Consider the following 115,343-nt stretch of genomic DNA (forward strand, 5'->3'; position numbering starts at 1 on the left):
TGAGAAGCGAACAGGTTTTGAATGTTATCAAGCGAGTTGAGATTGACCGTTGTAGACTCCACCAAAGAGCTAAAATCGGTTAAAATGATATTTAAATTATTTTTAGTATCGCTATCCACTTTATTGCTCCTTAATAAAGCGGTAATAATGCGCCGTTTGTCAAAAAAAGAATCCCTTAAAGCCACATTAAATTCTTGCAAATTGGACAAGCGCACTAAAATATCATCATGCGTAGAAGTTTCTTTGAAAATGATGTTTTTGCGCAACAGGCTCGTTTGTTTGTTGATCCACTCTAGGCATTCCACGCCTTTTTCAAAATACACTTCAAAGATTTTGGTCAGAATATCAAACCCGTCTTCAAATTTTTTAGGGCTAGCCAAAACCTTTTTTTGGATAGAATCAAAGATTTCTAAAGTCCCATAATAGATCGTGAAAAGAATGTTATTAGACAAAATAAAGGTCGCCATTTCCGTGTGGAAAGTCTCATTTTCATCCTGATTAGTGAAAAAAGCGTTGATCGTAACGCTGGAGCTGTCTTCCCAATATTTGGTAACTGATGAGACTCGTTGGGAATGATCCGTGTTGTAGTGGATGGCGTATTCTTGGCTTAGAGTGGCCAATTCATTGGGCGTAGGGTTGATTAATTCAAACCATAAAACTTCATTTTCCTCTATATCAAAACCATTAAAATCATTAAAGCGTTTTTTAATGACAAATTTTTGCTGTTTGAAAAACACGTTCACCATAAGCGATCCTTAGAGTTAATGGCGTTTATCCAAAACCTCAAAACAAGGTAAAATTTTGCCCTCTAATAATTCCAAACTCGCTCCCCCACCGGTAGAAATGAAACTCATGTTATCCTTTTCGCCCGCACGGTTGATCGCATCAATGGTATCGCCCCCACCAATGAGCGAGAAAGCGTAAGTGTCAGCGATCTTATGGGCTAAAAAGGTTGTGCCTCTGGCAAATTCTTGCTTTTCATGCACGCCTAAGGGACCATTCCATAGGATCGTGGGTGCACTCTCTATGACTTCAGAAAATAATTTCACGCTCGCAGGCCCTATATCAGCGATCTTGTGTTTAGGCTCAATGTCTTGGACGGGTGAAATTTTGATGTGTTTGGGGTTAAGAATGTCATCAGTGGTTACAGCGTCTATAGGTAAATAGACTTTGACTTTTTTTTCTTTCGCGCTTTTTAATAATTCTAGGGCGTCTATTATCAAAGCGTCTTCTACAGAAGAATCTTGCACATCATAGCCTAAGGCTTTTAAGAAAGTGTTGCTCATCGCCCCGGCAATGATGAGCTTGTCAATGAGATCTAAAATGTTTTTTAATAAGGTGAGTTTGGAGCTGACCTTAGCCCCCCCCACAATCAACAATAAAGGGCGTAAAGGGTGGTTAAACGCCTGATAAAACGAATCAATTTCTTTTTTGAGTAAAAACCCGCTCACTTTAACAGGGGCGAATCGCGCCGTGCCATAAGTGCTGGCATGCTTTCTGTGGCTCGTGCCAAAAGCGTCATTCACAAACACATCGCACAAGCTCGCTAAATCTTTAGCCAGATTTTCATCATTTTCTTCTTCGCCTTTTAAAAAGCGGATGTTTTCTAAAAGAAAAATCCTTGTGGGCGCGTTTTCGTTTAGGGCTTGCTTGAGTTGCGCGATATTTTGAGAAAAAACCACTTCATGATTTAAGAGTCTTTCAAGGCGTTTTAAAAAGGGTTTCAAGCTCAATTTTTCTTCAACCCCTTTAGGGCGGCCCAAGTGGCTCACTAAAATAATATCTTTAGCCTTATTGTCAATACAATATTGGATGGTGGGCAAGCTCTCTCTAATGCGCGTGTCATCGGTAATATTCAAATTTTCATCTAAAGGCACGTTAAAATCCACTCTAATAAGCACCCTTTTATGGCTCACTTCCACTTCTTGAATGTTTTTAACGTTTTGCATAAACGACATTTTAGCTAACATGAAAAATCCTTTCTTTTAATTTTGTGCTATATATTGTGCCATGTCTATCAAGCGCTCGCTATAACCCATCTCATTATCATACCATGCCAATACTTTAGCATTTTTTTCGCCTATTGTCATGATTTGATCATCAATCACGATCGCGCTAAAAGGCGAAGAAATAAAATCGCTTGAAACAAGCCTTTCTTCATCAATGCTCACAATCCCTTTAAAGGCATGCTTACAAGCGTCTTTAAGCGCATGCCGAACGCTCGCTTTACTCACAACTTTTTTAAAGCTTAAGGACAAATCCACCAAGCTCACATTAGGGGTAGGCACTCTAATCGCAAGGCCTGTAACTTTAGGACCTAAATGCGGTAAGACTAGCGAAATGGCTTTGCTCACGCCGGTGCTTGTGGGGATAAGGTTTAAACCAGCCGCTCTAGCGCGGCGGATGTCTTTGTGCTTGGTGTCTAAAAGGTTTTGATCGTTAGTGTAGCTGTGAATGGTGGTTAAAAGCGCGTTTTCTACTTTAAAGGCTTCATCTAAGATTTTTAATAAAGGAGCGGTAGCGTTAGTCGTGCAAGAGGCGTTAGAAATCACGCTTTCGTTATGGTAATGGGTGTGATTCACCCCATAGACAAAGGTGGGTGTATTTTGCGCGGGAGCGGAAATGATGACTTTTTTCACGCTGTTTTTAAGATGAGCACTTGAAGCTTCTAGGGAATTGAATTTCCCGGTGCATTCTATGATGATTTCTGCGTTAGTGACAGAAAAATCAAGCTTGTTAATGTCTCGCTCGCTCAACACTAAAATATTTTTACTATGCCCGATATTTAGGGTTCTATTGGCGTTTAATTTGGCTTCAAAATGCCCATGCACGCTGTCATGACGGATCAAATGCAAAAGAGTTTCTAATTCAGCGGTGGAATTGATGGCTACGATTTCTACATCTTTTCTTTGACTAGCGACTCTTATAGCGCACAAACCGATGCGCCCGGTCCCATTGATAGCGATTTTAATTGGCATGTTTTCCCTTTATTTAAAAATCACCATTCTATCACAAATGCTCTTAAATAAAGGCATTCTTAAGGGGTTCTGCCTCATTAAGCATCAATCACAAACTGAAATCAAAATCCTTATGATAAACCTCTCGGTAAGCTTTTTGAACGCTTGTAAAAACCCCACTCCCTAAAAACCCCCTAGATAGTGGGCTAGGGTGAGGGGCTGTGATGATGATATGCTTATTAGGGGGAATTAGTGCGATCTTTTTTTGGGCGACTTTCCCTAGTAACACCACGATTAAAGGGGCGTTCGTTTCAAAAAGGCGCATCAATATTTGATCGCTAAAAGCTTCCCAGCCAATATATTTGTGCGAAGCGGCCTTATTTTTTTCCACGCTTAAAATGGCGTTCAATAACAGCATACCCCTTTTAGCCCACGCGCTCAAATCCCCACAACAAGGCACAGGCACGCCTAAATTCGCATGCAATTCTTTAAAAATATTTTTTAAGCTTGGGGGGATGGGGGCGTTTTTTTCCACGCTAAAGCTTAAGCCCATCGCCACCGGCAATTCTCGCTCATTTTCTAGGTAGGTGGAATGGTAGGGGTCTTGCCCTAAAAGGATGATTTTAACCGCACAAGGGGGCGTTAGATTGAGTGCATAAAACAGATTAGAGCTTTTAGGGAAAATGGTTTTAGGGCTTTTTAGGGCTTCTAGGTAGCGTTTTTCTATTTCTAAAAAATAAGGCTTTTTAAATTCGCTTTGCAAAAACTCCCGCCAAGCCAAACTCAAAGGAGCGTAGTCAAAAAGCTTCATGCGTTTAATTCATGGTAGTGTTTTAAATACTCTTTTTGCATGCGTTCTTGTAATTCTTCATACCAGGTGGGCGAGTTAAAATCAGGCGTATAGCTTTCTAGCATGACTAAACGGGTGCACGCTTTATAGGCTTCTAGAGGCTTGGAATTAAAGATTTTAATGGAATTGATTAACACCATGGGTTGGATTTTGAGCTGGAATTTTTCGGCGATGATTTTAGCCCCTTGCTTGAAAGGGAGGAATTTTTCTCCTCCTTTGCCTCTAGTGCCTTCAGGGAAAATCACTAAAGGGCGGTTTTGGTCTAACTTTTCTTTACACGCTTTCAAAAGGCTCACAATCCCCTTTTTATCCTCTCTGTCAATTAAAATCATTCCGGTATCCGTTAAGGCATGCCCATAAAAGGGGATTTCACCCAGCTCTTTTTTAGCGATCCAGCAAATATTACTAGGGTGGTAGGCTTCTAAATAAATAATGTCTAGTAAGCTTTGGTGGTTTAAGACAATGAGTTTAGCGTCCGTATCAAAAGCGCCTATTTTTTCTAAATTAACCCCAGTAAGGGAAAAAAAGCACGAACAAGCCCTACGGCTGGAGCGGGCGTTATTGTTTTTGCGGTTAAAGTAATTGAAAACAATGATAACGGCTAAGCCTATAGCGATCACTAAAGCTCTATAAATCGCTCTTAAACGATTGGACTTTTTATTTGACTTCATCTTTTTTGACCCATCCTATTTGTTCATGCGGCGTTAGGATTTTATAATAATCATCATGCGAACCTAAGATTTTAATCGGCATTTCATCTTTAGAAAGCCCTAAAATGGTGGAATTTTGCGTGGGCAGAATGCGGATTTTTTTATGAGCGAGCAATAGGGCTGATTTTTGCGTGAATAAAAGGTGATACAAAACAAACCCTAAGCACAAAATCCCAAGCCCTAAAAAAATGAGTTTGCGCCCAAAAATGAAGAACAACACCAAGAAAAACACGCACAGAGCGAGCAGCGCCACGTTAGAAAAGACTAAAAAATTGTTTTTAGGAATAAGATCGCTTTGAATACCGGTAGTGTCTTGAGTGGGAATGGTTGAAAAAGATAAGGTCTTAAATTGCCTATTAGAAAGCGAAAAATAATCAAAAGAAAGGTTTTGAAGGGTTTTAGGCAACACGCAATAATAAAAAACGCTCCCTTCTTTAGCCTTGATCTGGTTTAAAGAAGCGTTATCAAACCCTTGCTTGATCGCTTCTTTGATGTGAAAATCTTCCCAAGTGGCTTCTTTGAACGCTAATTCCATCACCAAAATATTGTTTTTATCGTCATAATCTTTGGTTTTGTATTGCACAACTTGTAAATCTTTAGCCATGACATTCGCATAACGAGGGTTTTTGGACAAATCCGTTACCTGCAAGGCAACTTTTGGGGCTATGGAATGATCGATGTATTTGTCTTTATTGGAAAACGCGCTCACTTCTAAAGGCGGGATACTCGCTCTTATGCCCTTAATCTTGTAATAATAAGTCGCTCTGAAAAGCTCTTTTTCCACCTTTTTCCATTTAGGCATTTTGTTTAAAAGCTCAATTTGGGTTTTATCCAACCCGTCTTTGATTTTGGCTTCCAAAAACTCAGCGTCAAACAGCAATAAATCATAAGTTACGCCTATAATTTGACCGATATAAACCGGGGTGTTTTCTAAATCTTCTAATTGGGGGATTTTCACATAAACCACTTTAGCCTTGATTTCTTCTGGATCAGAAGTGTTCTCGGCAACCAAAAAGCTTACCAAAAGGCTTAAAATCAAGCTAACGATTGTGATGGTTTTCATTGAAAACGCATGAAAATTAAAACATGGTTTTATCATTCTTCAAATAAAAACCCCATGAGTTTTTATTTCTTCTTAGGCGCTTTTTCATCCATTTTCTCATCCACGATAGACCAGGTTTTCAAGCTGTCAATAGCGGTTTTTAGCTGAATATCATCATTGATCATTTTAGGAGTAACCTCTTTTTCCTCTTCATTTTTCTTGTCTTTATCAGCTTCTTTGGAATTAGGGGTTTTGTCATCAAGTTTTTTAAGCTCTTGCTCTAAATGGTGTTTTAGATCCGCTTCTTTCAAGCTAAATTTATTTTCATTTTCTGGCGCTTTACCCGGATAAATCACAATATCAGGCGTGATCCCCTTAGCTTGAATGGTGCGCCCGCTCGGCAAATAATAGCGTGCGGTTGTGATTTTAATGGCTTCGTCTTTATTGACAGGGAGCAGCACTTGCACGCTTCCCTTACCAAAGGTTTTTTCACCGATAATGATGGCTCGTTTGTGATCTTGCAGTGCTCCTGCTACGATCTCGCTCGCGCTCGCTGAACCGCCATTGACTAACACCGCGATAGGCAAATTGGTATAAGGGGCTCTGCCGTTAGCCTTGTATTCTAAATTTTCTTCTTTGTTTTTGCCTTTTTGAGAGACTAAAACCCCCTCTTTAATGAAGAGGTTAGACAAGCCTACCGCCTGGTTTAATAGCCCTCCAGGATTGCCTCTTAAATCCAACACGATCCCTTTAGCCTTAGGGTTAGCTTTTAAGCCTTCTAAAACCGATTTGGTAACATTCTTGTCAAAACCACTCACTCTCACATACAGATAAGGGGTTTTTTCAATCTTTTTCACATAGACAGAGGGGAGCTTAATGATGTCTCTAACAATGTTAAACACCAAGGGTTTTGGCTCGTTTTTTCTCACAATGGTGATCTGAATAGGGGTCTTTGGCTTGCCACGCATGAGGTTGATCGCATCATCAATGCTCATGCTCAGCGTGCTTTCGTTATTGATTTTTAAAATGTTATCGCCTGATTTAACCCCAGCCTTGTAAGCTGGAGTGCCTTCTAAAGGCGCAATAACGGTCAAAACGCCATCGCGCATGCCCACCGTGATCCCAAGCCCCCCAAATTCGCCCTCGGTTTGGGCTTGAAATTCCTTAAACTTCTTTTCGTTCAAATACGCTGAATGCGCGTCCAAATTAGAGAGCAAGCCTTCAATCGCTTTAGTCATGATCTCAGAAATGGTGATTTTATCCACATACTTTTTTTCAATTTCTGAAACCACATTAGAGAAACGACTGAACGCTTCCACCCTTTTAGCCGCTAATTCTTGCGGATCTTCTTTAACCGGCTTGACCGGCTTTTTTTCCTTAACTTCACCACCATGCAAACTCACAGCAAGAGAAATCGCTAACAACCCTTTAAAAAGTCGTTTTGTCATTGTTAATAGCACCACCCATTTTTGAGATTAGAAAGAATCACCTTTAAGGTTTTATTCAATTTTTTGCGTTTATTCTATCTAAAATTTAGATAACATGCCCACTCATTCACTCATTTTGAGCCTAAACGATACAACAAAAACGCGTAACTCCCCGATCCATTCACATGCAAATCGCAAAGCATGCTCGTTACAAAAACATTAGAAATGGGGCTTACTTTAGAGTCTCTATCGCAAAGACAATAACTTTTGTGCTAACTTTGACGCTAATTGCTGATAAATCGTTTTATTCTGTTGTCTAAAATGCTCTACTAACATTTTTAAAACTTTTTGTTCTGGGAATAAGATTAACACAAGATTGAAAATTCCATCATTATCCAAAAGCTTTCTATAAACGCTTGGCGCTAGATCTTTGATTTCTTTAAAGCTCTCTAAAGGATTTTCATCAAAGTTCAAACTGGGTAAATCGGGTAAAATTTCACGCCATCGCGCTAAATGGGTTAAAATCTCATCCCAAACTTGCAAGATATTAAGATTTTCAAACAACTCCTTACCATAACACAAACTCAAAGGCACGCCATAATCAGCGGATAATTTTTGCAATTCTTCTTTATAATAATTTTGATTTTTATTCAAACTCTCATCTATAAAATAAAAATAGCCTTGAATGTTTTAAATTTTCAATTAAAAAATGTTTTTACATGTAAAAAATCATCATGCATATGAGCAATAGGGTTATGATAAATATCTAAAATAGCAGTGTAGCTTTTAATCTTATAGCGTTCTTTTATTCTCTTGTATGGTTCTTTTTCTAACTTTTTAAAAGCTTTTTGCAAATCTTTTTCTTTTAGCAAAATATAGAAATCAAGATTAAACTCCAATAATTGTAAGGTGCGTTGCAAAGCTGGTTCTAGTGTGCTTATGCTATCCACAATTTCAATAGCTCTTTTAGGAAAAATAAAACCTTTAGGATTAAACCAAAGCACATCAATTTTTTTACTTGTATCTAAAATTTCTTTATAAGTAAAATTAGGAATAGTGCGTAAGGTTGTCAAATCTGATAAAAGCACATTATTATAACTAGCCTTTGGATCAGCACTATAAGTGTCTAATTTTAAAAAGTTACCCATTTCTACGCAAACACCTTCCATAAAAGAATGCATGCGAATGGGGTTTTCTTGAATTTCTTTTAGCTCTTCTTCTTGATAGTCTAAAAGGGCATACAATGACAACCCTACTTTTTTAAAATTTTTATGATTTCTAATCTCTCTGTATAATACCCCTCTAAGCCCAGCCTCCCATTCTTTAGTGGCTCTAATACTGGGATAGTATTTTTCAATTTGGTTATACAGGATAGTCCAAGAAACAATCCCTTTATTATCCTCCATAACTTTTTTAATTGCATCAACTTTTGTCATTTATCTTTTGCCTTTTTTTGCCTTTGGTTTTTTGTTTTCAATCTCCACAATTTGAGAGCGTCCAATCCCCAAAGCTTCTGCAATGCTTACAAAAAATAACCCTTGCTCTCTTAGTTCTTCTGCTTGTTGATCGGTTTTTTTAATGTTAATTTTTAAAAATATGGTATCCATTTATCTTTTCCTTAATCTTTTTAGCGTACCAAATAAGCGTTTCATGGGCGTTGCATAGTCTCTTGCCAGCAAAATTAGGCACCGGATTGCTCTTATGCCAAATAATATCGTTGAGTATCCAAAACCCTAAATTTTGCAAATGAAAACCAATTCTAAAAATATTTTGAAAACTCCCTATCACACAAATACTGCCATTATCTTTTAAAATCCTTTGGCACTCTTTTAGCCAACCCAAACAAAAGGTATCGTATTCTTCAAAAGAGCCAAATTTATCCCAATGATCCTCAACGCCTTGAAATTTTGTGCCTTCAAAACGCTTCAATTCCCCCTCTGTTTGCATAAAATAAGGGGGGTCAGCAAAGATAAAATCAACGCTTTTATTAGGAAAATCTTTTAATTTTTCTAAGCAATCCCCCTCTATGATAGTGTTTAAGTTTTCTTTTAAAAAATCCATGATTAACTAACCTTTTATATCTGCTACTCTGGCCATTTTAACACAAGCGTTTTAAGGCCATCTTAATGTTTGATCTCTAGCTTTGTTCTCATCAAGCGATAGAAGCTATCTGTCTCCACCTATATTAAACGATACAACAAAAACGCGTAACTCCCCGATCCATTCACATGCAAATCGCAAAGCATGTTCGTTACAAAAACATTAGAAATGGGGCTTACTTTAGAGCCTCTATCGCAAATGAGAGCGAGATTAGGTAATACAGAATAAAGGGAAGGCTGATCCTCCGCCTCTGCGATAGATATTGTTGTCGCTTGCTTCTTTGCTGATGAATGCGGCATCAAAGTCAAAATCTCCGATGGCTTTGGCTTGGCGCGATAAGATAAGGGCGATATTGGTATTAAATGGGGGGGGGGGGTGGATTTTGCAAGATTTCTTGTATTAAGGCTTTGCTGTCATTCCCTTTTAAATGGGGCAAATCGCTCGTCAAAAATCCAAGCGTTTTTTGGATTTCAATCGTGCGCGCGATGACTTTAATGATACAGGTTACATGATCAAAGTCGCAAGGCTCGTTTTTGTGGCTTTTTAAATACTTGTCTAAAACGCCATACCCCCCTATCATGTAATCATGAATTTCTTTACTCACCCCCCTAAAATAAGCGCTATGGTTGATATAAAGCCGTTGTTCTGGCTCGTTATGAGAGGGTTTTTTGATGATGCGATCATGCGCTTCTTTGTAGTAGGATTCGCCTATGGTGGCGTCTTTTAATTTGTTAAAGCTGTGATTCAGGCTTTCTTTATTTAAGACATGCAAGCCGATTAATTCAATCCCTAAAAGGCTTAAAGCCCTAAACAAATCTTTATTGTTTGTGAAAAGGATTTTAGGGTAATCGTTTTTAAGGAAGTCTTCATAACGCTTGCGGTAATTTGGGGAATACAATAACGCATAGATATAGCCTAAAACCTCTAGCGGCTCAAAAGAATGGCTATAATGCTTGTCTATGAAACTTCTAAACTCTGGCGTAAAATTTTCGGTGTAGTTGGGGTTATGGTATAGTGGATTTACATAATCGCCTCCCTCCATTCCTGGACATGTCCAAGTGCGCAAATCTGAAATTTTATTACTAACAAATCCTACGCCGCTTTTTTGTGATTGACAAAATCTGCGAGAAGTAATTAGCGCGACATTTTTGCGCGTTTGATTGGGTGTTTTAGGGTTTGTTGGGGGGGGGGGTAACATGTGCTTGAAAACTTCGCCTCGTGGATAAGCGATAAAAGACTTTGATTTACCGGTATAATAAGTGTAGTAAAAATCAAAAGGGCGGTATTGGCACGAAACAATGTATTCTTCTAAATTGTTAGCGTTTGCCTTAACGTCTTTAATAGCATATTCTAAACGCCAATCTCTGCCATCTTTTTTAATATTATAAACTCTGCGTAACTCGCTAGGTTCTAAGGTTGAAAAATCTTTTAAAAGCTTTAACAAGCTTTCTTTGTCCTTATGGAAAACGACATGGTCTCGTTGCGAACAAATACCGGTGCTTCCAACTTGAAACACCTCCTGAACGCTAAAGCCTTGTTCGTATTCCTCTAACAAGAGGGTTTCTTGAGGTATGAGTGAGTAAAAAGGCTCTCTTGGGGTCAGCTCAAGCCATTCAATCCTATCCAAATCATTTTGGGCTAAAAAGGCGTATTTTTCAGCCCTTTCGCCATAAACATCATAATAGTGGATTTTTTGCTTTACTACTTGCGGGTTTTTGACAAAGAGGTTAATGGACACGCCTTGCATGATATTGAAAACGTTCTCATCTTTTGCGCCTTGTGGGGTTTCCTCCTTTTTCCTAGCGTTTCCATGCAAATTTAAGATATAAAGCTCATCGTAGCATTCTAAAAGAGAGCGCCTTAACCCCCTAAAAGTAGGGTTGTCTAAAAAGGCGTTGTTAGAGATAAAGCCAAAAAGGCCATGCCCTAATAATTCGATCTTGTTTTGAGCGAAACGCATGAATTTCACGTAATCGTCTAAGAGCCATTTAGGGTTTTTCTCCTTTTGTAGTTTGTATTTAGAATGGAGGCTTTTAAGTTTCTTTAGATCGTTTTCACTACCGCTTTCTTTTTGTTTTTGAATGTTCTTTAAAAGCGTTTGGATTTTATCGGTGAGTTTAATGTTTTTTTCAATTTCTATGGTTTGAAATTCAGGCTCTATGCCGTAAGTGGCTTTCACTTCCCATTCAAACAAGCCATCATTACTGCTCGCCCCGCTATAAGGGGGGTTACCGGTGATGATAAGGATGTTTTCATCTTTTTTGATTTTTTGAGCGTTTGAAAGCTCTTTTTCAAAAATCGGGTTTAGCCCACGATAAGCGATGATCTCACTAGGCTGTATGAGGGTGTTGGTTAAAATGATTTTAAGCGCGTCGTTGTCTTTGAGAGGTTTTTTAAATTCCTCCTTAAAGGCTTGGCTGAGGTTCAAATGAGCGATCGCATAAGGAGCGATCAAGTACTCAAACCCATAGAATTGCTTCAAGAGGTTTTGGTATTTGTCCTCTTTAGTGGAGGTGCCTCCATCGCTTGTTTTTCTCGTTTCTAGTGCCTTTCTAAACGCTTCCAATAAAAAAGTGCCGGTGCCGGTAGCAAAATCTAAGAGCTTGATGTTTTCGTTATCTAAAGCGCTTTTTAAGCCTAAGGGAGCGTCTTTGAAATGCGTTTTAAGCAAACTATCCAAAGCGTTAATGATGAATTTCACCACAGAATCTGGGGTGTAATACACGCCCTTACTCTCTCGTAATTTAGGGTCATAAGCGCTTAAAAAGGTTTCATAAAAGTGCAAATAAGGGTCTTTATCGTCATTCAAATCTTTAAGGATAGAATCCATATCAACATGATTGATCAAGCTTAGAATTTCATTTAAAAGCCATTGGATTTCTTTGATTGCATCAAGTTTCTTTAAAAAATCCGCCATTTCTCTGATCACAGCGAAATTTTTAGGGATGGAACTCCTCACATTATCCAAATTGATTTTTTCAAAAGGGTGGTTGAGCTTGGCTAAAAAAAGGCTGTAGGTGAGCGTTTGAGCGAGCGCATCGCTAAAGTCTTCAAAGCTCAATTCTTCATAAAGATATTCTTTAAAATTCTTAAAAATGCTAGAAACATGCGTGTCTTTTTGGTATTGGATTAAAGCGTCTTTTAAATACTTGGTGGGCGCGCTTAAATGCGTTGCGAAATCTTTAGCGTTAGTAATAGGGGCTGCTTCGTAATTGAAAAAGCTTTTGAACAATTCAACTAAATCGCGCTCGGTTTGCGGGTTGGGTTTTAAGGGTTTAGAGAGTTCATCAAGGCTAGCGACAGAAATTTCTCTTTTAATTAAAGACTCATTATTTTCATCTTTCCCTACCCACACGAAATTAAGGTAATCGGTGAGCATGAGGTTAGGATTCAATTCTAAATATTTAAGAACTTGATCGCTTTTTAAGAGCCGGTTAAGATCAGTCCCTACCCTTTTATTTTCTATATAGCCAATGTTTAGCCCTTGAAAAGAAACGCGAAAATCAGGCTGACCCCCTTGTTTGTCTCTGTTAGGCTCATGTTCAATCTTAAATTCTTTATTAAAATTCTCTTTTAAACTTATAAGCAAGTTTTCTAAAGGGCGACGGTGCGTGGGTTCATTACTTTCAGGCGTCAGATCTTTAATGCCTTCTAAATATTCTTTTAGCATGCTAATAACCCCTTTTTAAAGTTTTTAAGCCATTTTCATGTGCATGTCAATAAAAGTGGCTTGATGGATTAAAGCTCCTACGCTAATGGCATCCACGCCGCTTTTTGCGTAAGCGTTAATGCTCTCTAGCGAGATGTTCCCGCTCGCTTCTAGTAAAACAAAGGGATAATGCACCTCTCTATAAGCGGCAATTTCTTTAGTCTCTAAAACGCTCATGTTATCGCACATCACAATATCCGCTCCCGCACTCATGGCGTTTTTGGCCTCTTCAAAGCTCTCGCATTCAATTTCAATTTTAGCCGTGAAAGGCAAGTTTTTTCTGGCATGCGCTAAAAAGCTTTTGAGATCTTTCACATGCTTTAAATGCGTGTCTTTAAGCATTAAAGCGTCATCTAGCCCTAAGCGGTGGTTGCTCGCCCCCCCATTAAGCACGGAATATTTTTCAAAAATCCTTAAAAGGGGTCTGGTTTTTCTCGTATCCAACAAACGCACCTTATGAGAATTTAAAGCTTCTACAAAACGGCTCGTTAAAGTAGCGATCCCGCTGCTGTGTTGCAAAAGGTTTAAAAGGGTGCGCTCAACCTTTAAAAGCATGCTAAAATCCCCCCTAATTTCCATTAAAGTGTCTTTAGGCTTGAAGCGTTCTTTATCCTTAATGGTTTGAACGCATTCAATGCCAGTCATTTGAAGCAACTCTAAAGCGTATTTTTCGCCTGAAAACACGCCCTCTTGTTTAGCCCTAACAAAGGCTGTGGCTTTAAAGTCCTTTTCTAACACCCTTTCAAACAAATCCCCATGCCCTAAATCTTCTTTTAAGGCGCATTCTAAAAAGGTTCTAATCTCCATTAAGATAACTCCATCATTTTGGTTAAAGCGAGTTTGGCCAAACGCGCCACCTCATCTTTTAATTCAATCACATTGTAAGCCCTGTGGTTTTTGTAAGCCTTTAAGACTTCAAACAAATCTTTTAAAGTCGTTTCGTTCATGGTAGGGCAAAGGGCGAGCGTGCTAGAAAGAATGAAAGTGTTTTGATGGTTACGCTTGGCTTTCAAGCGGTTGACTAAATGGCTTTCAGTGCCTATGGCGACTTTTTGATCGGGGCTTAGCTTTTCTACAAATTCTATGATCTGACTCGTTGATCCGCTAAAATCAGCGTTAGAAACTACGCTAGGATCGCACTCTGGATGGACAGCGATTAAAATATCCGGGTATTTTTGGCGGTAAAATTCAATGTCTTCTAATTTGAAAAGCTGATGCACCGAACAAAAGCCGTTGTAACAAATCACATCAGCGTTTTTGATTTCTTCTGGGCTATTTGCACCTAAAATCGCGCTTTTTAAGCCATTTTCTAGAGCTAGATTTTCCCCCAAGCATTTATCCGGTAAAAAAAAGATTTTTTTATTTTGTTTTAAGGCATGATTAAAGATTTTAGAAGCGTTCCTGCTCGTGCAGACCACGCCATTGTCTTTAGCGACTTTGGCTTTCACTTCAGCGTTAGAATTGATATAAGTGATAGGGTAAAATTCTTTAACGCCGTATTCTTTCAATAAATGGACGCTTTTATCGTAGTAATGGCTATCTATCATCCTCGCCATAGAACAGCATGAGAGTTTGGGCATGATCACTTGTTTGTCAAAGGCTAGGGCTTTCACGCTCTCGCCCATAAAATGCACCCCGCAAAACACGATGAGGTTTTTATCGCTTTGGCTTGCGATTTTAGCCAACTCCAGGCTATCGCCTGTATGATGGGCTAACTCTACAATCTCATCTTTTTGATAAAAATGAGCCACTAAAAGCGCGTCTAAATCGTGCAACAATTCCACAATAGAAGTTTTTAAATCGTTATCAGTTGGCATGAAATTCCCCTATACTTTCCCCAAACTTCACGCTTTTTTCTCTCAAATCCTTAAAAGCGGTGTTTTGAATGAATAAAACAATCGTAGAGCCCATTTCAAAATTCCCTAAATTATCCCCCTTTTTCACCTTAATCGGCGGGTTGTAAGAGTAGGTTTGCGTGAAACGGGCTTTAGCGTTAGTTTGGATATTCTTATCAAAATTAAAACGCATTTTACCCACATTTAACGCTCCCACCGCTACAAAATACAATTGATTGCCTTGAATGTCTTTTGCAACAAGCACTACCCTTTCATTGCCCACAAACAGATTGTTGTTTTTGTAAAGCGAGGGCTTATTGACCGGCAATAGTTTCCCCGCAAAATAACGAGCCTCTAAAATTTCTAAATCGCAAGGGGCGTGGTAGTGGTGGTAATCTTTGGGCGAAAGGTAAAAATTCGCATAGAAAAAAGAAGGGCTTAAGGGGTTGATTTCGCCCACTAATTCATGCGCTTTATAAGGCATGCCTTTAATTTGTAAAGCGCTATCGTTGTCTAAAAAAGCGCATTCAGTGATCAAAGCGTCGCAAGGCGCGATGCAAATATTAGGGGCTTTGTCAAAGGGCCGTTCTTTTTTTAAGGAGCGCGTGAAAAGAGCGTTCAAACTCTTATAGTTTTCCAAAGGCTCAAACTCGCTCAAATCAATTTTAAAGATCTTAACATAAAGAGCGTTGATGCCTTTTTGGATAAAAGAAGGGAATTTATAGCCAGCCACAGAGCCAAAAACCCTTGAAAGAGCGTTGCTTAAAGCTACCATTTTAACCCTGCCATGTTCAGTATAAATTCCACCTCGCCCTTACTCACTTTAAATTCTTTAGAAATAGAATCCACGCTATAACCCTCTTGATACATCTTCAAAACCTGTTTTTCATTGATCTCATCGCTAGCGGCATAATGCCCCATGTCTTTGAATTTGTTCTCTAAAGTAATGATTTTTTCTTCTAAATAATCGCGCTCTTTGTCCATGGATTTTTGGATTTCTTGTAGCTGGTTATAAAGGTGCGAAAGGGTCGTTTTTAATGAGCTATCCTCTTTAGCGCTCTTTTCTAAAGAAAGACCTTCCAAACGCCCCTCTAATTCTTTCAAACGCTTAGAATAAATATAATTTTCTTGATAGGATTCATCTAAAGTTTTTTCTAAACGCCTCATTTTATGGTAAAACTCTTTTTCTTTAAGATACAAATACCCCACCAAGCACACCAACACCAATAAAATCGCTCCTAAAACGACCATAAACAAATCATTAGAAGATAACATTACCGCTCCCGTTCATAATTTTAAGCCTTTTCTTTCGCTATCAACAATGAAAGAATCATAACGCTTAATGTCTAGGGCGTGCATGCGAGTGATTTCTAAAAAATCTTTATCCCTTGCCACGCCAAAAAAGGCTAGGATTTTCCCCTCTAACACGCAACGCCCATAGTAAGTTTGAGGCGCTATCAGGCTTGATTTTTTCAGGCAAATTAACCCATGCCCTAAAGCGATGATGCGGTTATTTTGCTCCAATTCAAGCAGGTTTTCTTTTAAAAGCAGGCTTTCTAATTTTTCCAGCTTAAAATACAGCGCTTTGAGCAATTCCAGAGTGTCATTTTCAACATTCAAGCGTGAAAAATCAAAGCCAGAATTTAACCAATCAAATTCTTCTAATACCGCTAAAGAGCGTTTAGTTTTAGAAATAAACCTTTCATAAGAAAACGATAAATCGCATTGGACTAAGCGCGTTTCAAACCCTAAAGCTTGGGATCTTAAAACCAACTCATGCATGCTTAAACCCCACATCAAGGACAATAAAAATAAAAAACACCACCCCCAAATAGCCATTACTCACAAAAAAGGCTTTAGGGATGTTTTTATAATCTCTGGCCACTAAGATCTGCTCATAGAGTAAAATCAAGGCTGAAACCCCTAAGCCTAAATACGCAAAAAGCCCCCCATGATAGCACTTTATAAAAAAAAGCCAGCAGATCAGCGCCACAAGGTGCGAGAGCCTTGAAAGGTTCAAGCACCATTTTTCCCCTAATTGACTAGGAATGGAAAACAAGCCCCTTTCTTTATCAAACTCCATATCCTGTAAAGAATAGAGCAAATCAAACCCAGCCACCCACAGCATCACCCCTAAAGCCAAAAAGACATTCCATAAAGGAATATCCCCTAAAACCGCCACGCTTCCCGCAATGGGGGCTAAACCCAAAGCCAAACCCACAACAAAATGTGCCAAAGAAGAAAAGCGCTTGAAATACGAATATCCCCCTAAGATGATTAAAAAAGGTAACGAAAGCTTGAAAGCTAAAGGGTTAATGAAATAGCTCACTCCCACGAATAAAAGCGCGTTTGAAACGCTAAAAATGACCATGCCTTTAACGCTGATTCTGCCATCCACGCTCGGGCGGTTTTTCGTCCTTGGGTTATCCTTGTCAATATCTCTATCCACCAAGCGGTTAAACCCCATAGCGAAGTTTCTCGCCCCTAATAAGGCTAAAAAACAAAGGATTAGGGTTTCTAACCCAAAAAAGAGCGTTTGATTTTTTTGATAGGAGCTTATGACCATAGCCATGAGTAAAAACATGCTAGAAAATATCGTATGCTCCAAAGCGACCAATTCGCTTAAAGCTTTGATTTGGTGCGTGATTTTTTTAAGCAATTATTTGATCCCTAATAAAATGACTTTTCTAACCTACAATTAAGCTAGGCATTATAATATATTGATAGCAACAATACAAGAAAAAGCCCATGCTTAAAACATTCATGCTTAAATAAACCTTAAAAAAACGCACGCTCACAATCGTTAAAAACAAATGCGCCCCTAAAAGCCATAAAGGCGAAGAGATTGAAATCGTAGGGATGGTTAAAGGCATGCTTAGAATATGATCCAATAAAGACCCCAAACCCACAGCATGCAAGAACAAACTCAAAGGGAAAAACACGATAAAAATCAAGCCTAAAGGAATGCTAAAGAGCTGGTAGGGCGAAAACATAGGGAAAAAGGCATGCGCGACAATGAGCATGTTCAAAAACACCAGCGCGCTTAAGCTTATGACTTGAAACGATCGCATTAAAAAAGAAGAATCTTTAAAAAAAATTTGAGTGTGTTTTAAAAATAAAAAGATATACCACACCCCACAAACAGAAAGCAAAAACCCCACGCTAAAAAGCAATTTAGGGAGTAACGCTATGGCGATACAGCACGCTAAAACCAAAAGTTTAAAACTCAAGATTCTTACCCCAAAAAAGCATGCCAAAAACCCTAATAAGCCCATTAAAAACGCCCTGAAAAAAGAGGGTAAAAAATCTAACAGCAATAAATACCCCAGCAAAAAAACCCACACCAAAACCCCTATATCATAAAAAGCGTTCCTGTAAGGGAAATAGCGTTTTTGTAAGGGGGTATAAAAAAGAGAGAAAAGGAAATACACGCTCATGCTTAAAATCCCTAAATGAAACCCGCTAATGGCTAGTAAGTGGTTGATCCCTAGCGCGTTAGCCCTGTCTCTTAAATCCTTATTCAAGCTATCCCCTATGAATAACGCTCGATACAAATTACCCACCAAAGCGTTGGAATGAGCGCTATCAATGAAATGGCGCAAACGCGATTTGAAATTGTGTTTTCGCATCAAAGAAAAAGAATAGGTTTGAAAAAAGCATGATTTTAGAGACTCTAAGAACGAGCAAGGCTTGATCTTGCCAAAAAATTGCGCATGGCGGTATTGGAGGTTTTTTAAAGGCTCTTTAATGGTGGTGTAAAAGATCATGCCCTTAGATTGGAGTTTTAAGACAAAATAGGTTTTTTGATCTTTCGTTTTAGGGTATTGTAATAAGATTTGAGCGTTCAAGCTTGTAGGTTTTGAAAAATCAAGCTTTTGGTAATTCAAGTATTCTAAATAAAGATTGATTGCCAACAAAAGGCTTAAAAACACCCCACACCATAAGTATTCTTTGGGGGTTGAAAGAAGTTCAAACGCCCCCTGAAAAGTTTTATCTTTCAAGTTGTAACTATATCATAATCCACTTTAGTTTCTTGTCCCTCTTCTAAATGAGAATCTATGGGCATGTCTTCATAGCGTGTGAAAGGAGCGTTAAAGCGCGTATAAACCGTTCCTGTAGCCCCATTCCTGTTTTTAGCCACAATGATTTCAGCCTCTTCAATACTGCCATTTTGCTTGTGGATACGCCTTTCTTCATGAACTTTTAGGTGCAACTCTTGCGCCTCTTCAATTTTGCCTTCTTTTTTGAGTTTGTCTATTTTATTGTCTTCAGCCCTCATTTGATAGATATAGCCTCTATATAAAAATAAAACAATATCAGCGTCTTGTTCAATCCCTCCGCTGTCTTTAATATCCGAAAGAATGGGCCGTTTATCGTCTCGGTTTTCTAGGCTGCGGTTGAGTTGCACTAACGCTATGATAGGGATTTCTAATTCTCTGGCTAAAGTTTTAAGCTCCCTTGAAATTTCAGCGATTTGCTCATGGCGTTCTTTAGTGGCTTTGCTCCCTGACATGAGCTGCAAATAGTCAATAAAAGCGATACCCAATTCCTTGTGTTGGGATTTAAGCTTTCGCAGTTGCAAGCGGATTTGCTCTATTCTCACATAACTTTTATCGTAGAAAAAGAGTTTTTTGCAAGAAAGGTGATCGTAGCATTTGGCTAAATTTTCCCATTGATCATCATCAAGCCTCCCGCTTTCTAAATCATGCATGTTGATAGAAGTGAGATCCGATAACGCCCTTAAAGCGAGTTGCTCTGCGGACATTTCCAAACTAAAAACCGCTACCCCCCTATCGTCATTGAGCGCAGCTAAGACCATGTTCATCATCAAACTGGTTTTACCCATAGACGGCCTTGCCCCTATAATAACCAAACTCCCCTTATTGAAACCACTCGTGTAATTATCCAACTGGACAAAGCCAGTCGGTATGCCAGTAACTTCCAAACTCCCCTTTCTTTGGTTTTCTGTAATAAAATCCATTGCGCTTTCAAGCACTTCTTTAATGCTCCTAAAGCCCTCAATCGTGCTGCCATTCAATAACGCATAGACTTCTCGCTCCACAGCGCCTAAAATATCGCTGGATTTTTGCGCGCTTTCTAGGGCTTGCTCTCTAATGGTGTTAGCCAAGCCAAAAAGTTTTCGTTTAATGGAAGCGTTTTTAATCTCTTCCACATAGGCTTCAATATTATCTATGGGGCTTGCCGCAAAAATAGCGACTAGATCCTCTTCTTTGATCTGCTTGTCTTTAGGCATTTTTTGGCGGATAAAATTCTCATCAATGGGGCAATCTTCTTCATGCAGTTTTAAAGCGATTTCAAAAAACAAGCCGTTAGGCGGGTAGTAAAAATCGCTAGGCTCTAAAACGCTATGGACCTCTTCAATCTTATGATTGGCCAACACAATGCCTGAAAGCACGATCCTTTCAATGTTTTGCAATTGTTGCAAATGCTTTAAATGATCCATTTTTATCCTTTTATAATCGTTTGATCTTTTCTATCAAATCTAGGGGCGTTAAAGCGTAATTATTCTTAAATTCTAAACCCGCTAGGGCGTGCGCTAAACTTGCGTTAATAGCGGCGTCTAAAGGCGTGTAGTTTTGAGAAAGTAGGCTTACAATCAGCCCTGCTAACACATCGCCACTGCCTGCTTTGGCTAAAGCCACGCTCCCTAAATTGTTGATAAAAGTTCGCCCTTGATGAGCGATTAAGGTATTAGCCCCTTTTAAAAGCAAAACCACCTTGGGGTATTTTTGAGAAAAATCCCTTGCGATTTCTAGTTTATTGTCTAACAATTCTAGCATGCTTATATTGATCCCCACTAATTTTAACAACGATAAAAACTCTTTAGGGTGAGGGGTTAAGATCACTTCTTTTTCTAAAGCTTGCAATGCCTCTTTATGGTAAAAAACGCCCGCATCTAAAACGCATGGGGCTAATTCAAGCCACTTCTTAAAATCCTTTGGAATATTTTCTAACCCCATGCCAAGAGCGAACGCGCTGAGTTTTTTAGGGAAATTTTCACAAAAAACCAATTCTAAAGGCTTGTTATTAGAAGTTATCTCGCATTCTAACGCTTGAACGCTCACCATTCCAGATCCAAAACTTAACGCGCTTAAAGCGCTCAATAACCCCGCCCCACTATGCTTGCCTAAAAGAACATGCGCATGCCCATAATCGCCCTTATGAGCGTTTTTTTTATCCCTTAAGGGCAGTTTCAAATCGCTTTTTTCTAGTAAAAAAGTGTCCGTTGGGATTTCATAAACTTGATGAAAAACCCCCAAATGCCCCACTTCCAATTCCCCTACATAGTCTTTAGCCCTATCGCTTAATAAGCATGATTTGATAGCGCCCATGCTAATAGTCAAATCCGCTTTAAACGCCCTCTTATCCACCCTGCCTTTAGAATCTATCCCGCTAGGAATGTCGCAAGCGATTTTAAAGCACGCTTTTTGAGAAAGGCTTTCAAAGTCTAAAAACGGCTCTAATTCGCCCTTAAAAGCGCTCCCTACCACGCAATCTATTAAAACATCGCATTCTAAATCTTCATTCTTTTCTTCCCATGTTTTGATGACTACCCCCACTTTTTTAGCCCTTTCTTTTTGCAATCGGCACATGGGGCTTTTGGCTAGTTTCATTTCAAAGACCAGCGTTTTAAAACGCCCCACTAAACGCCTAGCTAACGCATAGCCATCGCCCCCATTATCCCCACTCCCACAAAGGATAATGACCTTAGTGCCTAAAGAAGCGTTTTGTAAAACCGCCCTTTCTAAAGCCATAGCGGCGTTTTCCATTAAAACGTCTTCGCTTAAAAGCCATTCTTCAATCGCCCTTTTGTCTAGAGCATCCACTTTTTCATACACTGAAAGCATCTTTATCCTTGAAAATGAATACAAAACGAATTTTCATAAAGCGATCCTTTTAAAGAGGGTTCGCTATGAATTTCTAAACGCATTTTATACTTTTCACACACTTTTTTCACTAAATCTAACCCTATACCATAACCCAACACACTAGAATTGAAACGCGCGTAACGAACGCTTAAGTCTTTAATCTTGTCTTTAGGGATTTCATACCCTAAATTTTTCACTTTCAAAAACGCATGCGTTAGCTCTATGTGGATATACCCATGCATGACGCTGTATTTGATCGCGTTCATGAGCAAATTGCTATAAAGCGAAAGGAAATCCTGCTCTTTAGCCTTAAACTCCACTCCCACTAAATCGCTTTTAAATTCCAGCTTGTGGTAGTCTATCATCTCGCTAAAAAGCGTGTTTTCTTTAATAATTAGGGCTTTTAAATCCAAAAGCACAAAAGATTCGCGCTCAATATCTTGCATCACTAAATACGAGAGCGAGCGGTATAAAAAACTCATGCGCTGGATAGCGATTTTAATGCGGCGGTGTTGTTGGTTGTCTTCTAAGGTTTTTAAAGACAAGACTAAAGCGCTCATGGGGGTGTTTAATTCATGCGTAGTGTTTTTTAAAAAATGATCAATACGGGTGATTTCATTCCTAATAGGCTTTAAAAACAAACGCCCCAAAAACACAGAAACCCCTATCACGCATAAAAACGCTATGACAAACACTAAAACAATGTTACGATACAAAGAAGAAAAATGAAGGGGTTTAGAATTTTTAAAAAGCATTTTAGCCACGCCTAAATGAGAGAAAGTTTCGTCAGTGAATAGGTAATATTCCCCCTTAAAACTAAAAAAACCCGCCTCTTTATGGGTTTTAATCAGATCCGCGCTTTCAGGGATATTGGAATATAAAACACGCTTTTTACTATCAAAAAGCGCCATGGAAGCGTCTTTATAGCGTGAAATCAGGGCGTTTAAAGCGTTTTGATAATCTGCATGCGTTTGCATGTGCAAGGCAATCACTTCACTAGCGATCTTAGAAGCCATTTTGTCCATGTCCATGCGTATCATTTTGATTTTTTCGTTTTTTTCATAGTTAAACGCTAAAACGCTAATCACTAGCATTAACACAAACGAAGAGCCTAAATAAGTCCCTAAAAAGAGTTTGAGGGATTTTTTTTCATAGTGGGTTAAAGCGATAGCCCACCCCCTTATGCGTTTCTATGCAATTTTTACCCAAAAGCTTGCGCAACACTTTAATGTAAGTGCGCAAGGTGGAATCATCAATAGCCTGCTCCCATAAATTGTTTTCTAACGCTTGAGAGCTAATGATTTGCCCTTTATGCTCTAAAAAGTATTCTAAAAGTTGGGCGGTTTTGGGTGCTAGGATTTCCTTTTTCCCTTTAACGTTCAAAGCGTGTTGGTGGTAAAAAATGTTAGGCATGATTTCTATGGGATCGTCATTGAAAAACCTTTTAATGCGTGCTTCCAATTCGTCTAAATCAAAAGGCTTTTTCAAATAATCGCTCGCCCCTAAATTAAAGGCGTTTTTTAAGGTAGCGTTATCCTGTAAGGCGGTGATAAAAATCACAGGCGTAGAGATTAAAAAATCGTTTTTAATGCGCCTAAACAATTCCAAGCTATTCATTTCAGGCACTTGCACGTCTAAAAGCAAGAGGTTGAAACGCTCAACAGAGAGCCTTTCATAAGCTTCTTTCCCGTTAAAAGTGCAAAACACTTCATAGCCCAAATGCTCCAAAAACTCCTTGATACTCTCGCTTAAAAGGTAATCGTCTTCTAGTAAAAAAATCTTTTTTTGCATGGGGGTATTGTAGCGCTTAATGGGTGGGCTTTGTTATAATACTTTCCATGTTTTTAAGGAGCGTGATAATGAAAACGAACGAAGCGCAATTTTATGAAGTTTTAGAAAACCTTTTCATAGGCGTTAAGATTGAAGACAAGCAAGAAAACCTTTTAGATTCTAGCCCTAGAGCGGTGAAAAATGGCATGATCAACCTCATGAAGGCTAAAAGCCAGTATTACCACCATAAAAAACAAGAATTAGAAAAACTCATTGATTGTAAATGCCAAAACAACAACGATCTCAAAGAAGAATTGTTTGACAAACTCTATAGCTTTTTCAAGCGTTATTTCAGCGCTAATGGAGGGATTTATTTCAACGACACGCCCCTTTATGACAGCCTTTATACTAAAAGCGATTATGAAAAATGCTCCCTTAAAAAAGACACCGCTTTATTTTATAAAACTAAAGATCTTTATTATGTGAAAAGCGAAACGATTTATAAGGATTTTTGCTTTGAATTAGAAAACATTCTTTTTAATTTTGACACTTCTTCATTAGAAAGCAAAAAGTATAATGAAAAAGTGGATTTAGTCTTTGATTTAAAAAGTATAGTAAAAGATACAGACACAAAAACTAACACCTTAAATTTTAGCGTTACGCTCAGCAGCAAGGGGACTCAAACAAAAACGAATGAAATCCTAAAAAAATGCTCCAATCAAGGCGTCAAACTTGATGAAGAAATTTTAAAAAAAGCGTTTGGAAAATTCAAAAAGCAAGGCAGTATGGATTATTTTATCCATAAAAACGCGCTAGGGTTTTTAAAAGAGCAATTGGATTTGTATTTGTTTGAATACCTTTTTAAAGAAATGACTGCATTTGATGCTAAACGCCTTAATGAGATCAATACTATTAAGGAAGTGGCTTTGGAAGTGATTTTGCTAGTGAGCGAGTTTGAAAACGAACTTTGTAAGATTTGGAACAAACCCCGCTTGGTGTTAAACTCGCATTTCATCGTGAGCTTAGACAAACTCAAAGCCAAAAACTATGATTTGAACAAGATCACAAACCACAAAAACTACCCCAAACAAGTTAAAGAATGGCAAGACTTGAATTTAAAAACCACAGACAATCTTTTAGAAAACGAGTTTTTGCCCCTAGACACTCTCTATTTTAAAGATTTAGAAGAAGAGATTAAAAACTTATTCAATGAAGATGAAATCAACGGCACGCTCATTAAAAGCGAAAACTACCAAGCCCTAAACTCTCTCAAAAACCGCTATAAAGAAGCCATTGATTGCATTTATATTGATCCGCCTTACAACACGCAAAACAATGAATTTATTTATGCGGATAATTTCAAGCGCTCCAGTTGGCTCTCTATGATGGAAAACCGCCTAGAGCTTGCGCATTCCTTATTGAGTGATAAAGGCGTGATGTTTGTGAGCATTGATGATAACGAACAGGCTTATTGCAAAGCGCTCATGGACGAAGTGTTTAATGGGGGGGGGGGGGATAACTTTGTAAATTGCTTGGCGGTAAAAAGAGGGACTAAAAGCTTAAATTCACAATTTGATCAAATCAAATCGCTAAATGTAGCTTTTGAGTATGTTCTAGTTTATAAAAAAAGTGATAATTTTTATTATGTTAATCCATATGTTAAAGATGCTAACGAAAAACAAAAGGAAGGTATTTGGGCAGGTTTATACTCTAATATGGATAAACCTACTATGCGTTATGAAATAGATGGGGTTAATATTGCAAAAGGTCAATGGAAGTGGAGCAAAGAAAAAGGGTTGAAAGCATTGCAAAATTACAAAGACTTTTTAAATTCTAATTTTGATGATTTAAAAAAGTATTATGAGTATCATAAAACGCTTGGCAATGAGCTAGATTTTGTAAGAAAAAATAACCATAACACCATAGAATATTGGGTTAAACCGAGAGAAAAATTAATGGTAGATACCAATTTTATGGACTTACATACAAGCGGAACAAGTGAAATAAAAGCTATTTTTGAAAACGAAGTAATTTTTAATAACCCCAAACCCGAAGCCCTACTCCAACGCATTTTAGAAATTTCCACAAAAGAAAACGACCTCGTGTGCGATTTTTTCGCTGGGAGTGGGACGACTTGCGCGGTGGTGCACAAGTTGAAGAGAAAGTATATCGGTGTTGAAATGGGGGAGCATTTTGAGCGCGTGATTTTGCCTCGCCTTAAAAAGGTTATAGGCGGTTTTAAAAGCGGTGTGCTCAAAGAATTTAGTGGAGGTGGGGTAGTCAAAGTTTATGAATTGGAAAGCTATGAAGAGATTTTAAGAAAAATCAAGTATGAAGACAATGACAAACCCCTAGCTTATGATGAACAATACAGCGATTTAGTGGAGCGTAAAAACGAGTCTTACACGCTCAATATAGAAGCGCTAGAAAACATGGGCGTGGATATTAAAGAGACTTTAGAAAATTTACACGGCGTTGGAGTGGAGTTTTTCAATGAAAAGGTGGTGAAATTTAAAGGGAATGATAAAGAAGTAGGGATTTTAAAAGCCTTAAAAGAAGCGCTCATTTGGTAAGGAGAGGCAAATTTTTACAACACTAAAAGCGATAATTTTCGTGTTATAATCAGTTGGATACATTTGATAACAATTGAGTGTTTGAAAGGTGGTTATGGAGTCAGTGAAACAAAATTTTATTGAAAAACTTAAGATTTTTGCAACAGAATTAACTGACCATGTTACAACTCAATTGGGGGATTGGAAAATTAAAGGATTTATTGATACAGATAAAAATATTTATACAATTTCATCAGATACTAAAATTATTTCAAAAATTCTTGAAATCCAACTTTTTCCTAGATTTAAAACATTTGCTAAGAAAAATGGGTATGAAATCATTATTGCTGAAAAACAAAATTGGTATCCTGATCTATCTTTTGTGTGCGAGGAAAATCCAAGCATGAAGTTTGCTGTAGATATAAAAACAACTTATCGATTAGATGATTGTTTGGGTTTTTGTAATGGTTTTACATTGGGTTCGCATGGTGAATATTTTAGGAATCGCACTAGTGCAAAAAATATCCAATTCCCCTATTCGCATTATTTGGCTCATATTTGTTTGGGTATTTTATACACACGATCTGCCTCTAGCGGTATAGATGAAACAGAAATTTTACAATTAGAAAAGTTGGATAACATTACTTCTGTTATCAAAGATTTTACATTTTTTGCTGAAGAGAAATGGAAAATCGCTAGCGATAAGGGCGGAAGTGGTAATACGGCTAACATTGGCAGTATTCAATATATTGATGATATTTTGCAAGGGAATGGTGTGTTTAAAAATCTTGGCGAACAAATTTTTGATGAATATTGGATCAATCAAGGCGTGTTAATGATACCTGATTTAAAAAATCAAGGTAGTTTTAAAAAACTGACAAAATTAGTTGACTTCCTTGAATTTAAAGGAATTGATATTCAAAAAATCAATCCTGTAAAAAATAGGAGCAAATCTTAATGATGAAAACACTGATCCCACCCATAAAATCCCAAGGCATTAAGACGAAATTAGTAAATTGGATTAAAGGGATTTCAAAAAAGGTTGCATTTGAGCGTTGGGTTGAGCCGTTTATGGGGACAGGCGTTGTGGCTTTTAATATCCAGCCTAAAAGAGCGTTATTATGCGATAGCAACCCGCATTTAATCCGTTTCTATCAAGCCATTCAAGATGAAAAGATCACCCCAAAGATTGTGAAAGAATTTCTCAACGAAGAAGGTTTGAAATTATTGCAAAGCAATGGAGAATATTACTATGAAGTGAGGGAACGATTCAATAAAGATTGTGATCCTCTTGATTTTTTGTTCTTAAATCGCGCATGTTTTAATGGCATGATACGCTTCAATCAAAAAGGGAAATTCAATGTGCCGTTTTGTAAAAAACCGCAGCGTTTCGCCCAAAGCTTGGTTACTAAGATTGTTAATCAAGTAGAAAATACAGCAAAAATGATTAAAAACAATCATTATGAATTTAAGTGTCAAGATTTCCAACAAACCATTTTAGAAACGAACAGAAGCGATTTGATTTATGCCGATCCCCCTTATATTGGAAGAAATGCAGATTATTTTGATTGTTGGAATGAAGAAAATGAAATCATGTTGCAACAAGTGTTGTCAGAATCTGGGTGCAATTTCATTCTTTCTACATGGTTTAGCAATAAATATCGTAAAAATGATTATATTTTTTCTATTTGGAAAAGTTACCCTATCGTAACTAAAGAGCATTTTTATCATGTTGGAGCTAAAGAAAATAATCGCAACATGATTTATGAAGCATTATTATCCAATATACAGATGAGCGATACAGATTTAAATAGGGGCATTAAAAGCGCATTGACGCACAGATTAGAGATTAACGCTCTATAACATGCATGCTAAACTTTTAATAAGGTAATCATCGTTATAATACTTTCCATGTTTTTTAAGGAGCGTGATAATGAAAACGAACGAGGTGCAATTTTATGAAGTTTTAGAAAACCTTTTCATAGGCGTTAAGATTGAAGACCAGCCAGAAAGCCTTTTAAATCCTAACGCTAAAGCGCTAAAAAATGGCATGCTCAATCTATTGAAGGCTAAGAGCCAGTATTATCAAAGCAAAAAACAAGAATTAGAAAAACTCATTGATTGTAAATGCCAAAACAACAACGATCTCAAAGAAGAATTGTTTGACAAACTCTATAGCTTTTTCAAGCGTTATTTCAGCGCTAATGGAGGGATTTATTTCAACGACACGCCCCTTTATGACAGCCTTTATACTAAAAGCGATTATGAAAAATGCTCCCTTAAAAAAGACACCGCTTTATTTTATAAAACTAAAGATCTTTATTATGTGAAAAGCGAAACGATTTATAAGGATTTTTGCTTTGAATTAGAAAACATTCTTTTTAATTTTGACACTTCTTCATTAGAAAGCAAAAAGTATAATGAAAAAGTGGATTTAGTCTTTGATTTAAAAAGTATAGTAAAAGATACAGACACAAAAACTAACACCTTAAATTTTAGCGTTACGCTCAGCAGCAAGGGGACTCAAACAAAAACGAATGAAATCCTAAAAAAATGCTCCAATCAAGGCGTCAAACTTGATGAAGAAATTTTAAAAAAAGCGTTTGGAAAATTCAAAAAGCAAGGCAGTATGGATTATTTTATCCATAAAAACGCGCTAGGGTTTTTAAAAGAGCAATTGGATTTGTATTTGTTTGAATACCTTTTTAAAGAAATGACTGCATTTGATGCTAAACGCCTTAATGAGATCAATACTATTAAGGAAGTGGCTTTGGAAGTGATTTTGCTAGTGAGCGAGTTTGAAAACGAACTTTGTAAGATTTGGAACAAACCCCGCTTGGTGTTAAACTCGCATTTCATCGTGAGCTTAGACAAACTCAAAGCCAAAAACTATGATTTGAACAAGATCACAAACCACAAAAACTACCCCAAACAAGTTAAAGAATGGCAAGACTTGAATTTAAAAACCACAGACAATCTTTTAGAAAACGAGTTTTTGCCCCTAGACACTCTCTATTTTAAAGATTTAGAAGAAGAGATTAAAAACTTATTCAATGAAGATGAAATCAACGGCACGCTCATTAAAAGCGAAAACTACCAAGCCCTAAACTCTCTCAAAAACCGCTATAAAGAAGCCATTGATTGCATTTATATTGATCCGCCTTACAACACGCAAAACAATGAATTTATTTATGCGGATAATTTCAAGCGCTCCAGTTGGCTCTCTATGATGGAAAACCGCCTAGAGCTTGCGCATTCCTTATTGAGTGATAAAGGCGTGATGTTTGTGAGCATTGATGATAACGAACAGGCTTATTGCAAAGCGCTCATGGACGAAGTGTTTAATGGGGGGGGGGGGGGTGATAACTTTGTAGCTGATTTCATTAGAAAAACTAAAAGCACGACTAATGACGCTAAAAACGGGCGTCAATTACCAACATGAATTTTTACTCTGTTATGCGAAAAATAAAGAATTTATCAATCTCTTGGGGGGAGAAAAGAATTTAGAAAATTACAAAAACCCCGATAACGACCCTAATGGAGCATGGATTAATGATAACCCTTTCTATGAGACTTAGAGACAGAAACTAACATTCTAGTAAGAATGTAAGTTTTAAGTGTTCTCTAAGTTTCAATCTAAGTCAATTAAAAATCATTGAAAATGTAGCATAAAGACTTAAAGAGTTTTTTAAAAACACTCTTAGACTATAAGCCAGCTACAAGCTTTGAAAAACGCAATAAGTGTATTCTACTTATTGTAATACTTGGGGGACTTAGAAAATGCGAAGTGTTAAACATAGAATTAAAACACATTCAAGTAGAAGAGCAAAACTACTCTATTTTAATTCAAGGTAAAGGTAGAAAAGAGAGAAAAGCTTATATTAAAAAGAGTTTGTTAGAACCAAGCTTGAATGCTTGGCTTAGTGATGAATATAGACTAAAATATTTTAATGGGGCATATCTTTTTAAAAAAGACAAACAAAAAGCACAAAATTCTTTAACGCTTTATAACTTTATCCCCTTAATCTTTAAACTAGCTCAAATCAAACACTATAAGCAATATGGCACAGGCTTACATCTATTTAGGCATAGTTTTGCAACACTCATTTATCAAGAAACCCAAGACTTAGTTTTAACTTCAAGGGCGTTAGGGCATAGCTCCTTACTCTCTACTAAGATTTATATTCATACCACACAAGAGCATAACAAGAAAGTGGCTCTTGTGTTTGATAGTTTGATAGAGAACAAGAAGTAAGGTGGTTAAAATTGATTAGGTAGTTTAGTGTAATTAGTTTAAATAATCTTATTAAGATAAATAATCTAGCATTAGATAATTTTAATTAACTATTTAATGTTTTTATTGCTAATTAAAAATGATTAGTTTTATAAGGGTTGTTAAAATCATTGAGATTTTATAGAGTTAGCTTAAATTACAAAATATTCTAAAAACAATGTAATTATAGATTATTGTTACTCATTAAGAATATATTTGATTAACAATACAAATAACTAAATTCTATTAAATACTGATAGATTAACTAAAGCTATTAAATACCTACTTAACAAGATTGTTTATCGTCTACGCTTAGGTGTGGGGGTGTATTCATTGGAATTATCTAAATCATCTGCGTTGTCATGGGAATTTGAGTAAGTCGCTGTTTTAATTTGGTCTATTTTGTCTATTAAAAAATCATAAGCACTTAAAGAAAGGTCTTTATAGTGTGAAATGGGTTCTACCATATCTATTTCTATGCTATAACGCTTTTTATCTAACTCTTGCAAAGAATTTTGAAGAGTTAGTAAGTCTTGCTTAGTTATTTTTTGAGAACTTAAAAGCTTGTCAAATAAATTATTGTCATTATGCAAAGCCACTGCTATATCAAAAATATCTCTTGTTTTATTATCAGTTTTTCTAAAAGTAATCTTTTTAGCGATAATATTTTCTAGACTTTCCACATGAATATCAAAAGAGAAAATCTTTTTTGAATCATCAATATACCTCTCACTACTAGCATAATCTAACAGAATGTCTATTTTAATGTTGTACTTATTGGTTACACCTATGTGATTGTGTTGATCTATATATCTAACACTGTCAAAATGACTGCAATCATTTATCCATAACTTAGGGCTAAAAAATCCTAAGTATTGAGCGTCATTAACAAACAAATCAATATCAAAACTTAGTCTATGTTGGAAGTAATACATACTCAAAGCTGTGCCACCGCCAAACTTAATCATGCTAGGCTTAAGCCCTAAATTCAAAGCATTTTTAATGATAGGATAAAATTGTTCTAAGGCTTTTATTTGAGTTTGGAAGTTATTTTTAACAAAATTAACCTCATTGATAAGGATTGATGGATAGAACATACTGAATATTTTCCATAGGGATATGATAATCTTGTGAAAACCACTCTATTTCTTGGTCTAGTGCCTCTGTTTGAATTGTGCCTATAATATACTTGTCAGTATTGCTTAGATTAGTTGTTTTTTTATCCATAAAAAGCCCTATAAGATACTCTAAACTCACATGCTTATCTTTATTGCCAATAGAGTTATTGATTGTAGCTAATAACATAGGGGCAAATGACATTTTTATCCTCCCTAAATTGATTTGATTGTAGTTTAGCAAATTTTGTGTTGGTTTGACTTATAATGATTGTTTAGCTATAATACGCCTACATTACATAGGGCTGACCGAAGCCCACTTTCTTATAGCTTATAGACTACTTAGTTTTTCCAAGTCTTTGTTTCCAATACTTTTGATTAAATCATCTAAAAATGAAACAATTTTGTTAGGCATGATACCAAAGTTAAAACTTTTACTTGTAGGCTTTTCTCATTCTCTGATAAAGCGTGTTGTAATGCGTGGGCGGTTGTTTGCCCTTAGCTTTAGTAAATTTTCCCAATGATACGCACGATTTCTAATTGTCCATAGTAAGTTTAAAGCAATATAGGCTTTAGCATAATTAGAAAGATGTTGTTTTCTACCCTTAATAAGCAAAGTATCCTTATTATCTTTGTAATAAGCCTTAAGACTATAGGCTCTCAAATCTAATGCTACCCCCTCTAATTTGTAAAAAAAGATAAGCTTAATCACCGCTTCTAAAGACATTTTAGACAAGACCAAAGAATACGTGATTTCTTTTTTCTTGTCTTTCAATTCTTCTATTAAGGGGATTAAAGAAACTTCATCAAACACCCACTCATTCCCTTTGATTTGAGTCAAGCAATAGTCTAAAGCGTTGCGTAAGTAAATCTCTAAATTAGAGATTTTAGGTGTGATTAGACTAATGAGCTTTAAATTTTCTTTGTATTGCTCTAGGCTGTTATAAGTATCTAATCTGTCTTTGGATAGAATAAGCGTAATATTATTCTTGAAATATCGTAAATCTTGCATAGTGTCTCTTAAAATAATTGTTAAACCAAATTATAACACAAACAAAATTAGTTATAAAAGATTGTTATTGCTTGTTAAGATAATATATAGTGAGTAATTAAAATAACCAAATTCTACTAAATACATACAAAATAACTTAATATTTAATTATTATTAGTATTTCTTTAAATTTCTATGCTATAATGATTACAATTCAAGTTAAGTTAAAAGGAATAGAAAAATGATTAAATTAAATGGTTTGAATAAAACTTTAAAAACAAGCTTATTAGCTGGGGTTTTACTAGGTGCTACTGCTCCCTTAATGGCAAAGCCTTTATTAAGCGATGAAGACTTATTGAAACGAGTAAAACTATACAATGTCTAAAAAACTCTTTAATCTTATTAAAAGTATTTAAAAAGTTATTTTTTGTAAATTTTCCCATCGTGTTTAAAACGCCAACGAGATTTTTACTGGAGTAAACACTACTCCGCTATCCCTTAGAGTTTTCACTGCATCAGGGAATACTTTTCTTAAAATGCCGATTGCACCGTTAATATTGGCGTTTAGGGATTTGCCTATGCTAGATTTAAATAGCCCTCGTTTAACTCTTTTACCTAAATATTGCTCGTGGTGCTGCATGGGTTCGTTAGCCAAGTGGTCGCACTTGCTCGTAAATCTCTCTTCTGTTGTGTGCAAAGTTATCCCCACTAAAGCACTCTTGTAGGCTAGTTTTTCAATAAAGGATTCATAAGGGATATTAGTAAAGTTCTGATTGGTTCTCTTGCCTAGCTTTAGCTCTTGTTTCCAGCCATCATTTTTACCGATGACAATTGTAGAAATGCCCTTTTTTAAGCAATGCCCCACCACATAGGCGCTCGCCTTGTGCATAAAATCATTGACTTTACACTCCCGCCATAGAGCTAATTTGCCTAAGCGTTTTGTCCAAAAGCGCTTATTTGAAGTCTTGGCTTTGGCTTGATAATGGGCTTTGAGTTTGTTAAACCACTGATTGACAGACTTCACCCCTCCGCCTTTGATAATAAAAGGACTACTTTGATTATCTATTGCAGTTACGAAGTTGTTCAAGCCCAGATCAATACCCATAATGCCAATGCCATGAGTTTGTGGAAGTTTGTGCGTGGTTTGCTCATAGACAACTTCCACGATAAAACAAGTGGTTTTAGGGATTAAGCGTACTTGCTTTAGCCTAGAAGTTTGAGGGTTTATTTTAGTGATAAGTCTTTTTAAATTAGCTTTTTTTGGGAATTTAATTTTTGTCATGCGTCCTTTCGTAAAGCTAGTTTGCTGGTTTGTTAAAACCCCTATAGATACGCCATCTTTTGGTTTGAATTTAGGGATTTTTGGACGCGCTAGAAAGCTAGAAGGCTTGAGTTTGTAAGCTTTAAGGGCTTTTAAATAGCTTTTCCAATTTTGAGATAAAAGCATTAATACCTGTTGTGCGCTTTGGGCAGGCAAAGCTTTGTAATCTCTTTGGCTTTCTTTGACAAAGCGATTGATTAAATCGTAGGCTGTAGGCAACTTAAAACCTGCAAAGTAATGCTCTCTTAAAATAAAATTAGCGTAGTTGTAAAGGTTTTTAGACAGATAACAAAAGTCCTTAATGCGTTTAAAAATGGGGTGCGTGGGTCTAATAATATGGCGTTCAGTCAAGGTCATCTGTTTCCCCATTAAGAGATTTTAGCAAGGCTGGATTAACCTTACTCTCTAAAAGTAACTTTTTAGCAATGCGGTGCTTAGAATACATCTTCATAGAAAAAGAATGGATTGTTTGCATGATGTCCTCAAACAGTTCTTGCTCTAAACTGATTGATTCACACTGATTGATAATAACGATTTTAGTGCCATAATCGCTAAATAGCTTTTCTACTAACTCATAGCTCAATCTAGCTAATCGGTCTTTATAGGAAATATAAACCGCCTTAATTTTAAACGCCATTACCGCATTAAGAAGTTCCATAAAACCCTTTCTGTCCAAAGACATGCCGCTTTTAATATCAGAATAGATACTATCTACAGATATTCCTTTAGCATTTATAAAAGAGATACAGTTTTCTATTTGATTGTGCAAGTCTTGTTTCTGCTTTTGAGTGCTTACCCTAGCATAAACTACATTCAGCCTACCATCTTCAATTCCTGATAAAGAATAGACATCAGAATCGTTGTATATATAGTAACCATTGGGTTCTTGTTTAACTCGTATCTTTCCACTTTTAACATACTTCCAAAGAGTAACACGGGATATTTTTAAGATCTTTAAGACTTCTTTAGATTTCATTTAAGGATATTTTCCATGATTTCTTTCACTATTTTAGGGTGCAAGATTTCGCCAGAATGAAAAGGCAAAACCTACCTGATTTTATCTTTCACATAAATTCTATGGCTGCCTTTTTGCCTAGAGAAAACAAATCCATTCTGCAATAATAGCTTCTCTGCTTCTTTAGCTGTGAGTCGTGGCAATTCAGGCAAAAGCTATCTCAATGGGTGCTATTACAGAATTTTTCTTAGAAAGAAAAGCTAACTCATCGGCTTCTAAATCTCCCAAATAAAGCTCTATGGCTTCTTTAATGTTTCTTAGGGCTTCTTCATAACTTTTCCCTTGTGATACACAGCCTTTTAGAAAGGGGACAAAAGCAAAATACCCATTCTCATCTTTTTCTATGACAGCGTTTATAAGCATGGCACTACCTTTGAGTGAATTTCTTATGATTATACACATAATATATTTTAAACAAAATTAAATTGAAAGTTTAGTAATATGGTTTTCTTCTTTCCCAAAGCCATCATTATTTTGCCTAAAATAATGATCTGCCATAATCTCGCTTTGCATTGCCATTGTTTGATTTAAAAAGAGCATTTGATTGTTGACATACTCCCCATAGCTAAAGCTATGGGATTCTAGCTAAAGCATGAGAAAAATTGGGATCAAGAAAACTCAGCCTACTAGGTAGGTCTTACAAATTCTACCCCAAGAGTTGATGCCCCAACCCTATGAATATTGATAGACGCATTTAAATCTCTGTCTATAACCAATCCGCAATATTTACAGTGGTATTCTCTTTCTTTATCTGTTTTGCCTAATTTTTTTATGTCTTTATTAAAGTTTTCATCAACAGATAAACAATTAGAACAAGTCTTAGAGCTAGGATAAAATCTATCAATCTTAACGACATGAGCCTTTTTTTCAAGGATTTTCACAAACTCGCTAAAAGCTATGTCGCTCACTTTCCTACCCCAAAGTTTTTGCATAGCTTTCATGTTCAAGTCTTCAATGAAAATGCTTTGGTATTTTTTGCTTAACTTCAAAGCCAATTTATAAAAGAAATCGGTTCTTAAGTGTTTGATTTTTTGGTGAAGTCGGGCTAGTTTCTTTTTAGCTTTTTTAAAGTTATTAGAACCATTAACTTTCTTGCTAAGGTTTTTACTAAGTCGTTTAATTAAAGGCAAGTATTTAGAGAAAAATAAAGGCGACTCTATCTTAGTATTGTCAGATCCGGTTAAAAAAGTCCTTAACCCAAAGTCAAAGCCCACGCTTTTATCGCATGCGGTTTGCTTGTTAGGGTTATTTTCCAATTCACAGACCAGACACAAGAAATAATCGCCCATATTATCTCTTTTAATGGTTAAAGTTTTTACTTTCCCTATCAAAGCATAAGTTTTAATGAACTTGTAGCTATAACCATTAAAAGAAACAACGATGTCTTTTATCTCAAACCCCACTCCCTTATTCAATCCTGTCTTTTTATCAACTTGGCTTTTGAAAGTGAAAGATTTGTAGTTGGCTACTTTTTTAAATCGTGGAAATTTAGCTTGTTTATTAAAGAATTTTTTAAACGCATTATCTATCCTTTCAGTTAAGTCTTGCAAGGTTTGTGAGCCTAGTGTTTTTAAAAAGGCATAACGACGAGTCTTTTTCAATTTGGTGGTGTGTTTTTGCAAATCGTTAAGTTTTAAATATTTTTTAAAAAGTCTATAGTAGCGTTTGTGCAAGGCAATGCAATGATTATAAAACACGCCATAACGCCTTAATAGTGTGTCTATACGCCTATTCTTATCGTTCTTATAGAGCTTTTGTTTGTAGGTTATCAACATAACTTTTCCATTTTTCTTTTTGCTTAGGGCGGTTGCTGTTTTGTTGGTTTTCAATGTATTGTTTGACAACATTCAAAGGTGCACCCCCCACTGTTGAAATGAAACAAGAATTGGTCCATAAAGTAGGTAGTTTTGTTTTTAAGTGGTTAAATTCTTGTCTTAATATCCTACTGCTACGACCTTTAGCGGTTTTAATGAACTTCATCACTCCAAAGCTTGGATCAATGTCAGCTAAAATGTGGATATGGTCTTTATCGGTTTGCATCTCTATGATCTCTACTCTTAATTCTTTAGCCACTTCTTGAATGATTTCTTTCAATCTCATTTCTACAGCTCCCACTAAGACCTTACGCCTGTATTTAGGACACCAAACGATATGGTATTTGCAAGAATAGACAACATTATGATTGCTTTTGTATAAAACAGCGTTACTCATATTTGTATTATATATAAAAAAAATAACTAATACAAGATATTCATAGTATTGCTATTATTTTTATATCATATTAACGCTGATACGACTATTTCATATGGCATTTAACGCCTAAAGGCGTTTCGCCTTGTATCCCCATAGCTGAAATCTAGGGGCTTTAAGGCGTTAGTTTTTTTGTAAGAGCATTGACATTAAGCCAAGGGCATTGTTGCGATAAATACTTGTTTCTTAGCAAATCTTGTGTGTTCCAATTTTCTATGCTTTGCTTTAAATTCTCATAGTTGTATCTAATGCTTTGAAGTTGATACTGAGCGTTTTGTAAAACTTGCATAGGATTGGCTAAAGTGATAGCACTACTACTAATCAAAGAATTAGTCGTATTTATCATGTTATTGACTTTTTGTAACTGATTGACTTGAGCTTGAGCCTTAGAAATAATCTCTTCGTATCTTTTGATACTATCTACCATTTTGCCTATGATAGTGGCTTGACTTACATGGGTTTCTGGGTCATTGACAATCAAAGGAGTTCCCCCCTCTGCAAAGACACTTTTGCAACATAAAAGAGCGCTAAAAAGCGCACTAAAAATTGATTTTTTCATTTTTAAACCTTTCATTTGTTATTTTTATCATTATCAAATCCAAAGCCACTTTTAACACTTGCTACAAAGTGTCTCACACCAGCTTTAGCACTTCTTGCATTTACAGCATTTGCCCCTCCACTTAGTCCAGCAAGTCCAAGAGCTTTAGCTCCAGCTTGAAGTCCTGCTAGTCCGCCCCCAGCACTCTGATAGGCTTGCTTAACTTGATTAGCAACCATAACTGCACTACCCCCAAATACAGCTCCGCCTATTGTCATGCCAATTTTTTGCATCATTTCTGTTACTGCCCCAACGCCTCCACTTGTGCCAAAGATATTATTGATAAAATCAGGCACTCGTTTGACTAGAAAGAAACAAATCACAGAACCTAAAACAATAATGGTTAAAAAGCCTACAATAGAACTATGGGCTATATAAGAGTTCCAATCTCCTTTTAAGACATTGCCAAAGGCATCAATAATTTTTCCCTCATTTGCCATTTTATCCGCATTGCCATAAAAGCCTTGTGTGACTTCGTGTTTAGTGGGGATTAAAGCATTGGCTTTATAGATTATTCCATAATTAAAAAAAGCTACTAACATCATACAAGGTTTATAAAGAGTAAGGGAAATGAGCTTTTTAAGATAGCTAAATAACATGCCTTTGGTTTGGGGGATTAAACCTAAAGGCAATACAATTAAACCTAATGCTGACCACATAAAAATTTCTGCTGTAACTAATAACACAATAATAAGCAATAAGCCTAAAAAAAATAATTCCCCTAAAATCACTAAAAAAAACATGATTATTTTAGGCATCATTGTGAGCCAATTAAACATGCTAATACCATCAAAAGCATTATCCCACAGATTAACTATCATTGCATAAGCACTTGAAACTAGATTGCCTATATTAAAGGTTTCACTAGGACTAGCATTAGCATTGTTAGGAATTTCTAAGCCATCATTTAAGCTTTGAGCGATAAGTATAGCAAGCTTTTCAGCTGGATAAAATATCGTGTTAATGAAATAGGTGTTAAAATCATTAGGATTTCTAATCCCCCAATTGATAAACCCCACAAACACGATGAATACAACCACTCCCATAGCGGTTTTAAACTCAAACATATCGCCCTCTTTCACACGCTTATACGCCCATATTATAAATAAAATAGTAATAATGGTGTTTAAAATGAGTTGTGCATGAAAAAAGCTACCCACATGTTCAGCAAGACTTTTGGCTACTTTTTGAGATGGCTCAACAAACATGCCCATAAGGGTGTCAAAAAAATTCATCGCCCCCTCCCTTTAACACAACTTTGTGCTTGTAAATTTTCTTTAGCATTTTCTAAAATGCCCTTAAGCCTTTCATTAAAGGGCTTAATGCTATCAATTTGTTCTAATTTATCCATGATATTTTCCTTTTCTTGTGTTGAAGTGTAGTTGTCTTTTAATTTTTCTAAAGAGCTTTCTAAAAACTCCGCCATAGTGTCAATGTTAATCGCCTTATTTTCTATAATGTGTGCTAATTTCAAATCATCATTACAATCTTTTGAAAAAGGCGTATAGATAGTGGGGAATTGCTGTGTAAGGGCATATAAAATACCCTCGCATCTTTCTTTGTATCCTTTACCCTTAATATCATTATCAAAGGCTAAGATGACATTAAAACTATCTTGTGGCTTATTAACAGGCTTAGGCTTTCTGTATTCTCTAGTTCTTTCAACTTGCTTGTTGTAAATAAGAGCATTTTTTTCTCTTTGATAATTTTTAATAATGTCAGTGTAAGTCTCTACTACCACGCTATTAAAATCATCACTAGCCCTGCCTTGTCTCACTAATTCTTGCCATTGTTCTTCTTGTTTTAGATAATGGTTATACGCTCCTTGTTGTCGCCCTTTTAATTGCTTAAAAAAACTTTTTAAAAAGAGTTCTAATTTTTGTGCATTAAATTGCCCTGCGGTGCTAATTAAAACGCTCTCTTTAGGCTCTAAACTTTGTAACTCTAAATAAGCTAGACTATCAAAGATATTTTCAGTAACAATGACATTTTTAACTAAGCTTAAATTATTAGGGAACAAGAATTCTATGCCTTTAATTCCTTGTGCGATAGATTTTAATGGCTTGTCTCTTATGTTGCCCTCTTTGTCTGTGCTTAAGGGAGTATTTAGGCGTTTGTTAATCCCACACTGATGAATGGGTATGACATTAAGATTTTTATTCTCAAAAGCTAAATAGGTAGCAAGGATAAGATTATTAAAATTGTCCGTTTTTAAATGCTCTTTATAAGGCTCTAATAGCTTTGTATCAATGCCACGCTTTTTAATGAGTGTAGCGTTTTGTAAATCATAGGGTTTAAGGTTTTTAAACTCATTGATGATTTTTTGAATTTCTTTGTTATTTTCGCTAGAGTTATCCCTTGCTTGTAGAGTATCTTTTTTATTGCGATAGCCTTCTAACTTCCCAGCGAGTAAGCCTTCAACGCTGATATTTCTATCCTTACAAAAAGTAATGATATTACCGACCTTATCAGTATGAGTTTCTTTGTAGGTGTAACTAATTGAGCCATCTTTATTTTGATTTTTAAAGATGACTAAACTTCCCTCTTCGTTTTCATGCTTTAAGCAAGGGTTATTCTTGCTATGCTTATTTTTGTTGATAACATAGCCATTATCTAATAAAATCTCATGCAAAGGCAAGGCAGTGAGATTAGGGATATAACTCATAGGATTTTCCTAACGCCTTCTGCTCTTAGAGAGCGTATTTTGTGTGTAGCCATAATCTATAGTTGGCATTTCTTTTTTCACTTCTTTTTGAGCGTTATTTTGCTCTTTAGCTAATTCTTTAGCTTTTTCTCTTTCTAAACAAGCTTGATAATGCGCTTTGGCTTTTTCTTGCATGCGTTTGCCATGCTCTATCCAAGGCTCATCGCTGTTATTACTCTGTGCTTTCTCTTGGATTTCTTCTTTTTGGCGTTCTTGTAAGCATTTGTGAGCTTTAGGGTTTTTAGCTCTAAAGACGATCCCAATTTCAAAATCAAAGTGGTTTTAAAATTTTATGGAAATAAGGATGATGTGGGGGAGCGTTATAGAGATGATTGGATCAAAAAAGGGAAACTAGAAGATTTTTTTCTAACCTTATAGCCTAAATTTATTGAAAGGGGTTAAAAGATCCGCTTATTAGCCTATAAGGCTAGTTTTTCACATCGCTCAAAAACACATGCCTTAAAAGTTTGGCTTCGCTTAAAAAAGCGTTTTTTAATACCGCGCTTTTATAAGTGTAATGATCTTCAACGCTTGAAACTTCGCCCACAAACACCCCCGCTCCAAAAATCCCATCTAGCCCGCTCGTTAGCACTTGATCGCCTATGTTGATTTCAGCGCTTGGGGCAATGAAATCCACGATTAATTCTTGCTTGAAATTAGTCCCTATAAAGCCTAAGACTTGATTTTGGCCTATCATCACGCTATAAGCACACCGCTTGTGAGCGTTCAAAAACCCGTTCAAGCGCCCTTTTTCTAGCACGGCAATGCCTATGGCTTGGTTGTGAGAGACAAGGCCATAAATCTTATTTTCTTCTAAATTTACAATAGGGTTGAGAGAGACGCTGCGCGTGTCTTCTAAACTGATGAATGAAGTCATAAAAGTGGGGGTATAAGTCATTTTTGGATTTTCTAAAGGATAAATACTATTCAAACGCTCTTTCAAATCAGCGTTTTCTAGTTTTAAAGCTTCTAAAATCAAGCGTTCTTTTTGAAATTCCTTAATGTTTTGGGCTTGAAAAAAATACGCTTGAATGTTGTCCAGTAAGCTGTTTTTCGTGCTCATCAAGGCGTTTTTAATCCGGTCGCTGATATAAGAAGAGCTGCCCTTAAAATCTAAAAAATAAAAAATAAGAAAAATCCCTAAAAGCCAAAGGAATTTAAAATAAAAGCGCATGCATTATTCACTAAAACCCACACGGCTGAGTAAATCCAAATCTTGTATGGCTTCCCCTGTGCCTTTGGCTACCGCCAATAAAGGCTCATCGCCCACATACACAGGGAGTTTTACCATATCGCTTAAATACTTGTCTAATCCCTTAATCAAAGCCCCACCGCCGGTAAGCACCACGCCATTTTGCACAATGTCTCTCGCTAAATCCGGTTTCACCTCTTCAAGCACGCTCCTTAAAGCGCTAGAAATCTCCCTCACCTGATCTTTAATGGCTTCAAACACATCATCAGAGCTCAATTCAATCGTGTGCAACAGCCCGCTCACTTGATCCCTCCCTGACACTTCCATCGTTAGGGGCGGATCCAATTTGATCGCGCAACCGATTTCAATCTTAATCTCTTCGCCGGTGCGCTCCCCTATCAATAAGTTGAATTTCTTGCGGATGTATTCCACGATGCTTTGATCCAATTTATCCCCAGCCACTCTAATGCTTTTAGACAGCACTAACCCCCCCAAACTAATCACGCCAATTTCAGTCGTGCCGCCGCCAATATCCACGATCAAACTCCCTTGCGGTTCTTTGACGGGCAAGCCCGACCCAATCGCAGCTGCCATAGGCTCTTCAATCAAAAAAACTTCTCTAGCCCCAGCGCTTAAAGCGCTCTCTTTAACCGCATTCCTTTCCACGCTTGTCAGCCCATAAGGCACGCACACCATGATGCGCGGTCGGATCCATGTCTTTCGTTTGTGCGCTTTTTCAATAAAGTAGCGGATCATTTTAGCGGTAATGTCATAATCGGCGATCACGCCATCTTTCATGGGGCGAATCGCTCTGATGCTGTTAGGGGTTTTGCCTAGCATTTCCTTAGCCTCGCTCCCCACTGCCAAAATGTCATAAGCTTTAGAATCAAACAACCCCATGCGCACCGCCACAATAGAAGGCTCATTGATAATAATGCCCTGCCCTTTGACTAACACGATCGTGTTAGCCGTGCCTAAATCTATGGCAATATCATGCGAAAACAAACCGATTAATTTGCTAAAAATCATGCCCTTTCTAATCCTTTATCGTTAAATTTATAAGCGTGTCCCTTAAGGAAGAATTTTAGAATGCGTTTTAGCAATGATCAAAGGTTCAGCCTGTTTTAAAACACAATCTTTAGTGATACGCACTTCCGATCCCTTAAGCTTGGGTAAATCAAACATAATATCCAAACAAAAATCTTCAATGATCGCCCTTAAGCCCCTAGCTCCTGTTTTTCGCTCTAAAGCGAGTTGAGCGATTTCTTTAATGGCTTCTTCTTCAAAAATCAAATCCACTTCATCCATTTTGAAAAGTTGCTGGTATTGCTTGATGAGGGCGTTTTTAGGTTTTTGTAAAATATCCACCATCGCTTCCAAACTGATGCTATCTAGCGTGCTTAAAACCGGCAAGCGGCCGATAAGCTCAGGGATAAGCCCATAAGTTACCAAGTCATGGGTTTGGACCAAATGCAAGATCGCTTCTTGCTCTTTTTTGCTCATTTTTTCTTGAGTGAAACCCAACACGTTTTGCGTGGTGCGTTTTTTAATGATTTCAGCTAACCCGTCAAACGCTCCAGCACAAATGAATAAAATATCGCTCGTGTCAATTTGAATGAAATTGCCCTCAGGGTGCTTTCTGCCGCCTTTGGGGGGGATATTCACTAAAGAGCCTTCAACGATTTTTAACAACGCTTGCTGAACGCCCTCCCCAGAAACGTCTCTAGTGATGGAGCGGTTTTCTGACAAACGGCTGATTTTATCAATTTCATCAATAAACACAATGCCTTTTTGGGCTTTTTGGACATTCCAATCGCTCGCTTGCAACAATCTTGTAAGGATATTTTCCACATCTTCGCCCACATAACCCGCTTCAGTCAAGCTAGTCGCATCGCTAATGGCGATAGGAATATCCAAATGCTTGGCTAAAGTTTGCGCCATTAAAGTTTTGCCTGAACCTGTAGGGCCGATCAGTAAAATATTAGACTTGCTCAACTCCACTTCTTCTAAATGCTCCAACTCCACATTGCTGTCTTGGTTGTCTTGTTTTTTGAGTTTTTCTTTAAAAGACAAGCGTTTGTAATGGTTATACACGGCTACGGAAAAAACCTTTTTAGCCTGCTCTTGCCCTATCACATAATTGTCTAAAACCGCCTTAAGCTCTTTAGGGGCTGGAATGTGAGAGAGCAAAAACTCTTCTTCATAAGCGCTAGATTCCATTCGCCTCAATCGGTCTCTTTTGAGCGCTAATAAAGAATCCATTCTGTCGTATTTATGCAATTCCCCATGCATCACATCTATACAATATTCGCACACGCACACATCTTTATTCAGGTTGCTCGCAAAAATAATGCGGCGTTTTTTGGGATCTCTGGATTCTGGTTTTTTGCAAAAACTGCAATAAAGCGTTTCGTTCATGTTATTCCTCTTGTTTTTCTTCGCTAGAATATTCGCTTGACTTATACGCCACGCCCCTAGAACTCTCTAAAATAAAAGAGCAAATCTCTTTTACAAAAGGGTTATTGGCATGCTCTTCTAACTCTAATTTAGCGCTCTCTCTTAAGGAGAGGATAGGGCTAAACAACCTTTTATAAAGCGCATGGATGAAGTCAATATCCTTACTCTCTAATAATTGGCGCATCCTGTGGCGGTTTAACCCCCTAATAAAAGCGCGATTGCCCTCTACGGTGCAATAAGGCGGCACGTCTTTGCCTAAAGCGCTCTTACCGGCTATCATGCACCCTTTAGCGATACGCACAAACTGATGGATCGCTGTAAGACCGCCGATATTGACATAATCGCCTATTTCAATATGCCCTGCTAAAGTTACGCCATTAGCCAAAATACAATGGCTGCCAATCACGCAATCATGAGCGACATGCACATAAGCCATGAGCAGGTTTTTATCCCCAATAAGGGTTTTTTTAATCCCCCCTTCAGTGCCGGGATTTATCATGCAAAATTCACGAATAAGGTTGTCTTCTCCAACAATCAGTTCGCTGTATTCACCCTTGTATTTTAAATCTTGAGGCTGTGTGCCTAGCACGGCAAAAGGGAAAATTTCGGTGTTTTTCCCAATGAAAGTATGCCCTTGTAAGGTTACATTGTTGTGGAGTTTCACGCCTTCATCTAGTTTGACGCCATCTCCAATCACACAAAATTCTCCAATCTCTACGCCTTTATTAATCTCTGCTTTAGGAGAGATGATGGCTGTTTTTGCAATCTTACTCATTTTTATTCTCTCTCTGCGATCATGGCTTTTAATTCGGCTTCAGCGACCACTTTGCCATCCACTTGAGCCGTGCCGCCCACTTGCCAGATCATGCCCTTATGCTTTAAGACTTCTAAATGGTATTCTAATCTGTCGCCTGGGGTTACAGGAATACGGAATTTAACCTTATCAATCGTCATGAAATACACGATTTTTGTTTTGGCTATTTCAGGGTCAAACCCCCACAAGCTAGTGAAAGCTAAAAACCCTCCGCTTTGCGCCATGCCCTCTACGATCAAAACGCCCGGGAAAATGGGCTTATTAGGGAAATGCCCATTAAACACGTCTTCATTAAAAGTGATATTCTTATAAGCGACAATTTTTTGATTGGCTTGTAACTCTACAATTCTATCCACTAAGAGCATGGGATAGCGGTGAGGTAGAATTTGTAAGATATGCTCTATAAAAAATTGAGATTGCAAGTTTTGATGGCTTTGTTCCATAAAATAAACTCCTTGTTTTGGTTCAACTAAAGTGCTGTTTTTAGCGTTGGTTATTCTAAAAAATAACCGCTATTATACCATAAGAAAACCGCTCGCTTGTATTTGCAAAAACACCGATGCATTGCACCATAAATTTAAAGAAACGCTTTATTCAAACACCGCTCATGCATTATTCATATATCATTCATGCGTGTGGCTTAGAATATTCTCTCTTAGATGGTAGTGTGGGTATTTGTTAGAATCCAAAACCACTTGCCCCATGAGCTGTTTGTCCAAATTGAAAATTAAAGGGGCTAAATAATTCACGGTGGAAAGCTCAATAGGGGTTTGAACGACCATGATATTAGCGACTAGAACGCTCTTGGCTCCCTCTAATTCTAAAAGGATTTTTAAGGGGGTAGGCACTTCAAATTCGTATTTTCTTAAAGCAAAGGGATTGACCAGCGTGAAAGACACGACAGAATTGTCTTCTGCACTATTCAAACGCAAAAAGATTTCATCAACCTTTTGCAAGTGCATTTTATGAATGGTTTCAAACCCTAATATAGGCGCTTTCACATCAAAAATCATAGGCGATTGCATTCCCTTTAAAAAAGCACAAAATCTTCTCCTTAAAGAATAAAAGACCGCCTTAAAACCAGCGCTCAATGATTTCTAAACTAAAAATCTGTATTATATCAAACAATTTTGGTAAAATCAATTTTTGCTAGTTTTGGGTATAATTCAATGACTGAATAACGATGGAAGTTTAACTGAATAATTATAAAATATAACTAAGGAGTGAGAGATGAGCAAAATAAAACCACAAATCAAGAAAAATAATCCCAGCAAATCTCATTTTAGCGATGGGTGGCATCTTTTTGGTGCGGCTGGGCTTGATTTGGAGAAATGGTGCTGACATTATTCGGTGGGAATAAGAAAGATAAGAAAAAATAACCATGAGTTATTCAAAAATTTAATTTTATAAGATAGGTGGCATGCGTTTAAAACATCTTAAAACTTTCCTTTTTATCGCAATGGCGGTGATTGTGATAGGCACTGGTTGTGCGAATAAAAAGAAAAAAAAAGACGAATACAACAAACCGGCGATCTTTTGGTATCAAGGGATTTTAAGAGAAATCCTTTTTGCTAATTTAGAAACAGCGGACAATTATTACTCTTCTTTACAGAGCGAACACATCAATTCCCCCCTTGTCCCAGAGGCGATGCTAGCCTTAGGGCAAGCGCACATGAAAAAGAAAGAGTATGTTTTAGCGTCTTTTTACTTTGATGAATACATCAAGCGCTTTGGGACTAAGGACAATGTGGATTATTTGACCTTTTTGAAACTGCAATCGCATTATTACGCTTTCAAAAACCATTCTAAAGACCAGGAATTTATCTCTAATTCTATTGTGAGTTTAGGCGAATTTATAGAAAAATACCCTAACAGCCGTTACCGCCCCTATGTAGAATACATGCAAATCAAATTCATTTTAGGGCAAAACGAGCTCAATCGCGCGATCGCGAATGTCTATAAAAAACGCCACAAGCCTGAGGGCGTGAAACGCTATTTAGAAAGGATAGATGAGACTTTAGAAAAAGAGACTAAACCCAAACCATCGCACATGCCTTGGTATGTGTTAATCTTTGATTGGTAGGATATTTCAAAACCATACAAATTTATAACAGAGAGATGAAAAATGACTGAAGATTTTCCTAAAATTCTGCCTTTATTGGTAGAAGAAGACACCTTTTTATACCCCTTTATGATAGCCCCTATTTTCTTACAAAATAACGCGAGCATCAAGGCGGTGGCTTACGCTAAAAACAATAAATCATTAGTCTTTATTGCATGCCAAAAAGACAAATTGAACGATAATGAAGCCCCTTATTATGATGTGGGGGTGATAGGTTCGGTGATGCGTGAAGCCAACATGCCTAATGGGCGCGTGAAATTGCTCTTTAATGGCATCGCTAAGGGGCGTATTTTAGAGCCTGCTAAAGAAAACGAGCAAGGCTTTTTAGAAGCTCAAATAAGCCCTATTGAATATTTAGAATACGACAAAGAAAACATTCAAGCTATTGTGGAAGTCTTAAAAGAAAAAGTGATCACTCTAGCCAATGTCAGCTCACTCTTTCCTCCGGATTTGATCAAGGCTTTAGAAGACAATGACGATCCTAACCGCATCGCTGATTTAATCGCAGCAGCCTTGCATTTAAAAAAAGATCAAGCGTATTCTCTTTTTGCCAACAACAACACCGAACAGCGCTTGTTGGATTTGATTGATATTGTGATAGAAGAGACTAAAACCCAAAAACTCCAAAAAGAAATCAAATCCAAAGTCCATCAAAAAATGGAGCAAACCAATAAGGAATATTTCTTAAAAGAGCAGCTCAAACAAATCCAAAAAGAGCTTGGCACAGACAAACAGCGAGATGAAGATTTAAACCAATACTACCAAAAACTAGAAAACATCAAGCCTTTTTTAAAAGAAGAAGCGTTTAAGGAAATCAAAAAGCAAATTGACCGATTAAGCCGAACCCATGCGGACAGCTCTGATAGCGCGACTTTACAAAATTACATTGAAACCATGTTAGATGTGCCTTTTGGGCAATATGAAAAAAAAGCGCTTGACATTAAGCATGTCAAAGAGCAATTGGATAACGATCATTATTCCTTAAAAAGGCCTAAAGAGCGCATTGTAGAATACTTTGCTACCATGCAGCTTTTAGAAATGCGCCACAAGAAAAAGCAAGAAAAAAAAGACAAAGCTAAAGGCACGATTTTATGCTTTTATGGGCCTCCTGGCGTGGGTAAAACGAGTTTGGCTAATTCCATCGCTAAAGCGATAGAGCGCCCTTTGGTTCGGATCGCTTTAGGGGGATTAGAAGATGTGAATGAATTAAGAGGGCACAGACGCACTTACATAGGCTCCATGCCTGGGCGCATTGTCCAGGGGCTTATTGAAGCTAAAAAGATGAATCCGGTCATGGTTTTAGATGAAATTGATAAGGTGGATAGGAGCGTTAGGGGCGATCCAGCGAGCGCTTTATTAGAGATTTTAGACCCTGAGCAAAATATCGCTTTTAGGGATCATTATGCGAATTTCAGCATTGATTTGTCGCAAGTGATTTTTATCGCTACCGCTAATAATATTGACAGGATCCCAGCTCCTTTAAGAGACAGAATGGAATTTATCAGCGTGTCCAGCTACACGCCTAATGAAAAAGAAGAGATCGCTAAAAATTATCTTATTCCCCAAGAATTAGAAAAGCACGCCTTAAAGCCTAGCGAAGTGGATATTAGCCATGAGTGTTTGAAACTCATTATTGAAAAATACACCAGAGAAGCGGGCGTTAGGGATTTACGAAGACAGATCGCAACGATTATGCGTAAAGCGGCTTTAAAATACCTAGAAGATAACCCGCACAAAAAAGGGCGAACTAAAAAAGGCGAGGATAAAAAAAGCGAAAATCAAAGAGACGAGAACAAAGATTTCTGCGTCTCTATCACGCCTGATAACCTTAAAGAGTATTTAGAACGCATGGTGTTTGAAATTGACCCCATAGATGGAGAAAATAAAATCGGTATCGTCAATGGTTTGGCATGGACTCCAGTGGGCGGTGATGTGCTTAAAATTGAAGCGCTTAAGATCAGGGGTAAGGGGGAATTGAAACTCACTGGGAGTTTAGGCGATGTGATGAAAGAATCCGCCATTATTGCCTTTTCTGTTGTCAAAGCCTTGTTGGATAACGAAACCTTAAAAGCGCCCAAAATCCCTAGCGAGGCCGATACAGAGAATAAGAAAAAGAAAAAAGCGCTGAAAGTTTATAACGCTTATGATTTGCACTTGCATGTCCCTGAGGGGGCTACGCCTAAAGACGGCCCGAGCGCTGGGATCGCTATGGCGAGCGTGATGGCGAGCATTTTGTGCGATAGGGCTACAAGAAGCGAGGTGGCAATGACAGGCGAATTGACTTTGAGCGGGGAAGTTTTACCCATAGGAGGGTTGAAAGAAAAATTGATCGCCGCTTTTAAAGCCGGCATTAAAACCGCTCTCATTCCTGTTAAAAATTACGAAAGGGATTTGGACGAGATCCCTGCTGAAGTGCGAGAGAATTTAAACATCGTTGCGGTGAAAAACATCGCTGAAGTGTTAGAAAAAACCTTACTTTAGAATTTGGCATGAAAGCAGGCATTATTGGTTTAGGGCTTATGGGGGGGAGTTTAGGGCTAGCCTTACAAGAATGGGGGCGTTTTAAAAGCGTTATAGGCTATGATCACAACGCTTTGCATGCTAAATTGGCTTTGACTTTGGGGCTTGTAGATGAGTGCGTGGAATTTGAAAAGATTTTAGAATGCGATGTGATTTTTTTAGCCATTCCAGTTGAGGGCATCATTGAATGTTTGAAAAAAATGACTCCCGTTAAAAAAAGTGCAACGATTATTGATTTAGGGGGGGCAAAAGCGCAAATCATTCGCAATATCCCTAAAAGCATCCGTCAAAATTTCATCGCCGCACACCCCATGTGCGGGACAGAGTTTTATGGCCCTAAAGCGAGCGTTAAGGGTCTGTATGAAAACGCTTTGGTGATATTGTGCGATTTAGAAGATTCAGGGATTGAGCAAGTAGAACTCGCTAAAGAAATCTTTTTAGGCGTTAAAGCGCGCTTGATTAAAATGAAATCTAGAGAGCATGACACCCATGTGGCTTATATCAGCCATTTACCCCATGTTTTGAGCTACGCTCTAGCCAATAGCGTTTTAAAGCAAAACGACCCAGAGATGATTCTATCTTTAGCGGGTGGGGGTTTTAGGGATATGAGCCGTCTGTCTAAAAGCTCGCCTTTAATGTGGAAAGATATTTTCAAACAAAACCGAGACAATGTCTTAGAAGCGATTGAAAAATGCGAAAAAGAAATCGCAAAAGCTAAGGCTTGGATAGAGAATAACGATTATGAAAGCCTCGCAGAATGGATGGCACAAGCGAACAAACTCCAAGAGTTCATGTAAAAATTAAAATTTGCATATCGGCGATTTTATGATAAAACATGAAAAACAAACTCTTATGGTTATTGACCTTAAACGCTGGATTGTTTACTAGCGTTCCTAACCCAGCAAATGTTATAGTGGGGGATTATTTTTATTGATTATAAGCTGTTTCATGGATAGCATGGATTTTAGCTAACAAATCAGCAAACAACTATAAGAGGTTATCTTAAACCCGGATCTATTGTTGTATTTGCCATAATCATTTTTATTTCATTCCTCCAACGCCTATAAAACTTTCATCGCTTCTAATAAAAAACCAGTTTTAAGCCGTTTAGAAATTTGATTTCTCAAACCTTTTTATCCAAAATACCGGTGTTTTCATGGGCATTTTAAGAGCGGTTTTAATACTTCTTAGCGTTGTTAAGATACTTAGGCAATTCATTCAACTCAGTGTTTTTATTGTTCTTAAAAACCACTTGCTTTTCAACCCGCTCATATTCTTTACAATCTTTTCTCATTTCTTGTAAGGGATAGTTTTGGTTGTCATTAGGGATATAAAAGCATTCGCTTTTAGCGTTTTCATAGCTATCCGTTAGGCTTGTATCATAGTGGTACCAAAATCCGCTAGGGATAGCGATATTCTTAGAACTAAAGGTTCTATAACCCTGTTTGATGATGGTGAGTTCTTCTACTAAAACTTGATGGTATTTCCTGGCCAAATTACGGCCCTCTTTTTCCACCAATAAAACAGAATGCCTGTTGGTGTTTTTGGCTTCAGGGGTGATATTAGTCATTCTGTAAGTCTCTCTTAAAGGATTAGAGGCAAAATCAAAAGAAGCGTCATTCGCCACAAAATGCCCCCTATCAAAACCGCTTCTTGTGTAATCTTGTGTAACGGCTTGTTGATACTCCGCTAATCGTGTGTCCGGCTTAAACTCATAGCGTTTTTCAATATTATTTTTATCCACTAAATCCCCAAACAACACGCTCACGCCATAAATAGGGTTTTTTAATTCGCTAGAATAACACACCGAATAGAAGTTATTTTTTAAGACCTTGCAATCAATGTTAGTGAGCATGCCATTAGCGTTATGAGTGGGATTGTGGTTTTTAGTAGGATTAGCGCTATTGACTTGATCCTTGATTTCATTAAGCTTTTTAGCGGTGTAGCTGTTAATAGCCTTAGTGAAATTATCCAACATGTCCGCTTGGAGCCAACTCATAGCGATCAGGCTAAAACAGAGCCAATTTTTAAAAATTTTCATGTTTCACTCCCTTTTTTAATTGGCTTGAATACTACAACAATATTTTTAATCGTTTATTTTTAATGATCTTTTTTATTTTATAGCGAGTTTATAGCGAGCGGATGCTTACTGCTAGCGGATTAGTTATCCTTATATCAAGCAAAGCTAAAAATTTTTTTTAGCCCAAGCGTTTTAAATTCCTCTAGCTTTTAAACTATATTGTTTATTCTATATTGTTTATTATTTTTGCCCACTAAATAGGCATAGCGTTTTGATGCGTTAAGTGGCGTGCGTTGAATTCAAACTTAAGAATAAAAAATTTCATTGTATTTTTTAGTGCTTTCATCTATCCCCCATGCGTCTTCGTCAATATCGCCCAAGTTTAAATAGTCTTCGTTAGAGTCTAAAAGATCACAACAAATCCTTTTTTGCTCGTTTAAATCTAAATTGTGGAACTCTTCGCTATGGATTTCATCCATCTTATTATTGGTGCGTTTTAAAATGCGCTCATTAAGATCATTAAAGATTTTTAGGCATTCGCTCTTACTTTTAGCGTTAAGGATTTGTTTTTTAATTTCTAAATTCACTTCTTTCAATTCAGCATAGACAAAACTCCCGCCCCCTTTAAAACCGCATTTTTTAGAAATGCCCCCTTGCTCGCCCTCTATGACTTTTTTTAACCTTTCTTTAGTGATAGTTTCTATATAGTCCATTTGCTCGATGCCAATGTAGCGGCGTTTCATTTTGTGCGCCACCGCGCAAGTCGTCCCGCTCCCAGCAAAAAAGTCTAACACGAGATCGTTTTCTTGGGTTACCATGTCTAAAACTCTATATATTAATTGTTCGGGTTTTTTACCGGAAGGGAATGAAATTAAACCCTCATTTTGTGTATTATTAAAATCAATATCATTCCAAAAATCACATAGTAAAATTGCTATTTTTTGCTCTATCCCTTGCGACGATAAAACAGAATGAATTGAGCGTGATAAAAAAGACATTCTTCTACCGTTATAAGCATATTGTACTCCTGTATCACTTTCGTATTTTATAGGAATATCTTTATTTTCAGTTCTTAAACTAATAGTTCTAATATGCTCTGGCAAACTTTTTCCAGTTTGAAAAATTTTATCAGCATTAGAATATATAAAATTACAAAAATCCTTATTGTTTAGATAATTTTGTGTAGCTTTTAACTTTTCATATAATCCATTTTGCCTTAAAATATGGTTTAATGGGAAAACTCTGTTATTCTCTTTGTCAAAATATAAATTAAAATGGGTATCCCATGTAGTTGCTTCCTTATATTGTGGTTTAAGTTGGATTAGTAGAGAATTTTTAGCATATACTAATAAATAATCTTTTGTTTTAATGATTGTTTTATTCCTATGTGCCGTTTTTACTCCGCTTGGGGTTGATGATAGCATAGTTATACAATTCACAAAATTCTCTCTCCCAAAAATTTCATCCATTAAAACTTTCAAGTAAGCCTGTTCGTTGTCGTCGCATTGCACAAAAATCACGCCATCATCGCTTAAAAATTCCCTAGCCGCTTCAAGCCTGTTTTTCATAAACACTAGCCATGAGCTGTGGTTAAAATTATCGTTGTAATTAAAGCTGTCATTACCCGTATTATAAGGGGGGTCAATGTAGATGCATTTCACTTTTTTAACGAATTTCTTTTTTAAAGAATGAAGAGCGATCAGGTTATTGCCTTTGATAAGGTAGTTTGTGTTTTTATCTTTTAAGGCGTTTTCTAAATCGCCTTCTCCATGCATTTCAAAATGACACAACGCTTTTTTGCATAGAAGCGTGTCAATTTCTTTTTTATGCAATATTTCATGGTAAAAAAGCTCGTCAGATTTGGTGTTGTTATCTTTAGCGTTACCGAGTAAAACATTGTCTTTAAAAGGGAAATGCAAAACGACGGATCCGCTAGACTTTAAAAATAAGCCTATTTTATTTTTAAATCGTGTGAAAGATTTTTCTAATTCTTTTATTTCTAAACATTCTAATAACGCCTTTTCATTGAATACGAGCGAATTAGCGATCATTTTAAAAAAGTGTTTTTTATAGTCGTTAGCGTTTTCATGCTCAAGCATGAAAGTTAAAAGCTTTTCATCATGCTCTATAATTAAAGTTTCTAAGCGCTCTTTTGTGAAATGATTAATTAAGGCATCTAGTAGGGTTTTGAGTGGGGTTTTTAACATTCTTAATCCTTAAAAGTTTGATGGAAAGCTTCAACAAATTCTGCGTTTAGCGTTCTGTTGTTATTTGTGAAAGTGAAAAAAGGCAAGCCTTTTAAATGGAGTTTTTTGTTATGGCTTTTAAGCGTGGCGTTTTCTAGCATTTCTAAAAATTCTTTTTTCCAAGCGTTAGAAGGTTCTAAATGCTCGCCTTTAGCTTCCATGTAACAAGTGAAGCCTAAAAATCCATCTTCATGCGTTTGGGCAAAAAGGATAAAATCCGGCTCAAAACCTTGCGCGTAAAAGGGGCTATTTTCTATATTGCAAAAAACTTTTAATTCAGCGAAATGATCGTTCCTCAAAACGCACCATTCTTTGAATTTCTTGTTTAAAAGCTCTTTATTTTTATTGATAAAATCTAAAAAATCCCTTTCTAAATCGCTGTCCAGTTTCCGCATGTCTTTAAAAAGCAGCCATTCATAAAAGGGAATGTCTTTTTCCAACTCGCTAGCGCTAAGGCTTTTATTATGCGTTTCAAATTCTTTCAATTCTAACGCGCTCACGCTAGGTTTATCTTGCTCTTTTAAAAGCGTGTCTTTTAAGTTTTCAATGATATAAACAGCGAGCTTTAAAAGGATTTTGTTGTCGTCAAACTTTTGGCTTTTATGGAAGTTTGTTTTTAATGGAGAAATATATTCCTTTATAAATCCCACTTTATTGTTAAAGGCATGTTTTTTAAAGGCTTTTTTAAGCGTTTTAAAATCCAGGTTTTTTAAATTAAGGGCTTTTAAAAAATAATTTATGGGGATTTTATCTAAGATATAGGGTATATAATAAGTTCTATCGCCTTTATTTTCTTCTTTAAAGTCCACTTTCTTTTCACGCACGCCAAAAGCAAATAAGGGGACATGCAAACTTTTGAGTGTGGCTTCAACAGGGCCTGAATAGTCTTTATTGAAGAGGTTGTTATTTTTTTCTCTTTTATTGCTCGCGTAATAGCATTTGAAACGCTTGGTGGGTGTTAAAGGGATAGTCTGTTTTTCATTTACAAATCCTAATCCTAAATCTTGTAACTCGTTGTTTAATTTAGCGATAAACTCGCTGTCATAAATGGCATGGTAGTCTAACCTTTCTAACGCGCTTAAGGGGTTAAAAAGATCGAATTTGCGTTGGTAAAACTCTATGCGGCTTGGCTTGAAATCGTTATAGCTAAAGGGGTAGTATCTCGCTCCTCGCCCTATGAGCTGGGCGTCTTTAATGGTGTCTTTTTGGCTCGCTTTATTTTTAAGCCTGACAATGTCAAACAAATTCAACACATCCCAGCCTTCATTGAGCTTATCCACGCTAAAAATCACTCTTTTAGGGTTGTCTCTGTCTTCTAGGGAGTTCAATAAAGGCATGCCCTTTTCTAATTCTTTTTCGTTATTGGTGTTAATCTGGGTGCTTTTTTTGAATTTCGTTTGCAATAATGCGGTAAGGTTAGGGGTGTAATTTTGCTTGTCAAAAAAGTTTTTAGCGTCTTTAAAAAAAGCGTTGCGGCTGTAATGGAAAAAATTTTCTAAATCTAAAGGGCTTAAATTTTCTAAAAAGGCGTTGAAGCGCTCTTGATTTTCTTTGCTGTCTTCAATCCTCTCGCTTTTAAACAAAATGCATGGTTTAAAGTTTTCAATATTATGGTGTTGGGCTAGTAATTCTTTATACAAACTGGAAACGCATGCCCCTAAAAAGCGTGTTTCTAATGCTTTATTTTCATAAGAAAGGGAGTAGATGTTTTTGCAAAATTTATCCTCGCTAAATTCTTTTAAGGTGTAAGTTGCCACCTTTAAGTTTTTATATTTTTCTTCAACGCTTTTTTCTTTAGGGATAGTGGCGCTAAATTCCAGCAATAAGTTGTCTTTATTTTGTTCTAGGGCTAATTTCACCACGCTTTCCCAATTGCGTTTTTCACTAGCCTCACTATCATTTAATTTCTTTTTAGTCTCTGTGTTTAAATGGTGCGCTTCATCCGCTAAAAAAACCAATTTCTGATCTTTTAAATCCTCTATGCTGATAGCGTTTTCTTTAGCTTTAGTGAATAATGAAAACAAGCCTTGAATGGTGCTAAAATAAATGTTAATAGCGTTGTTATGGCTCTCGTTTAAATTATTGATGCTTTTAATCTCTATGTTTTCATCATTGATATTGATATTCTCGCTAAAAAGGTATTTTGATGAAACGCTGTCTGTAAAATTCAATTTCGTTTTTTCTAAAATGCTAGTGCTGTTCACAAAAAAGATGAAGTTTTGATAGCCTTGCTTATAGCATTCTAAAATCAAACCCGCCATCACTAAGGTTTTGCCGCTACCGGTGGCCATTTCAAACATGAAATGCTTTTGAGTGGGGTTAGATTGGCGTTTTTCTAAATAATTATGTATCGCTTGTTTTTGATAATCTCTAAGCTCTTTTTTTAAATTACTAGTGATGTGGGTGGGTAGCTCTATTTCTTTATCATTGGGTGCGCTATTTGGCGTGCTATTAGGCGCGTGATCTTTTATCGCTGATTGGGGGGGGGGGGGGTAACAGGTGCGAATGAATCTTGCATGAAATCCCTTAAGTGAAAAGTTAGGGGAATTATAGCGTAAAGTTTTGAGATTGACTTTAGAGGTGCGAGCTTGAATTAAAATCAAATAAAGTTTTAGTTTTAATATTTAATGGAATAAAGCCCTTAAAATCAAAAAGCACTTCTTTTTCTTTGCTATAATCAGTCTAAAAAAACCAACTTTTTTAAAATAAAGGAATGATTATGCAAGAGATTTTTTTATGTTCTATTTCCAATGTGCGCAGTGGGGATTGTAAGGAAGATTGCGCTTATTGCACGCAAAGCTCACACCACCAAGGAGCGATTAAGCGCTATAAATTTAAAGATGAAAAAGTGGTTTTACAAGAGGCTAGAGCGTTAAGGGAATTAGGGGCTTTAGGGTTTTGTTTGGTTACTTCAGGGCGTGAATTAGACGATGAAAAATGCGAATACATCGCCAAATTAGCTAAAGCCATCAACAAAGAAGAATTGGGCTTGCATCTAATCGCATGTTGCGGGCGTGCGGATTTGGAGCAACTGGAGTTTTTAAGAGATGCGGGCATTCATAGTTATAACCACAATTTGGAGACTTCGCAAAATTTCTTCCCTAAGATTTGTTCCACGCACACATGGGAAGAAAGGTTTATCACATGCGAAAACGCTTTAAGGGCGGGGTTAGGCTTGTGCAGTGGAGGGATTTTTGGGCTTAATGAGAGCTGGGAAGACAGGATTGAAATGCTTAGAGCCTTAGCTTCACTCTCCCCGCACACCACGCCCATTAATTTTTTCATTAAAAACCCGGTATTGCCCATTGATGCAGAGACTTTAAGCGCAGATGAAGCCCTAGAATGCGTGCTTTTGGCTAAAGAGTTTTTGCCTAACGCTAGGCTTATGGTGGCTGGAGGGCGTGAAGTGGTGTTTAAAGATAACGATAAAAAGGAAGCCAAGCTTTTTGAATACGGCATCAATGCGGTGGTGTTAGGGGATTATTTAACCACCAAAGGCAAAGCCCCTAAAAAAGATATAGAAAAACTGCTCTCTTACGGCTTGACAATGGCGACAAGCTGTCATTAATGAGAGAACTTTTTAAAAGCGTTAGAGGGTTTTTGCGCCTTCTTAGAATGATTTTCCCCGAGCACTTTCAAAACGCCTTTTTAGGCTTGAGCGAATTGTTTTACTACGCTTCCAGCTTGAGTTTTTATACGATTTTGTCTTTATCGCCTATTTTGTTGTTTGTGTTTAGCCTTTTTGTGTCTCATTATTTGCAAGCGCACAGCGGTGAAATGGAAGCCTTGATTTTCCCTAACGCTCCTAAACTCATTGGCGCGATTAAGGATTTTTTAGAAAATTTTAAAAAAACAGACATGACTTTAGGCACGCTTGAAGAGGTGTCCATTGTGGTGGCGTTGGTGCTTTTTTGTGAAAACTACCGCTCCATCGCATCAAAAATTTTTGATGCAAAGCCCAGAGATTATGCGCATTTTAAGGGTAAAGAAATCTTTTTATTTTGGGGTTTTGGCACGACTTTAGTGTTTTTATTCGCTCTGCCTTTAGTGGTGTTTTTTGATATTAAGATCCAAGTGTTTTTTGAAGATAAAGATTCAAGCCTGTTGCATGTTTTAAGATGGATAGGCACTTACGCGTTTTTTTTGATCCTTTTTACTATTCCCACGAATAAGGTGTTTAAACATTATTTTTGGGTGTTTTTATGGGTGTTTTTTACGAGCGTTTCTTGGCATGTGTTAAAATGGGCCTTCACTTATTATGTGTTGTATAATCGCACTTACCATGAGCTTTATGGGAGCGTTTCTATTTTGTGGTTTTTGATGAGCTGGGTGTATGTGAGCTGGCTTGTGATTTTAATTGGCATGTATGGGTGCAAGGTGTGTGATGCATTCGATCCTAAAGAAGTGTTTAAGAAATTTTTAGGCTTTTTTAAAAAAGAAACTTGATGAAAAAAGTTCTCTTTTAGATCGGTTCTAAAAATCTAAAAACACATAAAACCATTTAAACCCCCAAAACCCCAACTAAAAAAGTTAAAAACAAAAGAAACAAAAAACAACCACCAGCAAAATAAAAGAATAAAAATCTAAAACGCTAGAAGCGTTTTTTACAATCAAACTAAAGAGCTTGATTGTGAAGCGATAACTTTTTAAAGAATAAAACTTTCTAAAAATATTTTCTTATCGCTTTTTAGAATTTAAGTGCAGTTTAGGGATTTTAAAAAACTTCATAAACTTTCTTTTAAAAGAAGCTTAGATAAGAGTTCTATAAATAATTACATTCTCTAAAGATTAAAACTTTTTTCTTAAATCCATGTTTAATTGATGCGGACTCTTTTCTTGCCAAAGATATAAATCTTAAACTTTTTAAAAAATTGGATTTTAGATCTTATGTTATGACTTTAAGTTTTATTTTATCGCTACAGGTTTTATTTTGTTTTCAAACTCGTTTTCTTAACCCTAAAAAACTTTAAATAAAACAATAAAACATTAAACCCCTAAACAAACAAAACAATGAGTCAATAATGAAATAAGATAAAAAGCAAGACTAAAAAACATTTCCCTATCCCTGCACCGACCTACATTCCCACTCTTGAAAAGAGCAGTATTATCAGCGATGAAGAGCTTGACTTCCAGGTTCGGAATGGTTAACTGGGTAGTTCCTCTTCTCTAAAGGCACAAGGAAAAGGGAGCTAAAGATAAATCGCATTTACCCTTAACTCCCCTTTCTCTTTAATAGGGAGCTGTTTTTCAACAAAGAAGATTGTTAATAACCTTTAACTTTAAAAAGAATGGATAGTCTCTCATTCCTCATTAAAGTTTAATCCTATAAAAGTCTTTATAAAACTCCAACTCTCTTACACTCAGTAAGGCAGTGGTAACTTATTCGCACTCTATTGTCGTTATCTTATCAAAAAGCAAAAAACAAGCCAAACGCTCTATTAGTAGTAGTCAGCTAAACGCATTACTGCGCTCACACATCTACCCTATCAAGCACATAGTCTTTGTGCGAGCTTCAGGGAAAGTTCATCTTGGAGTTGGCTTCCTGCTTAGATGCTTTCAGCAGTTATCACATCCGTGTGTAGCTACCCAGCGATGCTCTTGGCAGAACAACTGGTGCACCAGTGACACGTCCATCCCGGTCCTCTCGTACTAGGGACAGCTCTCCTCAACTTTCCTACGCCCACGGCAGATAGGGACCGAACTGTCTCACGACGTTCTGAACCCAGCTCGCGTACCGCTTTAAATGGCGAACAGCCATACCCTTGGGACCTGCTCCAGCCCCAGGATGCGATGAGCCGACATCGAGGTGCCAAACCTCCCCGTCGATGTGAGCTCTTGGGGGAGATCAGCCTGTTATCCCCGGGGTACCTTTTATCCTTTGAGCGATGGCCCTTCCACACAGAACCACCGGATCACTATGACCGACTTTCGTCTCTGCTTGACTTGTATGTCTTACAGTCAGGCTGGCTTGTGCCATTACACTCAACTTGCGATTTCCAACCGCAATGAGCCAACCTTTGCAAGCCTCCGTTACTTTTTAGGAGGCGACCGCCCCAGTCAAACTACCCACCAAGCATTGTCCTGCCTGTGGATAACACAGGCCAGTTAGCTAACAGAAACATCAAGGGTGGTATCTCAAGGATGGCTCCATAAGAGCCAAAGCCCTTACTTCAAAGCCTCCCACCTATCCTGCGCATGATATTCCCATTAGCAGTGCTAAGTTGTAGTAAAGGTCCACGGGGTCTTTCCGTCTTGCCGCGGGTAGGAGGAATTTTCACCTCCACTACAATTTCACTGAATCTCTGGTTGAGACAGCTCCCATCTCGTTACGCCATTCATGCAGGTCGGTATTTAACCGACAAGGAATTTCGCTACCTTAGGACCGTTATAGTTACGGCCGCCGTTTACTCGGGCTTCAATTCAACGCTTCATCTTGCGACTGACGCATCCTCTTAACCTTCGAGCACCGGGCAGGCGTCACACCTTATACTTCCTCTTACGAGTTGGCAAAGTGCTGTGTTTTTGGTAAACAGTCGGGAGGGACTCTTTGCTGAGACCGCATTGCTGCGGCACACCTTATCGCGAACTTACGGTGCTAGTTTGCAGAGTTCCTTAACCAGAGTTCTTTCACGCGCCTTAGAATACTCATCTCATCTACCTGTGTCGGTTTGCGGTACGGACGACTATGGATATGCTTAGAGGCTTTTCTTGGCACGACGGTATCAGCGATTCTCCCTTTGTCCTAAAAGGACTCAAAGAGCCTGTTTGGGTTTCAAATACAGAGGTGGATTTGCCTTCCCTCCAATCTACGCCCTTAGACTAGCGCTTCCATCAGCTAGCTCGCTTAACCCTATGCGTCCCCCCATCACGCTCCATAGTCGGTATTGGAATATTAACCAATTTGCCATCACCTACCCCTTTCGGACTCGGCTTAGGACCCGACTAACCCTACGATGACGACCATCGCGTAGGAAACCTTAGATTTACGGCGGATACAATTCTCATATATCTTATCGTTACTCATTCCTGCATGCTCACTTCATACCGCTCCAGCACTCCTTACCGGTATACCTTCAACGCTGGTATGAACGCTCTTCTACCACTGTGTTTAATACAATCTACAAATTCGGTGTCTATCTTAGCCCCGTTATATTTTCAGCGCATGACCACTAGACCAGTGAGCTGTTACGCTTTCTTTAAAGGATGGCTGCTTCTAAGCCAACCTCCTGGTTGTTTGAGTAGCCACACATCTTTTTCCACTCAGAATAGAACTTAGGGACCTTATTTGGTAGTCTGGGTTGTTCCCCTTTTGACGATTGATTTTATCACCCACCGCCTGACTCCCAAGATACGATAAAAGGTATTCGAAGTTTGATAGGGTTTGGTACCGCGGCGAGCAGCCCTAGCCCAATCAGGGCTCTACCCCCTTTTATTATCACTTGAGGCTATACCTAAATATATTTCGAAGAGAACCAGCTATCACTAAGTTTGTTTGGCCTTTCACCCCTATCCACAGCTCATCCCAACCCGTTTCAATGGGTACGAGTTCAGTCCTCCACGCGCTATTACACGCGTTTCAACTTGGCCATGGATAGATCACTTAGCTTCGGGTCTGCAGCATCTGACTTGTTCGCCCTATTAAGACTCGCTTTCGCTACGGCTTCGCATTCGCTTAACCTTGCCAGATACCACAACTCGCAGGATCATTATGCAAAAGGCAGTCCATCACCCTGATAAATCATAGGGCTCTGAATGATTGTAAGCAGATGGTTTCAGGTTCTATTTCACTCCGCTCACTGCGGTTCTTTTCACCTTTCCCTCACGGTACTTGTTCGCTATCGCTCAAAGAGTAGTATTTAGGGTTGGAGAGTGGTCTCCCCGGCTTCAACCTGGATTCCTCGTGTCCTGGCCTACTCTGGATACTGCTACCTAAGAACGCCTTGTCGCATACAAGGCTATCACTTTCTATGGCTTACCTTTCCAGGTAACTCTGCTAAAGCGTTCTCTTGGACGTTGCAGTCCTCAACCCCGAATGCAAGCACTCGGTTTGCCCTTTTCCCCGTTCGCTCGCCACTACTTAGGGAATCTCGTTGATTTCTTTTCCTCTAGTTACTGAGATGTTTCACTTCACTAGGTTCGCTCTCTAAATTAGAGTAACTAATATCTCTATTAGTTGGGTTACCCCATTCGGACATCTACGCATCAAAGCTCCTTGACAGCTCCGCATAGCTTATCGCAGTCTAGTACGTCCTTCATCGCCTCTCTTTGGCAAGGCATCCGCCATCTGCTCTTAAAAGCTTGTTTTAAATTTTAAAATATCCTTTAAAACCCGCCCTTTTATAATGAATAACGACAATTGCACGAATATTCTTCAGCGCTACCACTGCCTTAATGAATATAAGACAGAGTTATTGTAGTTTTACTTTACTTTTACATAGGCTATTAACAATATTAAATCAAATAACTTCGTTTTTCTTTAAAAACCCGCTATAATCACTCTTAATATTAAACCCTTTAAGAAGACTAAAAATGCTTGATCCCTAATCTTTTTTAATGCTCAAGTTTTACTAGCTGACGGGCTTTATATTTAAAGCTTTTAGCTTTTACAACTTGCTTGAGTGGTTTCAAATTAAAGAACTTTTTAAAGCTTGTCTTTAAAAACGAAATGTAATTATAGACATGCAATGCTTAAAGTTTGCTTAAAGTTTTGAGAGTTTGGAAGAAAATTTAGAGTTTGAAAGGAATTTTAAAGTTTGAAAGAAAATTTAGAGTTTGAAAGAAAATTGAGAGTTGGAAAGGAATTTTAGAGTTTGGAAGGAATGGATAAAAGTTATTGGAAATGATTGGGGAGTGATTGGAATTAGGGGGTAGCAAAATAAAGCTTTAAGATAAAAACACATTATTATAAAATAAGATAAAAACACATCATCATTAAATCAAATCAAACACATCATAAAATTAAATAAAATGCATCATTAAAAAATAAATACGCATCATTAACCATTGATTAAATACCACTAGATACAACACTCCAAGTCATCTTTTTTTCAAAAAAGGGGTAGAAATGGCATTCAATCATTCAATCATTCAATCATTCAATCATTCAATCATTCAATCATTCAATCATTCAATCATTCAATCATTCAATCATTCAATCATTCAATCATTCAATCATTCAATCATTCAATCATTCAATCATTCAAGCAATCAATCAATCATTCTATCAATCAATCATTCTATCATTCTATCATTCTATCATTCTATCATTCTATCATTCTATCATTCTATCATTCTATCATTCTATCATTCTATCATTCTATCAAGCAATCAAGCAATCAAGCAATCAAGCAATCAAGCAATCAAGCAATCAAGCAATCAAGCAATCAAGCAACGCTACCATAACTTTTATCGCTTTTACAAAAACCTATTTAAAAATCCCCTATTTTTTATTATTCCCCCTTTCATTAACCCTTTTATTCCCTCTTTTATTCCCCCTTGCATTAACCCGCACCACATTTTTAAAAAATTTGATTCCATAAGCCCCATTTTTAAACCAGTGGGGCTTACAGAGTTAAATTCAAAGGAGAAATGATGGCTCAGTTAGAAGATTTAAAAGTGCATGAAAAATACAATTTGTTGTTGTGCTTATTCAAAAGCGATTATTACAACGATCCAACAAATACGGATTTAGAAGGCAAGCCTTTCAAACAAGCTTGTGAGGAATGCACTTTGACTTTTTTTCGCCCAAGAAGGGATGAAGTGGCTCAAGAAGAGGATTTTCAAAAGGTGCGTAAAGCGGATTATGCTGTTGCTATTGTGTATGAGAAATCAACTAAAGAAGCTATAGTCCAACGGAGCGTTTTTGCCCTAAAGATTGACCATGACACTATCGGGACTGATGAAGAGGGAGCGTTAAAGGTTGAGGGCGTTTGCGCTCAAAAAGGGAGCCAAGAATACGAAGAATTAGTCAATAAAAACACTTGGCACTTCACGCACAGCACAAGACTTGGACAACCAAAATTGATTGAGCGAAAAAATTAAGGGGTTATGGGTTCTTAACCCATAAACTTATGAAAGGATTTTAATGGAATTGTTAAATTTAGACGGAGTGATTGAAAAAGGCGTGTTTGAAATCCCCAGCTATCAAAGGGGGTATGCATGGCAGGAAAGGCAATTGAAGGATTTTTGGAACGATTTAGAGCATGTCTCTAAGCTGGGAAACAAATTCCATTACATGCACAGCCTAACCTTAAGAGGGCTTGAAAATGAGCTTGAATATAGCGCTTTTGAAATCATAGACGGCCAGCAACGATTGGCTACAAGCCTGATTTTACTGAGCCTTTTAGCCAAAACCACTAAACATAAAGACCCAAAGTATTATTCAATGAATCTCGAACCCGTTCTGTCCTATAAGTATTATGGTTTGAGTGAAGCTTTTGGGGCGATCATGGGAGAAGAAAAAGATTTAGAAAGGTTTCAAACTTCTTTTTACGCTAAAAATTTGATTGACACTTGTGTGGTTTTTAAAGAAAAAATCAGCGATACGCCTATGGAAACGCTTGAAAAAATGTTTGACGCTCTCACTAAAAAAATGCTTTTTAGCGTGGTGGAATTGAACGATAACCGAATCGATCCGTTCAGCTCTTTTGAAACGATCAACAATCGTGGCAAGGATCTATCCACTTTAGAATTGTTAAAAAACCGCTTGCATTTTGTGGTGCACAAGATTTGCGATGAAGAAGATTTAGAAAATCTTCAACAAGAGATCAATGACACCTACACCAGGATTTATCACGATTTGAGATTCTTTAAAGACGATCATTTAGAGAGTTTTTTAAAGCATTTCGTGGAGTATTATTATGGCGAGAAAAGGGATTTTAAAAGGAGGTTATTGGAAATGGAGTTTAACGCTCATAAAAGATATACCCATAACACACCCTTTAGCGATGAATATGACAAAATAGACGAGCTGTTATTTTATCTTTCTTATTCTTCTAAGGTTTGGTATTTCTTGCACACGCTTGATGATGAAGAGCTTAGGATTGAAATCACGCCTAAAACGCTCATCTTGTTAGAAAAAATGCGGCGCTTAAACGCTTTGAGCGATAACGCTTTTCTGCCCTTATTGCTCTCTCTTTTAACCATACAGCTTGTTGGAAGGAGTGGCGATGAACAGCATTACACGACCAAAGAGTTGGAAGACCTATTAGAATATTTAGAGCGTTTTGGGTTTTTAATCTGTGGGGTTACTGGCAAGAATACGGCTAAAAAAGAATGGATTAGATTAGCCTTCAAAGCGATTCAAGCGTGTAGATTTTGGGGAGATAAAATAACCATTGAAGATCTTCCAACGCTAGAAAAAGATTTTTTCAAGGGAGATCATAGTGGCTTAAAACTGCTTGAGAATAATATTAATTTTAATAATGCTAAAAAATGGTATGAGTGGAAAAATGCACTGAATTACTTGCTTTATGAATACGAGCTATACCATAACCCTGAAACGACTCTGAATTTTGATAGCAGTATAGAAAGCATTGAGCATATCTTGCCCCAAAAACCCGATCAAGGCTATAGCACTAAAGAAAAAGATTGGGCTAAAAACCCCCATATCGTGCATGCTTTAGGGAACTTGCTCTTAATTGCTAAAAACGCTAACAGCTCTTTAAGCAACAAGCCTTTTGAGGAAAAAAGAAAGGCATACCTTAAAGGCTCTTATAGTGAAAAAGAAGTGGCTAAAAACGCTTCTTTTGGGGTTGTAGAGATTCAAGAAAGGAGCGAAAAATTATTAGACTTTTTAATCATGCGTTATAACATCGCTGAATTGGTAGGTGAAAGCGCCATTAAAGCTTTTAAAAACGCTCTTTTGAAAGAGATCAAATGAAGCGATCACTCAAAAATAAGGGGGCGTTTGAAAAGTGCTTCACCCCACCACAAGGAGGAACAAGCCATGCCAAAAAGATAAAAAACATTAAAAAACATTGAATGACCGATTATAGCGGAATTTAAAACAAATTTTACCAAGGAGTATTTTATGGGTTTTCAAAATGAAAATCAGTTAAAAGTAGGGGCGTTAGTCAAAGCCACGATCAACGACAAAGTGGTGGAGACTAAAGTCATTAATATTTGGGTTTAATCGTGTAACCTTAAGGAGTCAAAAAGGCAACGAAGCCACTTACGCTTTCAATAGCGATAAGTTCTTAAAATGGTTCAATAAAGTTCCATTGACCGAGCATATGAGACTTCACGCTGAAAACGATAAATCGGATATTTTAGATGGCGTTAAAGTGGTAACTAGCGGACCAAGTGTTAAGGACAGGACTTCTACTCCTAAAGAGCCTAAAGAGGATAAGTATAAACTCTCTTTTGGTTTTGAGGAAAAAAGCGAGTCTAGTTTCTCGGTGGTAGCTAAAGATTATTTCTTTACTGATAGAAAAAGTAGGATTGGTGCGTTATTAACCCCTATGTTTTATCAAGGAAAAGGACATCAAGCGTCTGCTATCATTCTTACCGCTTTATCGTGTGCGGAGGGCTTAAATAAGCATAGCGACCTTGAGTGGGCTAAAATGCTTGAAAATCGTAATTTGGAAAATTGTTATTACGACACTTTTGATAATATGAATTTAGGTAATCTTACCCTTTTCTGTAAGCTTATTAAGTTGTATGCGAGGGGCGAGATGGCGGAGGCACAAGATTTAGGAGGTATTTGGGCTGAAATGTTACCTACTAATAAAGAGGAGGCGTTGTTTATCGCTCAACTCTTATGCGATGGTGGTATCAATAAGTATGATTTAAGTTGTGCGGGCTTAACTGCTAACTTATTAGCCGATAATCTCGGTAACTATGGACTACGAGATGAGAGCGATGAGGAGGAAGCTGAAAACGAGGGCGAGGGTGAAAACTAACCCCCCCCATGTGGGGTCTCCTTTTTTTTAACCTTGTTTATTTTTCTTTTATTCTCACCGCTCATTTTGGCTTCTCAATTAAGTGTTCCATTTTCTGTTATAAGAACCTTGACAATACCATTCAAAACTAGTAATGCTCTCCAAAGCTCTGTCTAATTCCTTTTCTGCTTGCAGATCTAGTAAATTTTGACTTTGCAGCACCTTAAAGGCTTGTTCGTTGAGCATTCTTAAATTGCGATTAATATCAACTAATGGAGATAATTGAGGATTAAACGAACCCTGATCAACCCAATGATCAACACTTTTACTAACATCTGCTATCTCTTTAGCAATTTATTCTTGCTTTTTGACTGAGTCTTGCATGATTTGAACGATTTTTTCTTGTTGCTTGACTGAATCGTACATCGCTTGCCCCATTACCTCTAACGCATCAGCGATTCTTTTTAAAGGTTCTTCTTTTGTAGATCCAGGTATATGTCCAGGATATCCAGACATTTTTGCTCCTTTTTTAACTTTATTAACCCCACATGCAAAAAACGATATGGGGTTGAAAAAATTAAAAACATTAAACAATTGGACATTGAGAATAAAAGATTGGGATCTTGCAAGAGAGAAAAAGCAAATTTTTAAGAGTGCATTTCATTGTTTCACGCTCCTCAAATATTTAACAACCTATTTTAGTCAAAAAAGTTAATATATATTCAATAACGCACTACTTCGCATTCAAAAGGCGTTTTTCTTTAAAATCCTGGTATTCTTTGATCGCATAATTCACAAAGGGTTTGATCGCAATCCCGCCTCTAGAGGCAAAATCCCCATACACTTCCAAGTACTTTGGCTCTAGCAATTGGACTAAATCTAGTAAAATCGTATTGATACAGCTCTCATGGAAACTCCCATGGTTTCTGTAACTGAATAAATAAAGTTTTAGAGACTTGCTTTCTACCATTTTATCTTTAGGGATGTAGCGGATATAAATCACGCCAAAATCCGGCTGGGAAGTGATCGGACAAAGGCTTGTAAATTCCTTGCATTCTAAAGTGATTAGGGGGTCTAAATTGGGGTTTGGGTTAGGGAAAGCTTCTAATAGCTGGCTGTTGTATTCAAAAATATAGGGCGTTTTAGCGCCTAAGGATTTGAGGTTTAGTTCAGGGGTCATTAATCTTTCCTTGATTTAAGTTATAATAAGGCTATTTTAACCCATTTTTTAGGAAACTCATGAACCAACGCATAGAAATGATTACGGCTTTATTAGATGAAAAAAAGGCTTTTGATATTACGCATATTGATTTGTCTAAAACCCCCTATTTAGTAGAAGATGTCATTATCGCTACCACGCTAGCGAATAAGCATGCCCTTTCTTTACTAGACGCGCTTAAAAACACCCTTAAGCCTTTAGGCGAAGTCTTTTACCAGATAGATGAGTCTAATGAAGAGTGGATCATTTTGGATTTGGGGGATTTGATGATCCATCTTTTCACCGAAGAATGCCGTAAAAAATTTGACTTAGAAGGGTTTTTGAACGCTTATAAAAGGGAGATTCCTTATCAAAACGCCTAAGAAACTCATCGCGCTTTTAGGGCCTAGCGGGAGCGGGAAAAGCGCTCTTTCTATTGAATTAGCCCAAGAATTGGACGCTGAAATCTTTTCTTTGGATTCTTTGAGTATTTATAAAGACATCAATATCGCTTCGGCTAAACCCAGCCTGAAAGAACGAAAAAATATCAAGCATTACGCCCTAGACTACCTTAACATTGATGAAAAAAATAACGCCCTCCTTTTTAAAACCCTTTTAGAGGACGCCATGAGGGTATCTTCTAAAGAGATTTTACTCATTGTGGGAGGGAGCAGTTTTTATCTCAAATCCATTTTAGAAGGCTTGAGTAGCATGCCAAAACTGAGCAATGAAGAGATTGTAAAAATAGAGCGAGAAATTGCCACTCTTTCTAACCCTTATGCGTTTTTAAAATCCATTGACCCTACGATCGCTTTTAAAATCCATCCAAACGACACTTACCGCATCCATAAAGCTTTAGAAATCTTTTATGCCACCCACACGCCCCCAAGCGAGTATTTTAAGGCTAACCCTAAAAAACCCTTTGAGCATGCCATCTCATTATTCGCTCTTTCTATTGAAAAAAGCGCGCTTCATAACAACATCAAACAGCGCACCAAAAACATGCTCCATTCAGGGCTTATTGAAGAAATCAAAGCCCTTTATGCCAAATACCCTAAAGACTCGCAGCCTTTTAAAGCCATAGGCGTTAAAGAGAGCGTTCTTTTTTTAGAAAAACAACTCACTTTAAAGGAGCTAGAAGAAGCGATTACCTCTAACACCATCAAATTAGCCAAGCGCCAAAACACTTTCAATAAAACCCAATTCAATAACCTTTATATGGGGAGCGTTGGAGAGATTAGGCATGCGATTTTAAAACACTCAAAAAGTGGCATTAAAGGATAATCTAATGGATACGCAAAACTTACCCGATCAAATTATCCCTATTTTTATGAGTTTTGATAAGAATTACGCGCTAGGGGCAGGAGTTTGTCTTTATTCGTTACTCTCCCATGCGAGCAGGCACACAAGCATGATAGACTTTAGCCCTCTCAATCAGAATAACGAGCTTTTACCCGTTAACATCGTGTATAAAATCCATTGTTTGGTTAAAGAGGTTACTTTAGAGCAGCAAAACAAGCTCTTAAAAACCATCGAGCCTTTTAAAAAATTCGCTTCATTAGAGTTTATCAATATCGATTCGCTCGATCATTCCATAGAAAACTATCTTAATGAATCTTGCTCCAAGCGTTATGGCGGGCTTCTTGTTTTGTGCCGGCTCTTGCTCGCTTCGCTCTTCCCTAATTATTCTAAAATCATTTCCATAGATGTGGATACGGTGTTTTTGGGCGATATTGCAAGCGCTTATTTTGCACTGGATAACGATCCCACTAAGTTGCTTGGCATGGTGAGAGACACTTTTTCCCACCTTTCTTTTGAAGCCTTTTGTGATTTTATTGAGCGCGCTTGTAAGAATTTTAAGATTGATTTTTCACGCTTTAGCCAAAACGAATTACAACGCATCCATCAGGGCTTTAACATGGGCTTTTTGGTAGCGAATTTAGATTTGTGGCGCGAAAATGGGTTTGAAAAGATCGCTTTAGAGTTTTTGAAAACTAGGGGGAAAGATCTTTTCTACCCTGAGCAGTGTTTAATCAATATGGTGTTTTGGAAGCGCGTTTTAGAATTGCCTATTCATTATAATTGCTATTCTGATTCTTTCAAAGAGCACTACCCTAAAAACATCATCATGCTCCATTTCATCCAATACAAGCCCTGGCGTTCTGTGAGTTCTTTGAACGGGCGTTTGATTTGCTATGAAGCTGAAGCGGGTTTTTGGCTCGCCAACCTTTTTTGCACCCCTTTTAAAAACGATTTTTTTAAAGAACGCCTTGAAATGGCTAAAGACCAACAGATGCAATCTTTTAAAACCCACATCAGATCAAAAACGATTAGGGATTATTTTTGTTTTAGGATAAAAAATATTTTGAAAAAAGTTTTCAAACCCTCTTAAAGGACATTCCATGGAAAAACTATTGAAATTTTTAAAATTCTTTGCCAGTAGCGTAACTCTAGATGAAAAATTTTTAATGTTCCTTCTTTGCAACGCCCTTTCTAACGCCTACAAAAATAGCGATCTGTTTTCTTTCTCTAAAGGCTTTTTAGGTGCTTTTTTAATCGGGTTTGTGGTGTATTATAGTTGTGCACTAATCCCTAAAAAACGCTTGCGATATTCATTAGAATGGTTGTTTATAGGAAGCGGTATTATTTTTAGCGTGGCTGAAATTTTTACGCTCTTTATGTTTAAAATGCCTTTTTCCAAAGGCTTGATTGACACACTTTTAGCCACAAACAGCTCTGAAACGATGGCGTTTATAAAAAGCTATAACAATTATTTGTTTTACTACGCTTTTATTTTGATTGCTTTGTTGATTATGATTAAAATCATTCGCTTTAGAGCGCTTGTACCTGGTGTGATAGCGGGTGTTTTAGGGCTTTCTATCCTCACCATAGGAAGCGTTCGCCATGTTAAATACCTCACGAGCAACGATGCCATTTTAAAAAGATCACTCTTTTCTCTTTCCTTAACTAGGGGGTTTTATTCCGCCTATTTGAGCTTGTTTGATCGCCAACAAGCCATAAAATTTTATAGCTTTTTAAATAACCTTTATTTACCAAGCGATTATCTTTCTAGCACGGGCGATGTTAAAAATGTCGTCTTAGTCATCGGCGAAAGCGCGAGCAGAAATTTCATGCAACTCTATGGCTATAGCATTCCTAATAACCCCTTATTGAGCCAACTCGCCAACGAGAGAGAGAGAGAGAGAGAGAGAGTAACAACCTGTTCGTGTTTTCTGACACGATAAGTAAAGAAGCCCACACCTCTGATGTCTTTGAAAGCCTGCTTAATTACAGCAACGCCGAAACGAATAAGCCTTGGTATCATTACCACAACATGATAGATATTTTCAAGCGATCCCATTATGAAACTTTTTGGTTAGAAAAACAAATCGTCGATGAATGGGGGATCACACAAAATCTAGTCTCTAATCGTTCTAAAAACCGCTACTATATTTTGGGAAACTATGGTCAATACGATGAAGAGCTGGTGAAATTTTATTCTAAAAATATCCCATCCCAATTAAAAAGCAAGAATTTTATCGTGTTCCATTTGATTGGCTCTCATTCTTGGTATGCTGATCGTTTCCCTAAAAGCTTCGCCAAATTCAAACCAAGCGATTTGTCTTTTTCTAATTTGCACGCAAGCAACGATAGAGACAAGCAAATCGTCGCTGATTATGTCAATTCGCTTTATTATAACGACTTTGTTTTGAATGGGATTTTTAACCTCTTTAAAGATAAGGACGCTATTGTGTTTTACTTGAGCGACCATGCACAAGATGTTTTTGAAAGCGGCCCCACTTATGGGCATAGCTGCTCTAAAGCGGGATTAGAAATCCCTTTTATGATTTATGTGAGCGATATTTTTAAAGAAAAACACCCCGAGAAAGTCAAATTGATTAAAAACGCTTTAAACAAACCTTTCATGAGCGATGATTTAATCCATTCTCTTTTGCCTTTGGTGGGCATTCACACTAAAGACGAGATAGAGAGTAAAAACCTTTTTAGCCCTAAATTTGACGCCCAAAGAAAAAGGATTACTTGTCGTTGGGGGTTTGGATCATGATAGGACTAAATAATAATAAGGCTCTGTTCTCATCAATAGGGATAAGCTTGATTCCACATAAAGCCTTTCAACCCTACCTTAAAATTTTCACTTCTTCTTCTAAATAAATGCCGTATTCTTGTAACACTCTGGTTTTGGCGAGTTCTATCAAATCCAGCGCTTCTTCAAATTCTGCGCCCCCCAAATTCACCAAAAAATTCGCATGCTCTTTAGCAAAGCCCACTCTTTTTAGACAATAACCCCTTAAACCCGCACCCTCTAAAAGCCTACCCGCATGATCGTTAGGCGGGTTTTTGAAACAGCTCCCAAAATTAGGCAATTTGGGGTGGCTTTTGCGCATGCTTTTACACGCTTTTAAAACCTCTTCTCTAAAGCCATGCGTTTTTTTAAACCTCGCTCTTAAAACAACGCCATTGAATGTGCTGCTGCGATAATCTAAACCTAACGCTCCACGCCCTAGCCATTGATTATTGATATAAGCACTTTCTAAAACATTTTTGATTTCAAATTCTTTCATGCCGGCATTCATTTTAACTAACGCCCCTAAAGTGCCAGGCAATTGCCCTAAAAACTCCAAACCCTCTAAATCATTCGCCCTAAAATAATTAAAAATTTTAGACGAGTTGGCCGCTCCCCCTATTTCAACGCATTCACCCTTATCGCAAATATAATCGTAGTTTGGGCCTAAAAGGGCGAGATTTTTTGCGCTAGGAGCGATTAAAAGGTTGTTCGCTAAACCGATGATCTGGTGTTCTTGAGAGATTTCATCATCGTTTTCTAAAACGCTCACTTTTAAAGGCGTGCCGATTTTCACGCTGCTGTAACGAGAAAAATCAATAATGGTTTCTAGCATTTTCTAGCCTATGATTTTAGGAATGAGTTTGATTAAGGTTTTAGTGTAATCTAAAAGCATGTTAGTCATCCACGGCATGGTTAAAATCAGCACCCCAATCACGGCCAAAATCTTAGGCACAAAAGACAAGGTCATTTCATTGATTTGAGTGGTCGCTTGAAAAATACTGACTAATAGCCCCACCACCAAGCCCGCTAGTAATACCGGTAAAGAAATCATCAAAGTGATTTTATAAGTCTCAATGGCGAGTTTCATGAGTTGTGATTCCATAACATTCCTTTTATCTTAAGATTTCTTCTAATTGCTGAAAGCTTGTTTCAAAAGGCTGCAAAGCGTTCTCATCTTGCGCTAAAAACTGCTCCATTAAAGCCTTTTTCTTAATCGCTTCATCAAGCTCTTTATCGTTCCCCATTTGATAAGAGCCGATGCGAATGAGCATTTCATTTTCTTTCAATAACGCATACAAACGGCGGAATTTTCTCGCATGCAGGTTTTGAGACTCGCTGATGATGTCTTTAGCCACCCTTGATGCGGAGTTTAAAATATTAATAGGCGGGTAGATCCCATAATCGGTCAATTCCCTGCTTAAGACAATATGCCCATCTAAAATACTCCTGGCTTGATCGGCTATGGGATCACTCAAATCATCGCCCTCTACCAGCACGCTAAAAAAAGCCGTAATGCTCCCCTTATTTTCTTCCTTGCCCGCTCTCTCCATTAATTGAGGCAATAAAGAAAGCGCGGATGGGGGGTAGCCTTTGGAAGTGGGCGGTTCGCCTAAGGCTAAACCGATCTCTCTTTGAGCCATAGCGAAACGAGTCACTGAATCCATGATGAACAACACGTCTAGCCCTTGGTTTTTAAAATACTCCGCCACGCTCATCGCGCAAAAAGCCCCGTATTTGCGCATCAAAGGGCTATCATCGCTCGTGGCGACCACCAACACGCAAGAGCTTAAATCCCCTTTTAAGTTTTTCTCTATAAATTCAGGGATTTCTCTGCCCCTTTCCCCAATCAAAGCGATCACTTTAATGGGCGCTAAGCAACCCCTAGTGATCATGCCCATTAGCGTGGATTTGCCCACCCCAGAGCCGGCAAAAATGCCCAGTTTTTGCCCCTTACCGCAAGTCAAAAGCCCATCAATGCTCTTCACCCCCACGCTAAAAACTTCATCAATCAAGCCTCTTTTTAAAGGGGCTATAGGCGTTGTAATGACAGGCGCTAATCGCTCATAATCTAGCGCCCCCTTATTGTCAATGACTTGCCCTAAAGGGTTAAGCACCCTCCCTAAAAGATTACGGCCCACAGGGAAATTCAACCCCTCTTTTAAAAACAGCACCTTATCGCCAGCCCTAGCCCCCTCTATGAAGTTAAAGGGCGTGAAACCAAACTGCTCTTTTTCTGCCACCACCACCATTCCCACGCATTCGCTGCCATCGCTTTTTTCAATCTTCACCACATCGCCCACAGACGGGTTAAAACCATCCGCATAAACGATATTGGGCATGATTTTTTTCACGCTCCCGTAGCGAGGCGATAGATCAAAATGCTGATTCAAGCGGTTTTTTAAGGATTTTAGGGGCATTTAAAGCTCTTTAGTCCATAAGACTTCAGCGATTTGGCGCTCATCATTGATTCTATTCACATGCACGATCACATCAATCGCGCTCTTAAAATACGCTCGCATCAAATCCTTATCTAATGAATGCGTATAACGCATGCTCAAATTCAGCGAAAGGGCTTCTAAAGTGTTTTGAGCGCTATTAGCATGAATGGTTGAGAGCATGCCCTTATGCCCGGTGTTTCCTAAACGCAAAAAGAGCGCTGCATTCCTGGTGTCAATCTCGCCCACAATGAGCCTGTCTGGGTTTAAGCGCATGGCCATATTGAGAGCGTCTTCATAATTAAAGCGCGTGTTCTCTTGCTTGCCCACTAAAAGCCCCACGCAATTACTAAACGCTTTTAAATCCAATTCTTGGCTGTCTTCAACGCTCACCACCCTTTCATCTTTATTAACGCAGTCTAAAAGAGCGTTTAATAAGCTTGTTTTACCGCTTGAAGTCTCCCCGCTAATGAGAATGTTATGCCCTTTTAGGGCTAAATTTTTCAAACTTTCTGGATCGCTTGCTTTAAAAGTGAAATCGTCTAAACTTAAGGGCTTAAGCCTAGGCACACGGATATTGAGCGTGATTTGGTTGTTCGTGGTGATGCTAAAGTGATTCGCGCTCACCCTATAACGCGTGAAAGGGATAGAGCAATTTAAAGTGGGGTGCTCTTCATCAAAAAACAACCCCCTAAAACTAGCCAATTGCTCGCAAAATCTCAGCAAAAACGCCTTATCAAAAAGCGCATGCCCTCTTTTTTCTCGGGTGTTATTGACTTTATAAAGCCAAAGCTCCTGTTCGGTATTGATGATAAGCTCGGTGATCCCGCTTTCTAAGAAAGGGGTAAAATGGCCAATTAGGGCTTGTAAAACTCTATGGGTTTGTAAAGTTTCCAAAAGCCCTATCCTTTTATCATCGCTCTTTTAAAACCTGTTCGCAACGCTTGCAAGGGGTGTTTTCTAGCTCGCTTTTGAAACGCCAACACCTAGGGCATTTATAAAAGGGGGCTTTAAAGAGCGTGAATGCTGGCGTTTCGCTCAATTTTTCTTTTGCAATCCCCACAAAGCTTACCATCAGCAATTCTTCTACTAAATTTTCACGCAACGCTTTTTCTTTTACTTCAATAGCGCACTCCAACGAATTTTTAACCACGCCTTCTTTTTTCAATCGGTCTAACTCTTCATTAAAGGCAGAACGCAAGGCCAAAACGGCTTCAAAATTTTCTGGCTTTTTAAACTCTTTAAGGTGGAGTTTTTCTAAAACGCTAATGCCTTTTAGATCAAACACATCTTTGGCTTGTAAAAACGTGCAAAGCACCTGGCTATGCTCTAAAACTTCTTCAATCGTGTGCGTTAAAATCGGGGCTAAAAAGTAGCACAATTGGCTAGCCACAGCGAGTAAGACCATTTGAATGGCTTGGCGTTTTTCATTATTTTTGCTATCGCAATACAAACTATCCTTGCAAGCGTCTAAATAAATCCCGCTCAATTCATTGGTAACAAACGCCATTAAAATATTCAAGCCTTTCACAAAATCATGCTCTTCAAACGCGCTATTGACTCCAGCGCTTGTTGTTTCTAAAGCCTCTAATATAAAATGATCTAAAGGGCTGAAGTTATGGAATCGTTCTAAATTTTTGAGATCCATATCGCTAAAATTGGCGAGTAAGAATTTTAGGGTGTTGCGGAATTTTTTATAATGCTGTTCTGTTTGAATGAAAAAGGTTTGAGAGACCCTCAAATCGTTTTGATAGTCATTAAACGCTACCCACAAACGCACCACATCGCTCCCATGCTTTTTGAGTAAGTTGTCCAAAGACACCACATTGCCCTTAGATTTGCTCATTTTCTCGCCCTTTTCATCGACGATAAAGCCATGCGTGATGACCTTTTTAAAAGGGGCTTGGTTGTTTAAAACACAACCGATTAAAAGCGAGCTTTGAAACCACCCCCTATGCTGATCGCTCCCCTCTAAAACCACATCGCTAGGGCTTTGCCCTTTTTCCCCATGATAGTCTTCTAAAACCGCCTTAAAGGTGCTACCGCTATCAAACCACACGTCTAAAATGTGCATGACTTTTTCGTAATACATGGCGTCCTCTTGATAGCTAGGGGGTAATAAATCTTTCACGCTAGACTCCCACCACACATCACAGCCTTTTTTCTCAAAAAGATTCGCCACATGCTCTAAAACTTCGCTTTCAAAACAAGGCTTATTCGTGCGTTTGTCTATGAAAAAGGCCAGTGGCACGCCCCATTTTCTTTGCCGACTCAAGCACCAATCAGGGCGGTTTTCTATCATGGTTTTTAGGCGGTTTTTCCCGCTGCTTGGCACAAATTCCACCTTTTCAATCGCATTCAAAGCCACTTCTCTTAAGGTTTTTTGAGAGCCGTCATTTTGGGTAAAAGGCTCATCCATTAAAATAAACCATTGCGTGGTCGCTCTGTAAATCACAGGCTTGTGCGTCCTCCAGCAATGCGGGTAGGAATGCTCAATCTCTTGCTCTAGCAATAAAGAATCGCCCAATTGCTCTATAATGCGTTTTTGAGCCTTAAAAACATGCTCGCCCAGATAGCTTTCATCTAATAGTTGGTTATGGATAATGCCCTCATCATAGCAACCTTTCTCATCTACGGACATTAACACTTCTAAATTATATTTTAAACCTAAATAATAGTCCTCTTCACCATGCCCGGGAGCGGTATGCACGGCTCCTGTGCCATCTTCTAAACCGACATGCTCTCCTAGAGTGATTAGGGAATCTCTTTGGTTTAAAGGATTGGTGGCCTTCAAATATTCTAAATCATTGGAATTGAATTCATGCGTGATCGCATTGTCCACCACCCCTAAAGCGGCTAATTTTTCATGCAAGGCTTTAGCGACTAAATAGCCTTTTTGAGTGAGCGCATAAAGGGCGTCTTTTTTCAAAGCGATCGCTTCATTCGCATACAAAGTCCAAGGCGTGGTCGTCCAAATCACCAAGCTCGCTTTTTTGACTTTTAACTTTTCTAAGCTCTCCTTTTTCAAACCAAACGCCACGAAAATGGAGGGCGATTTTTTCATCTTGTATTCCACCTCAGCTTCCGCTAAAGCGCTCTCGCATGCATAACTCCAATAAATAGGCTTGTGGCGTTCTTTCAAAAGCCCTTTTTTAGCCACTCCCACTAAAGCCCTATAAATGCTCGCTTCAAATTTAAAATCCATGGTTTTATAAGGATCTTCAAAATCCCCCAAAACGCCTAATTGCAAAAATTCATTCTTTTGGATTTCTAAAAATTTCTTCGCATGATCTCGGCACTTTTCTCTAAACAGCGTGGGGTTTTCCAGGCTTGTTTTTTCTTTTTCTAATCGCTCTAAAATTTGCTGCTCAATGGGCAAGCCATGGCAATCCCAACCGGGCGTGTAATAGATTTTATTCCCTTTAAAATATTCTCTTTTAACGACAATGTCTTTTAAAATTTTATTTAAGGCATGCCCTAAATGCAAATGCCCGTTCGCATAAGGCGGCCCATCATGCAAGGTGAAATCCCCATGGTTATCTTTTCTAGCTTGCATGCGTTTGAACGCTTGTTGCTTTTGCCATTTGGCGTAAGTTTTAGGCTCATTAACGCTCAAATTCCCTTTCATAGAAAAGGTGGTTGTGTTTAAGTTTAGGGTGTCTTTGTATTCTTCCATGGATTGATCCTTAGTCTTTTATCTTTATTCTTTTGTTTTAGGAGCGATATAAAGGTGCGTGTCTTTTCGCGGCACATTTTTTAAAGTGGGGATTTGCAAAATCGTGTATTCTTCTATCCCTTTTAAATAATGCAAGCTAATCACATCGCCAATTTTCACTTCTTTACTAGCCTTAGCGCAACTCCCATTGAGCCACACCGCCCCCACATTGCACATATCTGTCGCTAAAACGCGCCGCTTCACTAAACCCACTGATTGTAAAAATTTGTCTATTCGCATGCGTTTATTTTACCCTATTCTTTAAGTTTTTATCCATAACTTATAAGGGTTTTAGTTTTAGCATGTTAGCATTCAGCCACCACTCTTTTTAAGGAATTTGCTTGAAGTTTCAAATTGTGAGTTTGTTAGCCGCTTTTTTATTAGCCTCTTGTTTGCCACCTAAAGGCCATCATTCTGGTTTGGTGAATCTTTATATCGCTCATCAAGGCCAAAGCGTGCGCACTTATTGGCGCAAAATAGATAGAGGAGTTATCGCCAAACACAATGAAGCACTTAAAAAAAACCCCAAAATAAAGCTCAAAGACCCTAGGGGGCCTTTATTCATGCTAGGGAGTGAGCGCTTCATGCTCTTATGGAAAAACCGCTACGCTTTAGCCAAAGTCCAATCGTTCAAGCTAGAGCCTGGGTTTTATTACTTGGATTCTTTTAGCGTGGAAACTCAAAAAGGCATCTTGCAAAGCGCCCCCGGCTATTCATACACCAAAAATGGCTACGATTTCAAAAACAACCGCCCCTTTTTCCTAGCCTTTGAAGTCAAACCTGACAGCAAGATTGTTCTTCCTAGCGTGGAATTGAGCCTGATTAAGACCCCTAGAGGCTTTTTAGGGGTGTTTTTATTTGACAACAACGAAAAGGGGGCTAATACCCAATGGATTGAAGGGAGCTTGAATTTAAAGCTTAAAAACGCTTCTTTTAAAGACACATGGGAGTTGGAACAATGAAGCATGAAGCGATCGCTCGCTTTTCGTAAGCCCTTTATGATTAGATTGTAAAAAATGCTTAAAGCATTTTTTAGATTTTGTTATCCCTATTCAATTGGAACAAAGCCATTAAATTTTTAAAAACTTTTAAAACCGATAAACATAATCCGCACTCCAAGTAACATAGCTTTCAAAAATACCCCTAGGGATTTTTGCTTGTAAAACTCTCACGCTTTCGCAAGTCTTTAGCTTTTTTAAAGAACAACTAGGAGCGTCGCCATGGATGCTCGCGCTCAATTCTAGCGTGTGGCACTTATCGCCCATTCTTATCCCTAGTGAGCCATAGCCCTGAAATTGCACTAATTGCACTAATATATTACCAAAATCTTTAAGAACATTGGCTGTTACGCTCTCACCCCCTAGCCCACCCCCTATAAAATAACCGATGAAAAACTTCTCATTTTCATACACATTGTGTAAAAAATCTAACAAAAAGCTGTAAGTTGACATTGTTATCATACCACCATTAAAAAAAGAAACAGGATTTATTGTGTCTATGGGTATCACTCCAAATAAGTATTGTTGGTATTTATCTTTTTCCATGTAATTACCCGCTTTATAGGAATATTGGAACCCTCCTCTAACGCCAAAACCCATTTTTTTAATCTTAACAGGAGCGATATACTGATATACCCCACCTTAAAATTAAAGCCGTTTAAAATGGTGCTGGGATCTTTTCTTTCTAAGAGTCTTCCACTAAAGTAGTGAGGTAGCAAAACAAAACTATCTTTATAAGCTAAATTCCATGAAAACATCCCGCTATAGCCAAGACCAGCAAAAAAAACGCTTTTATCCGCTCTTTGATGTTTAGCCTTAGCTTTTTCTTTCGCTAAAGCTTCTTGAACCTTCTTTCCAACGAGTTTATTAAGCGCGCCCTCATCTATAGCGTGGCTAAAATGAAACCCTAGCACAGAATACAGAGCCAAAAATAAAAATTTGGTTTTTAAAAAATGGGGGGGGGGGGTAACTTGCATACCCTTTCCTTGATTGAAAAATTGTTTTAATATTTTGAATGTTGTAAAACATTGAAGCTTAAATTAAAAGTCTTAACAATATTATTGGATAAAAAATTACTTTTTATAGGCATTGATGAGTATTTTTAACATTAATGAATATTTGTAAAAATAAAAATCAAGTGCGTTGCGGTGGTTGGATTGGATTTAATGAATTTGATTAGAATGGGTTAGATTTGAATGATTGTATCTTAAAGTCAAAAGCCAGAGACAACCCTAGTCAAGTTGCCCCTAGCCACACCGATATTACTCGTGATGCCCGTGGCAACAACCTTCTTCTTGATGATGACTATCGCTAGTGCTGCAACAACCTTCTTCATGATGAGAGCTGTGGTGGTGATGGTGGTGTTCACCGCCATGATAGTGGTGGTGGTGTGTGTGGTGGTGATGGTGGTGGTGCCCGCCGTGTTGTTCTTCATGGTGTGCCATGATGACTCCTTTGATTAAAAATTTAAATTCTAGCTCACTGGCTAGGATTTTATTCTACAATATAAAATCTAATTAATTGTTAATGAAAGAAAATTTAGCGCTAATTTTTAATCTATATTCCCTAAATTTTGAAAAAAGAGTTTTCAAATTTGCTGAGAGAGTTTTTTCTCCCTCAATTGCCCGCAAGCCGCTTCAATATCCAAGGCTTTAGACTCTCTAATGGTGCATAATAAGCCTTTAGAGTTTAAAAAATCCGCAAACATTCTAGCGCTCTCTAAGCTAGGGCGTTCAAACTTAGAGCCTTCATGCGGGTTGAATAAAATCAAATTCACTTTGGATTTAATGCCGTTTAAAAGTTTTAAAAGTTTTTTAGCGCAATCCAGGCTATCGTTTAGATCTTTGATCAAGAGGTATTCAAACATCACTCTTTTGCGCTGCTCTAAAGGCCATTTCCTCACTTCATTCAAAACGCATTCAATGTTGTATTTTTTATTCAAGGGCATTAAAGATGAACGCGTTTTGTCATCTACGGCGTGTAAGGATATGGCTAATTGCACGCCTAAATTTTTGCCCGCTAAAATGGGGATTTTATCGGCCACGCCGCTCGTGGAAATGGTGATTCTTTTAGGGGAAATTTGCATGCCGGTATTAAAAATCTCAATCGCTTTACACACCTCATCTAAATTGTTCAAAGGCTCGCCCATTCCCATAAAAACAATGTTGAGCGCTTTTTCAATGGGGAGGTTATTGTCTTCTTTAATGAGTAGGGCTTGCTGGATAATCTCGCTCGCTTTTAAGTTTCTTACAAAACCGCCTTTTTGAGTGAAACAAAACGAGCAACCCACTTGACAGCCGATTTGACAAGACACGCACACGGTGTATTTTTCTCCCTCTAAAATAGCGTTAGTCTTTTCATCAATCTTTTTGTCTTTCATTTTCAACAACACCGCTTCAAAAGTGTGGTTGTCCCTTAAAGATTTAAAAAGGTATTTTTTAGAGCCATCAACGCTCTCTCTCACATGCGTGATTTCTATCGTGCGCAAAGTAAATTCTCGCTCCAAATAAGCGATAAAATCTTTTGAAAAATTATTTTGCATGTCTTTAAAGCTTGTTTTATACTTCGCATAGAGCCACAAATAAAGCTGTTTAGCCCTAAAACTCGGTTTTAAAAGCTGACTCAATTCATCTAAAGTGAAATCATAAATGCTAGCTTTCATGCTTTAAGTCCTAATTCTAAAAGTTGGTGCAAGTGCAAGACCCCTAAAACCTTATTACAATCATCCACGCACACTAAAAGCTGGATCTTATGGCGCTCTAAAAATTCTAACGCCTCTAAAAGAAGGGCGTCTAAATTCTTAAAGCTTTTAGGTTTTAAAGTGGCAAAATGCCTCACCTCACTCTCCAAGCTAAGCCCTTTTAATAACGCCCTACGGACATCGCCATCGCTTAACACCCCCACAAGCTCGTTAGCCTCATTGACTAAAATCGCGCTGCCCAAGCGTTTTTCACTCATTTCTATGAGCGCGTCTTTAAAACTTGTGCTAGGAAGAATTAGGGGGAGATTCGTGGTTTGTAATAAGTCTTTAACCTTGACAAAAAGTTTTTTGCCTAAAAGCCCGCCCGGATGAAAGGAGGCAAAATCTTCTTGGCTAAAGTTTTTCGCTCGCATCAAGCATGCCATTAAAACATCGCCTAACGCTAGAGTTAGGGTGGTGGAAGTCGTTGGAGCGGTGTTAATCGGGCAAGCTTCTTTTTTAATCTTCAAGCTCAAATAATAATCGCCGAGTTTGGAGAGCGAACTATTAGGGCTTTTAGTGAAAGTGATGATTTTATGGCTCAAGCGTTTTAAATGGCTCACCAGATTCAATAATTCCAAAGACTCGCCCCCATAGCTAATCATTAAAATCACATCGTTTTTTTCCACCATGCCCAAATCCCCATGCATGGCTTCTGTGGGGTGTAAAAACGCGCTCCTGTTACCGGTGCTTAACATAGAAGCAGCGATTTTTTGCGCCACTAAAGCGCTCTTACCCACGCCCACAATCACAAGCTTACCCCCTTTTTCTTGGCTTTTTAAAATGAGCTTGACAATGGCTTCCAAATCGTTAGGTTCTTGGAATTGCTTAACGCTTTCTAAAAGCGCACTCGCTTCATCTCTTAAGACTTGCGCGGCGATAGCGTTGTAATCAGGTAGCATGGACATGACAAATGATAGCCGGGTATTTTCTAAACTTTTTAAAGAGCGCTTTTCTGATGAAATTACGAGTGTGATCTTCTAATTTTTTAGGGTTATTCAAAATTTCGGCGTTGCTGGATTTCAACAACACCTCTAAGCCCCCTTGAATTTCTTTCATCAAAGGCTTTTCATCTTTAAAGCCCACAAGCCCTAAACTGGAAAATTGAGAGCTTTCTAAAAGCGCTTGTTTGTTTTTATTCACAAAAATCGTAGCGACAAACACCCCCAAGCTAGCGACTTCTTCTCTTTGTTGCACGATGCTAGTGTCAATACTCAAATTGCTTTGGTTATCCACATAGCTTTTACCGCTTTTAATGGTGCCGACTTTTTTAATGAACGCAGGGCCAACTTCCACCTGATCGCCATCTTCCATTAGATAGATATTTTTTTCAGGCACTCCGCAAGCAATAGCGGTTTGCTTGTGGCGCGCAACATGGTTATATTCCCCATGCACGGGTAAGAAAAACTTAGGCTTAATGAGTCTTAGCATGAGCTTTTGCTCTTCTTGGGCGGCATGCCCGCTCACATGGATATTGTCAAATTCCTGATAAGCCACTTTGGCTTCTTTTTTGATCAAGAAATTCAACACCGCTGAAACGCTCGCTTCATTGCCAGGAATGGCTTTAGCGGAAATGATGACTAAATCGTTGGGTTTGATAGAAATGTGGCGGTGCTCATCAGTCGCCATGCGATAAAGCGCGCTCATGGTTTCGCCTTGTGAGCCGGTCGTTACGATTAAGACTTCATTATCCGGGTATTTAGCGACTTCATTGGCTTCAATAAAAGATTGATAAGGCAAATGGATATAGCCCAATTCTCTAGCGATGTCTAGGTTTTTTTCCATAGAGCGCCCGATCACAGCGATCTTGCGGTTGTATTTAATGCCGTATTGGATGGCTTGATAGACCCGGTGGATATTGCTAGAGAATGTGCTCATAATCACCCTCCCTTGCGCTTCTTTAAAAAGGGTATCAAAAGCCGGCGCTATGGTGCTTTCACTCGGCGTGGTCCCGGATTTATGGGAGTTGGTGGAATCGCTTAAAAGAAGCATCACCCCCTTTTCGCCATAGTGCGCTAAACGATACAAATCCGTGGGCAGATTATCCACCGGGGTGTGATCGATTTTAAAATCGCCGGTGTGGATGATCGTTCCGGCTTTAGTTTGGATCGCTAAAGCACTGCTGTCAATGATAGAATGCGTGATGTGGATCCATTCAATGATAAATTCGCCCACGCTAATGGGGCAACGCTTTTCTACGATTTTAAAATACGAGCGGTATTTTTTCAAACCATGTTCATCAAACTTGCTCCCAATCAGCCCCAAACTCAAAGGCGTGCCATAAAGGGGGAATTGCAACTCTTTAAACAAATAAGGCGTGGCCCCTATGTGATCTTCATGGGCATGGGTGATGATAATACCGGCGATTTTGTCCTTGATTTGGTGCAAATAGGAAAAATCCGGGATTAAAATATCCACGCCAAAAAGCCCTTCTTTAGGGAAGCTCATGCCCGCATCAATCACGATCGCGCTTTTTGGGGTTTCAATGACCATCATGTTCCCCCCAATCTCGCCCAATCCCCCTAAAGGCGTGATTTTAACGCTCGCTTTAGAGTTTAAATTCATCTTATAATGCGGGTTTAAATGCTCCACTTGGATCTTGTTATTCGCTTCAACGCCCTTTTTTAACTCCTTATGAAAGCCTAAAGTCCCCCTCTCATTCACATGCAAAATTTCCGTAACGCCCTCTACTTTGTTGTTATCCAATTCTTCTTTGGCGTAATTTCGTGTTTTGGCATGTTTTTGTTTGTGGTGGTTGTTTGGCTTTTTGTTGGGGCGATGCTCTTTTTTATGGTGCGAAGGCGCTTCATGGTTTGAAGACTCTGCGTTCTTTTGCGCGTTTTCTCTGAAACGCTTTTTGCGGTTGGTGAAGCGCTCAAACGCTCCGGCTCGCGCCTCATCAGCTTTTGAATTTTCACTGCTGTTTTCATGGTTTTCATTGTTTTGGTTGTTATCAGTCATAACGATTATTCCTTTATTTCAATTTTTTAAAAAGGCATTAGCCTTTTAAAAGGTAATTTAAGAGCTTGAGATAATCTTTTACCTCAGACGCCCTCACGCTTGTTGGTTGGCTTTCTAACGCTAGAAAATCTAACACCTTATCAAGCTTTTCTCTATAAGAAACGCTTTTTTTAAGATTGTTTGAAAGCGTCTTTCTAGGAGATGAGAAACAAGCTTTCAAAAAATCTTCTAATGTCTCAAACCCTTTTTGTAGGGCTTCTTCAAAAAATGGCACTTGGGCTAATGAAGCCAACGCCTTTTCTTTCAGCGGCTCTTTGATCACTTCAAACACGCTAGAAAACACCTTTGGAGGCGGGCTAAACGCGCTAGGCGGCACATCAAACAAAAGGGTAATATTCCCTATTGTGTGAGCCAAAACGCTTAACGCGTTCTGTGAATCTTTAGTGCAAAATTTGAGTGCCACTTCCTTTTGCGTCATCACCAATAAGCCCCTGCATTTAGGGTCTTTGAGCGCGTTTAAAACAAGCCTGGTAGCAATATAATAAGGCAAATTAGAAATCAAAAAATAAGGCTCTTCTTCTTTTAAAAAAAGAGCGTCTTTTTCTACCAATTCTAATTGAAAAGGCTTTTTTTCTGCCTTTAATCTCGCTCGCATTTTCTCGCACAAATGGCTATCTATCTCATAAGTCTTTAAAGGATAGCGATCCAACAACTTGAGAGTCAAATCCCCTAGCCCCACGCCAATTTCAATTAATTTCAATGGGTTTAAGGGGGGCAAAGCATTAACGATTCTGTCTAAAAACGACTCATCCGTTAAAAAATGCTGTCCTAAAGACTTTTTAGCTACTACCATAGCACGCTTTTAATTCCTAGTATTATACCTTAAAAAGGGGATTTGTCTTTCCTTTTTAATGCAACTTCTTTATTATAGCTTTTTTCATTCAAAGATGTTGGTAGTTTTGACAATAGAAGCGTTTAAATTGGCACTCGTATTAAAAATTAGTATTAAAATCTTTTTCGTTAATAATTGGTTAGATTTTGCGTTATAAAATGAAATCCTAGCCGATGAGCTAGAATTTAAATTTCAATTAAAGGAGTCATCATGGCACACCATGAACAACAACACCAAGCACAACAACAGCAACAACAACAAGCACACCAACAACAACAACAAAAAGCACAACAACAAAACCAACAATATTGATTGGGGCGTTTGTGGGGGTGGCCTTAGGGCTACTCCTGGCTTTTAACTCTTTTAATCCAGTAAATCTATCCATTTAAACTAACTTTTTTAACTCCATTAGATTTTTAAACTTTTAAAATCTCTCTTTTGATGGTTATCAAATGGCTCTGTTTTCTGTCCAATAAAGATAAGCTTATTCATTGAGTGGTCATAATGGGGCGTAGAAACTTTGTCTTGCGTATTTGGTGCGACCTAGGGGTGTTTTAAGGGGGTTTGTTGTAAAATCTCATCACGCCCCATAGTTGCGATATGGGGCAAATCACGGTTAAAAGGGTTTATCATGAAAAGAAAACATGATAAAAACTCTTGGTTGGTATTATACATTAAAATCTCTTTTAAGGGGTTTAAAGTGGTCTTTTCTATAGAAAAGTAATGTATTAGCCAAAGTTCCCCTAAGCTTTTAAGCTTAGGGGTTTCCTTTATAAGCGGGTTTGCCTTTAACTTTTGGGGCGTTGATCATTTTGTTATAAAATTTATTTTTTTAAGGGGATAGGGGGGTATTTTGCGATAACACCCCCCCTTAAAAACCCCCTAACCCCCTAAGACCGCCTTAAGAAATTATCGCTTGATTAAAATCAAGCTCTTTTATTGTTTGATTGTAAAAAATGCTAAAAAGCATTTTTTAGGTTTTATTTTTGTTTATAAAACTTATTTTTTTAAAACCCTGATTTTAGCGCTCATTAAATCGTGGTTTAAGGCTTTTTTGATGTTTTCAAACTGGCGTTTTTTGTTTTTAAGGCTAATGATTTCATGATCCAAAGCGCTTAAAATGTTAGCGATAGCGATTTGTTCGTCTAAATCTTTAGGGACAAAAAAATCAATTTCTTCAAAAACTTGTTTTGATATTATATAAGTAGCAGTAACTCCTGCTTTTCCTAATAAATATTGTTTATTATTTTCCATCAAATAATAAATAAAATCTGCATTAAAATCTTTGTTAGGAATAATAGCGTTTATCTGTTGATTACAAGCCCCATTAACTCTTAAAATTGCATTTTTCCCAATACTAGCAATACAAGTAACCAAAACACTATTTTTTGGTATCATTCTTATCGTATCCAATCCTTTTTGCGTGATTTTTCGCTCTGAGTTAAAAATATCTTTATTGTCATTTATATCTGTTGGTGTGATCCAAGAAATTGTTCCATTCCAATACTCGCTAATTTGTGTTAAAGGTGTAGAGCCTGTGATAATAATTCCAAAATCTTTAACTTTTACTCTTTGCCAATTTTGATTGAAGCCTTTCAAGCGTTTCCTTTGGCTCAATAGTTCAAAGCTTAAAGCTTTTTTAACGCTCTCTTTTTTAAGAATGAGGGCGTCTAAAGAATAAAGATAACGATCCACATCGCTTAAAATGTTAGCGATAGCGATTTGTTCGTTTAGGGGAGGTAGGGGGATTAAAGTGTTTTTAAAATTATCGTTATAAAGTCTTAAGATAGTTGTATGCTCTGTATTCCATTTCACATGAGAATAAGCATAAAATAAAAAATCATTTTTAACTAATGTTTCATCGTTGTCAATCCAAACGATATTTGAGTCTTGAAAATAAGCGGGTTTTCCATCATAAATGACTGCCCTACCAATAGTTCCGGAAGCAGAGATTAAAATATCGCCTTTTTTTGGAAAAGAATATTTTGTTTTGTATTCTAAAAATAGCTTTTTTGAAATAAAGGCATCAGCGGTGTTGCCAAATGTGCCTATTTTATAGAACGGAATTTCACCATATCGTGTTGTTTGATGTTTCATAACTCTTTTACACATGCATGGTTTGCCAACATCCCCAAGCCTCACTCTTTGCCAAGCTTTTGGTAAGGGCGTTGTTAATGCGTCCATGCGTCCTACCCAATAATCCTAAAGTGCCTTAATGGAAGCATTCAAAACACCACCGTTTTGTTTTCATGCACAAAGACTCTGTCTTCTAAAACGAGTTTTAAAGCCCTAGCCAAAACCAGTTTTTCTATATCCTTACCCGCTAGGCGCATTTTTTCCACGCTGTAATTGTGGTTAATGGGCAGAGTGTCTTGTAAAATAATCGGCCCAGCATCAAGGCTTTCATTCACAAAATGCGCCGTGGCCCCGATGACTTTCACGCCCCTTTCAAACGCTTGCTGGTAAGGGTTAGCCCCAATGAATGCGGGCAAGAAACTATGATGGATATTGAGAATCTGATTTTCATAGCGCTTCGTAAAATCATGGCTTAAAATACGCATGTATTTGGCTAAAACGAGCAAATCCGCGCTCACTTTGTGTTTTAATTCCAGGTCTTTAATGATCGCTAAAACTTCTTTTTCATGCAAGTTTTGATCGATACAAGGCGCATGAAAATAAGGGATGTCAAATTTTTCCACTAAAGGGCGTAAAACCTCGTAATTAGAAATAACGCCTAAAATTTGAGCGTTCAATTCCCCCCCATACACCCTTAAAAGCAAATCCCCTAAGCAATGGCTCTCTTTAGTAGCGAGTAAAATAATGTTTTTTTTATGCGTTAAAATGACTTCAATCAATAGCTCGTTAAAGTTTTCTAGGGCTTTAAAAAGAGCGGTTTTTAAGGATCGCTCTTCTTGCTCTTTCATTTCAGTATTCAAGGGCTTGATTTCTTTTTGGATTTTTAGCCGCATGAAAAAGCGTTGTTTTAAGGGATCAACAAATTCATCGTTTTTGACGATGTTATAGCCCTTGTTAGCGATAGTGGTGCTAATCGCGCTCACCAAACCTTTAGAGTCTCTAGCTTGAATTTTTAAAATAAATTCTAACATATTCATCTCATCAATAATTGATAGCCAAACGCTTGCGTGATGATGCTTGTAACCGATTGCGTGGCTTTTTCAATGAAGCGCTCCATAGGGCTTTTTTCTAGCCAATAGGCTTTTTTAACCTTACTCAATTCCATTAAACGATCTTGGGCTTGTTTGATCGTGCTGATTTTATCAATGAGTTTTAATTTTAGAGCGTTTTGAGCGCTAAAGACCTTCCCTTCAGCAAAATCCTTATAATCCTTAGCGTTTAATTTCCTAGCTTTAGCGACATCATCCACAAACATTTGGTATTGCTCATTGACTAAATTTTGCAAAAATTCTTTTTCGTTGGGTTTCCATGCTCTGGTGAAAGTGCCTATTTCTTTGTATTCGCCCGCATGCACGCCTTGAGTGGCTACGCCGACTTTATTGAGCAAATTTTCCACATTCGCGCTTGAAAAAATCACCCCAATCGATCCGATCAAGCTCGCTTTAGAGGCATAAACTTCGCTCGCTTGCATACCCGCATAATAGCTCCCGCTCGCCATAACCCCCCTAGCATACGCTAAAACGGGCATTTTTTGCTTCAAATCAGCGATTTTTTCGCTCAATTCCACGCTCGCTGACACCGCCCCACCAGGAGAGTCAATCAACAATAAAACGCCCTTAATGCTAGGGGTTTTTAAGATTTTATCCACTTCTTTGTCAAAATCCTCGGTGCTAAAAATCGCCCCATTTAAATAGAGTTTAGCGAGATTGGGCGGGGCGCTTGGCGTGCTTTCTTTAGCGCTAAAAAAGACTAATACAATGAGTAACAGCACAAACGACTTGAAATACTTCGTGATAAAATCTAAAGGCATAATGATTAAAGCCCTAAAGATTTTTTGAATGAAACTCCACATGCAGCTTTTCCTAAACTTAATATTTGACCATAAGAGTGTATTATACTTCAAATGTTTTAAGGATTAAATCATGGCGTGTAAATTTTGCCCTAAGATCAGAAAAACAGACTGGATTTTTATTTTAATCGCCGCTTTAGGTTTTTATTTAGTTAATAAGCTAGGGTATGCGCCCCAATTCACCCCCACTTCAAAGCTTTCACGCCCTCTTTCACGCCCTATTGAAAAGCCTAATAATATAACCGAAGAAGAAAGGAAAAAGCGTTTTATAGAGCTGCAAAAAGAATGCTTACTCCATAAAGACAAAAAGGCGTGCGAAGAGGTTTTTTAGATTGTTTTTGTTGTTTTTTTGCGCTTTTTAGGGTCATTGTAAATTTTATACGCCCTTTTTGTTTGTAAAAAGCTTTTTTTAGCGGTGGTTTTTAGCTATTCTAACAACCCCCAACACCCCAAAATTCAAGCGCTCTTAAGCTAAGTCTAAGTCTACTATAATCAAAAGATTTTAAAGGGAACTTAAAATCGTATTTATAAAGGTTTGAGAATTTCATAAAAATATTAAAGGAAAATATATCATGAAAGCCTTTGTGGTTGATTTAGATAGTAGTGAAAATCAAAGTATTTTAAAACCCATCGCACGCCCTTTTAACAACCAAGCCCATCAAGTTAATGAAGCGGCTGAAAAGATTCACGAACTCATTAAAAACGCCCCATATTCTAACGACAACATCGTTTTAAAACGCAATGAAATCAAAGAAGCCTTTTTTAGTCCGTTCAAACCGCAACTAAAAAACACTCAAGTGTTCCTCTCGCATTCGCATGCGGATAAAAATAAGGCTTTAGAGGTTAAAGACTATTTGGAAAGCCAAACAAAACGCAAAGTGTTTATCGATTCGCTTTTTTGGGATTATAAAGACGATGTCTTAAACAAATTGGCAAAACACGATGATATAAGCAAGATTGAAGACGCTTTCACGCTCATTCTCAGAGAATCTTTACAAGATGTGATTGAAAAATGCCCTTATTTCGTGTTTTTACAGAGTAAGAACAGCGTTTCTCTTAATCAAGATCTATCACGCATCACTTATTCCGCATGGATTTATGAAGAATTAAAGATCGCTAACACTTTTATAACTGGCACTACTCTAAAAGAATCGCGCATTAAAGCCATGCGCGTTTCTTACGATGCCACAAACTTATTAAGGAGGTTTAAACCTATCTCTCTTGATAGTTTGTGCAAGAAAATCGCTCCTAATCTTATAACAAAGGATACAAAATGAAAACTTATCAAAAATTACTAAGTGCAAGCTGTTTGGCGTTGTATTTAGTGGGCTGTGGGAATGGTGGTGGTGGTGAATCGCCGATTGAGATGATTGCAAATAGCGAGGGTGCGTTTCAAATCGACTCCAAAGCAGATAGAGTTACTATTCAAGGCGTGAAGCTTAATAGAGGTAATTGTGTTGTCAGTTTTTCTCAAATATATGCTCGAGCAATTTCTATACAAGACTTTAAAGATGAGGCAAGTACATATGAGTATATAAAAGATAAGAAAAATTTAGCAGAAATGCAGAATAAAATTTCTCAATTAGAGCAAAAGGGTGTGATGATGGAACCTCAAACCCTTAAATTTGGAGAAAGTTTAAAAGGCATTTCTCAAGGGTGCGATATTATAGAAGCAGAAATACAAACCAACAAAGGCACTTGGACTTTTAACTTTAACAGATAAATATCAAACATGGAAAATACCCCAAAAGACAGAGCAAAAATCCTTATAGAAGAGCTTAAAATCTTACAAGGCGTTATCAACAGAATGGCACAAAATTCTTTGGAGTGCAAAAAATGGACTCTCGCGCTCGCTGTGGGTGTCTTATCCCTCAAAGTAGAGGCGATCTCTCATCTTTATGGGTTATGCGTTTTAGGGGTGTTGTTGGCATGCTTTTATCTTTTAGACGCTTATTATCTCATGCAAGAAAAATTATTCAGGGAGCAATACCAATGGCTCATAGAAAACAGACTTAAAACCGATGAAAGGTTATTTGAAGTCTTTCCTGCTCATCAAACTTGCCGGTGCGCGCAATTCTTATGCTCCATGTTTTCGTTTAGCCTTTTCCCTTATTGGGTGTTAGGTCTTTGCTTGGTGGGCTATGGTTTTTGTTTTTGATTCTGTTTCAATGGAGTGTTGGCTATAAAATAACTTAACTTCAATCAAACGATAACTTTTGAAGCGTTTTAGAATTTAGGGTATCGCAAAATAATCCCCACCCCCTTATGATTTTCACTATAAGATAAAACTTCAAACTATAAAAATAAGGCTTTAAACATCAATACTTGATGGGAACGGAGTTTTCAAATCCAAACGCATTCAATTACAATCAGATCAGACCCACCAAAAACACCAAAAGCAAAAATCAAACATTAAGAAATAAGAAACAACAAACAGCAAGCAACCAAAACACATGAAAACAAGGAGAAACAACAAAAGCCATAAGCAGTAAAAAACAAAATCAAGCGATTAAAATCATTAAACATTAAACATTAAAAAAACAAGAAGCAATAAATCTAAACAAAAGAATTAAGAAAGCTCAACGCTAAATCCAACACAACTAGCAAAAAAATTTAAAGCAGCAAACAAGAAAACACTAACTTCAATTGAAGAGCAAAAAACCAAACATTAAAGCATAAGAATAAACAAAGTAAAAAATCAAACACAACAAACAAAAACCATAAGCGATTAAAATCAAGCAAGCAAGAAATAAGATTTAAGAAACCAACACAAGCAAACTAAACACATTAAACATTAAATATAAAAACACTAACAACTAAAAATATAAGTATTAAGAAATAACAAACAATAAGCAAGCAAATATTAAAAACAATCAAGAAGTAAAAAAGAAAGAAAAGCCCAATCTTTCAAAACTAAGCAAAAAAAGTTCTTTTGTCAGGTAATACTCTTGGCTTTTAACAAGCGAATGTTAAAAGCTTTTCTCTAGAAAGGAGGTGATCCAACCGCAGGTTCACCTACGGTTACCTTGTTACGACTTCACCCCAGTCGCTGTGTGTGCCGTGGGCAGTAGCCAATTTAGCATCCTGACTTAAGGCAAACACAACTCCCATGGTGTGACGGGCGGTGAGTACAAGACCCGGGAACGTATTCACCGCAACATGGCTGATTTGCGATTACTAGCGATTCCAGCTTCATGCAGGCGAGTTGCAGCCTACAATCCGAACTGAGAGGTGTTTTGAAGATTGGCTCCACTTCGCAGTATTGCTTCTCTTTGTGCACCCCATTGTAGCACGTGTGTAGCCCTAGGCGTAAGGGCCATGATGACTTGACGTCGTCCCCACCTTCCTCCTCCTTACGGAGGCAGTATCCTTAGAGTTCTCAGCATGACCTGTTAGCAACTAAGAAAGGGGGTTGCGCTCGTTGCGGGACTTAACCCAACATCTCACGACACGAGCTGACGACAGCCGTGCAGCACCTGTTTTCAAGGTCTAGCAAGCTAGACACTCCACTATTTCTAGCGGATTCTCTCAATGTCAAGCCTAGGTAAGGTTCTTCGTGTATCTTCGAATTAAACCACATGCTCCACCGCTTGTGCGGGTCCCCGTCTATTCCTTTGAGTTTTAATCTTGCGACCGTACTCCCCAGGCGGGATGCTTAATGCGTTAGCTGCATTACTGGAGAGACTAAGCCCTCCAACAACTAGCATCCATCGTTTAGGGCGTGGACTACCAGGGTATCTAATCCTGTTTGCTCCCCACGCTTTCGCGCAATCAGCGTCAGTAATGTTCCAGCAGGTCGCCTTCGCAATGAGTATTCCTCTTGATCTCTACGGATTTTACCCCTACACCAAGAATTCCACCTACCTCTCCCACACTCTAGAATAGTAGTTTCAAATGCGGTTCTATGGTTAAGCCATAGGATTTCACACCTGACTGACTATCCCGCCTACGCGCTCTTTACGCCCAGTGATTCCGAGTAACGCTTGCACCCTCCGTATTACCGCGGCTGCTGGCACGGAGTTAGCCGGTGCTTATTCGTTAGATACCGTCATTATCTTCTCTAACAAAAGGAGTTTACAATCCTAAAACCTTCATCCTCCACGCGGCGTTGCTGCTTCAGGGTTTCCCCCATTGAGCAATATTCCCTACTGCTGCCTCCCGTAGGAGTCTGGACCGTGTCTCAGTTCCAGTGTGTCCGTTCACCCTCTCAGGCCGGATACCCGTCATAGCCTTGGTAAGCCATTACCTTACCAACAAGCTGATAGGACATAGGCTGATCTCTTAGCGATAAATCTTTCCCCCGTAGGGAGTATCTGGTATTAATCATCGTTTCCAATGGCTATCCCAAACTAAAAGGCACATGACCTATGCGTTACTCACCCGTGCGCCACTAATCAGCATTCTAGCAAGCTAGAAGCTTCATCGTTCGACTTGCATGTATTAGGCACGCCGCCAGCGTTCACTCTGAGCCAGGATCAAACTCTCCATAAAAGTGTTTGTCCTAAAGCTCTTTTGTTTTTTGATAGGCTGTTGTTATTCCTAACAACAGCTTTAGCGTATCACAAGAACTCGTTTTATTTGATTATTGAATAAAACGGGTTGTGTTCTTAAGTATTACAACAACAAAACAGAAAGAAACTTTTTAAAAAGGTTTAGCCAAACGCTAACCTAAAAATACTCTCATGCCATTCAGTCATCAATCATAATGATATAATCATCATAATCAATGAAATTGATTGGCACTGGTTGGATAAGAATTTCTTATAAAAGAATGAAAGTTATAAAAACCCTCACTCTATTTAGTCAGTCATTACTTACTTTGTTTTAGAATATCCCTTTAAAAAGAACTTCTATCAATTTGCTTAGTTTTCAAAGATCGTTTGCTTTAAACAGCTATCCTTGTAAGGTATCAAGCGGCTTTTCAAAAGCCCTTGCTGAAACAAGGAAATGAAAGTATAGTCATAGAAAGCTTAAGGTTTGCTTAAATCTAGGGAATGTTTTGAAAAATATTTTGATTTTTTAGAGCGTTTAAAAATTGCACGATCTTTTCTTTAGGGATAATCACTAAACTTTCGTGGTTTTCTAAAGTGCTACTAGCCATTCCCATAAACTCCCCCACTTCGCTAAAATAAGGCCTCCCTCCCCACAACACGCTCCCCTTTTTAAAAGAAGCATCAAGCGAAAGGAATTTTTTAGACTTCAAAAGTTCAGCCACAGAAATGTCCGTTGTCTGTATAGAAAAAGAATTCCCCTCATTTAACGCCGGGTAGTAGAGATCGGAATTGGGTGTTTTTTGATTGGTATAAGGATTTGAATGAAAAGTTTGAGCGTATTTTGTGTAAATCCTTGCATGATAATAGCTCTCTTCTCTTTTATGGCAATAATCGTCTCTAAAATCGGCGGTTTTTAAAAGCGAAAGCCCTTGATTCCTATCCATCGCCTCAAGGTGTAAGCTGGCTATACAAATCAGCTCTTTAGCGCTGCTGTCTTGCATTTTGGCTAAAATCATTTTAGGGTACAAGCCATTAGAATAAAGCGTTTCAGAAGAAGCGATATAACGCCCGTTTTTGAGCAAAGTCGCATAGCCTTCTTTATAAGTCCCATCGCTAAAATACACTTTCAATAACGCAACAGAATAAACCCATGCAGGGAGCGTTGGATCAAGGGGCGGATCGTCTCTAACGATTTGAATGTTATTAGCGTTCATCATGCATGAGAATAAAACGATACAACAACCAACCGCTAATCTTTTATGCCAACGCACCATTATCCAACTTACCGCTTAAATTTTAAAAGTATCCTACAACACTATCGGCTAAAATACCATTTGTTTTAATTTGTTGCTATAATAGAGCATTTGAATGACAAAAGCTTATCGCAAAGGTTTATGATGGATCCAATTAAAACTTATGAAATTAAAGAAGAAGAGCTTGCAAAAACCGCTTACGCCACGATCAAAACCAATAAAGGCCATATCACCCTAGAGCTTTTTTACAAAGACGCGCCCCAAGCGGTCAGTAACTTTGTAACTTTGGCTAAAGAGGGTTTTTATAACGGGCTTAACTTCCATCGTGTGATCGCAGGCTTTGTGGCTCAAGGAGGCTGCCCTTATGGCACAGGCACAGGCGGGCCAGAACACCGCATTAAATGCGAAGTGGCCCACAACCCCAACAAGCACAAAAGAGGCTCTATTTCTATGGCGCATGCTGGGAGAGACACAGGGGGGAGTCAATTTTTCTTGTGTTTTGTGGATTTGCCCCATTTAGATGGCGAACACACCGTGTTTGGCAAAATCACTAGCGCAGAAGGCCTTAGCGTTTTGGACAAAATCAAACAAGGCGATATTATAGAAAGCGTTGTGTTTAGCCCTTCTCTATAAGGAACAAGAGATTAGACATGCTCATACTCAGCCGCAAAGTTAATGAAGGGATTGTTATTGATGATAACATCCACATTAAAGTCATTTCCATAGATAGAGGGAGCGTGCGTTTGGGGTTTGAAGCGCCTGAAAGCACCCTTATTTTGCGCGCTGAACTCAAAGAGGCCATTGTGAGCGAAAACCAAAAAGCTTCTGCGTCCGTAGATGAAAGCCTGTTAGAAAACATCAAAAAGGTCATTAAGCCTTGACGCATGTTTTTGAAGTTTATCCTAAAATCAATATTTTTTTAAAAATCCTTCACAAAGAAGGGGCTTACCACAAGCTCATTTCTCGCATGTGCTTAGTCAAAGATAAGCTCAAAGACATTATTAGCGTCAAGAGTGCACTTTCCTTTTCACTAAAAGGGGATTTTGACTGCCCTTTAGAAGAAAACTCGCTCTTTAAAGCCCTCCAAGTTTTAAAAAAATTTTTAGCACAAAAAAATTCCTCTCACTCTGTCATCAAATCCCTAGACACCCTAGCGATTGAAGTGGAAAAAAATATCCCCACTCAAGCCGGATTAGGCGGTGGGAGCGCTGATGCTGGGGGGCTATTGTATCATTTAAATCAGATTTTTGACTGGCGTTTGAGTTTAAAAGAGCTTTATAGCATGGGATCTTTAGTGGGTGCGGACACCAATTTTTTCATCTCGCAATACAAAAGCGCTAACGCCACTTCTTATGGCGAAGTCATTGAAAATTTTGAAGAAGAGCCTTTAGAAGATTGTCTAGAAATCTATGCACCAAATCATGTTTTTTGCAGCACCAAAGCCATTTATCAAGCTTATAGGCCTGAAACTTGTTTTTCTCAAGCTAAAGAGTGGCTTAAAAAGACGAGTTTGGAATGCCTAAAGACTTATGACAGAAGCGAACTAAACGATCTTTTAAAACCGGCCTTACTCACTAACCAAGCTTTAAGAAGTATAGAAAGCGAATTAGGCAAGGAGTGGTTTTTTAGCGGGAGCGGGAGCGCGTTTTTTAGGCTAAAGCCTGCGCTAAAAGGGGGCGAATGAAACTCATTGCCAGCAATAAAAAAGCCTATTTTGATTATGAAATTTTGGAAACTTTAGAAGCAGGATTAGCGCTTTTAGGCTCTGAAGTGAAGGCTTTGAGGCAAACTAGGGTGAATTTAAAAGATAATTTTGTTAAAATAATCAAAGGAGAAGCTTTTTTATTTGGTGTTCATATATCATATTTAGATACAATCCATGCGTATTACAAGCCCAATGAAAGGCGAGAGCGTAAGTTGCTTTTACACAAAAAGCAATTATTGAAATGGCAGATTGAAGCGTCTAAAGAACGCTTGAGTATTGTAGGATTGAAATTGTATTTTAACCAAAGAAATAGAGCTAAAATCCAAATTGCTTTAGTGAAAGGAAAAAGATTGCACGACAAAAGACAAAGTCTCAAAGAAAAAGCACTCAATAAAGAAATTCTTGCTGATTTAAAACACCACTTTAAAGGATAATAATGAAAGAAATGGTAGATTATGGGATTATAGGGTTTTTGATCTTCCTATCAGTCATCGTTATAGCGATCGCAATAGAAAGGTTGTGGTTTTTTGCCACTCTTCGTGTAGATGACTACACAGACAGGCGTAAATTAGAGCTAGCCCTACACAAACGACTGACTTTAGTGGCCACGATTGGCTCTAACGCCCCTTATATCGGTCTTTTAGGAACGGTTATGGGGATCATGCTCACTTTTATGGATTTAGGATCCGCTTCTGGCATTGACACTAAAGCGATCATGACTAATTTAGCCCTTGCTTTAAAGGCGACTGGCATGGGGTTATTGGTAGCGATCCCTGCGATTGTGATTTATAATTTGCTCGTGAGAAAAAGCGAGATTTTGGTTACCAAATGGGATATTTTCCACCACCCGGTTGACACGCAATCCCATGAGATTTATAACAAAGCATAAGGATTAAGCGGTGAAAAAAGTAGAATCCATGAATGTGGTGCCTTTCATTGACATCATGCTTGTGTTGCTAGTGATCGTGCTTACAACCGCATCTTTTGTGCAAACTTCAAAGCTCCCTATTAGCATTCCTCAAGTGGATAAGGACAGCACTGATTCTAAAGACGTGTTGGACAAAAAACAAGTTACGATCGCCATTTCTAATAAGGGTTCTTTTTATTTTGACGATAAAGAAATCAGCTTTGAAAATTTAAAACACAAGGTTTCCACTTTGGCTAAAGACACCCCTATTGTCTTGCAAGGCGATAAGAAAAGCAATTTGGATAACTTTATCAAAGTCGTGGATTTATTGCAAACTAACAATTTGAAGCAACTTTACATTCTTGTTGAAGATAAAAAGAATCAAAAAAATTAGTTTTAGTCAATTTTTAGCATTCTTTAGCTAAAATCTGTGTTTATGTTTAATTTTTATCAAGGGAGTTTTAAATGAAACGCACTTACCAACCACACAACACACCAAGAAAGCGAACCCATGGCTTTCTTGTGAGAATGAAAACCAAAAACGGGCGCAAGGTGATTAATGCCAGACGAGCTAAGGGCAGAAAAAAGCTTTCCGTCTAAACCCTATGACTCTTTAAAAAACAAGAGTGAGTTTGATAGGGTTTATCAAAAGGGTTTCAAAAAACACAACCCTTTTTTTTCGCTCTTTGTTTTGGATTTGTCAAAAGAGCCGCCAAAAGGAAAAGAGAGTTTTAAAGATCCGCTCTCTTGTAGGCTTAAAGACAAAAAAACGCTTTATTTATTAGGCTTGAGCGTGTCCAAAAAAGTCGGCAACGCCGTGAAACGAAACCTTATCAAACGCCGTTTGCGTTCGCTTACATTAAAGCATGCTGCACTTTGTCAAGGGCTTGCTTTGGTGTTTGTGCCTAGAAGCGATTGTTGCCATTTAGATTTTTGGGCTTTAGAAAAACATTTTTTAGAAATGCTAACTTCCATTAAAAACTATATGAACAAAGCCTTGAAAGGCTTGAAAAAAGGAATAACTCATACCTATGCGAAACAATAAAACGCCTTTTTTGAGTGCGATTTTTACGGCATCAATTAGGGGTTACCAACGCTTTTTTTCGGCTTTCACCCCTTCAAGCTGCCGGTTTTACCCCACTTGCTCTAACTACGCTCTGTGGTTGCTCTGTTTTGAAAGCCCTTTGAGCGCTATGGGTAAGATCATTCTAAGGATACTCTCATGCAACCCTTTTTGCTCTGGGGGCATTGCTTACCCTACTACTCGCTTGAAACGCCCTAGTTTGCTCCAATCTCATAAAGATTTTAACCGCAATTTTAAAACCATTACTTTTTGGCTCGTTCCTACTACAAAAAGCCGCACAACTTACTACATCATTAAGGTTTAATCACAATGGATAGAAACAACAATAATAATCTCCGCTTGATTTTAGCGATCGCTCTGTCTTTCTTGTTTATCGCTCTTTATAGCTATTTTTTCCAAAAACCAAACAAAACAACAACCCAAACCACAAAGCAAGAAACAACCAACAACCACACAACAACAAGTCCTAACGCGCCCAACGCCCAACATTTTGGCACCACTCAAACAACCCCACAAGAGAATTTGTTAAGCACGATTTCTTTTGAGCATGCCAGAATTGAAATTGATTCTTTAGGGCGCATCAAACAGGTTTATCTCAAGGATAAAAAGTATCTAACCCCTAAACAAAAGGGCTTTTTAGAGCATGTGGGCCATCTTTTTAGCTCCAAAGAAAACGCGCAACCCCCCCTAAAAGAGTTCCCCCTTTTAGCAGCCGATAAACTCAAGCCTTTAGAAGTGCGTTTTTTAGACCCCACGCTCAATAACAAAGCGTTCAACACCCCTTATAGCGCTTCAAAAACCACTCTTGGGCCTAACGAACAGCTCGTTTTAACCCAAGATTTAGGCGCTCTTAGCATCATTAAAACCCTGACTTTCTATGATGATTTGCATTATGATTTAAAAATCGCCTTCAAATCGCCCGATAACCTTATCCCTAGCTATGTGATCACCAATGGTTACAGGCCGGTGGCTGATTTAGACAGCTACACCTTTTCAGGCGTGCTTTTAGAAAATAACGACAAAAAAATTGAAAAAATTGAAGATAAAGACGCTAAAGAAATCAAACGCTTTTCTAACACCCTCTTTTTATCCAGCGTGGATAGGTATTTCACCACCTTGCTTTTCACTAAAGATCCTCAAGGTTTTGAAGCCTTAATTGATTCAGAAATCGGGACTAAAAACCCCTTAGGGTTCATTTCCCTTAAAAACGAAGCGAATTTGCATGGCTATATTGGCCCTAAAGATTACCGCTCTTTGAAAGCGATTTCACCGATGCTCACTGATGTGATAGAGTATGGCTTAATCACTTTCTTTGCTAAAGGCGTGTTTGTTTTACTGGATTATTTGTATCAATTCGTGGGCAATTGGGGTTGGGCTATCATTCTTTTAACGATTATCGTGCGCATTATCCTCTACCCCTTAAGCTATAAGGGCATGGTGAGCATGCAAAAGCTCAAAGAATTAGCCCCTAAAATGAAAGAGCTCCAAGAAAAATACAAGGGCGAACCCCAAAAATTGCAAGCCCACATGATGCAGCTTTACAAAAAACATGGGGCTAACCCGCTAGGGGGTTGTCTGCCCTTAATCTTACAAATCCCGGTGTTTTTTGCCATTTATAGGGTGCTTTATAACGCTGTGGAATTGAAAAACTCAGAGTGGATCTTATGGATTCATGATCTATCTATCATGGATCCGTATTTTATTTTACCGCTTCTTATGGGAGCGTCTATGTATTGGCACCAAAGCGTTACGCCAAACACCATGACCGATCCCATGCAAGCGAAGATTTTTAAACTACTACCCCTATTATTCACAATCTTTTTAATCACTTTCCCTGCAGGGTTAGTCTTGTATTGGACCACGAACAACATCCTTTCGGTGTTGCAACAACTCATCATCAATAAAGTCTTAGAGAATAAAAAACGCATGCATGCACAAAACAAAAAGGAACATTGATGCAAAATCCTATTGAAATCAAAGCCAAAACCTTAGAAGAAGCCCTTATCCAGGCTTCTATCGCCTTGAATTGCCCCATTATTAATTTGCAATACGAAGTCATTCAAACGCCCTCTAAAGGGTTTTTAAGCATTGGTAAAAAAGAAGCCATTATCTTAGCGGGCGTTAAAGAAAGCGTTAAAGAGGTTAAAGAAGAGAGCGTTAAAGAAACCAACACGAAAGAAAATCATCAAAACAATATAGAAGAAAAAAAACAAAAATTAGAAACAGAAACACCGCAAGAAGAAAAAATCACCCCTAAACCCCCTAAAAAAAACCTTAAAGAAGAATCTCATAATGGAGACAAACTCCATGAAATTAAGCAAGAATTGAAAGACTTATTCTCCCATTTGCCCTATAAAATCAATAAAGTGGAAGTCAGCCTTTATGAACCGGGGGTATTATTGATTGATATTGATGGCGAAGATTCCGCTCTTTTAATTGGCGAGAAAGGCTATCGTTACAAAGCCCTTTCTTACTTGCTCTTTAACTGGATCCACCCTGCTTATGGCTATAGTATCCGCTTAGAAATTTCCACTTTTTTACAAAACCAAGAAAAGGTTATGGAAGCGCAACTCCAAAGCACGATCATGACCGTGCATGAAGTGGGTAAAGGGCAGATGAAAGCCCCTGATGGCGTTTTAACCTATATCGCTTTAAAGAAATTACGAAAAGCATTCCCCAACAAATATGTCTCTATCAAAACCAATTTAAACGATGAAAAATACATCGTCATCAACGACTTTAACCATGAATGAAACCATCGCCGCTATCGCTACCCCTTTAGGCAAGGGAGCGATTAGCATCATTAAAATCAGCGGCCATAACGCCCTAAACATCCTCAAACAACTCACAAAAAAACAAGACTTCACCCCCAGATACGCTTATGTGCGCGATATTTTTTCTGATGGTGTTTTATTAGACAAAGCGTTAGTCATTTATTTCAAAGCCCCTTATAGTTTCACCGGTGAAGATGTGTGCGAAATCCAATGCCATGGAAGCCCCCTTTTAGCGCAAAATATCTTACAAGCTTGCTTGAATTTAGGGGCTAGGCTTGCTAAAGCGGGGGAATTTAGCAAAAAAGCCTTTTTAAACCATAAAATGGATTTGAGCGAGATTGAAGCGAGCGTTCAGCTCATCCTTTGTGAAGATGAAAGCGTTTTAAACGCTCTAGCCAGGCAGCTTAAGGGCGAGTTAAAAATCTTTATTGAAGAAGCCAGGAATAATCTTTTAAAGCTTTTGGCGAGCTCAGAAGTTTTGATTGATTATAGCGAAGAAGACATTCCTAGCGATTTTTTAAAGGAAGTGTCTCTTAATTTAGAAAAACAAATCGCCTCTTTTAAAGATTTATTGGATTTTTCTAATGCGCAAAAACAAAAAAACAAAGGGCATGCCTTAAGCATTGTTGGCAAACCCAATGCCGGCAAAAGCTCCCTATTAAACGCCATGCTTTTAGAAGAAAGGGCTTTAGTGAGCGATATTAAAGGCACAACAAGAGACACCATAGAAGAAGTCATTGAATTACAAGGGCATAAGGTGCGCTTGATTGATACGGCCGGTATTAGAGAGAGCGCGGATAAAATAGAACGCTTAGGGATTGAAAAAAGCCTTAAAAGTTTAGAAAATTGCGACCTTATTTTAGGCGTGTTTGATCTTTCTAAACCCCTAGAAAAAGAAGATTTTAACCTTATAGACGCCCTTAATCGTGCTAAAAAGCCTTGCATTGTCGTTTTGAATAAAAACGATTTAGCCCCTAAGTTGGAGCTTGAAATCTTAAAATCTTATCTTAAAATCCCTTATTCTTTACTAGAAACCAACACCCTAAATTCCAAGGCTTGTTTGAAAGATTTGAGCCAAAAAATCAGCGCCTTTTTCCCCAAACTAGACACTCAAAACAAGCTCTTACTCACTTCCCTAGCCCAAAAAACCGCCCTAGAAAACGCCATTACTGAATTGCAAAACGCTAAAAGCCATTTAGAAACTTTAGAGCTTTTTTCTTATCACATTTTAAGCGCGATAGAAAACTTGAACTTGCTCACCCGCCCTTATGAAACCAGCCAAATGCTTGATAGCATGTTTAGCGAATTTTGCTTGGGCAAATGAAACCGCTTAAAGAATGGATTAAAACCCTTTTTAGCGCTACTTTTTAAGACTTTTTTACCCATTAGCGCCGTTTAATACCCATTTTTACAAAAAACAATACTGCCACTTTTCAAAAGGGGGTAAAATGAGCTAGTTTAAAATGTATACATACCTATAAACTATTTTTGAGTAAAAATGTTAAAAAAGACCATTAAGGAGATTTCATGTTAAAACTCGCCAGTAAAACGATTTGTTTGTCCCTAATCAGCTCATTCACCGCTGTAGAAGCCTTTCAAAAACACCAAAAAGACGGCTTTTTTATAGAAGCCGGCTTTGAAACCGGGCTATTACAAGGCACACAAACCCAAGAACAAACCATCGCCACCACTCAAGAAAAACCCAAACCCAAACCCAAACCCAAACCCATTACCCCTCAAAGCACTTATGGGAAATACTACATCTCCCAAAGCACCATTTTAAAGAATGCGACTGAGTTATTTGCAGAGGACAATATCACCAACTTAACCTTTTATTCTTTAACCCCTGTGTATGTAACCGCTTATAACCAAGAAAGTGCTGAAGAAGCAGGCTATGGCGATAGCAGCTTGATTATGATACAAAACTTCTTGCCTTATAATTTAAACAATATTGAGCTGAGTTATACAGACAATCAAGGCAATGTAGTCAGTTTGGGCGTGATAGAGACTATCCCTAAACAATCTCAAATCATTCTGCCCGCAAGCTTGTTTAACGATCCGCAACTTAACGCTGATGGCTTCCAACAGCTCCAAACCACCACCACAAAATTTTCTGATGCCAGCACGCAGAATCTGTTTGATAAGCTCAGCAAGGTTACAACCAATCTTCAAATGACTTATATCAATTACAACCAATTTTCTAGCGGTAACGGCACTGGTTCTAAACCCCCATGCCCTCCATACGAAAACCAAGAAAACTGCACGGCTAAAGTGCCGCCTTTCACCTCTCAAGACGCTAAAAATTTGACCAATTTAATGCTGAACATGATGGCGGTGTTTGATTCTAAATCTTGGGAAGATGCTATTAAAAACGCCCCCTTTCAGTTTAGCGATAACAACCTGTCAAAGCCATGTTATTCTAATTATTCTACATGCGTGAACCCTTACAACGATGGGCTTGTTGATCCTAAATTGATCGCTAAAAATGCTGGAGATGAATACAATATAGAAAACGGGCAAACAGGATCAGTGATATTAACGCCACAAGATGTTATCTATAGCTATAGAGTTACGAATAATCTTTATGTGAATCTCTTGCCCCCAAGAGGAGGGGATTTAGGGCTAGGGTCTCAATATGGCGGCCCGAATGGCCCAGGCGATGATGGCACCAATTTTGGCGCTTTAGGGATATTGTCTCCTTTCTTAGACCCTGAAATACTCTTTGGCAAAGAATTGAATAAAGTCGCCATCATGCAATTAAGAGACATCATCCATGAATATGGGCATACTTTAGGCTATACGCATAACGGGAACATGACTTATCAAAGAGTGCGCATGTGTGAAGAAAACAATGGGCCAGAAGAGCGCTGTAAGGGCGGGAAAATAGAGCAAGTGAATGGGCAAGAAGTGCAAGTGTTTGACAACGGGCATGAAGTGCGAGACACCGATGGCTCTACCTATGATGTGTGTTCTCGTTTTGGCGGCCAAAATCAGCCCGCTTTCCCTAGCAGTTACCCCAATTCCATCTATACTGATTGCTCTCAAGTCCCCGCCGGGCTTATAGGCGTTACCAGCGCGGTTTGGCAGCAACTCATTGATCAAAACGCCCTACCGGTGGATTACACTAATTTGAGCAGCCAAACCAACTATTTAAACGCTAGTTTGAACACGCAAGATTTTGCGACCACTATGCTTAGCGCGATCAGTCAAAGCCTTTCATCTACTAGATCTAGCTCCACTACCTACCGCACTTCAAAAACCTCACGGCCCTTTGGAGCCCCCCTATTAGGCGTTAATCTTAAAATGGGCTATCAAAAATATTTTAACGATTATCTAGGGCTATCTTCTTATGGCATCATCAAATACAACTACGCTCAAGCCAATAACGAAAAGATCCAACAATTAAGCTATGGTGTGGGAATGGATGTGTTGTTTGATTTCATCACCAATTACACTAACGAAAAGAACCCTAAAAACAATCTAACCAAGAGGGTTTTCACTTCCTCTCTTGGGGTGTTTGGGGGGTTAAGGGGCTTATACAACAGCTATTATTTGTTGAATCAATACAAAGGGAGCGGTAATTTAAATGTGACCGGTGGGTTGAATTACCGCTACAAGCATTCCAAATATTCTATAGGCATTAGCGTTCCTTTAGTCCAGTTGAAATCTAGGGTCGTTTCTAGCGATGGCGCAACTACCAATTCTATCACCCTCAATGAAGGGGGCAGTCATTTTAAAGTGTTTTTCAACTATGGGTGGATTTTCTAAGGGTTAAAAATTGGCTTTAACTCTCTATTGGCTCTAAACGCTCTTTTTAGGCTCTTTTGTAGGCGGTTTAACGCTGTTTTGCGAGCGAGCGTTAGAGTTCGCTCTTTTTGCTCTTGTATCGCTTGCGTGATTCCTTTAAGCTCGTTGAAGCTTTTCTCTGTCTCGTTGTTTTGTATCATGTTTTTGTTCTCCTTTTATTCTCAAACGCCCTTTTTTAGGCGGTCGTTTGATTTAAAAATGCGTCAGCTTTTAAAAAAGTTTGTTGGTTTGTGAGACAAAAAGATAGACCCTAGCTTTGGGATTTGAACGCCCAAAATCATTCGGTTTTTTTCAAACAATCTCGCTTGCGTAGGCTCTTAAAAAAGATTTTGGTTTTTGTTAATTTTAGTTTTTAGCGTGTGTGGTTTTAGATGAGTTTATGGAATAAAGAGTATTGAATGATGTTTTAGTTTATTTGGCGAGAACAAAAACCATGAATTTTTAGAGGGTTATTTTAATGGGTGCGAAAACGCCACGCCAAACAAAATAATGACGGTTACAAAACTGAATGAATAAAAAAGTGCAAGCAAGATTAATATCCTGCTTATAGCCCCGTATTGCCCTGTCCTTCTTTATTGGCATAATCTTTCAATTCTTTATAAAGCAAAGATTGCAAGCGCGTGATAGCAAAATTCTTATTCTTTTCATCCACTTCAAGGCTTCTATTCAATACGAGCGTGCCTTGACAATCGCTCGCGCTAACAACCACTCTAATGCGTGTGATGCCATTAGCGCTGTCTGTGAAAACTTCATTTTTGATTTGATAGAGTTTTTCTTCATCGCTAGGGGTTAGCACTCTAGCATAAGCGCTTATGAGAGCGTTTTTAATCTCTGTATCGCTGTTGTTATCAAAAGTGATTTGCACTTTAGGTTTGAAAGCGTTTTGATAATAGATTTTTTCATAATTTTCTAACGAACCCACCGGGACAGAATACGCTTTTAAAATCCTTTCTATAGGCATCGCTTTAGCCAACAAATCCCCCATGCTCTTAGATTGCTGTAAAAAAACCCCTTTACAAACCTTAGGCATTAAGGTGGAAAACTGCCCATAAAGAGCGTTATACTTATCCCTTAAACCCTGCAAAAACAAGTTTTGATTAATCCTTACTCTGGTGTAGTAGATCCCTTTTTGCGCTTCTTGATTGACAATTTCTACATTATTCAATTCCAAGTCATCGGTCTTTAAGTTAATCGTTTGCGAATCGCTGGATTTTAACTTATTATCCACACGACTTTTTTGGATATGGATTTGGGAATTAACCACCACGCTAATAGACGCCACTAAATCCGCTAACGCTTTTTGTTTAGAAGCTTCTTTAGAAGTGGCTGAACCACTCCCATAAAGATAGCCTTTTTGGGTGTTTGTTTTGTTGTAGGCCTTGCCATACCACTTAGGCTCTGCGCTTAAATTGGCACCCACAAAAGCCATAAGGCATGCAAGAATAATCTTTTTCATTATTAATCCTTACTCATTCATTAAAGCGACATGCTTCTTAGTGATTCTTAGAAGCACATAAACTTTATCCGTATCAATAAAAGTGGCCTTTAGCTCACTAGCCTTAATCTCTATTTTATCCCCCTTGAAAACTTCCATCACTTTCTCTAAGGCGTTTTGTCTGGCTGAGGACAAGCTATAGTCCATATCTGAAAGCAATATATCGCTCATCCCACACACTAAAATTTTTTCGTCTTTGGTTTGGGTCTTTTCAATCTGCACTTCTTTTGAGCAATCCCTAGCCCACTTAGGCAAGGACTTCCCCCATACAACCCCCAACACCAAAACAAGCGCAATAGCAAGGTGTTTCATTAAAACCCTACTTTTTAACCATGCCTAACTCTTCGCGCACTTTATCCACAATTTGCTTATCCAAGCCCACTAAAACAAAAACCCTATCTTTACCGACATAGCGGGCAAGCATTTTAGAAGCGATCAATTCCTTATCCACCAATTGAGAAATTTTTTCAGTATCAGTGCCGCTGATGGACCTTTTACCAGAAGCGTCTACCGTTCTGGTTTTTTCATTTTCCAAATCTTTTTGTAAAGTGGATTTTAGATTCGCCGCTAAATTAGCCCTAGCTTTCGCTGTAGCTTGGTTAGTAGAATAATCCACATCATTATTAGTGATCAAATCCTCAGCCCTTCCTAAAAAGACCCCTGAATATTTTTCATACTTCGCCACTTTTTCCAAATCCCCTACCACCCAATCAGGAGCGCCTTTAGTCGCTTCTTTGTAAGCCTTATTGCTTTTACTGATACCTGATTTTGGGGCATGGCTACAACCTACGATCACCATCGCTGCTATCACGCTCATCCCTAAAATTTTTTTAACTTGATTTTTCATCGTTCATCCTTTCAAATATAAATTTAAAACATACGCTTATTGCTAGCGTTCTTCACAATAGGCTTAACATCGCTCCATACCTCTTCACCCGTTTTCCTGTTGGTAAGGCTTAGGGTGAAGTCATAGTCTAAGCGCTGCCTAGAACTACTAATAGAGGCTGCGATGCTGGATACTTTACCACTTAAAGATAAATCAGCGGCTTTTAAAGTGCCTTTTTCTACAGTGGTGTCTTGATTATACTCTTCGCTCTCTCGTTCTTTTTCGCGCTGTTTCACCATTCGGCTATCCGCTGCAATGCCACTCCCTCCGCTCGCCCTTGTGATATTGAACCTCCCATTAGATCGCAACCGCAACTGCCGCGCAATTTCAGTCGTCAAAAGATTCATATCCAAATTGGGCTGCGTGGTGTCGTTAATCACATCTGAAACTTCAATCAAATGCTTGCCCTTGAGTTGCTCAAAATTAGGGTCGCTAAACATGGAATCTAACATCGCGTTAGCGGTTAGCAATAAATCCGTGCTATTAATGCTTGCAGTCGTATTTTTAGTGGCATCATTCACATTTTGATAAGTTGCCATTTCGCTTGAGCAACCCACCCACAATAAAGTACTCAAAATCACCGAGCTTATAATTTTTAATTTTGTTTTCAATAACATAATGATAGAAACTCCCTATTCAAAATTTAAAACAGATACATCTGTTTCTAATTTTAAACTTCTAATCTAAACACACAGTGTTTTTGCGGATTTTAGCATTTTATGCGTCTTTTTTTTCACATTTTACAAGTTCTAGCCCTACAAATTTCACACTGCAAGCATTAATACCACAAATTCGCTCATTTTTAGCTTAATTAAAGAAACTTTTTTGACAAACAAGCTGATTTAAAAACGATAAAAAACGATTTTTTTAGGATAAAGAGACAATATAAAAGCTATTTGAAGTTAGCCCCTATCAAAAAAGGGGCTAAAAAAGATTTCTATGAATTCTTATTTTAATAACAAGACTCTTTAACGCCCTTTATAATAGCGTTTTAATCGCGTCTTCAATCGGTTTTTGAGAGCTAGGTTCTACAAGCCTTTCACCCACTTCTTTGGCGTTTTTGTAAAAAATCAAAGTAGGGATCTTGCGGATGCCTAAGCTCTCTTTGAGATCCTGGCTCTCATCAAAAGAAACCTTAAAAAATTCCACCTTGCCTTTGTAGGTTTTGGCTAAATTTTCCATGATCGGCTCAATCTTCCTGCAATCCGGGCACCAGCTCGCCCCCACATTAACCACTACCGCTTGATGAGCGGTTTTTTCTGCGTAATTCTTCCCGTTAATCACTTCTAACATGATAATCCTTATTTTTTATTTCCCCCAACTTTGAAGTATAGCATAACTCAAGCGCTAATCCCCTTTAGTATTAGTCCTATTAGCCATAAACGCATGCAACTCATTGTATTCTTGGCGGTTTAGAAAACGCATTTTCCCTACCGGCAAGGCATTCAAATTCACAAAACCATAACGAACGCGCCTTAAATCCAACACTCCAGCGTTAAAAAACGCAAAAAAACGCCTTAGTTCTCTGTTTTTCCCCTCATTGATGATGACTCTCAGTTTAGAATATTTGGCATGGTTTTTGATGATTTCATAACCAATAAAGGGGGCAAATTCCATGCTTTTAATGGGGGTTTTTTGGTGCGCTCCCTTAGTAGCGTTTTCTAATTTCAAGCCCTCTTGCATGGCGTTTTCCATCTCTCTTGTAACAAAGCCTTGAATTTTAATGAGATATTCTTTTTCTAAATTCGCATGCATTAAAGCGCTCACCACCGCCTTACTATCGCTTAAGAGTAACACCCCCTCGCTCGCAAAATCCAAACGCCCCACCGGCGCGAAATGGGCGTATTTTTTCTCCAAGCTTTCATAAATCACGCGCCGTTTTAAGGGATCGTTTTTGCTCACTAATTCGCCCTTTGGCTTGTGATAGACCAGCACGCTGAATTTTTTGTTTTTTAAGGGCTTGATGAGTCGCTTATCTAAAAACACCTTGTCGTTTTCTTTAACCACGCTAGCGAGTTTGGCATGCTCATGATTGATTTTCACCCGCCCTTCTAAAACCAATTTTTCAGCTTCTCTTCTGGAGTGCTTGGTGTAATGGGCTAAAAATTGGTTGATCCTCAAACTAAATCCCTCCACTCTAACCCTTTAAAATCGTCCTTAATCTTTTCATTCACCATTAGATCGCTTTGGATTTTGAATTGCTTGTCCTTATCTTTGATGATCAAATACAAGGGGCGTTTGCCCTGGTGTTTTAGAGCGCTCTCTTTGATCTGTCTTAAAAACTCTTTTTTCACATCGTTTTCTAACACGATCGCTAAAGAGCAAGAGCTAGAAGCGAGCATTTCAATGGGAGGGATTTCGCGCACGTCTTCTTTTTGCTTTTCAGGGTCTTTATAACGGGCTTTAGGGATTTTAACCTCTTTGGCGCTCTCTAAATCCAAGATTTCAAAAAGCCTCAATCGCGCCACTTCTTCTTGCTCTTCAATCTTGCATTTAAACACTAGAGGCTTATTAATATCCAACTCTTCTAAAGCGTTCAGTTGCTTTTCAAAAAGCATGAGTTCAAACTTGCCGTATCTGTCCAAAATGTCCGCTGTGCCATAAGGCTTACCGCTTCGTTTGCCAATTTTCTTTTTAACTTCCATGATTTTACCGAGCAAATAAGCTTGCGAGCCAATCTCCAACTCTTCAATATCAATGCTTTTGACTAAATTTTTAAAGCCCTTAATTTCTTCTTTAAACTCGTCTAAAGGGTTGCCTGAAACATGGATGCCTAAAGTCTCGTATTCGCATTCTAAAAGCGTTTTAGCGTCATGTTCGCCCAAATCAACCATGTCCAAAATAACCTCCTCTTTGGTTCCGCCTTCCATGGCTCCAAAAAGAGAATTACCCCCTTGCATCATTTCATTAGCCTTGTCTTTAGCGCGCCCAGCATCGCAGATCAAATCCAAGTTAGCGAGCATGGTTTTTCTAGTGTAGCCTAAATTGTCCAAGCTCCCCGATTTCACCAATGGCTCTAAAGATTTTTTAGTGAGTTTAGAAAAATCCACCCGTGAAATAAAATCTTCTAAACTCTTATAATCCCCTTTAGCCCTTTCTTCAATGATGTTTTTAATCGGCTCACCCCCAACCCCTTTAACCGCTCCCAAACCAAACACGATTTTCTTTTCTAACTCGTCCTTTTGATTTTTAAACTCCGCCACGCTGAAGTCTTGCATAGAAGAATTGATGTGCGGAGGCATCACTTCAATTTCTAAAGCCCTAACCTCATCAATATAGCGCGACACGGATTCAATCTTATTGGATTCGCTAGTGAGCATCGCTGCCATGAACTCATGCTTGTAATAAGTCTTTAAATACGCCGTTTGGAAAGTGATCATCGCATAAGCGGCCGAATGCGATTTGTTGAAACCATAGCCGGCAAATTTAACGATCAAATCCCACAAATTAGCCGCTTTTTGGCCATCATGCCCTAAATTTTTAGCGCCTTCTACAAACTTCGCCTTATTGTCCGCCATGATCTGAGCGTCTTTTTTCCCCATAGCGCGGCGGATCAGATCCGCTTCACCCAAACTAAAACCGCCAATAGTTTGCACGATTTGCATCACCTGCTCCTGATAGACGATCGTGCCGTAAGTGGGCTTTAAAATCGGCTCTAATTCTTTAAACGCATAAGCGATAGGCTCAACGCCATGTTTTCTGTTCACAAAATCATCTACCATGCCTGATTCCATGGGCCCCGGTCTCCCTAGCGCGATAATGGCGATAATGTCTTCAAAGCTTGAAGGCCTTAAGCGCTTGTTAAGCCCTTGAAACATCCCGGATTCAATCTGGAAGATCCCCACCGTATCCCCGCTTTGGATCGTTTTATACACTTTCGGATCGTCCATATCCAACGATAAAAAATCCACATCAATGTTATGTTGCGTTTTAATGATTTTAAGCGCATCATCAATCACGGTCAAGGTTTTAAGCCCCAAAAAGTCAAACTTAATCAGATCCACCGGCTCCAAATACTTCATGGAATATTGCGTAACGATACCGCCGGTTTTTTCAGAGGCAAATAAAGGGGTTTTGTGCCACAACTCTTTTTGGCTATCCACCACTAAGGCTGCGGCATGCACGCCTGCGTTGCGATTCAAATTCTCTAAATTGAGCGAATACTCCCACACCTGTTTGGCTAATTCATTACTCTCTACTAATTCCTTGATTTTAGGCTCTAATTCCCACGCCCCCTCTATGAACTCGCCATTTTTTTCATAGCCCTTAAGCGTGATGCCTAAGCGGTTGGGTATGAGTTTGGCAAAATCATCAGCCTCCTTATAAGGCATGTCCAAAACCCTTGCGACATCTCTGATCACGCCTTTAGCCAACATCTTATTAAAGGTGATGACCTGGGCCACATTGTATTTGCCGTATTTTTCAATCATGTATTCTATGATTTCCTTACGCCGGCGCTGGCAAAAATCCGTATCAATATCAGGCATGCTGACTCTTTCAGGGTTTAAAAACCTTTCAAAGAGCAGATCGTATTTCAAAGGGTCAATATCCGTGATTTTTAAGGCAAAAGCCACCAAGCTCCCGGCCGCGCTCCCCCTACCAGGCCCCACAGGAATGCCCATTTCTTTAGCGTAACGGATAAAATCCCACACGATCAGCATATACCCTGGGAATTTCATGTTCGTAATGACTTCAATTTCTTTTTCTAAGCGTTCTTTATATTGATCATGCTTTTCTTTTGGCACTAAAACTAAGCGCTCTTTCAAGCCCTCTCTAGCCTTATGAGCAAAATAAGAGGCGTCATCTTCAAAATTCAGACCCTCTTTTTGAGCGTAAGCTTTAGTGAATTTGAAGCTTGGAGGGGTTGGGGGGTTCTTTTTATCGTCTTTTAAATCAATCTCTAAAACGCATTTATCAGCGATTTCTTGGGTGTTTTCTAAAGCTTCTGGAATATCCGCAAACAGCTTCGCCATTTCTTCAGGGGATTTAATGTAAAACTCATGCACGGAGTGTTTCAAGCGCCCCTTATCGTTTAGGGTTTTACCCATCGCTACGCACATCGCTACTTCTTGAGCCTTAGCGTCATTAGGCATGGTGTAGTGGGTGTCGTTTGTGGCAATGATTTTTAACCCTGTTTCTAAAGACATTTTAATGACTTGCTCATCAATGAATCGCTGATCTAAAATGCCATGACGCATGATTTCTAAATAAAAATCGTCTTCAAAAATCTCTTGGTATTCGCAAGCGATTCTTTTGGCTTCATCATAGCCTTTAGCCCCATACTTGCGGTTTCTCTCATTATTGGTATTCAAATGGTAATTAACTTCCCCTTGCAAGCACGCGCTAGAAGCGATAATGCCCTTAGAATGCTCTTTTAGAAGTTTTTTATTGATGCGCGGGAAATAATAAAACCCCTCTAAATACGCCATAGAGCTTAAGAACATCAAATTTTCATAGCCCTCTTGGTTTTTAGCGAACAAGCACAAATGGAAACGCTGTTTGGTTTCTTTGCTAGAAAGGTTGTCATCGTTATGGATATACGCTTCCATGCCGATAATAGGCTTAATGCCTTCTTTTTTCATGCTCGTATAAAAATCAATCGCTCCAAACATGTTCCCATGATCAGTTACGCTCACGCTTTTCATGCCCAATTCTTTAATGCGTTTGGCTAGAATTTTAATCTTGTTCGCTCCGTCTAAAAGCGAATATTCTGTGTGCAAGTGCAAATGCGTGAAGGCTTTATTCTCTTTCATTGTATAACCCCTATTTGGATTTAATGCCATTATACCTATCGCTCTTTAAAAAACTCTTTATTAGATTATTTAGTGGTGAATTATTTTAAAATGGTGGTTATAATAAGAAAGTTTTTTTATTTTTAACGCTATTTTAGGAGTTCATCATGAAAAAATCCATTTTATTGGGCGTTTGCCTGGCTTTTTCTTGCGTTTATGCCTTGAACGATTTAGAATTGATCAAAAAAGCGAGGGAAAGCCAATTAGAACCCATGCCTATGGGCAAAGCGCTCAAAGAATACCAAATCAAAAAAACCAGAGATGTGGGTATTGGCGCTAAAAATAGCGAAATCATGACCTCCGCTCAAGTGGAATTAGGCAAAATGCTCTATTTTGACCCTAGGATTTCCACTTCCTATCTCGTGTCTTGCAACACATGCCATAATCTGGGCTTAGGCGGGGTGGATCTAATCCCAAGCGCTATAGGCTCTCAATGGAAGAAAAACCCCCACCTTTTAAGCTCCCCAACGGTGTATAATTCCGTGTTTAACGATGTGCAGTTTTGGGATGGTAGGGTTACGCATTTAAACGAACAGGCGCAAGGGCCCATCCAATCTTCTTTTGAAATGGGGGCTGATCCCAAAGTGGTGGTAGAAAAAATCAATTCCATGCCAGGCTATGTCAAGCTCTTTAGAAAAGCTTATGGCTCTAAAGTCAAAATTGATTTTAAATTGATCGCTGATAGTATCGCTATGTTTGAAGCCACGCTTATTACCCCAAGCCGTTATGATGATTTTTTAAGAGGCAATCCTAAAGCGCTCAGCAAAGCCGAAAAAGAGGGGCTGGATTTATTCATTTCTAAAGGCTGTGTGGCTTGCCATAACGGCATCAATCTTGGGGGAACGATGCAGCCTTTTGGGGTGGTCAAACCTTATAAATTCGCTAATGTGGGCGATTTCAAAGGCGATAAAAACGGGCTTGTGAAAGTGCCTACTTTAAGGAATATCACCGAAACGATGCCTTATTTCCATAACGGGCAGTTTTGGGATGTCAAGGATGCGATTAAAGAAATGGGCTCTATCCAGTTAGGCATTGAAATCAGTGATGCAGAAGCGAAAAAGATTGAAACTTTCTTTGAAGCCTTAAAGGGTAAAAAACCTAAGATAATCTATCCAGAACTCCCTGTGATGACAGACAAAACCCCTAAACCCTCTTTTTGATTTCAAAAAGTCCCTTTAATGGGGCTTTGATTATGAAAACTTAAAAAATGCTTTTAGCGTTTTTGCAACCAATGATAAAGAGCTTGACTTTAGTCAAGCGATAATTTCTTAAAAAGCGATCTTTATGGGGTTTAGAGGGGTTTAGTTGGAGGGTTGTAGGGGGAGGATTGTTCCAAAATACCCCCTATCCCCTTAAAAGAATGAGTTTTACCCCTATTTTTAAAAATTTTTTAATCCCTTTATCATTTAGAATGTTTTTTGATTTTAGATCGTATTAAAACACAAAACATAAACTCATGGCGTTTTCAAATAAATTTTCATTTTTTGGTTGTCTAAAATGAGCGTGTCTTTGCCCTTAGTTACCGCAAAATTACCCTTAAAATTCTCCATAAATTCCAATTCAAACGCCATCAAATGCTCATCTTTACACACTTTCCTTGAAATCCCGCTATCTTCAATTGCGATGTGCCTATCGCCCTGCCATGTGTAGCTGGCAAAATACCGGTTGCAATAGCCTTTCCCATAAATACGATTTTCTTTTTGATCAAACACAAACTCTCCCATAGAGCTTTTAGGCTTTGGCTTCTTTTTAAAAAGCTCATACCAGCGTTTTCT

General features: G+C 38.2%; 104 protein-coding genes, 3 rRNA genes and 14 pseudogenes (2 of these 121 only partly in view). 42 read left to right on the forward strand and 79 right to left on the reverse strand.

From position 1 onward, the window contains the following. The 25 genes and pseudogenes from corA to crdR all read right to left on the reverse strand — a co-directional run. Positions 1-746, reverse strand: partial view of a magnesium/cobalt transporter CorA gene (gene corA / locus HPB14_RS06430; RefSeq protein WP_000248511.1) — the 5' portion only. It extends 211 nt beyond the left edge of the window; 746 of the gene's 957 nt are visible here — the first part of the coding sequence; the start codon lies at positions 744-746; its stop codon lies off the left edge, out of view. Positions 747-761: 15 nt separating this feature from the next. After that, positions 762-1,970, reverse strand: coding sequence for a phosphoglycerate kinase (locus HPB14_RS06435; protein WP_000880055.1), 1,209 nt, complete (start codon positions 1,968-1,970; stop codon positions 762-764). Between the two features lie 15 nt (positions 1,971-1,985). Further along, positions 1,986-2,978: a type I glyceraldehyde-3-phosphate dehydrogenase gene (gene gap / locus HPB14_RS06440; RefSeq protein ID WP_001121855.1), complete on the reverse strand. Its 993-nt coding sequence runs from the start codon at positions 2,976-2,978 to the stop codon at positions 1,986-1,988. Positions 2,979-3,066: 88 nt separating this feature from the next. Further along, positions 3,067-3,768, reverse strand: coding sequence for a uracil-DNA glycosylase (gene ung / locus HPB14_RS06445; RefSeq protein ID WP_000764875.1), 702 nt, complete (start codon positions 3,766-3,768; stop codon positions 3,067-3,069). After that, complete coding sequence (locus HPB14_RS06450; RefSeq protein ID WP_000841275.1) at positions 3,765-4,478, reverse strand: 1-acyl-sn-glycerol-3-phosphate acyltransferase; 714 nt, start codon at positions 4,476-4,478, stop codon at positions 3,765-3,767. The genes ung and HPB14_RS06450 overlap by 4 nt, the downstream gene beginning before the upstream one ends. Next, positions 4,465-5,580: an SH3 domain-containing protein gene (locus HPB14_RS06455; RefSeq protein WP_014658523.1), complete on the reverse strand. Its 1,116-nt coding sequence runs from the start codon at positions 5,578-5,580 to the stop codon at positions 4,465-4,467. Before HPB14_RS06455 ends, HPB14_RS06450 begins: the two co-directional genes overlap by 14 nt. Before the next feature lie 62 nt (positions 5,581-5,642). Continuing rightward, positions 5,643-7,007 carry a S41 family peptidase gene (locus tag HPB14_RS06460; protein ID WP_014658524.1) on the reverse strand — a complete coding sequence of 455 codons (1,365 nt, stop codon included), beginning with the start codon at positions 7,005-7,007 and terminating at the stop codon, positions 5,643-5,645. A 110-nt stretch (positions 7,008-7,117) separates the two neighbouring features. Then, positions 7,118-7,243 (reverse strand): annotated as a pseudogene (locus HPB14_RS08475) (DNA methyltransferase); the annotation flags it as partial. Next, positions 7,233-7,676 (reverse strand): annotated as a pseudogene (locus HPB14_RS06465) (HpyAIV family type II restriction enzyme); the annotation flags it as partial. The pseudogenes HPB14_RS08475 and HPB14_RS06465, both read right to left, overlap by 11 nt. 8 nt (positions 7,677-7,684) lie before the next feature. Next, positions 7,685-8,422: a hypothetical protein gene (locus tag HPB14_RS06470; protein WP_000169632.1), complete on the reverse strand. Its 738-nt coding sequence runs from the start codon at positions 8,420-8,422 to the stop codon at positions 7,685-7,687. Beyond that, positions 8,423-8,593 carry a hypothetical protein gene (locus HPB14_RS08300; protein ID WP_001892495.1) on the reverse strand — a complete coding sequence of 57 codons (171 nt, stop codon included), beginning with the start codon at positions 8,591-8,593 and terminating at the stop codon, positions 8,423-8,425. It lies immediately after the preceding gene. Position 8,594: 1 nt separating this feature from the next. Then, a pseudogene (locus HPB14_RS06475) lies at positions 8,595-9,047 on the reverse strand (DNA-methyltransferase); the annotation flags it as partial. Between the two features lie 119 nt (positions 9,048-9,166). Further along, positions 9,167-9,385 (reverse strand): DNA methyltransferase, encoded by a 219-nt coding sequence (locus tag HPB14_RS08305; protein WP_229018058.1) that lies wholly within the window; start codon positions 9,383-9,385, stop codon positions 9,167-9,169. A gap of 59 nt (positions 9,386-9,444) precedes the next feature. Then, positions 9,445-12,756 (reverse strand): type ISP restriction/modification enzyme, encoded by a 3,312-nt coding sequence (locus HPB14_RS06480; protein ID WP_014658526.1) that lies wholly within the window; start codon positions 12,754-12,756, stop codon positions 9,445-9,447. A gap of 24 nt (positions 12,757-12,780) precedes the next feature. Then, the gene (gene nadC / locus HPB14_RS06485) at positions 12,781-13,602 is read right to left on the reverse strand and encodes a carboxylating nicotinate-nucleotide diphosphorylase (protein ID WP_000405972.1); all 822 of its coding nucleotides are present in this window, start codon (positions 13,600-13,602) and stop codon (positions 12,781-12,783) included. After that, complete coding sequence (nadA, locus tag HPB14_RS06490) at positions 13,602-14,612, reverse strand: quinolinate synthase NadA (protein WP_001141827.1); 1,011 nt, start codon at positions 14,610-14,612, stop codon at positions 13,602-13,604. The genes nadC and nadA overlap by 1 nt, the downstream gene beginning before the upstream one ends. Further along, a complete protein-coding gene (locus HPB14_RS06495) occupies positions 14,602-15,405 on the reverse strand; it encodes a phosphatidylserine decarboxylase (RefSeq protein ID WP_000226201.1) in 804 nt (267 codons plus the stop codon). The genes nadA and HPB14_RS06495 overlap by 11 nt, the downstream gene beginning before the upstream one ends. Beyond that, positions 15,399-15,905, reverse strand: a complete 507-nt coding sequence (locus HPB14_RS06500; RefSeq protein ID WP_000953090.1) for a DUF6115 domain-containing protein — start codon at positions 15,903-15,905, stop codon at positions 15,399-15,401. The genes HPB14_RS06495 and HPB14_RS06500 overlap by 7 nt, the downstream gene beginning before the upstream one ends. A 12-nt stretch (positions 15,906-15,917) precedes the next feature. Next, entirely contained in the window at positions 15,918-16,412 is a 495-nt protein-coding gene (locus HPB14_RS06505; protein WP_014658527.1) for a hypothetical protein, read from the reverse strand. After that, a complete protein-coding gene (mqnP, locus tag HPB14_RS06510) occupies positions 16,405-17,247 on the reverse strand; it encodes a menaquinone biosynthesis prenyltransferase MqnP (protein WP_229018042.1) in 843 nt (280 codons plus the stop codon). The genes HPB14_RS06505 and mqnP overlap by 8 nt, the downstream gene beginning before the upstream one ends. A 70-nt stretch (positions 17,248-17,317) precedes the next feature. Then, on the reverse strand, positions 17,318-18,631 hold the full coding sequence (locus HPB14_RS06515) for a ComEC/Rec2 family competence protein (RefSeq protein ID WP_000653582.1): 1,314 nt from the start codon (positions 18,629-18,631) through the stop codon (positions 17,318-17,320). Then, positions 18,628-20,094: a replicative DNA helicase gene (locus HPB14_RS06520; protein WP_000349724.1), complete on the reverse strand. Its 1,467-nt coding sequence runs from the start codon at positions 20,092-20,094 to the stop codon at positions 18,628-18,630. Before HPB14_RS06520 ends, HPB14_RS06515 begins: the two co-directional genes overlap by 4 nt. A gap of 10 nt (positions 20,095-20,104) precedes the next feature. After that, complete coding sequence (locus HPB14_RS06525; RefSeq protein ID WP_000953995.1) at positions 20,105-21,499, reverse strand: bifunctional ADP-dependent NAD(P)H-hydrate dehydratase/NAD(P)H-hydrate epimerase; 1,395 nt, start codon at positions 21,497-21,499, stop codon at positions 20,105-20,107. Positions 21,500-21,501: 2 nt separating this feature from the next. After that, entirely contained in the window at positions 21,502-22,704 is a 1,203-nt protein-coding gene (crdS, locus tag HPB14_RS06530) for a copper-sensing histidine kinase CrdS (protein ID WP_080011984.1), read from the reverse strand. After that, a complete protein-coding gene (gene crdR / locus HPB14_RS06535; RefSeq protein WP_001169767.1) occupies positions 22,670-23,311 on the reverse strand; it encodes a copper response regulator transcription factor CrdR in 642 nt (213 codons plus the stop codon). The genes crdS and crdR overlap by 35 nt, the downstream gene beginning before the upstream one ends. A gap of 68 nt (positions 23,312-23,379) precedes the next feature. On the opposite strand from crdR, the gene HPB14_RS06540 reads away from it, so the two are divergent. The 5 genes and pseudogenes from HPB14_RS06540 to HPB14_RS06560 all read left to right on the forward strand — a co-directional run. Then, on the forward strand, positions 23,380-25,863 hold the full coding sequence (locus tag HPB14_RS06540; protein ID WP_000855782.1) for a site-specific DNA-methyltransferase: 2,484 nt from the start codon (positions 23,380-23,382) through the stop codon (positions 25,861-25,863). Between the two features lie 94 nt (positions 25,864-25,957). Continuing rightward, the gene (locus HPB14_RS06545) at positions 25,958-26,800 is read left to right on the forward strand and encodes an EcoRV family type II restriction endonuclease (RefSeq protein WP_000446572.1); all 843 of its coding nucleotides are present in this window, start codon (positions 25,958-25,960) and stop codon (positions 26,798-26,800) included. Continuing rightward, positions 26,800-27,705: a DNA adenine methylase gene (locus HPB14_RS06550; protein ID WP_000978435.1), complete on the forward strand. Its 906-nt coding sequence runs from the start codon at positions 26,800-26,802 to the stop codon at positions 27,703-27,705. Before HPB14_RS06545 ends, HPB14_RS06550 begins: the two co-directional genes overlap by 1 nt. A gap of 70 nt (positions 27,706-27,775) precedes the next feature. Then, positions 27,776-29,405: pseudogene (locus tag HPB14_RS06555) on the forward strand (DNA methyltransferase); the annotation flags it as partial. A 107-nt stretch (positions 29,406-29,512) separates the two neighbouring features. Continuing rightward, positions 29,513-30,097 (forward strand): annotated as a pseudogene (locus tag HPB14_RS06560) (site-specific integrase); the annotation flags it as partial. A 317-nt stretch (positions 30,098-30,414) separates the two neighbouring features. Here HPB14_RS06560 and HPB14_RS06565 read toward each other — a convergent pair. The 3 genes and pseudogenes from HPB14_RS06565 to HPB14_RS06575 form a co-directional block, all read right to left on the reverse strand. Further along, complete coding sequence (locus HPB14_RS06565) at positions 30,415-31,212, reverse strand: nucleotidyl transferase AbiEii/AbiGii toxin family protein (RefSeq protein ID WP_000499866.1); 798 nt, start codon at positions 31,210-31,212, stop codon at positions 30,415-30,417. Next, complete coding sequence (locus HPB14_RS06570) at positions 31,184-31,435, reverse strand: hypothetical protein (protein WP_000006536.1); 252 nt, start codon at positions 31,433-31,435, stop codon at positions 31,184-31,186. The genes HPB14_RS06565 and HPB14_RS06570 overlap by 29 nt, the downstream gene beginning before the upstream one ends. Before the next feature lie 126 nt (positions 31,436-31,561). Continuing rightward, a pseudogene (locus tag HPB14_RS06575) lies at positions 31,562-32,242 on the reverse strand (CAAX protease). Between the two features lie 220 nt (positions 32,243-32,462). Here HPB14_RS06575 and HPB14_RS08190 point away from each other — a divergent pair. After that, positions 32,463-32,606: a hypothetical protein gene (locus HPB14_RS08190; RefSeq protein ID WP_014658531.1), complete on the forward strand. Its 144-nt coding sequence runs from the start codon at positions 32,463-32,465 to the stop codon at positions 32,604-32,606. A gap of 63 nt (positions 32,607-32,669) precedes the next feature. Here HPB14_RS08190 and HPB14_RS06580 read toward each other — a convergent pair whose 3' ends face one another. The 10 genes and pseudogenes from HPB14_RS06580 to HPB14_RS08075 all read right to left on the reverse strand — a co-directional run. Continuing rightward, positions 32,670-33,899, reverse strand: a complete 1,230-nt coding sequence (locus tag HPB14_RS06580) for an RNA-guided endonuclease InsQ/TnpB family protein (protein WP_000176326.1) — start codon at positions 33,897-33,899, stop codon at positions 32,670-32,672. Continuing rightward, positions 33,886-34,518 (reverse strand): IS607 family transposase, encoded by a 633-nt coding sequence (locus HPB14_RS06585; RefSeq protein ID WP_000836811.1) that lies wholly within the window; start codon positions 34,516-34,518, stop codon positions 33,886-33,888. Before HPB14_RS06585 ends, HPB14_RS06580 begins: the two co-directional genes overlap by 14 nt. Then, positions 34,515-34,709 (reverse strand): annotated as a pseudogene (locus tag HPB14_RS08070) (type II toxin-antitoxin system HicA family toxin). Before HPB14_RS08070 ends, HPB14_RS06585 begins: the two are co-directional and overlap by 4 nt. Beyond that, positions 34,702-34,920 (reverse strand): type II toxin-antitoxin system HicB family antitoxin, encoded by a 219-nt coding sequence (locus tag HPB14_RS06590; protein WP_000906664.1) that lies wholly within the window; start codon positions 34,918-34,920, stop codon positions 34,702-34,704. Before HPB14_RS06590 ends, HPB14_RS08070 begins: the two are co-directional and overlap by 8 nt. A 263-nt stretch (positions 34,921-35,183) precedes the next feature. Beyond that, positions 35,184-36,332, reverse strand: coding sequence for an RNA-guided endonuclease InsQ/TnpB family protein (locus HPB14_RS06595; RefSeq protein ID WP_000909431.1), 1,149 nt, complete (start codon positions 36,330-36,332; stop codon positions 35,184-35,186). Then, positions 36,301-36,768: an IS200/IS605 family transposase gene (gene tnpA / locus HPB14_RS06600; protein ID WP_000063685.1), complete on the reverse strand. Its 468-nt coding sequence runs from the start codon at positions 36,766-36,768 to the stop codon at positions 36,301-36,303. Before tnpA ends, HPB14_RS06595 begins: the two co-directional genes overlap by 32 nt. A 172-nt stretch (positions 36,769-36,940) precedes the next feature. Then, positions 36,941-37,381: pseudogene (locus tag HPB14_RS06605) on the reverse strand (hypothetical protein); the annotation flags it as partial. Beyond that, complete coding sequence (locus HPB14_RS06610) at positions 37,378-38,640, reverse strand: type IV secretion system protein (protein WP_001008735.1); 1,263 nt, start codon at positions 38,638-38,640, stop codon at positions 37,378-37,380. The gene HPB14_RS06610 and the pseudogene HPB14_RS06605, both read right to left, overlap by 4 nt. Next, positions 38,637-40,070, reverse strand: a complete 1,434-nt coding sequence (locus HPB14_RS06615) for a toprim domain-containing protein (protein ID WP_000120443.1) — start codon at positions 40,068-40,070, stop codon at positions 38,637-38,639. Before HPB14_RS06615 ends, HPB14_RS06610 begins: the two co-directional genes overlap by 4 nt. A gap of 9 nt (positions 40,071-40,079) precedes the next feature. Continuing rightward, a pseudogene (locus tag HPB14_RS08075) lies at positions 40,080-40,349 on the reverse strand (hypothetical protein); the annotation flags it as partial. On the opposite strand from HPB14_RS08075, the pseudogene HPB14_RS08665 reads away from it, so the two are divergent. Then, positions 40,344-40,487, forward strand: a pseudogene (locus HPB14_RS08665) (type III restriction endonuclease subunit R); the annotation flags it as partial. The pseudogenes HPB14_RS08075 and HPB14_RS08665 sit on opposite strands and share 6 nt — an antisense overlap. Positions 40,488-40,536: 49 nt before the next feature. On the opposite strand, the gene mreC reads toward HPB14_RS08665, so the two are convergent. From mreC to fabZ, 5 genes are read right to left on the reverse strand one after another with little or no spacing between them, the layout of a single operon-like run. Next, on the reverse strand, positions 40,537-41,283 hold the full coding sequence (mreC, locus tag HPB14_RS06620; protein ID WP_001213328.1) for a rod shape-determining protein MreC: 747 nt from the start codon (positions 41,281-41,283) through the stop codon (positions 40,537-40,539). Between the two features lie 3 nt (positions 41,284-41,286). Continuing rightward, positions 41,287-42,330: a rod shape-determining protein gene (locus HPB14_RS06625; RefSeq protein WP_000577757.1), complete on the reverse strand. Its 1,044-nt coding sequence runs from the start codon at positions 42,328-42,330 to the stop codon at positions 41,287-41,289. Positions 42,331-42,372: 42 nt separating this feature from the next. Continuing rightward, positions 42,373-43,719, reverse strand: a complete 1,347-nt coding sequence (gene clpX, locus HPB14_RS06630; RefSeq protein ID WP_001006304.1) for an ATP-dependent protease ATP-binding subunit ClpX — start codon at positions 43,717-43,719, stop codon at positions 42,373-42,375. A 1-nt stretch (position 43,720) separates the two neighbouring features. After that, positions 43,721-44,533 carry an acyl-ACP--UDP-N-acetylglucosamine O-acyltransferase gene (gene lpxA / locus HPB14_RS06635; protein WP_000034143.1) on the reverse strand — a complete coding sequence of 271 codons (813 nt, stop codon included), beginning with the start codon at positions 44,531-44,533 and terminating at the stop codon, positions 43,721-43,723. 2 nt (positions 44,534-44,535) lie between these two features. After that, positions 44,536-45,015, reverse strand: a complete 480-nt coding sequence (gene fabZ, locus HPB14_RS06640; protein WP_000438092.1) for a 3-hydroxyacyl-ACP dehydratase FabZ — start codon at positions 45,013-45,015, stop codon at positions 44,536-44,538. 46 nt (positions 45,016-45,061) lie between these two features. Between fabZ and HPB14_RS08620 the strand changes: the two genes are divergently transcribed. Continuing rightward, positions 45,062-45,238: a flavoprotein oxidoreductase gene (locus HPB14_RS08620; protein WP_080011985.1), complete on the forward strand. Its 177-nt coding sequence runs from the start codon at positions 45,062-45,064 to the stop codon at positions 45,236-45,238. Here HPB14_RS08620 and fliW read toward each other — a convergent pair. Beyond that, entirely contained in the window at positions 45,196-45,585 is a 390-nt protein-coding gene (gene fliW, locus HPB14_RS06645) for a flagellar assembly protein FliW (protein ID WP_001861714.1), read from the reverse strand. The two genes, HPB14_RS08620 and fliW, sit on opposite strands and share 43 nt — an antisense overlap. Before the next feature lie 407 nt (positions 45,586-45,992). Here fliW and HPB14_RS06650 point away from each other — a divergent pair, with 407 nt between their 5' ends. Genes HPB14_RS06650 through HPB14_RS06660 form a run of 3 tightly spaced genes read left to right on the forward strand, consistent with a single transcriptional unit; the run spans position 45,993 to position 50,011 of the window. After that, positions 45,993-46,655: an outer membrane protein assembly factor BamD gene (locus tag HPB14_RS06650; RefSeq protein WP_001237347.1), complete on the forward strand. Its 663-nt coding sequence runs from the start codon at positions 45,993-45,995 to the stop codon at positions 46,653-46,655. A 42-nt stretch (positions 46,656-46,697) separates the two neighbouring features. Beyond that, entirely contained in the window at positions 46,698-49,175 is a 2,478-nt protein-coding gene (lon, locus tag HPB14_RS06655; protein WP_000133778.1) for an endopeptidase La, read from the forward strand. A gap of 8 nt (positions 49,176-49,183) precedes the next feature. Beyond that, positions 49,184-50,011: a prephenate dehydrogenase gene (locus HPB14_RS06660; RefSeq protein WP_000643492.1), complete on the forward strand. Its 828-nt coding sequence runs from the start codon at positions 49,184-49,186 to the stop codon at positions 50,009-50,011. A 380-nt stretch (positions 50,012-50,391) separates the two neighbouring features. Here HPB14_RS06660 and HPB14_RS06665 read toward each other — a convergent pair whose 3' ends face one another. The 3 genes from HPB14_RS06665 to HPB14_RS06675 form a co-directional block, all read right to left on the reverse strand. Then, positions 50,392-51,255, reverse strand: coding sequence for a DNA/RNA non-specific endonuclease (locus tag HPB14_RS06665; RefSeq protein WP_000688827.1), 864 nt, complete (start codon positions 51,253-51,255; stop codon positions 50,392-50,394). Between the two features lie 284 nt (positions 51,256-51,539). After that, positions 51,540-53,441 (reverse strand): site-specific DNA-methyltransferase, encoded by a 1,902-nt coding sequence (locus HPB14_RS06670; protein WP_000921141.1) that lies wholly within the window; start codon positions 53,439-53,441, stop codon positions 51,540-51,542. Positions 53,442-53,443: 2 nt separating this feature from the next. Beyond that, on the reverse strand, positions 53,444-56,083 hold the full coding sequence (locus tag HPB14_RS06675) for a DEAD/DEAH box helicase family protein (RefSeq protein WP_000600832.1): 2,640 nt from the start codon (positions 56,081-56,083) through the stop codon (positions 53,444-53,446). Positions 56,084-56,199: 116 nt separating this feature from the next. Between HPB14_RS06675 and HPB14_RS06680 the strand changes: the two genes are divergently transcribed. Together HPB14_RS06680 and HPB14_RS06685 are read left to right on the forward strand one after the other, a co-directional pair. Then, complete coding sequence (locus HPB14_RS06680; RefSeq protein WP_001155604.1) at positions 56,200-57,048, forward strand: biotin synthase; 849 nt, start codon at positions 56,200-56,202, stop codon at positions 57,046-57,048. After that, a complete protein-coding gene (locus tag HPB14_RS06685; protein WP_001208625.1) occupies positions 57,048-57,926 on the forward strand; it encodes a YihY/virulence factor BrkB family protein in 879 nt (292 codons plus the stop codon). The genes HPB14_RS06680 and HPB14_RS06685 overlap by 1 nt, the downstream gene beginning before the upstream one ends. 616 nt (positions 57,927-58,542) lie before the next feature. Here the strand turns inward: HPB14_RS06685 and rrf are convergent. Together rrf and HPB14_RS06695 are read right to left on the reverse strand one after the other, a co-directional pair. Continuing rightward, positions 58,543-58,660 (reverse strand): 5S ribosomal RNA (rrf, locus tag HPB14_RS06690). 237 nt (positions 58,661-58,897) lie between these two features. Then, a 23S ribosomal RNA gene (locus tag HPB14_RS06695) occupies positions 58,898-61,784 on the reverse strand. A gap of 760 nt (positions 61,785-62,544) precedes the next feature. On the opposite strand from HPB14_RS06695, the gene HPB14_RS07770 reads away from it, so the two are divergent. From HPB14_RS07770 to HPB14_RS06710, 4 genes and pseudogenes are all read left to right on the forward strand, one after another. Then, on the forward strand, positions 62,545-63,072 hold the full coding sequence (locus HPB14_RS07770; protein ID WP_014658498.1) for a hypothetical protein: 528 nt from the start codon (positions 62,545-62,547) through the stop codon (positions 63,070-63,072). Continuing rightward, positions 63,072-63,521, forward strand: a complete 450-nt coding sequence (locus tag HPB14_RS06700) for a hypothetical protein (RefSeq protein ID WP_014658499.1) — start codon at positions 63,072-63,074, stop codon at positions 63,519-63,521. Before HPB14_RS07770 ends, HPB14_RS06700 begins: the two co-directional genes overlap by 1 nt. Before the next feature lie 43 nt (positions 63,522-63,564). Beyond that, entirely contained in the window at positions 63,565-65,361 is a 1,797-nt protein-coding gene (locus tag HPB14_RS06705) for a DUF262 domain-containing protein (protein WP_000421838.1), read from the forward strand. Between the two features lie 150 nt (positions 65,362-65,511). Next, a pseudogene (locus tag HPB14_RS06710) lies at positions 65,512-66,382 on the forward strand (hypothetical protein). 78 nt (positions 66,383-66,460) lie between these two features. Here HPB14_RS06710 and HPB14_RS08480 read toward each other — a convergent pair. The 3 genes from HPB14_RS08480 to queF form a co-directional block, all read right to left on the reverse strand. After that, the gene (locus HPB14_RS08480; protein ID WP_014658539.1) at positions 66,461-66,607 is read right to left on the reverse strand and encodes a hypothetical protein; all 147 of its coding nucleotides are present in this window, start codon (positions 66,605-66,607) and stop codon (positions 66,461-66,463) included. A gap of 108 nt (positions 66,608-66,715) precedes the next feature. After that, on the reverse strand, positions 66,716-66,877 hold the full coding sequence (locus HPB14_RS08485) for a hypothetical protein (RefSeq protein WP_154079638.1): 162 nt from the start codon (positions 66,875-66,877) through the stop codon (positions 66,716-66,718). Positions 66,878-67,094: 217 nt separating this feature from the next. Further along, positions 67,095-67,541: a preQ(1) synthase gene (queF, locus tag HPB14_RS06715; protein ID WP_000187123.1), complete on the reverse strand. Its 447-nt coding sequence runs from the start codon at positions 67,539-67,541 to the stop codon at positions 67,095-67,097. Between the two features lie 59 nt (positions 67,542-67,600). Here queF and rsfS point away from each other — a divergent pair, with 59 nt between their 5' ends. The 5 genes from rsfS to HPB14_RS08320 are packed head-to-tail and all read left to right on the forward strand — an operon-like array spanning position 67,601 to position 71,625. Further along, positions 67,601-67,942: a ribosome silencing factor gene (gene rsfS, locus HPB14_RS06720; protein ID WP_001076133.1), complete on the forward strand. Its 342-nt coding sequence runs from the start codon at positions 67,601-67,603 to the stop codon at positions 67,940-67,942. Positions 67,943-67,949: 7 nt separating this feature from the next. Continuing rightward, entirely contained in the window at positions 67,950-68,843 is an 894-nt protein-coding gene (gene miaA / locus HPB14_RS06725) for a tRNA (adenosine(37)-N6)-dimethylallyltransferase MiaA (protein ID WP_080011986.1), read from the forward strand. Positions 68,844-68,847: 4 nt separating this feature from the next. Continuing rightward, the gene (locus HPB14_RS06730; protein WP_000380967.1) at positions 68,848-69,951 is read left to right on the forward strand and encodes a glycosyltransferase family 8 protein; all 1,104 of its coding nucleotides are present in this window, start codon (positions 68,848-68,850) and stop codon (positions 69,949-69,951) included. 10 nt (positions 69,952-69,961) lie between these two features. Further along, positions 69,962-70,804: a sulfatase-like hydrolase/transferase gene (locus HPB14_RS08315; RefSeq protein WP_000413314.1), complete on the forward strand. Its 843-nt coding sequence runs from the start codon at positions 69,962-69,964 to the stop codon at positions 70,802-70,804. Further along, positions 70,786-71,625, forward strand: a complete 840-nt coding sequence (locus HPB14_RS08320) for a phosphoethanolamine transferase (RefSeq protein ID WP_041199452.1) — start codon at positions 70,786-70,788, stop codon at positions 71,623-71,625. Before HPB14_RS08315 ends, HPB14_RS08320 begins: the two co-directional genes overlap by 19 nt. A gap of 73 nt (positions 71,626-71,698) precedes the next feature. On the opposite strand, the gene HPB14_RS06745 is transcribed toward HPB14_RS08320, so the two are convergent. From HPB14_RS06745 to HPB14_RS06770, 6 genes are read right to left on the reverse strand one after another with little or no spacing between them, the layout of a single operon-like run. Then, entirely contained in the window at positions 71,699-72,478 is a 780-nt protein-coding gene (locus HPB14_RS06745) for a UDP-N-acetylmuramate dehydrogenase (protein ID WP_000894433.1), read from the reverse strand. A 3-nt stretch (positions 72,479-72,481) separates the two neighbouring features. Further along, positions 72,482-72,748: a flagellar biosynthesis protein FliQ gene (gene fliQ / locus HPB14_RS06750; protein ID WP_000445741.1), complete on the reverse strand. Its 267-nt coding sequence runs from the start codon at positions 72,746-72,748 to the stop codon at positions 72,482-72,484. A gap of 10 nt (positions 72,749-72,758) precedes the next feature. Beyond that, positions 72,759-74,063, reverse strand: a complete 1,305-nt coding sequence (gene fliI / locus HPB14_RS06755; RefSeq protein ID WP_001128716.1) for a flagellar protein export ATPase FliI — start codon at positions 74,061-74,063, stop codon at positions 72,759-72,761. Further along, positions 74,064-74,978: a CpaF/VirB11 family protein gene (locus HPB14_RS06760; RefSeq protein ID WP_000449313.1), complete on the reverse strand. Its 915-nt coding sequence runs from the start codon at positions 74,976-74,978 to the stop codon at positions 74,064-74,066. A 16-nt stretch (positions 74,979-74,994) separates the two neighbouring features. Next, on the reverse strand, positions 74,995-77,757 hold the full coding sequence (gene ileS, locus HPB14_RS06765; RefSeq protein ID WP_000393442.1) for an isoleucine--tRNA ligase: 2,763 nt from the start codon (positions 77,755-77,757) through the stop codon (positions 74,995-74,997). Between the two features lie 24 nt (positions 77,758-77,781). Next, positions 77,782-78,036, reverse strand: a complete 255-nt coding sequence (locus tag HPB14_RS06770) for an RNA-binding S4 domain-containing protein (protein WP_001217161.1) — start codon at positions 78,034-78,036, stop codon at positions 77,782-77,784. Positions 78,037-78,137: 101 nt separating this feature from the next. On the opposite strand from HPB14_RS06770, the gene HPB14_RS06775 reads away from it, so the two are divergent. Beyond that, positions 78,138-78,758 carry a hypothetical protein gene (locus tag HPB14_RS06775; protein WP_000671786.1) on the forward strand — a complete coding sequence of 207 codons (621 nt, stop codon included), beginning with the start codon at positions 78,138-78,140 and terminating at the stop codon, positions 78,756-78,758. Positions 78,759-78,884: 126 nt separating this feature from the next. Here the strand turns inward: HPB14_RS06775 and HPB14_RS08090 are convergent. The 10 genes and pseudogenes from HPB14_RS08090 to sppA form a co-directional block, all read right to left on the reverse strand. Next, positions 78,885-79,771 (reverse strand): annotated as a pseudogene (locus HPB14_RS08090) (outer membrane beta-barrel protein). Between the two features lie 285 nt (positions 79,772-80,056). Further along, a pseudogene (gene hpn, locus HPB14_RS08670) lies at positions 80,057-80,179 on the reverse strand (nickel storage protein Hpn); the annotation flags it as partial. A 203-nt stretch (positions 80,180-80,382) separates the two neighbouring features. Beyond that, positions 80,383-81,456 carry a 23S rRNA (adenine(2503)-C(2))-methyltransferase RlmN gene (gene rlmN, locus HPB14_RS06795; RefSeq protein ID WP_000647745.1) on the reverse strand — a complete coding sequence of 358 codons (1,074 nt, stop codon included), beginning with the start codon at positions 81,454-81,456 and terminating at the stop codon, positions 80,383-80,385. After that, positions 81,453-82,442, reverse strand: a complete 990-nt coding sequence (locus HPB14_RS06800) for a KpsF/GutQ family sugar-phosphate isomerase (protein WP_000062252.1) — start codon at positions 82,440-82,442, stop codon at positions 81,453-81,455. The genes rlmN and HPB14_RS06800 overlap by 4 nt, the downstream gene beginning before the upstream one ends. Then, on the reverse strand, positions 82,426-84,495 hold the full coding sequence (locus tag HPB14_RS06805; protein ID WP_000131621.1) for a ribonuclease J: 2,070 nt from the start codon (positions 84,493-84,495) through the stop codon (positions 82,426-82,428). The genes HPB14_RS06800 and HPB14_RS06805 overlap by 17 nt, the downstream gene beginning before the upstream one ends. A 37-nt stretch (positions 84,496-84,532) precedes the next feature. Beyond that, positions 84,533-85,348 carry a 16S rRNA (adenine(1518)-N(6)/adenine(1519)-N(6))-dimethyltransferase RsmA gene (gene rsmA, locus HPB14_RS06810; RefSeq protein WP_000259413.1) on the reverse strand — a complete coding sequence of 272 codons (816 nt, stop codon included), beginning with the start codon at positions 85,346-85,348 and terminating at the stop codon, positions 84,533-84,535. Between the two features lie 582 nt (positions 85,349-85,930). Beyond that, on the reverse strand, positions 85,931-86,161 hold the full coding sequence (locus tag HPB14_RS08675; RefSeq protein WP_195182610.1) for a cag pathogenicity island protein: 231 nt from the start codon (positions 86,159-86,161) through the stop codon (positions 85,931-85,933). Between the two features lie 225 nt (positions 86,162-86,386). After that, positions 86,387-87,571, reverse strand: a complete 1,185-nt coding sequence (locus HPB14_RS06820) for a restriction endonuclease subunit S (RefSeq protein WP_000339710.1) — start codon at positions 87,569-87,571, stop codon at positions 86,387-86,389. A 41-nt stretch (positions 87,572-87,612) separates the two neighbouring features. Then, entirely contained in the window at positions 87,613-88,494 is an 882-nt protein-coding gene (gene purU, locus HPB14_RS06825; protein ID WP_014658541.1) for a formyltetrahydrofolate deformylase, read from the reverse strand. Between the two features lie 2 nt (positions 88,495-88,496). Further along, positions 88,497-89,375, reverse strand: coding sequence for a signal peptide peptidase SppA (sppA, locus tag HPB14_RS06830; protein WP_000269649.1), 879 nt, complete (start codon positions 89,373-89,375; stop codon positions 88,497-88,499). A gap of 70 nt (positions 89,376-89,445) precedes the next feature. Here sppA and HPB14_RS06835 point away from each other — a divergent pair, with 70 nt between their 5' ends. From HPB14_RS06835 to HPB14_RS06850, 4 genes are all read left to right on the forward strand, one after another. Then, positions 89,446-89,703, forward strand: coding sequence for a hypothetical protein (locus HPB14_RS06835; protein ID WP_000752262.1), 258 nt, complete (start codon positions 89,446-89,448; stop codon positions 89,701-89,703). Positions 89,704-89,944: 241 nt separating this feature from the next. Next, the gene (locus tag HPB14_RS06840; protein ID WP_000643394.1) at positions 89,945-90,649 is read left to right on the forward strand and encodes a TIR domain-containing protein; all 705 of its coding nucleotides are present in this window, start codon (positions 89,945-89,947) and stop codon (positions 90,647-90,649) included. Next, positions 90,646-91,095 carry a hypothetical protein gene (locus tag HPB14_RS06845; protein WP_000861009.1) on the forward strand — a complete coding sequence of 150 codons (450 nt, stop codon included), beginning with the start codon at positions 90,646-90,648 and terminating at the stop codon, positions 91,093-91,095. The genes HPB14_RS06840 and HPB14_RS06845 overlap by 4 nt, the downstream gene beginning before the upstream one ends. A gap of 9 nt (positions 91,096-91,104) precedes the next feature. Beyond that, positions 91,105-91,530 (forward strand): hypothetical protein, encoded by a 426-nt coding sequence (locus tag HPB14_RS06850; protein WP_000432300.1) that lies wholly within the window; start codon positions 91,105-91,107, stop codon positions 91,528-91,530. Between the two features lie 829 nt (positions 91,531-92,359). Here HPB14_RS06850 and HPB14_RS06855 read toward each other — a convergent pair. Next, a 16S ribosomal RNA gene (locus HPB14_RS06855) occupies positions 92,360-93,863 on the reverse strand. Position 93,864: 1 nt separating this feature from the next. On the opposite strand from HPB14_RS06855, the pseudogene HPB14_RS08680 reads away from it, so the two are divergent. Then, positions 93,865-94,044 (forward strand): annotated as a pseudogene (locus HPB14_RS08680) (hypothetical protein). Positions 94,045-94,359: 315 nt separating this feature from the next. Here the strand turns inward: HPB14_RS08680 and HPB14_RS06860 are convergent. Further along, on the reverse strand, positions 94,360-95,139 hold the full coding sequence (locus tag HPB14_RS06860) for a hypothetical protein (protein ID WP_000252759.1): 780 nt from the start codon (positions 95,137-95,139) through the stop codon (positions 94,360-94,362). A 123-nt stretch (positions 95,140-95,262) separates the two neighbouring features. On the opposite strand from HPB14_RS06860, the gene HPB14_RS06865 reads away from it, so the two are divergent. From HPB14_RS06865 to HPB14_RS06925, 13 genes are all read left to right on the forward strand, one after another. Beyond that, positions 95,263-95,751 carry a peptidylprolyl isomerase gene (locus HPB14_RS06865; protein ID WP_014658542.1) on the forward strand — a complete coding sequence of 163 codons (489 nt, stop codon included), beginning with the start codon at positions 95,263-95,265 and terminating at the stop codon, positions 95,749-95,751. 17 nt (positions 95,752-95,768) lie between these two features. Next, complete coding sequence (locus HPB14_RS06870; RefSeq protein WP_000906444.1) at positions 95,769-95,999, forward strand: carbon storage regulator; 231 nt, start codon at positions 95,769-95,771, stop codon at positions 95,997-95,999. Continuing rightward, positions 95,996-96,802, forward strand: a complete 807-nt coding sequence (locus HPB14_RS06875) for a 4-(cytidine 5'-diphospho)-2-C-methyl-D-erythritol kinase (RefSeq protein WP_000150039.1) — start codon at positions 95,996-95,998, stop codon at positions 96,800-96,802. The genes HPB14_RS06870 and HPB14_RS06875 overlap by 4 nt, the downstream gene beginning before the upstream one ends. Next, a complete protein-coding gene (gene smpB, locus HPB14_RS06880) occupies positions 96,799-97,257 on the forward strand; it encodes an SsrA-binding protein (protein WP_000766480.1) in 459 nt (152 codons plus the stop codon). The genes HPB14_RS06875 and smpB overlap by 4 nt, the downstream gene beginning before the upstream one ends. 2 nt (positions 97,258-97,259) lie before the next feature. Next, positions 97,260-97,712 (forward strand): TonB-system energizer ExbB, encoded by a 453-nt coding sequence (gene exbB / locus HPB14_RS06885; RefSeq protein WP_000661837.1) that lies wholly within the window; start codon positions 97,260-97,262, stop codon positions 97,710-97,712. Between the two features lie 10 nt (positions 97,713-97,722). After that, the gene (locus HPB14_RS06890; RefSeq protein ID WP_000755082.1) at positions 97,723-98,124 is read left to right on the forward strand and encodes an ExbD/TolR family protein; all 402 of its coding nucleotides are present in this window, start codon (positions 97,723-97,725) and stop codon (positions 98,122-98,124) included. Between the two features lie 71 nt (positions 98,125-98,195). Continuing rightward, positions 98,196-98,330: a 50S ribosomal protein L34 gene (rpmH, locus tag HPB14_RS06895; protein ID WP_001847286.1), complete on the forward strand. Its 135-nt coding sequence runs from the start codon at positions 98,196-98,198 to the stop codon at positions 98,328-98,330. Then, positions 98,290-98,775 (forward strand): ribonuclease P protein component, encoded by a 486-nt coding sequence (gene rnpA / locus HPB14_RS06900; RefSeq protein ID WP_001112469.1) that lies wholly within the window; start codon positions 98,290-98,292, stop codon positions 98,773-98,775. Before rpmH ends, rnpA begins: the two co-directional genes overlap by 41 nt. Further along, on the forward strand, positions 98,762-99,118 hold the full coding sequence (gene yidD / locus HPB14_RS06905; RefSeq protein WP_001245515.1) for a membrane protein insertion efficiency factor YidD: 357 nt from the start codon (positions 98,762-98,764) through the stop codon (positions 99,116-99,118). Before rnpA ends, yidD begins: the two co-directional genes overlap by 14 nt. A 5-nt stretch (positions 99,119-99,123) precedes the next feature. Next, positions 99,124-100,770 (forward strand): membrane protein insertase YidC, encoded by a 1,647-nt coding sequence (yidC, locus tag HPB14_RS06910; protein WP_000375764.1) that lies wholly within the window; start codon positions 99,124-99,126, stop codon positions 100,768-100,770. Continuing rightward, entirely contained in the window at positions 100,770-101,567 is a 798-nt protein-coding gene (locus HPB14_RS06915; RefSeq protein WP_001180799.1) for a Jag N-terminal domain-containing protein, read from the forward strand. The genes yidC and HPB14_RS06915 overlap by 1 nt, the downstream gene beginning before the upstream one ends. After that, positions 101,560-102,912 carry a tRNA uridine-5-carboxymethylaminomethyl(34) synthesis GTPase MnmE gene (gene mnmE, locus HPB14_RS06920; RefSeq protein ID WP_014658543.1) on the forward strand — a complete coding sequence of 451 codons (1,353 nt, stop codon included), beginning with the start codon at positions 101,560-101,562 and terminating at the stop codon, positions 102,910-102,912. Before HPB14_RS06915 ends, mnmE begins: the two co-directional genes overlap by 8 nt. Before the next feature lie 203 nt (positions 102,913-103,115). Further along, a complete protein-coding gene (locus HPB14_RS06925) occupies positions 103,116-105,356 on the forward strand; it encodes an outer membrane beta-barrel protein (protein ID WP_000915416.1) in 2,241 nt (746 codons plus the stop codon). On the opposite strand, the gene HPB14_RS06930 is transcribed toward HPB14_RS06925, so the two are convergent. The 8 genes from HPB14_RS06930 to dnaE form a co-directional block, all read right to left on the reverse strand. Beyond that, positions 105,353-105,535, reverse strand: a complete 183-nt coding sequence (locus HPB14_RS06930; protein WP_014658544.1) for a hypothetical protein — start codon at positions 105,533-105,535, stop codon at positions 105,353-105,355. The genes HPB14_RS06925 and HPB14_RS06930 overlap by 4 nt on opposite strands. A 404-nt stretch (positions 105,536-105,939) precedes the next feature. Next, complete coding sequence (locus HPB14_RS06935; RefSeq protein ID WP_000720357.1) at positions 105,940-106,851, reverse strand: LPP20 family lipoprotein; 912 nt, start codon at positions 106,849-106,851, stop codon at positions 105,940-105,942. A 9-nt stretch (positions 106,852-106,860) separates the two neighbouring features. Beyond that, positions 106,861-107,202, reverse strand: coding sequence for a hypothetical protein (locus HPB14_RS06940; protein ID WP_000681219.1), 342 nt, complete (start codon positions 107,200-107,202; stop codon positions 106,861-106,863). Between the two features lie 7 nt (positions 107,203-107,209). Further along, on the reverse strand, positions 107,210-107,737 hold the full coding sequence (locus HPB14_RS06945; RefSeq protein WP_000795968.1) for an LPP20 family lipoprotein: 528 nt from the start codon (positions 107,735-107,737) through the stop codon (positions 107,210-107,212). 23 nt (positions 107,738-107,760) lie between these two features. Beyond that, a complete protein-coding gene (gene lpoB, locus HPB14_RS06950) occupies positions 107,761-108,393 on the reverse strand; it encodes a penicillin-binding protein activator LpoB (RefSeq protein ID WP_000925195.1) in 633 nt (210 codons plus the stop codon). A gap of 361 nt (positions 108,394-108,754) precedes the next feature. After that, entirely contained in the window at positions 108,755-109,069 is a 315-nt protein-coding gene (locus tag HPB14_RS06955) for a thioredoxin family protein (RefSeq protein ID WP_000895154.1), read from the reverse strand. A 54-nt stretch (positions 109,070-109,123) separates the two neighbouring features. Next, positions 109,124-109,912 carry a pseudouridine synthase gene (locus tag HPB14_RS06960; protein ID WP_000398376.1) on the reverse strand — a complete coding sequence of 263 codons (789 nt, stop codon included), beginning with the start codon at positions 109,910-109,912 and terminating at the stop codon, positions 109,124-109,126. Beyond that, the gene (gene dnaE, locus HPB14_RS06965) at positions 109,894-113,529 is read right to left on the reverse strand and encodes a DNA polymerase III subunit alpha (protein WP_000662070.1); all 3,636 of its coding nucleotides are present in this window, start codon (positions 113,527-113,529) and stop codon (positions 109,894-109,896) included. Before dnaE ends, HPB14_RS06960 begins: the two co-directional genes overlap by 19 nt. Before the next feature lie 146 nt (positions 113,530-113,675). On the opposite strand from dnaE, the gene HPB14_RS06970 reads away from it, so the two are divergent. Next, complete coding sequence (locus tag HPB14_RS06970) at positions 113,676-114,728, forward strand: cytochrome-c peroxidase (RefSeq protein ID WP_000748339.1); 1,053 nt, start codon at positions 113,676-113,678, stop codon at positions 114,726-114,728. 294 nt (positions 114,729-115,022) lie between these two features. Here HPB14_RS06970 and HPB14_RS06975 read toward each other — a convergent pair whose 3' ends face one another. Then, positions 115,023-115,343, reverse strand: the 3' portion of a protein-coding gene (locus HPB14_RS06975; RefSeq protein WP_001053479.1) for an META domain-containing protein. It continues 267 nt past the right edge of the window; 321 of the gene's 588 nt are visible here — the last part of the coding sequence; the start codon falls outside the window, past its right edge; its stop codon occupies positions 115,023-115,025.

It is taken from the genome of Helicobacter pylori HUP-B14, assembly GCF_000259235.1.
Lineage (GTDB): Bacteria > Campylobacterota > Campylobacteria > Campylobacterales > Helicobacteraceae > Helicobacter > Helicobacter pylori_CU.

Bases quoted from the DNA above. Each gene is read 5' to 3' on its own strand.
- HPB14_RS06435 (WP_000880055.1), bottom strand. From the start codon at position 1,970: ATGTTAGCTAAAATGTCGTTTATGCAAAACGTTAAAAACATTCAAGAA.
- gap (WP_001121855.1), bottom strand. From the start codon at position 2,978: ATGCCAATTAAAATCGCTATCAATGGGACCGGGCGCATCGGTTTGTGC.
- ung (WP_000764875.1), bottom strand. From the start codon at position 3,768: ATGAAGCTTTTTGACTACGCTCCTTTGAGTTTGGCTTGGCGGGAGTTT.
- HPB14_RS06450 (WP_000841275.1), bottom strand. From the start codon at position 4,478: ATGAAGTCAAATAAAAAGTCCAATCGTTTAAGAGCGATTTATAGAGCT.
- HPB14_RS06455 (WP_014658523.1), bottom strand. From the start codon at position 5,580: ATGAAAACCATCACAATCGTTAGCTTGATTTTAAGCCTTTTGGTAAGC.
- HPB14_RS06460 (WP_014658524.1), bottom strand. From the start codon at position 7,007: ATGACAAAACGACTTTTTAAAGGGTTGTTAGCGATTTCTCTTGCTGTG.
- HPB14_RS06470 (WP_000169632.1), bottom strand. From the start codon at position 8,422: ATGACAAAAGTTGATGCAATTAAAAAAGTTATGGAGGATAATAAAGGG.
- HPB14_RS08300 (WP_001892495.1), bottom strand. From the start codon at position 8,593: ATGGATACCATATTTTTAAAAATTAACATTAAAAAAACCGATCAACAA.
- HPB14_RS08305 (WP_229018058.1), bottom strand. From the start codon at position 9,385: ATGCCGCATTCATCAGCAAAGAAGCAAGCGACAACAATATCTATCGCA.
- HPB14_RS06480 (WP_014658526.1), bottom strand. From the start codon at position 12,756: ATGCTAAAAGAATATTTAGAAGGCATTAAAGATCTGACGCCTGAAAGT.
- nadC (WP_000405972.1), bottom strand. From the start codon at position 13,602: ATGGAGATTAGAACCTTTTTAGAATGCGCCTTAAAAGAAGATTTAGGG.
- nadA (WP_001141827.1), bottom strand. From the start codon at position 14,612: ATGCCAACTGATAACGATTTAAAAACTTCTATTGTGGAATTGTTGCAC.
- HPB14_RS06495 (WP_000226201.1), bottom strand. From the start codon at position 15,405: ATGGTAGCTTTAAGCAACGCTCTTTCAAGGGTTTTTGGCTCTGTGGCT.
- HPB14_RS06500 (WP_000953090.1), bottom strand. From the start codon at position 15,905: ATGTTATCTTCTAATGATTTGTTTATGGTCGTTTTAGGAGCGATTTTA.
- HPB14_RS06505 (WP_014658527.1), bottom strand. From the start codon at position 16,412: ATGCATGAGTTGGTTTTAAGATCCCAAGCTTTAGGGTTTGAAACGCGC.
- HPB14_RS06520 (WP_000349724.1), bottom strand. From the start codon at position 20,094: ATGGATCATTTAAAGCATTTGCAACAATTGCAAAACATTGAAAGGATC.
- HPB14_RS06525 (WP_000953995.1), bottom strand. From the start codon at position 21,499: ATGCTTTCAGTGTATGAAAAAGTGGATGCTCTAGACAAAAGGGCGATT.
- crdR (WP_001169767.1), bottom strand. From the start codon at position 23,311: ATGCAAAAAAAGATTTTTTTACTAGAAGACGATTACCTTTTAAGCGAG.
- HPB14_RS06540 (WP_000855782.1), top strand. From the start codon at position 23,380: ATGAAAACGAACGAAGCGCAATTTTATGAAGTTTTAGAAAACCTTTTC.
- HPB14_RS06545 (WP_000446572.1), top strand. From the start codon at position 25,958: ATGGAGTCAGTGAAACAAAATTTTATTGAAAAACTTAAGATTTTTGCA.
- HPB14_RS06550 (WP_000978435.1), top strand. From the start codon at position 26,800: ATGATGAAAACACTGATCCCACCCATAAAATCCCAAGGCATTAAGACG.
- HPB14_RS06565 (WP_000499866.1), bottom strand. From the start codon at position 31,212: ATGTTCTATCCATCAATCCTTATCAATGAGGTTAATTTTGTTAAAAAT.
- HPB14_RS06570 (WP_000006536.1), bottom strand. From the start codon at position 31,435: ATGTCATTTGCCCCTATGTTATTAGCTACAATCAATAACTCTATTGGC.
- HPB14_RS08190 (WP_014658531.1), top strand. From the start codon at position 32,463: ATGATTAAATTAAATGGTTTGAATAAAACTTTAAAAACAAGCTTATTA.
- HPB14_RS06580 (WP_000176326.1), bottom strand. From the start codon at position 33,899: ATGACCTTGACTGAACGCCATATTATTAGACCCACGCACCCCATTTTT.
- HPB14_RS06585 (WP_000836811.1), bottom strand. From the start codon at position 34,518: ATGAAATCTAAAGAAGTCTTAAAGATCTTAAAAATATCCCGTGTTACT.
- HPB14_RS06590 (WP_000906664.1), bottom strand. From the start codon at position 34,920: ATGCTTATAAACGCTGTCATAGAAAAAGATGAGAATGGGTATTTTGCT.
- HPB14_RS06595 (WP_000909431.1), bottom strand. From the start codon at position 36,332: ATGTTGATAACCTACAAACAAAAGCTCTATAAGAACGATAAGAATAGG.
- tnpA (WP_000063685.1), bottom strand. From the start codon at position 36,768: ATGAGTAACGCTGTTTTATACAAAAGCAATCATAATGTTGTCTATTCT.
- HPB14_RS06610 (WP_001008735.1), bottom strand. From the start codon at position 38,640: ATGAATTTTTTTGACACCCTTATGGGCATGTTTGTTGAGCCATCTCAA.
- HPB14_RS06615 (WP_000120443.1), bottom strand. From the start codon at position 40,070: ATGAGTTATATCCCTAATCTCACTGCCTTGCCTTTGCATGAGATTTTA.
- mreC (WP_001213328.1), bottom strand. From the start codon at position 41,283: ATGCGCTTTTATTTTAAATTCCTTTGGCTTTTAGGGATTTTTCTTATT.
- HPB14_RS06625 (WP_000577757.1), bottom strand. From the start codon at position 42,330: ATGATTTTTAGCAAATTAATCGGTTTGTTTTCGCATGATATTGCCATA.
- clpX (WP_001006304.1), bottom strand. From the start codon at position 43,719: ATGAACGAAACGCTTTATTGCAGTTTTTGCAAAAAACCAGAATCCAGA.
- lpxA (WP_000034143.1), bottom strand. From the start codon at position 44,533: ATGAGTAAGATTGCAAAAACAGCCATCATCTCTCCTAAAGCAGAGATT.
- fabZ (WP_000438092.1), bottom strand. From the start codon at position 45,015: ATGGAACAAAGCCATCAAAACTTGCAATCTCAATTTTTTATAGAGCAT.
- fliW (WP_001861714.1), bottom strand. From the start codon at position 45,585: ATGATTTTTGATGTGAAAGCGCCTATATTAGGGTTTGAAACCATTCAT.
- HPB14_RS06650 (WP_001237347.1), top strand. From the start codon at position 45,993: ATGCGTTTAAAACATCTTAAAACTTTCCTTTTTATCGCAATGGCGGTG.
- lon (WP_000133778.1), top strand. From the start codon at position 46,698: ATGACTGAAGATTTTCCTAAAATTCTGCCTTTATTGGTAGAAGAAGAC.
- HPB14_RS06660 (WP_000643492.1), top strand. From the start codon at position 49,184: ATGAAAGCAGGCATTATTGGTTTAGGGCTTATGGGGGGGAGTTTAGGG.
- HPB14_RS06665 (WP_000688827.1), bottom strand. From the start codon at position 51,255: ATGAAAATTTTTAAAAATTGGCTCTGTTTTAGCCTGATCGCTATGAGT.
- HPB14_RS06670 (WP_000921141.1), bottom strand. From the start codon at position 53,441: ATGTTAAAAACCCCACTCAAAACCCTACTAGATGCCTTAATTAATCAT.
- HPB14_RS06680 (WP_001155604.1), top strand. From the start codon at position 56,200: ATGCAAGAGATTTTTTTATGTTCTATTTCCAATGTGCGCAGTGGGGAT.
- HPB14_RS06685 (WP_001208625.1), top strand. From the start codon at position 57,048: ATGAGAGAACTTTTTAAAAGCGTTAGAGGGTTTTTGCGCCTTCTTAGA.
- HPB14_RS07770 (WP_014658498.1), top strand. From the start codon at position 62,545: ATGGCATTCAATCATTCAATCATTCAATCATTCAATCATTCAATCATT.
- HPB14_RS06700 (WP_014658499.1), top strand. From the start codon at position 63,072: ATGGCTCAGTTAGAAGATTTAAAAGTGCATGAAAAATACAATTTGTTG.
- HPB14_RS06705 (WP_000421838.1), top strand. From the start codon at position 63,565: ATGGAATTGTTAAATTTAGACGGAGTGATTGAAAAAGGCGTGTTTGAA.
- HPB14_RS08480 (WP_014658539.1), bottom strand. From the start codon at position 66,607: ATGCTCAACGAACAAGCCTTTAAGGTGCTGCAAAGTCAAAATTTACTA.
- HPB14_RS08485 (WP_154079638.1), bottom strand. From the start codon at position 66,877: ATGTCTGGATATCCTGGACATATACCTGGATCTACAAAAGAAGAACCT.
- queF (WP_000187123.1), bottom strand. From the start codon at position 67,541: ATGACCCCTGAACTAAACCTCAAATCCTTAGGCGCTAAAACGCCCTAT.
- rsfS (WP_001076133.1), top strand. From the start codon at position 67,601: ATGAACCAACGCATAGAAATGATTACGGCTTTATTAGATGAAAAAAAG.
- HPB14_RS06730 (WP_000380967.1), top strand. From the start codon at position 68,848: ATGGATACGCAAAACTTACCCGATCAAATTATCCCTATTTTTATGAGT.
- HPB14_RS08315 (WP_000413314.1), top strand. From the start codon at position 69,962: ATGGAAAAACTATTGAAATTTTTAAAATTCTTTGCCAGTAGCGTAACT.
- HPB14_RS06745 (WP_000894433.1), bottom strand. From the start codon at position 72,478: ATGCTAGAAACCATTATTGATTTTTCTCGTTACAGCAGCGTGAAAATC.
- fliQ (WP_000445741.1), bottom strand. From the start codon at position 72,748: ATGGAATCACAACTCATGAAACTCGCCATTGAGACTTATAAAATCACT.
- fliI (WP_001128716.1), bottom strand. From the start codon at position 74,063: ATGCCCCTAAAATCCTTAAAAAACCGCTTGAATCAGCATTTTGATCTA.
- ileS (WP_000393442.1), bottom strand. From the start codon at position 77,757: ATGGAAGAATACAAAGACACCCTAAACTTAAACACAACCACCTTTTCT.
- HPB14_RS06770 (WP_001217161.1), bottom strand. From the start codon at position 78,036: ATGCGAATAGACAAATTTTTACAATCAGTGGGTTTAGTGAAGCGGCGC.
- rlmN (WP_000647745.1), bottom strand. From the start codon at position 81,456: ATGAAAGCTAGCATTTATGATTTCACTTTAGATGAATTGAGTCAGCTT.
- HPB14_RS06800 (WP_000062252.1), bottom strand. From the start codon at position 82,442: ATGTCCATGCTACCTGATTACAACGCTATCGCCGCGCAAGTCTTAAGA.
- HPB14_RS06805 (WP_000131621.1), bottom strand. From the start codon at position 84,495: ATGACTGATAACAACCAAAACAATGAAAACCATGAAAACAGCAGTGAA.
- rsmA (WP_000259413.1), bottom strand. From the start codon at position 85,348: ATGGTAGTAGCTAAAAAGTCTTTAGGACAGCATTTTTTAACGGATGAG.
- HPB14_RS06820 (WP_000339710.1), bottom strand. From the start codon at position 87,571: ATGGACGCATTAACAACGCCCTTACCAAAAGCTTGGCAAAGAGTGAGG.
- purU (WP_014658541.1), bottom strand. From the start codon at position 88,494: ATGTTAGAATTTATTTTAAAAATTCAAGCTAGAGACTCTAAAGGTTTG.
- sppA (WP_000269649.1), bottom strand. From the start codon at position 89,375: ATGTGGAGTTTCATTCAAAAAATCTTTAGGGCTTTAATCATTATGCCT.
- HPB14_RS06835 (WP_000752262.1), top strand. From the start codon at position 89,446: ATGGCGTGTAAATTTTGCCCTAAGATCAGAAAAACAGACTGGATTTTT.
- HPB14_RS06840 (WP_000643394.1), top strand. From the start codon at position 89,945: ATGAAAGCCTTTGTGGTTGATTTAGATAGTAGTGAAAATCAAAGTATT.
- HPB14_RS06845 (WP_000861009.1), top strand. From the start codon at position 90,646: ATGAAAACTTATCAAAAATTACTAAGTGCAAGCTGTTTGGCGTTGTAT.
- HPB14_RS06850 (WP_000432300.1), top strand. From the start codon at position 91,105: ATGGAAAATACCCCAAAAGACAGAGCAAAAATCCTTATAGAAGAGCTT.
- HPB14_RS06860 (WP_000252759.1), bottom strand. From the start codon at position 95,139: ATGGTGCGTTGGCATAAAAGATTAGCGGTTGGTTGTTGTATCGTTTTA.
- HPB14_RS06865 (WP_014658542.1), top strand. From the start codon at position 95,263: ATGGATCCAATTAAAACTTATGAAATTAAAGAAGAAGAGCTTGCAAAA.
- HPB14_RS06870 (WP_000906444.1), top strand. From the start codon at position 95,769: ATGCTCATACTCAGCCGCAAAGTTAATGAAGGGATTGTTATTGATGAT.
- smpB (WP_000766480.1), top strand. From the start codon at position 96,799: ATGAAACTCATTGCCAGCAATAAAAAAGCCTATTTTGATTATGAAATT.
- exbB (WP_000661837.1), top strand. From the start codon at position 97,260: ATGAAAGAAATGGTAGATTATGGGATTATAGGGTTTTTGATCTTCCTA.
- rpmH (WP_001847286.1), top strand. From the start codon at position 98,196: ATGAAACGCACTTACCAACCACACAACACACCAAGAAAGCGAACCCAT.
- rnpA (WP_001112469.1), top strand. From the start codon at position 98,290: ATGCCAGACGAGCTAAGGGCAGAAAAAAGCTTTCCGTCTAAACCCTAT.
- yidD (WP_001245515.1), top strand. From the start codon at position 98,762: ATGCGAAACAATAAAACGCCTTTTTTGAGTGCGATTTTTACGGCATCA.
- yidC (WP_000375764.1), top strand. From the start codon at position 99,124: ATGGATAGAAACAACAATAATAATCTCCGCTTGATTTTAGCGATCGCT.
- HPB14_RS06915 (WP_001180799.1), top strand. From the start codon at position 100,770: ATGCAAAATCCTATTGAAATCAAAGCCAAAACCTTAGAAGAAGCCCTT.
- mnmE (WP_014658543.1), top strand. From the start codon at position 101,560: ATGAATGAAACCATCGCCGCTATCGCTACCCCTTTAGGCAAGGGAGCG.
- HPB14_RS06925 (WP_000915416.1), top strand. From the start codon at position 103,116: ATGTTAAAACTCGCCAGTAAAACGATTTGTTTGTCCCTAATCAGCTCA.
- HPB14_RS06930 (WP_014658544.1), bottom strand. From the start codon at position 105,535: ATGATACAAAACAACGAGACAGAGAAAAGCTTCAACGAGCTTAAAGGA.
- HPB14_RS06935 (WP_000720357.1), bottom strand. From the start codon at position 106,851: ATGAAAAAGATTATTCTTGCATGCCTTATGGCTTTTGTGGGTGCCAAT.
- HPB14_RS06940 (WP_000681219.1), bottom strand. From the start codon at position 107,202: ATGAAACACCTTGCTATTGCGCTTGTTTTGGTGTTGGGGGTTGTATGG.
- HPB14_RS06945 (WP_000795968.1), bottom strand. From the start codon at position 107,737: ATGAAAAATCAAGTTAAAAAAATTTTAGGGATGAGCGTGATAGCAGCG.
- lpoB (WP_000925195.1), bottom strand. From the start codon at position 108,393: ATGTTATTGAAAACAAAATTAAAAATTATAAGCTCGGTGATTTTGAGT.
- HPB14_RS06955 (WP_000895154.1), bottom strand. From the start codon at position 109,069: ATGTTAGAAGTGATTAACGGGAAGAATTACGCAGAAAAAACCGCTCAT.
- dnaE (WP_000662070.1), bottom strand. From the start codon at position 113,529: ATGAAAGAGAATAAAGCCTTCACGCATTTGCACTTGCACACAGAATAT.
- HPB14_RS06970 (WP_000748339.1), top strand. From the start codon at position 113,676: ATGAAAAAATCCATTTTATTGGGCGTTTGCCTGGCTTTTTCTTGCGTT.